The sequence below is a fragment of the Psychrobacillus sp. FSL K6-2836 genome (assembly GCF_038003085.1).
In the GTDB taxonomy this organism is placed as follows: domain Bacteria; phylum Bacillota; class Bacilli; order Bacillales_A; family Planococcaceae; genus Psychrobacillus.
The window spans coordinates 57,672-173,014 of the sequence record NZ_JBBOOM010000001.1 but is presented as its reverse complement, the minus strand read 5'-3'; the positions used below and the strand labels follow the sequence as shown (position 1 = coordinate 173,014).

At 35.0% G+C, this 115,343-nt stretch carries 123 protein-coding genes, 2 pseudogenes, 2 riboswitches and 1 other annotated feature (2 of these 128 cut by a window edge); of the genes and pseudogenes, 94 read left to right on the top strand and 31 right to left on the bottom strand.

The features are described from left to right. Positions 1 to 1,046, top strand: partial view of a Ppx/GppA family phosphatase gene (locus tag MKY37_RS00925; protein WP_340772807.1) — the 3' portion only. The gene continues 496 nt to the left of window position 1, outside the view; 1,046 of the gene's 1,542 nt are visible here — the last part of the coding sequence; its start codon lies beyond the left edge, outside the window; it ends in the stop codon at positions 1,044 to 1,046. Positions 1,047 to 1,054: 8 nt separating this feature from the next. After that, positions 1,055 to 3,154 carry an RNA degradosome polyphosphate kinase gene (locus MKY37_RS00920; protein WP_340779813.1) on the top strand — a complete coding sequence of 700 codons (2,100 nt, stop codon included), beginning with the start codon at positions 1,055 to 1,057 and terminating at the stop codon, positions 3,152 to 3,154. 56 nt (positions 3,155 to 3,210) lie between these two features. Here the strand turns inward: MKY37_RS00920 and MKY37_RS00915 are convergent, their stop codons facing one another. Beyond that, a complete protein-coding gene (locus tag MKY37_RS00915; RefSeq protein ID WP_340772805.1) occupies positions 3,211 to 3,486 on the bottom strand; it encodes a hypothetical protein in 276 nt (91 codons plus the stop codon). A 14-nt stretch (positions 3,487 to 3,500) separates the two neighbouring features. Continuing rightward, a complete protein-coding gene (locus MKY37_RS00910) occupies positions 3,501 to 4,370 on the bottom strand; it encodes a TetR/AcrR family transcriptional regulator (protein WP_340772803.1) in 870 nt (289 codons plus the stop codon). 182 nt (positions 4,371 to 4,552) lie between these two features. Between MKY37_RS00910 and MKY37_RS00905 the strand changes: the two genes are divergently transcribed. After that, the gene (locus MKY37_RS00905; protein WP_340772801.1) at positions 4,553 to 6,034 is read left to right on the top strand and encodes a DHA2 family efflux MFS transporter permease subunit; all 1,482 of its coding nucleotides are present in this window, start codon (positions 4,553 to 4,555) and stop codon (positions 6,032 to 6,034) included. A 959-nt stretch (positions 6,035 to 6,993) separates the two neighbouring features. On the opposite strand, the gene pepF is transcribed toward MKY37_RS00905, so the two are convergent. Then, on the bottom strand, positions 6,994 to 8,808 hold the full coding sequence (gene pepF / locus MKY37_RS00900; RefSeq protein ID WP_340772798.1) for an oligoendopeptidase F: 1,815 nt from the start codon (positions 8,806 to 8,808) through the stop codon (positions 6,994 to 6,996). 435 nt (positions 8,809 to 9,243) lie between these two features. On the opposite strand from pepF, the gene MKY37_RS00895 reads away from it, so the two are divergent. The 6 genes from MKY37_RS00895 (at position 9,244) to MKY37_RS00870 (ending at position 15,462) form a co-directional block, all read left to right on the top strand. Next, positions 9,244 to 10,425, top strand: coding sequence for an ABC transporter substrate-binding protein (locus MKY37_RS00895; protein ID WP_340772796.1), 1,182 nt, complete (start codon positions 9,244 to 9,246; stop codon positions 10,423 to 10,425). 86 nt (positions 10,426 to 10,511) lie between these two features. Next, entirely contained in the window at positions 10,512 to 11,387 is an 876-nt protein-coding gene (locus tag MKY37_RS00890) for a branched-chain amino acid ABC transporter permease (RefSeq protein ID WP_340772794.1), read from the top strand. Between the two features lie 11 nt (positions 11,388 to 11,398). Further along, positions 11,399 to 12,349: a branched-chain amino acid ABC transporter permease gene (locus MKY37_RS00885; RefSeq protein WP_340772792.1), complete on the top strand. Its 951-nt coding sequence runs from the start codon at positions 11,399 to 11,401 to the stop codon at positions 12,347 to 12,349. Then, positions 12,339 to 13,127, top strand: a complete 789-nt coding sequence (locus tag MKY37_RS00880) for an ABC transporter ATP-binding protein (protein WP_340772791.1) — start codon at positions 12,339 to 12,341, stop codon at positions 13,125 to 13,127. Before MKY37_RS00885 ends, MKY37_RS00880 begins: the two co-directional genes overlap by 11 nt. Next, positions 13,120 to 13,827, top strand: a complete 708-nt coding sequence (locus tag MKY37_RS00875; RefSeq protein WP_340779811.1) for an ABC transporter ATP-binding protein — start codon at positions 13,120 to 13,122, stop codon at positions 13,825 to 13,827. Before MKY37_RS00880 ends, MKY37_RS00875 begins: the two co-directional genes overlap by 8 nt. Positions 13,828 to 13,926: 99 nt before the next feature. Further along, positions 13,927 to 15,462 carry a sensor domain-containing diguanylate cyclase gene (locus MKY37_RS00870; protein ID WP_340772789.1) on the top strand — a complete coding sequence of 512 codons (1,536 nt, stop codon included), beginning with the start codon at positions 13,927 to 13,929 and terminating at the stop codon, positions 15,460 to 15,462. Between the two features lie 54 nt (positions 15,463 to 15,516). Here the strand turns inward: MKY37_RS00870 and MKY37_RS00865 are convergent, their stop codons facing one another. After that, positions 15,517 to 15,894, bottom strand: coding sequence for a hypothetical protein (locus MKY37_RS00865; protein ID WP_340772786.1), 378 nt, complete (start codon positions 15,892 to 15,894; stop codon positions 15,517 to 15,519). A gap of 88 nt (positions 15,895 to 15,982) precedes the next feature. Here MKY37_RS00865 and MKY37_RS00860 point away from each other — a divergent pair, with 88 nt between their 5' ends. Beyond that, positions 15,983 to 16,432 (top strand): OsmC family protein, encoded by a 450-nt coding sequence (locus MKY37_RS00860; RefSeq protein ID WP_340772782.1) that lies wholly within the window; start codon positions 15,983 to 15,985, stop codon positions 16,430 to 16,432. 512 nt (positions 16,433 to 16,944) lie between these two features. Here MKY37_RS00860 and trhA read toward each other — a convergent pair. Next, on the bottom strand, positions 16,945 to 17,592 hold the full coding sequence (gene trhA / locus MKY37_RS00855) for a PAQR family membrane homeostasis protein TrhA (RefSeq protein ID WP_340772779.1): 648 nt from the start codon (positions 17,590 to 17,592) through the stop codon (positions 16,945 to 16,947). Between the two features lie 134 nt (positions 17,593 to 17,726). Here trhA and MKY37_RS00850 point away from each other — a divergent pair, with 134 nt between their 5' ends. From MKY37_RS00850 to MKY37_RS00820, 7 genes are all read left to right on the top strand, one after another. After that, positions 17,727 to 18,296 carry a DUF1836 domain-containing protein gene (locus tag MKY37_RS00850; protein ID WP_340772776.1) on the top strand — a complete coding sequence of 190 codons (570 nt, stop codon included), beginning with the start codon at positions 17,727 to 17,729 and terminating at the stop codon, positions 18,294 to 18,296. Then, positions 18,293 to 19,810 (top strand): amidohydrolase, encoded by a 1,518-nt coding sequence (locus tag MKY37_RS00845; protein WP_340772774.1) that lies wholly within the window; start codon positions 18,293 to 18,295, stop codon positions 19,808 to 19,810. The genes MKY37_RS00850 and MKY37_RS00845 overlap by 4 nt, the downstream gene beginning before the upstream one ends. A 51-nt stretch (positions 19,811 to 19,861) precedes the next feature. After that, entirely contained in the window at positions 19,862 to 20,170 is a 309-nt protein-coding gene (locus tag MKY37_RS00840; protein WP_340772771.1) for a DUF4870 domain-containing protein, read from the top strand. 25 nt (positions 20,171 to 20,195) lie between these two features. Further along, positions 20,196 to 21,020 carry a type II pantothenate kinase gene (coaW, locus tag MKY37_RS00835; protein WP_340772768.1) on the top strand — a complete coding sequence of 275 codons (825 nt, stop codon included), beginning with the start codon at positions 20,196 to 20,198 and terminating at the stop codon, positions 21,018 to 21,020. Between the two features lie 160 nt (positions 21,021 to 21,180). Beyond that, on the top strand, positions 21,181 to 21,381 hold the full coding sequence (locus MKY37_RS00830) for a cold-shock protein (RefSeq protein ID WP_053589685.1): 201 nt from the start codon (positions 21,181 to 21,183) through the stop codon (positions 21,379 to 21,381). A gap of 132 nt (positions 21,382 to 21,513) precedes the next feature. Beyond that, on the top strand, positions 21,514 to 22,155 hold the full coding sequence (locus tag MKY37_RS00825) for an MOSC domain-containing protein (RefSeq protein ID WP_340779808.1): 642 nt from the start codon (positions 21,514 to 21,516) through the stop codon (positions 22,153 to 22,155). 16 nt (positions 22,156 to 22,171) lie between these two features. Continuing rightward, positions 22,172 to 22,648, top strand: coding sequence for a hypothetical protein (locus MKY37_RS00820; RefSeq protein ID WP_340772750.1), 477 nt, complete (start codon positions 22,172 to 22,174; stop codon positions 22,646 to 22,648). 27 nt (positions 22,649 to 22,675) lie between these two features. Here MKY37_RS00820 and MKY37_RS00815 read toward each other — a convergent pair whose 3' ends face one another. Continuing rightward, positions 22,676 to 23,074, bottom strand: coding sequence for a reverse transcriptase-like protein (locus MKY37_RS00815; protein ID WP_340772748.1), 399 nt, complete (start codon positions 23,072 to 23,074; stop codon positions 22,676 to 22,678). A 112-nt stretch (positions 23,075 to 23,186) separates the two neighbouring features. Here MKY37_RS00815 and MKY37_RS00810 point away from each other — a divergent pair, with 112 nt between their 5' ends. After that, on the top strand, positions 23,187 to 23,375 hold the full coding sequence (locus MKY37_RS00810) for a zinc-finger domain-containing protein (RefSeq protein ID WP_340772745.1): 189 nt from the start codon (positions 23,187 to 23,189) through the stop codon (positions 23,373 to 23,375). A 40-nt stretch (positions 23,376 to 23,415) separates the two neighbouring features. Here MKY37_RS00810 and MKY37_RS00805 read toward each other — a convergent pair whose 3' ends face one another. The 4 genes from MKY37_RS00805 to MKY37_RS00790 all read right to left on the bottom strand — a co-directional run bounded on the left by MKY37_RS00805 (position 23,416) and on the right by MKY37_RS00790 (position 25,390). Then, the gene (locus MKY37_RS00805) at positions 23,416 to 23,619 is read right to left on the bottom strand and encodes a cold-shock protein (protein WP_090561500.1); all 204 of its coding nucleotides are present in this window, start codon (positions 23,617 to 23,619) and stop codon (positions 23,416 to 23,418) included. Between the two features lie 385 nt (positions 23,620 to 24,004). Then, positions 24,005 to 24,223, bottom strand: a complete 219-nt coding sequence (locus MKY37_RS00800; protein ID WP_340772741.1) for a spore coat protein — start codon at positions 24,221 to 24,223, stop codon at positions 24,005 to 24,007. A gap of 200 nt (positions 24,224 to 24,423) precedes the next feature. Further along, positions 24,424 to 24,855, bottom strand: a complete 432-nt coding sequence (locus MKY37_RS00795) for a spore coat protein (RefSeq protein WP_340772738.1) — start codon at positions 24,853 to 24,855, stop codon at positions 24,424 to 24,426. Between the two features lie 28 nt (positions 24,856 to 24,883). Then, on the bottom strand, positions 24,884 to 25,390 hold the full coding sequence (locus tag MKY37_RS00790) for a spore coat protein (RefSeq protein WP_340772736.1): 507 nt from the start codon (positions 25,388 to 25,390) through the stop codon (positions 24,884 to 24,886). 275 nt (positions 25,391 to 25,665) lie between these two features. Between MKY37_RS00790 and MKY37_RS00785 the strand changes: the two genes are divergently transcribed. The 4 genes from MKY37_RS00785 (at position 25,666) to MKY37_RS00770 (ending at position 30,138) form a co-directional block, all read left to right on the top strand. Next, a complete protein-coding gene (locus MKY37_RS00785) occupies positions 25,666 to 26,298 on the top strand; it encodes an HD domain-containing protein (protein ID WP_340772734.1) in 633 nt (210 codons plus the stop codon). Then, complete coding sequence (locus MKY37_RS00780; RefSeq protein WP_340772732.1) at positions 26,295 to 28,175, top strand: ABC-F family ATP-binding cassette domain-containing protein; 1,881 nt, start codon at positions 26,295 to 26,297, stop codon at positions 28,173 to 28,175. Before MKY37_RS00785 ends, MKY37_RS00780 begins: the two co-directional genes overlap by 4 nt. 26 nt (positions 28,176 to 28,201) lie before the next feature. Further along, positions 28,202 to 29,317 carry a conserved virulence factor C family protein gene (locus MKY37_RS00775; protein WP_340772728.1) on the top strand — a complete coding sequence of 372 codons (1,116 nt, stop codon included), beginning with the start codon at positions 28,202 to 28,204 and terminating at the stop codon, positions 29,315 to 29,317. Between the two features lie 158 nt (positions 29,318 to 29,475). Then, entirely contained in the window at positions 29,476 to 30,138 is a 663-nt protein-coding gene (locus MKY37_RS00770) for a GNAT family N-acetyltransferase (RefSeq protein ID WP_340772724.1), read from the top strand. A gap of 9 nt (positions 30,139 to 30,147) precedes the next feature. Here MKY37_RS00770 and MKY37_RS00765 read toward each other — a convergent pair whose 3' ends face one another. Further along, positions 30,148 to 31,023: a LysR family transcriptional regulator gene (locus MKY37_RS00765; RefSeq protein WP_340772721.1), complete on the bottom strand. Its 876-nt coding sequence runs from the start codon at positions 31,021 to 31,023 to the stop codon at positions 30,148 to 30,150. A 137-nt stretch (positions 31,024 to 31,160) separates the two neighbouring features. Between MKY37_RS00765 and MKY37_RS00760 the strand changes: the two genes are divergently transcribed. The 3 genes from MKY37_RS00760 to MKY37_RS00750 all read left to right on the top strand — a co-directional run bounded on the left by MKY37_RS00760 (position 31,161) and on the right by MKY37_RS00750 (position 33,393). Continuing rightward, entirely contained in the window at positions 31,161 to 31,910 is a 750-nt protein-coding gene (locus tag MKY37_RS00760) for an alpha/beta hydrolase (RefSeq protein WP_340772719.1), read from the top strand. Positions 31,911 to 32,027: 117 nt separating this feature from the next. Then, positions 32,028 to 32,453 (top strand): hypothetical protein, encoded by a 426-nt coding sequence (locus tag MKY37_RS00755; RefSeq protein WP_340772716.1) that lies wholly within the window; start codon positions 32,028 to 32,030, stop codon positions 32,451 to 32,453. A gap of 103 nt (positions 32,454 to 32,556) precedes the next feature. Next, positions 32,557 to 33,393 (top strand): STAS domain-containing protein, encoded by an 837-nt coding sequence (locus tag MKY37_RS00750; protein ID WP_340772714.1) that lies wholly within the window; start codon positions 32,557 to 32,559, stop codon positions 33,391 to 33,393. A gap of 286 nt (positions 33,394 to 33,679) precedes the next feature. Here the strand turns inward: MKY37_RS00750 and MKY37_RS00745 are convergent, their stop codons facing one another. Together MKY37_RS00745 and MKY37_RS00740 are read right to left on the bottom strand one after the other, a co-directional pair. Continuing rightward, positions 33,680 to 34,219, bottom strand: coding sequence for a GNAT family N-acetyltransferase (locus tag MKY37_RS00745; RefSeq protein ID WP_340772711.1), 540 nt, complete (start codon positions 34,217 to 34,219; stop codon positions 33,680 to 33,682). A gap of 122 nt (positions 34,220 to 34,341) precedes the next feature. Continuing rightward, positions 34,342 to 34,530, bottom strand: coding sequence for a hypothetical protein (locus MKY37_RS00740; RefSeq protein WP_340772708.1), 189 nt, complete (start codon positions 34,528 to 34,530; stop codon positions 34,342 to 34,344). A gap of 397 nt (positions 34,531 to 34,927) precedes the next feature. On the opposite strand from MKY37_RS00740, the gene MKY37_RS00735 reads away from it, so the two are divergent. From MKY37_RS00735 to MKY37_RS00705, 7 genes are all read left to right on the top strand, one after another. After that, entirely contained in the window at positions 34,928 to 35,176 is a 249-nt protein-coding gene (locus MKY37_RS00735; protein ID WP_340772706.1) for a hypothetical protein, read from the top strand. A 147-nt stretch (positions 35,177 to 35,323) separates the two neighbouring features. Further along, the gene (locus MKY37_RS00730) at positions 35,324 to 35,566 is read left to right on the top strand and encodes a hypothetical protein (RefSeq protein ID WP_340772703.1); all 243 of its coding nucleotides are present in this window, start codon (positions 35,324 to 35,326) and stop codon (positions 35,564 to 35,566) included. Positions 35,567 to 35,838: 272 nt separating this feature from the next. Further along, positions 35,839 to 35,997, top strand: a complete 159-nt coding sequence (locus MKY37_RS00725) for a hypothetical protein (protein ID WP_340772701.1) — start codon at positions 35,839 to 35,841, stop codon at positions 35,995 to 35,997. Between the two features lie 248 nt (positions 35,998 to 36,245). Then, a complete protein-coding gene (locus MKY37_RS00720; RefSeq protein WP_340772699.1) occupies positions 36,246 to 36,347 on the top strand; it encodes a YjcZ family sporulation protein in 102 nt (33 codons plus the stop codon). Between the two features lie 266 nt (positions 36,348 to 36,613). Continuing rightward, complete coding sequence (locus tag MKY37_RS00715) at positions 36,614 to 36,745, top strand: hypothetical protein (protein ID WP_340772697.1); 132 nt, start codon at positions 36,614 to 36,616, stop codon at positions 36,743 to 36,745. A gap of 603 nt (positions 36,746 to 37,348) precedes the next feature. Beyond that, positions 37,349 to 37,786 carry a BrxA/BrxB family bacilliredoxin gene (locus MKY37_RS00710; RefSeq protein ID WP_340772695.1) on the top strand — a complete coding sequence of 146 codons (438 nt, stop codon included), beginning with the start codon at positions 37,349 to 37,351 and terminating at the stop codon, positions 37,784 to 37,786. Then, positions 37,783 to 38,589 (top strand): class I SAM-dependent methyltransferase, encoded by an 807-nt coding sequence (locus MKY37_RS00705; RefSeq protein WP_340772694.1) that lies wholly within the window; start codon positions 37,783 to 37,785, stop codon positions 38,587 to 38,589. Before MKY37_RS00710 ends, MKY37_RS00705 begins: the two co-directional genes overlap by 4 nt. A gap of 86 nt (positions 38,590 to 38,675) precedes the next feature. Here the strand turns inward: MKY37_RS00705 and MKY37_RS00700 are convergent, their stop codons facing one another. Then, complete coding sequence (locus tag MKY37_RS00700) at positions 38,676 to 38,888, bottom strand: hypothetical protein (protein ID WP_340772692.1); 213 nt, start codon at positions 38,886 to 38,888, stop codon at positions 38,676 to 38,678. Between the two features lie 17 nt (positions 38,889 to 38,905). Between MKY37_RS00700 and MKY37_RS00695 the strand changes: the two genes are divergently transcribed. From MKY37_RS00695 to msrB, 8 genes are all read left to right on the top strand, one after another. Beyond that, complete coding sequence (locus tag MKY37_RS00695) at positions 38,906 to 39,475, top strand: YpjP family protein (protein ID WP_340772690.1); 570 nt, start codon at positions 38,906 to 38,908, stop codon at positions 39,473 to 39,475. Between the two features lie 43 nt (positions 39,476 to 39,518). Next, entirely contained in the window at positions 39,519 to 40,463 is a 945-nt protein-coding gene (locus MKY37_RS00690) for a thymidylate synthase (RefSeq protein ID WP_340772688.1), read from the top strand. Between the two features lie 21 nt (positions 40,464 to 40,484). Beyond that, positions 40,485 to 40,964, top strand: a complete 480-nt coding sequence (locus MKY37_RS00685) for a dihydrofolate reductase (protein WP_340772686.1) — start codon at positions 40,485 to 40,487, stop codon at positions 40,962 to 40,964. Between the two features lie 241 nt (positions 40,965 to 41,205). After that, a complete protein-coding gene (locus tag MKY37_RS00680; protein WP_340772684.1) occupies positions 41,206 to 42,045 on the top strand; it encodes a DegV family protein in 840 nt (279 codons plus the stop codon). A 181-nt stretch (positions 42,046 to 42,226) separates the two neighbouring features. Beyond that, positions 42,227 to 43,033 carry a GDSL-type esterase/lipase family protein gene (locus MKY37_RS00675; RefSeq protein WP_340772683.1) on the top strand — a complete coding sequence of 269 codons (807 nt, stop codon included), beginning with the start codon at positions 42,227 to 42,229 and terminating at the stop codon, positions 43,031 to 43,033. Positions 43,034 to 43,045: 12 nt separating this feature from the next. Then, positions 43,046 to 43,618, top strand: a complete 573-nt coding sequence (locus MKY37_RS00670; protein WP_340772681.1) for a YpmS family protein — start codon at positions 43,046 to 43,048, stop codon at positions 43,616 to 43,618. 11 nt (positions 43,619 to 43,629) lie between these two features. Next, positions 43,630 to 44,151, top strand: coding sequence for a peptide-methionine (S)-S-oxide reductase MsrA (gene msrA, locus MKY37_RS00665; protein ID WP_340772678.1), 522 nt, complete (start codon positions 43,630 to 43,632; stop codon positions 44,149 to 44,151). Next, complete coding sequence (gene msrB, locus MKY37_RS00660) at positions 44,152 to 44,562, top strand: peptide-methionine (R)-S-oxide reductase MsrB (protein WP_340772675.1); 411 nt, start codon at positions 44,152 to 44,154, stop codon at positions 44,560 to 44,562. 748 nt (positions 44,563 to 45,310) lie between these two features. Here msrB and MKY37_RS00655 read toward each other — a convergent pair. Further along, positions 45,311 to 46,945 (bottom strand): methyl-accepting chemotaxis protein, encoded by a 1,635-nt coding sequence (locus tag MKY37_RS00655; protein WP_445323007.1) that lies wholly within the window; start codon positions 46,943 to 46,945, stop codon positions 45,311 to 45,313. 351 nt (positions 46,946 to 47,296) lie between these two features. Between MKY37_RS00655 and MKY37_RS00650 the strand changes: the two genes are divergently transcribed. From MKY37_RS00650 to MKY37_RS00625, 6 genes are all read left to right on the top strand, one after another. Next, a complete protein-coding gene (locus tag MKY37_RS00650) occupies positions 47,297 to 47,518 on the top strand; it encodes a YozE family protein (RefSeq protein ID WP_340772674.1) in 222 nt (73 codons plus the stop codon). 71 nt (positions 47,519 to 47,589) lie between these two features. Next, complete coding sequence (gene deoD / locus MKY37_RS00645) at positions 47,590 to 48,294, top strand: purine-nucleoside phosphorylase (RefSeq protein ID WP_340772671.1); 705 nt, start codon at positions 47,590 to 47,592, stop codon at positions 48,292 to 48,294. Between the two features lie 147 nt (positions 48,295 to 48,441). Beyond that, on the top strand, positions 48,442 to 49,923 hold the full coding sequence (locus tag MKY37_RS00640) for a lmo1851 family serine protease (protein ID WP_340772668.1): 1,482 nt from the start codon (positions 48,442 to 48,444) through the stop codon (positions 49,921 to 49,923). Positions 49,924 to 49,987: 64 nt separating this feature from the next. Next, on the top strand, positions 49,988 to 50,893 hold the full coding sequence (locus MKY37_RS00635) for a CobW family GTP-binding protein (protein WP_340772667.1): 906 nt from the start codon (positions 49,988 to 49,990) through the stop codon (positions 50,891 to 50,893). Further along, positions 50,871 to 51,146, top strand: coding sequence for a hypothetical protein (locus MKY37_RS00630; RefSeq protein ID WP_340772664.1), 276 nt, complete (start codon positions 50,871 to 50,873; stop codon positions 51,144 to 51,146). The genes MKY37_RS00635 and MKY37_RS00630 overlap by 23 nt, the downstream gene beginning before the upstream one ends. Positions 51,147 to 51,306: 160 nt before the next feature. After that, on the top strand, positions 51,307 to 52,167 hold the full coding sequence (locus MKY37_RS00625; protein ID WP_340772662.1) for a CAP domain-containing protein: 861 nt from the start codon (positions 51,307 to 51,309) through the stop codon (positions 52,165 to 52,167). Positions 52,168 to 52,232: 65 nt separating this feature from the next. On the opposite strand, the gene MKY37_RS00620 is transcribed toward MKY37_RS00625, so the two are convergent. Continuing rightward, on the bottom strand, positions 52,233 to 53,582 hold the full coding sequence (locus tag MKY37_RS00620; RefSeq protein WP_340772660.1) for an MATE family efflux transporter: 1,350 nt from the start codon (positions 53,580 to 53,582) through the stop codon (positions 52,233 to 52,235). 46 nt (positions 53,583 to 53,628) lie between these two features. On the opposite strand from MKY37_RS00620, the gene MKY37_RS00615 reads away from it, so the two are divergent. Then, positions 53,629 to 54,705 (top strand): undecaprenyldiphospho-muramoylpentapeptide beta-N-acetylglucosaminyltransferase, encoded by a 1,077-nt coding sequence (locus MKY37_RS00615; protein ID WP_340772658.1) that lies wholly within the window; start codon positions 53,629 to 53,631, stop codon positions 54,703 to 54,705. Positions 54,706 to 54,742: 37 nt separating this feature from the next. On the opposite strand, the gene MKY37_RS00610 is transcribed toward MKY37_RS00615, so the two are convergent. Then, complete coding sequence (locus MKY37_RS00610; RefSeq protein ID WP_340772656.1) at positions 54,743 to 55,288, bottom strand: GNAT family N-acetyltransferase; 546 nt, start codon at positions 55,286 to 55,288, stop codon at positions 54,743 to 54,745. A gap of 358 nt (positions 55,289 to 55,646) precedes the next feature. Here MKY37_RS00610 and MKY37_RS00605 point away from each other — a divergent pair, with 358 nt between their 5' ends. The 6 genes from MKY37_RS00605 to MKY37_RS00580 all read left to right on the top strand — a co-directional run bounded on the left by MKY37_RS00605 (position 55,647) and on the right by MKY37_RS00580 (position 65,076). Beyond that, entirely contained in the window at positions 55,647 to 57,299 is a 1,653-nt protein-coding gene (locus MKY37_RS00605) for a sensor domain-containing protein (protein WP_340772654.1), read from the top strand. A 74-nt stretch (positions 57,300 to 57,373) separates the two neighbouring features. Continuing rightward, positions 57,374 to 58,048 carry a response regulator transcription factor gene (locus tag MKY37_RS00600; RefSeq protein ID WP_340772653.1) on the top strand — a complete coding sequence of 225 codons (675 nt, stop codon included), beginning with the start codon at positions 57,374 to 57,376 and terminating at the stop codon, positions 58,046 to 58,048. Next, on the top strand, positions 58,045 to 59,421 hold the full coding sequence (locus MKY37_RS00595) for a HAMP domain-containing sensor histidine kinase (protein WP_340772651.1): 1,377 nt from the start codon (positions 58,045 to 58,047) through the stop codon (positions 59,419 to 59,421). Before MKY37_RS00600 ends, MKY37_RS00595 begins: the two co-directional genes overlap by 4 nt. A 261-nt stretch (positions 59,422 to 59,682) precedes the next feature. Further along, entirely contained in the window at positions 59,683 to 62,484 is a 2,802-nt protein-coding gene (locus MKY37_RS00590) for a 2-oxoglutarate dehydrogenase E1 component (RefSeq protein ID WP_340772649.1), read from the top strand. A gap of 30 nt (positions 62,485 to 62,514) precedes the next feature. After that, complete coding sequence (gene odhB, locus MKY37_RS00585) at positions 62,515 to 63,744, top strand: 2-oxoglutarate dehydrogenase complex dihydrolipoyllysine-residue succinyltransferase (RefSeq protein ID WP_340772648.1); 1,230 nt, start codon at positions 62,515 to 62,517, stop codon at positions 63,742 to 63,744. A gap of 483 nt (positions 63,745 to 64,227) precedes the next feature. Further along, positions 64,228 to 65,076, top strand: coding sequence for a YitT family protein (locus MKY37_RS00580; protein ID WP_340772645.1), 849 nt, complete (start codon positions 64,228 to 64,230; stop codon positions 65,074 to 65,076). A gap of 134 nt (positions 65,077 to 65,210) precedes the next feature. Here the strand turns inward: MKY37_RS00580 and ku are convergent, their stop codons facing one another. Further along, positions 65,211 to 66,038 (bottom strand): non-homologous end joining protein Ku, encoded by an 828-nt coding sequence (gene ku / locus MKY37_RS00575; RefSeq protein ID WP_340772643.1) that lies wholly within the window; start codon positions 66,036 to 66,038, stop codon positions 65,211 to 65,213. A 330-nt stretch (positions 66,039 to 66,368) separates the two neighbouring features. Next, positions 66,369 to 67,562, bottom strand: a complete 1,194-nt coding sequence (locus MKY37_RS00570; protein WP_340779804.1) for a NupC/NupG family nucleoside CNT transporter — start codon at positions 67,560 to 67,562, stop codon at positions 66,369 to 66,371. Between the two features lie 166 nt (positions 67,563 to 67,728). Then, positions 67,729 to 67,834: riboswitch (purine riboswitch) on the bottom strand. A gap of 203 nt (positions 67,835 to 68,037) precedes the next feature. On the opposite strand from MKY37_RS00570, the gene MKY37_RS00565 reads away from it, so the two are divergent. The 6 genes from MKY37_RS00565 to MKY37_RS00540 all read left to right on the top strand — a co-directional run bounded on the left by MKY37_RS00565 (position 68,038) and on the right by MKY37_RS00540 (position 74,172). Continuing rightward, complete coding sequence (locus MKY37_RS00565; RefSeq protein ID WP_340772641.1) at positions 68,038 to 69,876, top strand: DNA ligase D; 1,839 nt, start codon at positions 68,038 to 68,040, stop codon at positions 69,874 to 69,876. 57 nt (positions 69,877 to 69,933) lie between these two features. Then, positions 69,934 to 70,155: a transcriptional regulator gene (locus MKY37_RS00560; protein WP_340772639.1), complete on the top strand. Its 222-nt coding sequence runs from the start codon at positions 69,934 to 69,936 to the stop codon at positions 70,153 to 70,155. Between the two features lie 79 nt (positions 70,156 to 70,234). Further along, positions 70,235 to 70,432 carry a DUF6501 family protein gene (locus MKY37_RS00555; protein ID WP_340772637.1) on the top strand — a complete coding sequence of 66 codons (198 nt, stop codon included), beginning with the start codon at positions 70,235 to 70,237 and terminating at the stop codon, positions 70,430 to 70,432. 53 nt (positions 70,433 to 70,485) lie between these two features. After that, positions 70,486 to 71,349: an AAA family ATPase gene (locus MKY37_RS00550; protein WP_340772634.1), complete on the top strand. Its 864-nt coding sequence runs from the start codon at positions 70,486 to 70,488 to the stop codon at positions 71,347 to 71,349. A gap of 222 nt (positions 71,350 to 71,571) precedes the next feature. Then, positions 71,572 to 73,455 carry a vWA domain-containing protein gene (locus MKY37_RS00545; protein ID WP_340772631.1) on the top strand — a complete coding sequence of 628 codons (1,884 nt, stop codon included), beginning with the start codon at positions 71,572 to 71,574 and terminating at the stop codon, positions 73,453 to 73,455. A gap of 144 nt (positions 73,456 to 73,599) precedes the next feature. Beyond that, entirely contained in the window at positions 73,600 to 74,172 is a 573-nt protein-coding gene (locus MKY37_RS00540) for a GNAT family N-acetyltransferase (protein ID WP_340772629.1), read from the top strand. Positions 74,173 to 74,294: 122 nt separating this feature from the next. Here the strand turns inward: MKY37_RS00540 and MKY37_RS00535 are convergent, their stop codons facing one another. Together MKY37_RS00535 and MKY37_RS00530 are read right to left on the bottom strand one after the other, a co-directional pair. Further along, complete coding sequence (locus MKY37_RS00535; protein WP_340772627.1) at positions 74,295 to 75,482, bottom strand: toxic anion resistance protein; 1,188 nt, start codon at positions 75,480 to 75,482, stop codon at positions 74,295 to 74,297. Further along, entirely contained in the window at positions 75,454 to 76,131 is a 678-nt protein-coding gene (locus tag MKY37_RS00530; RefSeq protein WP_340772625.1) for a 5-bromo-4-chloroindolyl phosphate hydrolysis family protein, read from the bottom strand. The genes MKY37_RS00535 and MKY37_RS00530 overlap by 29 nt, the downstream gene beginning before the upstream one ends. Positions 76,132 to 76,188: 57 nt before the next feature. On the opposite strand from MKY37_RS00530, the gene MKY37_RS00525 reads away from it, so the two are divergent. Then, on the top strand, positions 76,189 to 76,476 hold the full coding sequence (locus MKY37_RS00525) for a hypothetical protein (protein WP_340772623.1): 288 nt from the start codon (positions 76,189 to 76,191) through the stop codon (positions 76,474 to 76,476). Here MKY37_RS00525 and MKY37_RS00520 read toward each other — a convergent pair. Beyond that, entirely contained in the window at positions 76,473 to 76,754 is a 282-nt protein-coding gene (locus MKY37_RS00520) for an acylphosphatase (RefSeq protein ID WP_340772621.1), read from the bottom strand. The two genes, MKY37_RS00525 and MKY37_RS00520, sit on opposite strands and share 4 nt — an antisense overlap. A gap of 154 nt (positions 76,755 to 76,908) precedes the next feature. Here MKY37_RS00520 and MKY37_RS00515 point away from each other — a divergent pair, with 154 nt between their 5' ends. Then, the gene (locus MKY37_RS00515; protein ID WP_340772617.1) at positions 76,909 to 77,196 is read left to right on the top strand and encodes a DUF1033 family protein; all 288 of its coding nucleotides are present in this window, start codon (positions 76,909 to 76,911) and stop codon (positions 77,194 to 77,196) included. Between the two features lie 179 nt (positions 77,197 to 77,375). Continuing rightward, a complete protein-coding gene (locus MKY37_RS00510) occupies positions 77,376 to 77,576 on the top strand; it encodes a cold-shock protein (protein ID WP_090561394.1) in 201 nt (66 codons plus the stop codon). A 38-nt stretch (positions 77,577 to 77,614) separates the two neighbouring features. On the opposite strand, the gene MKY37_RS00505 is transcribed toward MKY37_RS00510, so the two are convergent. Continuing rightward, entirely contained in the window at positions 77,615 to 78,265 is a 651-nt protein-coding gene (locus MKY37_RS00505; RefSeq protein WP_340772607.1) for a hypothetical protein, read from the bottom strand. A 105-nt stretch (positions 78,266 to 78,370) separates the two neighbouring features. Here MKY37_RS00505 and MKY37_RS00500 point away from each other — a divergent pair, with 105 nt between their 5' ends. Continuing rightward, positions 78,371 to 78,859, top strand: a complete 489-nt coding sequence (locus tag MKY37_RS00500) for a YkvA family protein (protein ID WP_340772605.1) — start codon at positions 78,371 to 78,373, stop codon at positions 78,857 to 78,859. 204 nt (positions 78,860 to 79,063) lie between these two features. On the opposite strand, the gene speD is transcribed toward MKY37_RS00500, so the two are convergent. After that, positions 79,064 to 79,489: an adenosylmethionine decarboxylase gene (speD, locus tag MKY37_RS00495; protein ID WP_340772602.1), complete on the bottom strand. Its 426-nt coding sequence runs from the start codon at positions 79,487 to 79,489 to the stop codon at positions 79,064 to 79,066. A 227-nt stretch (positions 79,490 to 79,716) separates the two neighbouring features. Here speD and MKY37_RS00490 point away from each other — a divergent pair, with 227 nt between their 5' ends. Beyond that, complete coding sequence (locus MKY37_RS00490; protein ID WP_340772600.1) at positions 79,717 to 80,985, top strand: S-adenosylmethionine decarboxylase related protein; 1,269 nt, start codon at positions 79,717 to 79,719, stop codon at positions 80,983 to 80,985. A gap of 141 nt (positions 80,986 to 81,126) precedes the next feature. Here the strand turns inward: MKY37_RS00490 and MKY37_RS00485 are convergent, their stop codons facing one another. Further along, positions 81,127 to 82,722, bottom strand: coding sequence for an ABC-F family ATP-binding cassette domain-containing protein (locus MKY37_RS00485; protein WP_340772599.1), 1,596 nt, complete (start codon positions 82,720 to 82,722; stop codon positions 81,127 to 81,129). Positions 82,723 to 83,114: 392 nt separating this feature from the next. Between MKY37_RS00485 and MKY37_RS00480 the strand changes: the two genes are divergently transcribed. Genes MKY37_RS00480 through MKY37_RS00460 form a run of 5 tightly spaced genes read left to right on the top strand, consistent with a single transcriptional unit; the run spans position 83,115 to position 89,938 of the window. Further along, the gene (locus MKY37_RS00480) at positions 83,115 to 83,657 is read left to right on the top strand and encodes a helix-turn-helix domain-containing protein (RefSeq protein WP_340772596.1); all 543 of its coding nucleotides are present in this window, start codon (positions 83,115 to 83,117) and stop codon (positions 83,655 to 83,657) included. Positions 83,658 to 83,686: 29 nt separating this feature from the next. Then, entirely contained in the window at positions 83,687 to 85,732 is a 2,046-nt protein-coding gene (locus MKY37_RS00475) for a hydantoinase/oxoprolinase family protein (protein WP_340772595.1), read from the top strand. Then, complete coding sequence (locus tag MKY37_RS00470) at positions 85,725 to 87,491, top strand: hydantoinase B/oxoprolinase family protein (RefSeq protein WP_340772593.1); 1,767 nt, start codon at positions 85,725 to 85,727, stop codon at positions 87,489 to 87,491. The genes MKY37_RS00475 and MKY37_RS00470 overlap by 8 nt, the downstream gene beginning before the upstream one ends. Further along, positions 87,491 to 88,801 carry a purine-cytosine permease family protein gene (locus tag MKY37_RS00465; protein ID WP_340772591.1) on the top strand — a complete coding sequence of 437 codons (1,311 nt, stop codon included), beginning with the start codon at positions 87,491 to 87,493 and terminating at the stop codon, positions 88,799 to 88,801. The genes MKY37_RS00470 and MKY37_RS00465 overlap by 1 nt, the downstream gene beginning before the upstream one ends. Positions 88,802 to 88,825: 24 nt before the next feature. Continuing rightward, entirely contained in the window at positions 88,826 to 89,938 is a 1,113-nt protein-coding gene (locus MKY37_RS00460) for a DUF917 domain-containing protein (RefSeq protein WP_340772589.1), read from the top strand. A gap of 244 nt (positions 89,939 to 90,182) precedes the next feature. Here the strand turns inward: MKY37_RS00460 and msrA (MKY37_RS00455) are convergent, their stop codons facing one another. Continuing rightward, a complete protein-coding gene (gene msrA, locus MKY37_RS00455) occupies positions 90,183 to 90,701 on the bottom strand; it encodes a peptide-methionine (S)-S-oxide reductase MsrA (protein WP_340772588.1) in 519 nt (172 codons plus the stop codon). Between the two features lie 143 nt (positions 90,702 to 90,844). Between msrA (MKY37_RS00455) and MKY37_RS00450 the strand changes: the two genes are divergently transcribed. From MKY37_RS00450 to MKY37_RS00395, 13 genes and pseudogenes are all read left to right on the top strand, one after another. Further along, positions 90,845 to 91,786, top strand: a complete 942-nt coding sequence (locus MKY37_RS00450) for an LCP family protein (RefSeq protein ID WP_340772586.1) — start codon at positions 90,845 to 90,847, stop codon at positions 91,784 to 91,786. A 71-nt stretch (positions 91,787 to 91,857) separates the two neighbouring features. Next, complete coding sequence (locus MKY37_RS00445) at positions 91,858 to 93,051, top strand: AI-2E family transporter (RefSeq protein WP_340772583.1); 1,194 nt, start codon at positions 91,858 to 91,860, stop codon at positions 93,049 to 93,051. A 5-nt stretch (positions 93,052 to 93,056) separates the two neighbouring features. Further along, positions 93,057 to 93,449 (top strand): sporulation protein, encoded by a 393-nt coding sequence (locus MKY37_RS00440; RefSeq protein ID WP_340772581.1) that lies wholly within the window; start codon positions 93,057 to 93,059, stop codon positions 93,447 to 93,449. Between the two features lie 199 nt (positions 93,450 to 93,648). Next, positions 93,649 to 93,882, top strand: a complete 234-nt coding sequence (locus tag MKY37_RS00435; protein WP_340772579.1) for a hypothetical protein — start codon at positions 93,649 to 93,651, stop codon at positions 93,880 to 93,882. Positions 93,883 to 93,887: 5 nt separating this feature from the next. Further along, entirely contained in the window at positions 93,888 to 94,076 is a 189-nt protein-coding gene (locus tag MKY37_RS22345; protein ID WP_445323006.1) for an RAxF-45 family protein, read from the top strand. Next, complete coding sequence (locus tag MKY37_RS00430) at positions 94,009 to 94,224, top strand: hypothetical protein (RefSeq protein WP_340772576.1); 216 nt, start codon at positions 94,009 to 94,011, stop codon at positions 94,222 to 94,224. Before MKY37_RS22345 ends, MKY37_RS00430 begins: the two co-directional genes overlap by 68 nt. Then, the gene (abc-f, locus tag MKY37_RS00425) at positions 94,196 to 96,064 is read left to right on the top strand and encodes a ribosomal protection-like ABC-F family protein (RefSeq protein ID WP_340772574.1); all 1,869 of its coding nucleotides are present in this window, start codon (positions 94,196 to 94,198) and stop codon (positions 96,062 to 96,064) included. Before MKY37_RS00430 ends, abc-f begins: the two co-directional genes overlap by 29 nt. A gap of 151 nt (positions 96,065 to 96,215) precedes the next feature. Continuing rightward, positions 96,216 to 96,665: a hypothetical protein gene (locus tag MKY37_RS00420; RefSeq protein WP_340772572.1), complete on the top strand. Its 450-nt coding sequence runs from the start codon at positions 96,216 to 96,218 to the stop codon at positions 96,663 to 96,665. Between the two features lie 21 nt (positions 96,666 to 96,686). Continuing rightward, a pseudogene (locus MKY37_RS00415) lies at positions 96,687 to 97,274 on the top strand (cache domain-containing protein); the annotation flags it as partial. Next, on the top strand, positions 97,269 to 98,216 hold the full coding sequence (locus MKY37_RS00410) for a methyl-accepting chemotaxis protein (RefSeq protein WP_340779802.1): 948 nt from the start codon (positions 97,269 to 97,271) through the stop codon (positions 98,214 to 98,216). The pseudogene MKY37_RS00415 and the gene MKY37_RS00410, both read left to right, overlap by 6 nt. Positions 98,217 to 98,281: 65 nt before the next feature. Continuing rightward, positions 98,282 to 98,387: riboswitch (SAM riboswitch) on the top strand. 74 nt (positions 98,388 to 98,461) lie between these two features. Beyond that, positions 98,462 to 99,370 (top strand): homoserine O-acetyltransferase MetA, encoded by a 909-nt coding sequence (gene metA, locus MKY37_RS00405; RefSeq protein ID WP_340772570.1) that lies wholly within the window; start codon positions 98,462 to 98,464, stop codon positions 99,368 to 99,370. Positions 99,371 to 99,747: 377 nt separating this feature from the next. Next, positions 99,748 to 100,185, top strand: coding sequence for a general stress protein (locus MKY37_RS00400; protein WP_340772568.1), 438 nt, complete (start codon positions 99,748 to 99,750; stop codon positions 100,183 to 100,185). A gap of 41 nt (positions 100,186 to 100,226) precedes the next feature. Then, on the top strand, positions 100,227 to 100,373 hold the full coding sequence (locus tag MKY37_RS00395; RefSeq protein WP_340772567.1) for a hypothetical protein: 147 nt from the start codon (positions 100,227 to 100,229) through the stop codon (positions 100,371 to 100,373). Between the two features lie 352 nt (positions 100,374 to 100,725). On the opposite strand, the gene MKY37_RS00390 is transcribed toward MKY37_RS00395, so the two are convergent. From MKY37_RS00390 to MKY37_RS00380, 3 genes are all read right to left on the bottom strand, one after another. Beyond that, complete coding sequence (locus tag MKY37_RS00390) at positions 100,726 to 102,240, bottom strand: LysM peptidoglycan-binding domain-containing protein (protein ID WP_340772565.1); 1,515 nt, start codon at positions 102,238 to 102,240, stop codon at positions 100,726 to 100,728. A gap of 395 nt (positions 102,241 to 102,635) precedes the next feature. Continuing rightward, positions 102,636 to 103,340: a metallophosphoesterase family protein gene (locus MKY37_RS00385; RefSeq protein ID WP_340772563.1), complete on the bottom strand. Its 705-nt coding sequence runs from the start codon at positions 103,338 to 103,340 to the stop codon at positions 102,636 to 102,638. Positions 103,341 to 103,662: 322 nt separating this feature from the next. Beyond that, complete coding sequence (locus tag MKY37_RS00380) at positions 103,663 to 104,904, bottom strand: hypothetical protein (RefSeq protein ID WP_340772561.1); 1,242 nt, start codon at positions 104,902 to 104,904, stop codon at positions 103,663 to 103,665. A gap of 203 nt (positions 104,905 to 105,107) precedes the next feature. On the opposite strand from MKY37_RS00380, the gene MKY37_RS00375 reads away from it, so the two are divergent. From MKY37_RS00375 to MKY37_RS00350, 6 genes and pseudogenes are all read left to right on the top strand, one after another. Continuing rightward, positions 105,108 to 105,620 (top strand): DUF1572 family protein, encoded by a 513-nt coding sequence (locus MKY37_RS00375; protein ID WP_340772558.1) that lies wholly within the window; start codon positions 105,108 to 105,110, stop codon positions 105,618 to 105,620. Between the two features lie 16 nt (positions 105,621 to 105,636). Next, on the top strand, positions 105,637 to 106,167 hold the full coding sequence (locus tag MKY37_RS00370; protein WP_340772557.1) for a GrpB family protein: 531 nt from the start codon (positions 105,637 to 105,639) through the stop codon (positions 106,165 to 106,167). A gap of 16 nt (positions 106,168 to 106,183) precedes the next feature. Continuing rightward, positions 106,184 to 106,732: pseudogene (locus tag MKY37_RS00365) on the top strand (histidine phosphatase family protein); the annotation flags it as partial. Between the two features lie 454 nt (positions 106,733 to 107,186). After that, a complete protein-coding gene (locus tag MKY37_RS00360; protein WP_340772555.1) occupies positions 107,187 to 107,339 on the top strand; it encodes a hypothetical protein in 153 nt (50 codons plus the stop codon). A gap of 236 nt (positions 107,340 to 107,575) precedes the next feature. Next, complete coding sequence (locus MKY37_RS00355) at positions 107,576 to 107,917, top strand: DNA translocase FtsK 4TM domain-containing protein (RefSeq protein ID WP_340772554.1); 342 nt, start codon at positions 107,576 to 107,578, stop codon at positions 107,915 to 107,917. Between the two features lie 145 nt (positions 107,918 to 108,062). Then, on the top strand, positions 108,063 to 108,572 hold the full coding sequence (locus tag MKY37_RS00350) for a hypothetical protein (protein WP_340772552.1): 510 nt from the start codon (positions 108,063 to 108,065) through the stop codon (positions 108,570 to 108,572). A 198-nt stretch (positions 108,573 to 108,770) separates the two neighbouring features. Here the strand turns inward: MKY37_RS00350 and MKY37_RS00345 are convergent, their stop codons facing one another. After that, the gene (locus MKY37_RS00345; RefSeq protein WP_340772549.1) at positions 108,771 to 109,214 is read right to left on the bottom strand and encodes a hypothetical protein; all 444 of its coding nucleotides are present in this window, start codon (positions 109,212 to 109,214) and stop codon (positions 108,771 to 108,773) included. 251 nt (positions 109,215 to 109,465) lie between these two features. Here MKY37_RS00345 and MKY37_RS00340 point away from each other — a divergent pair, with 251 nt between their 5' ends. From MKY37_RS00340 to MKY37_RS00330, 3 genes are all read left to right on the top strand, one after another. Next, entirely contained in the window at positions 109,466 to 109,876 is a 411-nt protein-coding gene (locus MKY37_RS00340; RefSeq protein WP_340779799.1) for a VOC family protein, read from the top strand. A gap of 390 nt (positions 109,877 to 110,266) precedes the next feature. After that, the gene (locus tag MKY37_RS00335; protein WP_340772547.1) at positions 110,267 to 110,860 is read left to right on the top strand and encodes a GNAT family N-acetyltransferase; all 594 of its coding nucleotides are present in this window, start codon (positions 110,267 to 110,269) and stop codon (positions 110,858 to 110,860) included. A 161-nt stretch (positions 110,861 to 111,021) separates the two neighbouring features. Next, the gene (locus MKY37_RS00330) at positions 111,022 to 111,582 is read left to right on the top strand and encodes a hypothetical protein (protein ID WP_340772546.1); all 561 of its coding nucleotides are present in this window, start codon (positions 111,022 to 111,024) and stop codon (positions 111,580 to 111,582) included. Between the two features lie 721 nt (positions 111,583 to 112,303). On the opposite strand, the gene MKY37_RS00325 is transcribed toward MKY37_RS00330, so the two are convergent. Continuing rightward, positions 112,304 to 112,534, bottom strand: a complete 231-nt coding sequence (locus MKY37_RS00325) for a PepSY domain-containing protein (RefSeq protein WP_340772545.1) — start codon at positions 112,532 to 112,534, stop codon at positions 112,304 to 112,306. 191 nt (positions 112,535 to 112,725) lie between these two features. Next, positions 112,726 to 112,942, top strand: a binding site (T-box leader). Positions 112,943 to 113,171: 229 nt separating this feature from the next. Here MKY37_RS00325 and trpD point away from each other — a divergent pair. The 3 genes in view from trpD to MKY37_RS00310 are tightly spaced (each overlapping or abutting the next) and all read left to right on the top strand, a layout consistent with a single transcriptional unit that may run on beyond the window. Beyond that, complete coding sequence (trpD, locus tag MKY37_RS00320; RefSeq protein ID WP_340772543.1) at positions 113,172 to 114,203, top strand: anthranilate phosphoribosyltransferase; 1,032 nt, start codon at positions 113,172 to 113,174, stop codon at positions 114,201 to 114,203. After that, entirely contained in the window at positions 114,200 to 114,991 is a 792-nt protein-coding gene (gene trpC / locus MKY37_RS00315) for an indole-3-glycerol phosphate synthase TrpC (RefSeq protein WP_340772541.1), read from the top strand. Before trpD ends, trpC begins: the two co-directional genes overlap by 4 nt. Continuing rightward, positions 114,988 to 115,343, top strand: the 5' portion of a protein-coding gene (locus MKY37_RS00310; RefSeq protein ID WP_340772539.1) for a phosphoribosylanthranilate isomerase. It continues 262 nt past the right edge of the window; only the first 356 of its 618 coding nucleotides appear in the window; it begins with the start codon at positions 114,988 to 114,990; its stop codon lies off the right edge, out of view. Before trpC ends, MKY37_RS00310 begins: the two co-directional genes overlap by 4 nt.

Below are 115,343 nucleotides of genomic sequence, written 5' to 3'. Positions count from 1 at the left end.
CGTTAAAAAAGAAATTTATACATGCTAGTTCCATCACATTGGAAGAAAAAGAAAATCTTATTGCATATGTGCGGGAACAATTTCACACATTAACATGGTTGTTAGACTTGCAAGTACCAATTGTTGCTATTGGCGGAAGTGCACGGAATTTAGCGCAGGTAGATCAGCAACGTAAAGATTTTTCACTACATGGAATACATCAATATGAGCTAAGTGCGTTGGATTTAAAGGAGATTAGCTGTGAATTCGCCACATCAACCCTAGAGGATTTAAAGAAAGTAGAAGGACTTTCCAGTGACCGAACAGATATTATTGTGCCAGCATTAGAAACCTTTCGAGTATTTTCGGAGGTAGTAAAAGGTCCTGCATTTATATATAGCCAAAAGGGATTAAGAGAAGGAGTTATTTTTGCTCAGCTTATAGAACAATTTCCGGATGATTTTAATGTGAACGATGTGACAACGAATGCAATTCGGCATGTATTAGGTAAGTTTAATGTGAATGAAAATAAATCACTACAACTATATGAAATATTTTCATCTATCTATCATACTTTCACAGAATGGAACTATATTACTCCCCTCCAAAACGATCAATTACTACGTTATGCGTTTCAACTCTTTCATATCGGTAAGGAAATTGATCAAAATACTTTCAGTCAACATACGTTTTATCTCATAACAAATTTAACAATTGACGGAGTATCAAATGAAGAGCGACTTAAAATTGCGTTACTAGCTTCTTATAAAAATAAGGATACATTTAGACAATATGTAGGACCGTACAAACATATTATTAGTAATGGGGAAAATAAGCAGCTTAGAGATATCGGTGCATTAATCCGTTTCATAAAAGGGATGGATGTTTTGGGGAGATCTCGTATAAAAAGTGTCTCCTTAACAAAATCTGATTTTAAAATTGAATTTATATTTGGTGTGGTTGGCAATTATATGCTTGAGCAATATCAAGCAGAAAAATTAAAAAAACTTATAGAGAAAATAGTGCAATTGGAAGTGAAGCTGAAGTTTGTAATTACGGAGGAATGAGAGTGAAGATGGACAGCACTGTAGAAAAACACCCTTTTAACAACTATGCTTACTACAATAACAGGGAAATAAGTTGGCTTGCTTTTAATGAGCGAGTACTTGAAGAAGCCGAGGACGAAACGAATCCCTTGTTGGAACGGTTGAAATTTTTAGCTATTTTCAGCTCCAATCTGGATGAGTTTTTTATGGTGCGTGTAGCAGGATTACAGGATCAGGTGAGAGCAGGTTTTAATAAACCGGAAAACAAAGCTGGACTTACACCAAAAGTACAGTTAAATAAAATCGCTTCTATTACAAGGAAATTAGTAAGTAGACAAATGAAAATTTACAAAGAGCTTATTGAGAAACAACTTCCTGAACATGCTATTTCTTTAGTTAAGTATGCCGAATTAACTGATAGCCAAAAGAAGGAAATGCAAAAGCTGTTTGAAGAAGCAATATTTCCTGTTTTAACACCAATTGCTGTGGATGCATATCGTCCATTTCCAATATTATTAAGTAAAACGATGAATATTTTAGTTATGATTGAGGATCATCAGGATGACCATGTTGAACAAAATAAAATCGCTATCGTACAGGTTCCTTCCGTATTAAAGCGTTTTATCCAACTTTCTACGGAGGATGGTTCGTTTGTTGCCGTACTGCTAGAGGATGTCATAATTGAACATATATCCAAGTTGTTTCGTGGTTTTCATGTGAAGCATGCCAACCCTTTCCGAATTACACGCAATGCGGATTTAACAATTCATGAAGAGGGTGCACGAGATTTACTAATAGAAATTGAGAAAGAGTTAAAAAAGCGTAAATGGGGAGCAGTTAGTAGATTAGAAGTAAAGATAAGTGAAATAAAACCAAAGCTACTAAATTATTTACTAGATGAGTTAGAAATAACGTCAGAGGATGTTTATAAAATAGATGGACCTTTAGATACGACGTTTTTATTCTCCTTTATTAAAAATTTTGAAGGAAAATATATGGATCTTTTCTATGAACCTTTCATTCCTCAGCCGCCATTAGATATAGCTAGTGATGAAGACATTTTTGATAAAGTGCAGAAGCAGGATCTATTTTTTCACCATCCCTATGAATCCTTTCAACCGATTATAGATTTTATCGAAAAAGCTGCTGACGATCCATCTGTTTTGGCTATAAAGCAAACACTATACCGGGTAAGTGGTAATTCTCCTGTCATACTTGCGTTGAAGCGCGCAGCCGAAAATGGAAAACAGGTTACAGTTTTAGTAGAATTAAAAGCTCGTTTTGATGAGGAAAATAACGTGCAGTGGGCTAAGGAGTTAGAGAAAGCTGGCTGTCTTGTCATATATGGGATGCATAATTTAAAAACACACTCGAAAATAACATTAGTAATCCGTAGAAGAAATAATAGAATAGAGCAATATGTTCACTTGGGGACTGGCAACTATAACGACCAAACAGCAAGGATATATACAGATATGGGAATCATAACAGCAAATAAAAAAATTGGATCAGATGCGACACAATTTTTTAATTTCCTAAGTGGGTATACAGATAAACCCAATTACGATAATTTAGTCGTTTCACCATATGATATACGAGATAAATTTGTTCGTTTGATAGATGAAGAAATTGAGTTTCATCAAGCATTTCATAACGGACATATTAAACTAAAAATGAATTCTCTTACGGATAAAGATTTAATATGTAAGCTTTATGAAGCCTCTTCAGTTGGAGTAAAAGTTGATCTAATAGTAAGGGGAACATGCTGTTTACTTCCTCAAATTCCTGGAGTTAGTGAAAATATAACTGTAACGAGCATTGTTGGGAGATTTTTGGAGCATTCCAGAATCTATTGGTTTCATCGTAATGGAGGTTCTAGATTATATCTTTCCTCAGCGGATATGATGACTAGAAATATGGTGAAACGAGTAGAAATATTATTTCCAGTTTTATCACCACCTATTAAAAGAAGAGTAATGGAAATTCTTGATTTGGAGTTACAAGACACTGCTAAAGCCCGAGTACAGGATGAATATGGGAAATATCATTATAGGAAAACAGATAATACTAAAGTAAACAGCCAACAAATTTTGTTGGAAAAATCCTTAAAGCATATTCCAGAGGAGTAAAATAAGAGTCGTACCCAAATGACATTTTGGGTACGGCTCTTAAGGTGATATATTACTTATTTAAAAGTTTTCGCAACTTCAGAAACTTCAAATGCTAAATCATCATTTCCGAATAACTGGAGTACATACAGAACTGATTGGGTATCTACATCTAAAGCGTTCTTTTCAGTATTTTCCGTTACCTCTATTAAAACCTCATTGGAAGCTTGAGTTGGATAAGCTTTCCCATAAAGGTCTATTGGGTTTATATCATGGTTAGCACACCACTGCACGTAGATTTGAATCATCATATTTTCATCTGCTTCATATTGTTCAATTACTTTATTTTTCATTTCATACCTCCGTATTAAAGAGAGTCAATTACCCGCCATATATTTGAGGAAATTTCTTTTATTTCATGATTATGGGCAGTATCTTTTAAAATATTAGAGAAACTATTTAAAACAGTTTCCAATAAATATTTCCTCGGTTTACTATTTTTTAGTTCTTCCACTATGAAGTCAATTAACTCGATTTCCTCTAACTTCAATTTCTTCTCATTGGTTTCTTTATATGTTTCAATCAATTGAATGACATGCTCTTTTGTGATGTCGACTTCATCATAGAAATGATCAAATACAAAAGTATCAATAAGAATCTCATCAGATTCTATTAAATCAGGGATAAAGGATTCCATCCGCTTCATAATATATTTGATTAATTCTTCAGAAGTTAGAGTCCTTGACTTTATCGTCCATGGATGCTGCAATTGTTGAATCATCCCTAGCATCAAAATAGCACTGTCAACAGAAAATTTATGAAGCTTTGTTCCAAAAACATCAACTAAACGTCTAGCTAACCACTTTACTTCCTCGTAATGGTTTTCCTTCACTACATTTCTAAGACCAGAATCCTGGGAGTAAAAGATTGCAACAAAAAGAGGGATAAGGTTTCTCTCTTTATATACTTTCATTCGAGCTATCAATTGCTGTATTAATATATTTTTATCGGCTACGTCTTGCTGTATTAACAACTCTCTACGTTTAAGTGCAGTTTCTTCTTTGGCAGCTTCAATTATTGCAATTATGCATTCATCTTTTGAAGAAAAATAATTATAAAAAGTGCCTTTTGAAATTTTACTTTCATTTATAATATCTTGAACCGAGGTAGCTATATATCCTTTTTCTATAAATAACTTTTGTGCAATTAGTAACACCTGATGTTTTCTGTTTTTCATATTAACTCACCTTTTATACTACTAGTCTAACCATTATAATACAGAATAAAGTTTGTTATATCAATGATTAAGAGGGTAAGAGTATTTAGTTATTGCTTTTCTTGAACTAAGGGTATAAAATGTTCAAAGTAGTGTACGACACGTGCAATTATATTCCCAAAATATTAGGAGGAAAGAGAAGAATGAAAGAAACGCAACAAAAGCCACCATATGCCATGATTGCTATCCTATTTGTAGGAGCATTCATAGCATTTTTAAATAATACGTTATTAAATGTAGCTTTGCCTACTATCATGACTGAATTTGCAGTTAAAGCTTCTGTTGTTCAATGGTTAACAACTGGTTATATGCTTATAAATGGTATTTTAATACCAGCTAGCGCGTATTTTGTAACTAAGTTCTCAAATAGAAAGCTATTTATTACCGCAATGTCATTATTTTCATTGGGTACATTATTAGCTGCTATAGCACCAGAATTTTGGGTTCTTATCTTAGCTCGTATGATTCAGGCAGCAGGCTCGGCTATGATGATGCCATTACTAATGAATGTTATGTTGACTGCATTCCCTATTGAACGAAGAGGGGCAGCAATGGGGTTATTCGGTTTAGTAATGATTATGGCTCCAGCCATCGGACCAACATTGTCTGGATTCATCATCGAACATTATAATTGGAGAGTATTGTTTGAGTTAATATTGCCATTAGCTGTAATCGTATTATTATTCGCGATATTCAAACTAAAAAATATTACACCAAATAATGATATGAAACTTGATTTTTTATCGCTAGGATTATCGACCATCGGTTTTGGAGGTCTATTATACGGATTTAGTACTGCAGGAGATAAGGGCTGGGATGCTCCGATTGTATATAGTACGATTGCAATAGGAGTCATCGCTCTAGTAATTTTTGTCATTAGACAATTAAAACTAGATGAACCATTGTTAAATCTACGTATTTATAAATATCCTATGTTTGCTTTAGCTTCTATTATTTCTATAGTAGTTTCGGCTGCGATGTTTTCAGGAATGATTTTAACACCTTTATACGTTCAAACTATTCATGGCATTTCACCACTAGATTCAGGTTTATTAATGCTCCCAGGTGCTCTGGCAATGGGGTTAATGTCTCCTGTTACAGGAAAGTTATTTGATAAATATGGTGCTCGTTCTCTAGCAGTTATAGGTTTAACAATAACTGCCATTGCGACATATATGATGAGTAATTTAGCTGCAGATTCAGATTATTATTACATCATGATTGTTTATACGATTCGAATGTTTGGTATGTCGATGGTAATGATGCCTATCATGACAAACGGTTTAAATGAATTACCTATGAAAATGAACCCACATGGGACTGCAGTAAATAACACCTTGCAACAAGTATCAGGTGCTATAGGAGCAGCAATATTCATCACCATTATGAATGCAAGAATGGAATCCAAAGGCGCTAGTTTATTCGAAGAAGCTGCGAAGGCAGGTAATGTGCCTACGGCTGCTGATGCATTAGAACAGTTTCAAAACCAAATTGGTTTGCAAGCAATGTTAGAAGGGATCAACTTCTCGTTCTTTATCGCAACGCTTGTAACAGTCGTAGCGTTAATACTATCCTTATTTGTAAAACGAGTAGATATATCTAAAAAACATACAAATGTAGAATAAACACAAAAAAGCACTTGCGAAAGCAAGTGCTTTTAATATTGAAGAAATTGTATATTGTTCGGTTTGATAAATCCAATTTTGAAAGTATTTAGAAGAATAAAATTCATCCAATGTTATTGCGGATTTCCGTTTCAGGTGGACACTTTCCACTGGCCACCTCATTCACTACGCTCCGGCGGTTCTTGACTTTCTCACTGTTCCTGCTAGAGTCGCCACCTTTCACTCCAATCAAGGCTATAGTATAGCCTACAGCTAAGATGATAAGATTAGTTAAGTTTTAGATAGTCAGTTGAATTAGAAATGCTATTATCCAATAATAGAAGGAGAAAGCAGATTTTCTTTTATTCTAGTGGAAATAAAGTGAGGTAGTAAGTGTTTTTCCAATAAAGAAGCGAAATAGCGAACGAAATTGCATCTATGGGGGCAGCACGATGTGGTTCGGACATTCGTTGCGAAATGTTTTTTTATTTTGCGACGAGCTTTGCGCAGGAGTACCACGATGTCGCGTACAAAGAATGTTATCCCCACTCTAAATTAGAAAGTATCTTATCTCTAGTTATCCAAAAAGGTCTTAAGCTCATTTTTACAGTTGAGGGAGGGCGACGGAAAGAAAAAGTGGAACTTCAATTAGTGGGGCTTCATCCACTACTAATTGACAAATTGAACTCAGGCAAATAACGCCGCGTTGTGCGGCAAAGCCTGAGTGACCAACATCCTGTTGGCCCGAACCATTTGGGCTTTAAAGGGCAGTTATCTACCGCCCGTTAATGCGGGACAAACGCCATAAAAATACAAAAAAAGGAGAGTCTGTTTGTGACGTCAGTCACAAACAGACTCTTAAAAATACTCGGTAATAATATAGCAGAACGTCTGTCCAAAGCCCTTCGAAAACGATAAAAACAGGTTTTGATCTTAATGGATTGGTGCTATTTATACTTTATTTTTCTTAGTATACATTTTTATAGGTTTTGATTTATTTCCTCTGTTAATGATTCTAACTCATCTATTAACGAACCGATATATGCAATCGTATCCTTTAATGGTTCATCCGTCGTAATATCGACACCAGCCATTTGAGCTAGATCTACAGGGGATTTAGTGCCCCCTGCTTTCAATACCTCTGTCCATTCATCTACAGCAGTTTGACCTTCATTCAATATTCGCTTAGATACTTGAGTGGAGATAGTTAACCCAGCGCTATATGTGTACGGATACAATCCCATATAATAATGCGGTTGGCGCATCCAAGTAAGCTCCGCACCATCTGTAATTTCTACTGTATCTCCCCAGAATTCTTCTAATACACTTCGTTTATATTCATTTAGGATTTGTGCATTTACATTTAACCCTTGATCAATTCGGTCATAAACTTTACGTTGATAGGCAGCTTCCAATAGATGTGTTACAAAATTATGATAATACGTACGAGCTACAATAGAAGAAATAACCCAACGTTTAAATTTAGGGTCATCCGAACTTTTCAGTAGATGATTGGCTACTAGCATTTCATTCATCGTTGATGGAGCTTCGATGAAATAAAGAGAAGGACGAGCATTAAAAATGTTCTGCTCTTTATTTGCATAATAGAAATGACCGGCATGACCTAATTCATGTGCAAGAACAAAGACCTCATTCATCCGACTAGACCATGAAATTAGGATATATGGGTGACTTCCGTACGGACTAGAACAAAAGGCACCCGTTGATTTTCCAACGTTTTGAGGAAAATCAATCCACCGTTCTTCATATGCCCGATTGACCATCTCGATATATTCTTCACCCATAACTGATAGAGCATCATCAATATATTTTTTGGATTCTTCCACGGAAATTGTGGGCTCATACGTTGGGTCTAAAGAAATTTTCAAGTCCGCAAACGTCATTTTGTCCAGCCCGTGTTCTTTTTGAAGTAATTTTGCGTACTTGCGCATATGGGGTGCAAGTTCCTTCGTGATCAAATCAATTTGTCTATTATATAAGGAACGGTCAACTTCCTGGTTGAATAATAAATAATCATAAATAGAATCATAGCCTCGCAAATCTGATGATGTTTTTTCCATTTGTAAATGCATATCGTACGTTTTAGCTGTCGTATGCTGATATTCTTTTAATTTTTTGGAGAAAGCCACAAATGCTGCTCTTCTTATTTCTGGATCAGTTTCGGCTTCCCAGTCATTCTCAAATGACACATAACTAAGGGGATACTCCCTGCCATTTACCTCAAAATTTTCAAACGAAATATCAAGCATTTTAGTTGTATCATACAATTTGTATGGTGCTCCAAAAGAAGCAGAGTAGGCAGCAAGTGTTTTTTCTACTTCAGGATGAAGTTGGTATTTTTTCTTTTTAAGTAACTTGTCTAAGTAAAGTTGGTGGGATGGAGATTTTTTGATAGCTTCTTCAATTATACTATCTGGGAGTTCTACTAACTCACTATTTAAAAAAGATAATTGACTGCTTACCTTTGCGGATAGTGAACCAAATCTACTTGCCCTCATCTGAGCGTCCGTATTAGTTTGATCAGTACTTAAGGAAAGACTAGCAAATGCTCCTGCTGGTACTATTTTCTCGTATAATTTCGTATATTCTATAAGGGCATTAACTACATCGATAGCATTTCGGATTGTGCCATGGAAGCGACTACTAAACTCCAATGCTCCGCTTTCTATCTCTTTTAACGCATCTTCAAAATCGTTTTCAGATTCAAATAAATCGTATAAATTCCACGTTTCTTCTACTTGTACTTGATCACGTCTTGGCATTTGGTTTACCATTTTATCTCTCCTTATTATTACGGATTTCGAACTAATAATAGTATATATAAAAATAACAGAAAAGTAAAAACAATAAATAGTTTCTAAGTTTTCTATCAATAGAACGAAATATCAGTATAAATAATAAAATATATTGCATAAACTTAAATTATAAAAATTATTTTTATGAAAATAATGGAAGTAGTTTACGAGAAATTTGACCTATGAATCCTTATTTTATAAGGACTTTTTGACCGTTCAAAAAATTTATTTAAATGTAATTTTGTAAATTTTCTAAAAATGAAGAAAAATTAATGTAGACTGAATTTAAAGTTTGTTTTACAATAGGGTTGTTCTTACAAAATGATAGTGTTTGAGTTTATACTTGCTAAATAGAGAAAGCAAGTAGTCTACCTTATAAATTCAGAATTATCAAACAAAATGGGGGTTATTTTTATGAAGAAATCGAAATTTGCTTCACTTTTCCTGTCATCATCATTATTGATCGGAATTCTTGCTGGTTGCGGAAGCGGGGAAGAGGCAGGAACTAGTTCAGAAGGCGGAGACACTATTAAAATAGGTGTCAATCTTGAATTATCAGGTGCGGTTGCATCCTATGGTTCTTCAGAATTAGATGGTATCAATCTTGCAGTGGAAGAAATTAATGCTGATGGCGGGATTAATGGTAAAGAAATCGTTTTAGAAAAAGTTGATAATAAATCAGATGCTGCAGAAGCAACGAACGCAGCTATCAAATTGACAAGTCAAGATAAAGTAGCAGCAATTATTGGTGCAGCTACAAGTGGTAACTCAGTAGCGCAAGTTCAAATTGCTGCGGATAGTAAAACTCCAATGATTTCACCATCTGGAACAAGTCCATCAGTTACAGTAGCAGATGATGGTTCAGTAAATGAATTTACTTTCCGTACCTCTTTCATAGATCCGTTCCAAGGGACGGTAGCAGCTAATTTCGCAGCTAATGAATTAAAAGTAAAAAATGCTGCAGTATTTGCAGACAATGCCAGTGATTATGCAAAAGGCTTAGCAGCATCATTCATTACTGATTTTGAAAAAGCAGGTGGATCAATTGTCTCAGAAGAATCTTACGTTGCAAAAGACACAGACTTCCGTTCAACTTTAACTCGTATTAAAGCAACTAACCCAGACTTCATCTTTATCCCAGGATATTATGAAGAAGTTGGACTAATTGTAAAACAAGCTCGCGAACTTGGTATTACTGTTCCGCTAATGGGTGCTGATGGTTGGGATTCTCCAACAATCGTTGATCTAGCAGGTGCTGATGCTTTGAATAATACATTCATCATCAATCACTATTCTGCTGAAGATCCTGATGGCAAAGCAAAAGAATTCGCAGATAAATACAATGAAAAATTTGGGAAAGCTCCAAACTCATTCAACGCTCTTGGTTATGACACAGTTTACTTATTAAAAGATGCTGTTGAACGTGCGGGTTCTACAGATGGTACAAAAATTAAAGAAGCTTTAGAAGCAACAGACGGATTAGAACTAGTTACAGGATTATACTCAGTGGATGATAAGCATCATCCAGTAAAATCTGCAACAATTCTAGAGTTCGTTGATGGTGCTCAAGTATTTAACACTAAAGTTAATCCTTAAGATTAACCAGTAAAATGGGGGGATTATTATCCCTCCTTTTCTTTGTATCAAGAGAAAAAATTTGAATGTAAAAGGAGTGAAACTTCATGGAATGGATACAACAGCTGATAAACGGTATTTCACTCGGAAGTATTTACGCATTAATCGCACTCGGTTATACGATGGTTTATGGAATTATTAAACTTATTAACTTTGCACATGGTGATGTTTTTATGGTAGGTTCCTTCATTGGATTCTATTCAATTACTGTATTTAATTTAGGATTCTTTCCAGCACTAATTATTTCAATGGCTGCATGTGCATTATTTGGAGTCATAATTGAACGTATTGCATATAAACGACTGCGTAATGCTACTAGAATTGCTGCACTTATTACGGCAATTGGTGTGTCACTATTAATCGAGTATGGTGTAATTTATATTCGTGGTGCTCAGCCTGAAGCTTATCCAGATGTTTTTGCTTATAGAACTTTCGATTTTCTTGGAGCACAGATTAGCATTCAGTCCATTTTAATCCTGTCTGTTTCTGTCATTCTAATGATACTTCTACAATTTATCGTACATAAAACAAAAACAGGTAAAGCAATGCGAGCAGTTTCTCATGATACAGAAGCTGCAAAACTTATGGGTATCAATGTAGATAACACAATTTCTGCTACTTTTGCAATCGGATCTGCTCTAGCAGGTGCTGCCGGTGTGATTTTCGGTGTGTATTATACAAAAATTGATCCATTGATGGGTATAATTCCTGGTTTAAAAGCGTTTATCGCAGCCGTTTTAGGGGGCATTGGAATAATTCCTGGAGCAATGGTAGGTGGTCTTGTCCTTGGGGTAGTAGAATCGATTGTTAGTGCTTTAGGATTTTCTTTATGGAGAGATGCTGCTGCATTCATCATTTTAATACTTATCCTTATCTTTAGACCATCTGGAATTTTCGGTAAAAATACACGAGAGAAAGTGTAGGTGGTAGAGATATGAAAAAATCCAAACAGTTTTGGTCATATATAGCAGTTGCTATCATCGTTTATGTAGTGGTTCAAGTTCTAATAATGAACGGTATGATGAATCAATTCTACTCAAATACGCTAATCTTCATAGCTATTAATATAATTTTAGCAGTCAGCTTACATTTAGTAATAGGTATTACTGGTCAGTTTTCCATAGGTCACGCTGGGTTTTTGGCAATAGGAGCATATGTCTCTGCAATTATTACAATGAAATTGGATTTACCTTTTATATTAGCTATATTAGTCGGTGGTCTAGTTGCGGCATTGGCGGGGCTGATTGTAGGTATTCCGAGCTTGCGTTTAAAAGGAGATTATTTAGCAATCGCAACTTTAGGATTCGCTGAAATAATCCGAATCGTATTTTTAAATATCGACTATGTTGGTGGGGCTGCCGGTATGCAGGTATCACATCTTACTACTTGGACATACTCGTTTGTTTGTTTACTAATTACGGTGATAGTTATTGTAAACTTTACAAATTCACGACACGGTATAGCTGCTATTTCGGTAAGAGAAAATGAGATTGCTGCAGATGCAATGGGTATTAATACAACTTATTATAAAGTTGCAGCATTTGCCATTGGCTCCTTCTTTGCGGGAGTTGCTGGTGCCTTATTCTCGCATAATTTCTATATTATTCAACCAGGACAATTTGGTTTCTTAAAGTCATTTGATATTTTAATATTTGTAGTACTCGGCGGACTAGGAAGTTTATCAGGTGCGATACTTTCTGCAATTCTATTGACCGTTGTTTCTACCTATCTACAGGGATATCCGGAAACACGTATGATTATCTATAGTCTTGTTTTAATCTTAGTAATGCTTTATCGTCCAAAAGGATTGATGGGGACGATGGAAATTACAGATTATTTCAAACTCTGGAGAACGCCAAAAGGAGGCGGTCAGCATGGAAAGTAAAACATTATTAGAAGTAAAAAATGCAGGAATACAATTTGGTGGTCTAAAGGCAGTTCAAAACCTAAACCTTAAGCTAAATCAGGGAGAACTTGTTGGCTTGATCGGTCCAAATGGTGCTGGTAAGACTACTAGCTTTAATTTACTAACAGGTGTTTATGTACCTACTGAAGGAGATATTTTGTTCAATGGTGAACGTATAAATGGTTTAGCTCCTTTTAAAGTTACGAGAAAAGGGATAAGCCGTACTTTCCAAAACATTCGTCTCTTTAATGAATTGTCTGTATTAGATAATGTAAAGGTTGCTTATCATTCTCTTGCAACACATACAATGTTAAGCTCTATACTTCGTTTGCCTTCTCATTTCAAAGGTGAAAAAGAGATGGAAGAAAAATCATTAGAATTTCTAAAGATTTTCAAGCTTGAAAAATATAAAGATGAACTAGCAAAAAATCTTCCATATGGTCAGCAAAGAAGATTGGAAATTGCTAGAGCACTTGCAGCGGGTCCTAAATTATTGTTACTTGATGAGCCAGCAGCTGGTATGAATCCTCAGGAAACAAAGGATTTAATGAACTTAATAGCATTTGTTCGTGAAAAATTCGATTTAACTATTTTGTTAATAGAGCATGACATGAATTTAGTAATGGGAGTTTGTGAAAGAATATATGTACTCGATCATGGTCAACTTCTTGCGGAAGGATCACCAGAAGAGATCCGTAACCATCCTAAGGTTATAGAGGCTTATTTAGGGGAGGAAGTTCACGATGACAATGCTTAAAGTGGAAAACATAGATGTGTTTTATGGGAATATTCAAGCACTGCGTGATGTTTCGATTACAGTTAATGAAGGGGAGATTGTTTCCTTGATTGGTGCTAATGGAGCAGGGAAAAGTACTTTGCTAAAAACTCTCTCAGGCTTGTTGAAACCCAAAAATGGGAAAATAGAATTTCTTGACAAATCAATTTCTGGTAAACAGGTACAATCAATTGTTAAAGCTGGGATATCTCATGTTCCAGAGGGAAGACGTGTTTTTGCAAACTTAACTGTAGAAGAAAACTTAGAATTAGGTGCATTTCTTAGGAAAGATAAACAAGGAATTCACCAAGATATGCAAAAAGTATATGAAATCTTCCCAAGATTACTAGAACGTAAAAAACAGCATTCTGGAACTCTTTCTGGAGGAGAACAGCAGATGCTAGCCATGGGAAGGGCTATTATGGCGAAGCCTAAACTCGTATTATTAGATGAACCTTCTATGGGACTTGCTCCGTTAATGGTCAAAACAATATTTCAAGTAATTGAGGATATTAATCGTGAAGGAACAACCGTTTTATTGGTTGAACAAAATGCTAATATGGCCCTATCTATAGCAAGTCGAGGATATGTTATTGAAACAGGAAGAGTTGTACTTTCTGGTTCAGCACAGGAATTACAAAATAGTGAAGAAGTTAAACTGGCCTACCTTGGTGGTCATTAATCGTAAACTACGACTATGTTTAGTCGTAGTTTTTTTCGTGTTAATGTTATATGATAGGTATTAAATATTTATCAGAATTACATAGAAAGGAGGGCTTTATTGAGAACTTTAAGGTTTTGGATTTTATCGCTTATTTGTTTTACTATGCTTGGGATAGTATTCAGCACTCTAACTTCAAGTTATTTTGTAACGAAGAAAATATTGATTGAAAATTCGTTAGAGCAAAATAGAGTGTATTCTATGAAATTGGCTCAAATGACGGAAGAAGTTTTTTCATCTCTGCAAAATAACTTGGAAGCTCGAAAGTCAGATGTGGTTAAGAATATAGAAAATCCTAATACAGTTACCAATATATTAGAACAACTAAATATAAGCGGCAAGAACTTCAACTCTTTATCCGTTATCGATCATCAAGGAATTGCGATTGCAACCGCACCCAATATAGGCCTTGTTGGCAATAAAATTAACTCCAATGCTGTTAAGGAAGGCTTAATAAAGAAGGAACCATTTATTTCTAAACCGTATTATGCGCAAACAGGAAGACTACTAATACTTATTTCTACCCCATTATTTAATGGAAGTAATGAATATGTAGGAATGTTGAATGGAACAATTTATTTGGAGGAAGAAAGCTTTATCCATCATATCCTTGCCGATCATTATTCTAAAGACGGTTCCTACGTTTATGTAGTTGATCGGGATGGAACTCTGATTTATCATCCTGATAAAACGAGAATAGGGGAATCTGTTGAAAGTAACCCTGTTGTTCAAAAGTTAATAGAAGAGAAAAGTGGGGCTCTGCAAATAGATAATTCACTTGGAAGTAACTTTCTGGCAGGTTATACATACATTGAGAAAAGTAGGTGGGGGGTAGTCTCACAGACCCCATTTAAAAGTGCTTTAAAACCTTTATCTGGAATAATGTTAACGATTTTTACATTTTCTTTGCCGTTTATACTTATTTTTATAGTTGCAGCTTTTTACGTATCAACTAAGTTATCTTCACCATTACGTAAACTTGCCATTTACACGTTACGGGGTAGGGATGAACAAGAAGAATCCCTCGATATCCCTACTTGGTATTTCGAGGCAAAACAACTTACGGAGACGATTGAAAATTATAGGAAACGTCAGGAAGAAACTGTAGATAATATGAAGACAATATCCGTAACAGACCCATTGACAGGATTGAAAAATAGAAGATATGCAGATATTTTATTCGATAAATTTCTCGATCAAAAAGTAAAGTTTTCTTTACTTATTCTAGATATCGATCATTTTAAGAAAGTTAATGATCAATTTGGACATATTGCCGGAGATGAAGTTCTCAAATTTATCTCTAAAATTTTGAAGGACTTTTGTGTCGAACAAGAAGAGTGTATTCGACTTGGAGGGGAAGAATTTCTCATTTTTCTTCCAGAGAAGGAGATTCAAGAAGCATATATACTGGGAGAACGTATAAGAATGACTGTAGAGGATTCTGTTTCACCTATTCATAAAAGACTTACTATTTCTTTAGGGGTTGGTGAATATAAATGTGGGGAAACGCTAACCCAATCTATGCAAAGAATTGATATTGCTCTTTATGAAGCAAAATCAAATGGGCGTAATAATATAGTAATTGCAAAATCATGAAAGAACAATTGAATATCGACTTAAAAGCAAAAACGAGCGGAAGGATCAAAGTATCTAATCCTTTTGCTCGTTCTTTCTTAGTAAATAATATATAGCGTCAACGATTAACCCAATCACAAATCCAAATGCAGTGAAGATAAATAAGGAAAGAATTCCCGCAAGGTCTCCAAATTCTTCTGGTCCAGTAATAAATGAACGATACATTTCAAAAAATCCAATTAGTAATCCAATAGCGAATATATAAAAGGCTTTACGTAACTTATAAAGCAACATAGCACCTGCTAAAACACCGATTACTATTGAAAATGCTGCGAATGCAAGCAAGTTCATAATAACCAAGTCTTGACCCAACACATATTTAATACCTAAAATAAGTAAAAACATAGAAATAAAAATAATCGAAATTGCAATTTTCCCATAATTTTTTAACAATTGATTCGCCTACCTTCATTTATTAATCATACTGGAACTTTATATTATTTCCAATAGAATATGCAAAAGAACGAGAGGAATGGTATTGATGACAGAACATTATTTTCATTTAAAAGCAGATTGGCCAGGTAACCGCAATGATATAGGAACTGTTCATGCGCGGAATCTTCAAACAAACATTTCAATCCCACCAGAAATGGATGGTCCAGGAGTAGGTACAAATCCGGACGAAATGCTCCTTGGAGCAGCCACGACATGTTATATTATTACACTTGCTGCCATGCTAGAGAGAAGTCAGATAGAAAAGGTATCACTCGTTGTTGAATCATCTGCTGTAGTAGATGTGACGAATGGCATTTTTACATACAAAAAAATAATTCATCGACCTAAACTAGTAATAGTTAATGAAAAAGACTCCAAAATGGCTAATCGATTACTAGTGAAAGCAGAAGATACTTGTATGATAAGTAAAGCTCTAAAAGGCAATGTAGAAATTGAGCTTGAACCCACACTGCTAGTGGGAGTTCAAACGCCATAAAATAAGCGCAAAGAAAGCTGCTTGCTGTGATGGATGTCACAACAAGCAGTTTTTTTAGAATAAAGTATATAAAAAGTAGCTTGAACACTGTGTTCACAAAACTTTCAAAAAGGAACAAATCCTGCTGATTTCCGGTACATGTGGACGCTTTCTAGCTGAGCGAGGGCAGTTCCTTCTCTTTCGCTACGCTACTGCGGGGTCTCCTTTTCTTTTTCAATTGAAAATAAATAAAATTGTTAGTATATATCGAATAAATAAGCGAATTAGCTTACGAAATTGCATCTTACTGAGCTTCCTTTATGAATAGGGAATTATCAGTTTTCTAGTTATTTAAAACGCACTAACCTTTTTCTAAAAGTTGTGGGAGAACGATGCGCAGGCGACCGTCACAACCATTACTCACTAAAAATTCACTCGGTAATTCTATAGTAAAACGTCTGTCCAAAGCACTTTGAAACGATAGAAACAGGTTTTGAAATTAGAGGATCAAACCACTTTTTGCACTGTTCTTCTTACAATACATATACATAAATACAGATAAAGTGAAACAACGTCCCAAACAATATAAACATATGAAAGATTTCATGAAATCCTAATTTCTTTATGAATGGAATATTTGGCTTTACCCCATATATGATTCCTCCAATAGTATAAGAGACTCCTCCTAAAATTAGATAAAATAATCCTGTAGAACCTAGAGAGTCAGCTAGTGTAGGTGCTAAGAAAATTATCATCCAGCCCATGCCGATATAAATAGCCGTAGAAACCCATCTCGGACAATCAAACCAAATCATTTTAAACAAAATACCACTTGCTGCTAGTAATAGAATAATAGTAAACAAGACATATCCAGAAGTGTTATTCAAGGTGATTAAGCAAAATGGTGCATAGGTGCCAGCGATTAAAATATATATCATGGAATGATCTAGTCGTCTTAAAAATTGTATATGGTGAGCTTTTCCTATCAACCAGTGATAAGTAGCAGATGCTGTATAAAGCAAAATCATGCTAACACCAAAAACAACTATTGCAGTTAAAGTTAGGGGAGGACTATCGAGTTCAAATCCCTTCATTAACATTAGGATTAGTCCAACTACCCCTAATAACGCTCCCAATAAGTGTGACAGACTATTAAACGGCTCTCTAATATATGTATTCATGTAAATATCTCCACCTCTTCATGTAGTTTCAGTAACTACGTATAAATGTATTACTATTATGACACTTAGTCAAGGTTTACCTTGAATGTATTTTAAGTTATGATAAACGTAATGTATAAACTGGAGGTATTTTAGTGAGCAAATCTGAGGAAATCACACAAAAATTGGGTTTGGAGTCCACTATACATGAAGCAGATATTCCAACTATCGACTTGTATATGGACCAAGTGATTCAGTTATTTGATGCAACATATAGTGAGTCTTTACGTAATGAAGAAGAAAAGGTATTGACCAAAACGATGATCAATAATTATGCAAAAGGAAAATTATTTATACCCATTAAAAACAAAAAATACTCCAAAGACCATATTATGATGATCAGCTTGATATATCAGTTAAAAGGCGCACTTTCTATTAAGGATATTAAATCTGTATTAGAGCCGATAAATGAAAAGATCGATACGGAAGACTTTCCATTAGAAAAATTTTATCATTCCTGGGTGAAACTCCAACAAAAAAATGCTCAGAACTTTCTTGAGGAAATGAAAAGCCATGAAATAGAAGTGGAAAATCAGGAAACAGAGGAAACTGATAAACTAATTTTACTCATTGCTTCGCTTTCGAATATGAGTAATGCTTATCGAAAAGCAGCTGAACTTCTAGTAGATGAATTAACGGAACTAAGAAAGGGGACAAGGCAGTGAAAACACTATGGACAAATGGAAATATTATCACAATGAAAGCAGAAGAGGATTTTGCGGAAGCGGTGTTAGTAGAAGATGGAATCATTCTCAAAACCGGTTTAAAAAAAGATCTTCTTCCACTAGCGGATCATGTGGAATCACTAGATGGGTGTGCTATGTATCCAGGTTTTGTTGATAGCCATATTCACTTAATTGGTCATGGGGAGAAGCTATCCTATATAGACTTGTCTACTTTTACTTCTATTAAACAAATAAGAGAAACCATAGCTTCTCATATTACGAACGAAAAATGGTATATAACGGAAGGGTGGAACGACAATAAACTGGAAGAAGGCAGACCGCTAACTTGTACGGATATTGACTTCATAGCTGAAACGGCGATAGTGTTAAAAAGGGTATGTCGACATGTTTTAGTAGCGAATACAGCCGCAATGAATTTAGCTGGTATTTCTAAAGAAACTCCTGACCCAATTGGAGGGGTAATTGGTAAAGATGAAAACGGGGAACTTAATGGTCTTTTCTATGATGAAGCACAGCAATTAATAACAGAACATATACCATTGAATACTACTGAACATTTGAAAAAGGTTATAGCTACTAGTATAGAAGACTTAAAGTCAAAAGGTATAACCGGGGTTCACACAGAGGATATGGCCTATTACGGACCATATGAAGGTCCTTTACAAGCATATCGAGAAACGGTACAAGAAGGCTTTAGAGTTCATCTGTTGCGACATCATGCGGTTTTTGAACAAATGCAGGGAGAACAAACGTCATCTTTTATCGAATTTGGAGCGATGAAAATATTTGTTGACGGTTCATTAGGTGGCAGGACAGCGTTATTATCTGAAGACTACGCAGACGACACAGGAACAAAAGGCGTTGAGGTCCATAGCCCAGAAAAGCTAGAGGATCTAGTAAAATTGGCTCGCAGCTATAATGAAAATATTGCAGTGCATGTAATTGGTGATCTAGCTGTTGAGAAAATATTAGATTTAATAGAAAAACATCCTGTACCAAAGGGGAAGAAAGATCGATTAATACATGTAAATGTATTGCGTGCTGACCTTGTTGAGCGAATGAAAAAGCTGCCAATAATACTGGATATACAACCAATATTTGTCACTTCCGATTTTCCATGGGTAAAAGAAAGAATTGGATCTTCCAGATTACAATGGGCTTATGCTTGGAAATCGCTACTTAAGAAAGGTTTCGATTGTGCAGGAGGATCTGATTCACCAATCGAACTAGCAGACCCGTTGCTTGGTATAGATGCAGCTGTTAATAATTCATATTTGCCAGAACAGGAGTTAACAGTATTTGAAGCAATATCCTTATATACATCCGGTAGTGCAAAAGCTATAGGGGAAGAAAATAAGCGAGGATTAATATTACCTGGTTTTGATGCAGATTTTACTATTTTAGATAATGTGCTTGAAAAAGAAAACATTCTATCCACTGTGGTAGAAAAGACAGTTGTAGCGGGTAAAGTAGTATATGAAAAGAAAAAGTGAAACTATTCATCTAGTGCAACCGTATAAAAGTAGGAGAGGAGTGAGATAAAAATGGAAAACACAGGTTTTAAAATCTTGCTTCATGCAAGTACATGGTTTGCCCCTTTTCTAGTACCATTTATTTTATTTTTAGTAGTAAATGACGAAGAAATTAAAAAGCTATCCATACAAGCTGTACTGTTTCAATTAGTAATGGCTGTATTGTTAACTATTTCCTTCTTTTTAATTATTCTTCTAATCGGTATTCCGATGCTTATCATTTTTGGTATAATGGCATTTGTAGTTCCGATTATTGGAATTGTTAAAGCGATTACAGGAGACACCTTTAACTATCCTATTGTAGGATCATGGATAAAGTAGTGTCATAACATAAAGGGGAATTAGAATGACTACTAGAATCGGTATTGATGCAGGTGGAACATTAACAAAAATAGCTTATTGGAATGAACATAATGAGATGAACTTTGAACGATTTCATTCATCAGATTTCCGACAAGTTAAGGATTGGATTGAAACTAATCATCCGAATGCTTCTATCTGCGTCACTGGTGGTCGTGCGGAGCAATTAAAAGTACATTTTAGCTCAAGTGAAGAAATACCATATATAGTTGAGTTTGATGCGACTATGAATGGTGTCATGTATCAAATGAAGCTAGGATCAATTGAGCCTAAAGCTGCTATTATAGCGAATATTGGTACGGGTACCTCTATACATATTATGGAAGAAAATATACATAAACGATTAGGCGGTACAGGTATTGGAGGTGGAACTCTTCTTGGTTTGGGTATGGCATTAACAGGTATATCCGATTTTGAAGAGATCATAAAACAATCTCTAGCAGGAAGTAGGACTAAAATTGATGTATTAGTAAGCGACATTTACAAAAATAATAAGCTCCCTTTAAAAGGTACCTTAACAGCCAGTAATTTTGGTGGTATTTCATTGAATACTGACAACAATAATAGCTCTTCCGATTTGTTAGCTGGTGTCCAAGGAATAATAGGAGAAGTAGTTGCTTCACTTTGTATCCAAGTCGCAGATGCACATCAAGTGGAGGATATTATATACATAGGTACTACCTTGGAGGACAATGAATTACTCCAGCAAATCATTGAATCCTATACGATTTTAAAGCTAAAAAAACCAATCTTTTTAGATAAACATGGCTATAGCGGAGCGATAGGTGCATTATTAGAAAACACTAAATAATATTGGGTATAATTGTTGCATATTCCTAGAATGCATGTTATATTTAAAGAGGATTATTTTTGTTCGGTTAGTTAGTAGGTGGCAACACTTTTACTTAACAGTGTTGAGCAAGGATAGTAACACAATGTGTGCAGCTGCTGCATACGAGGAGGAAATACACATGGAACAAGGTAAAGTAAAATGGTTTAACTCAGAAAAAGGATTCGGATTTATCGAACGTGAAGGCGGAGACGACGTATTCGTACATTTCTCAGCTATTCAAAGCGAAGGTTTCAAATCTCTTGACGAAGGTCAAGAAGTAACTTTTGAAATCGAGCAAGGTCAACGTGGCCTTCAAGCTACTAACGTAGTTAAAGCTTAATTTTAAACCTAAAACTTAACTTTAACAGGCTCTCAAAAGAGAGTCTGTTTTTTTGCATTAAAAGTAATCGATTATTTCGATAATATGCTATGATTATAGTAATATTTTGGAGGTGTTTGAAAATTGGAGGAAATGAAACTAATTGCAATTTCAATAGGTAAACCTAGAACTGTGAGGAACGAGTTAGGAGAAGAGCTTCGTTCAGGAATATTTAAAAATCAAGTAACTGAAGCATATTTGACAAAGGATGGCTTTAATAATGACGGGGTGGCAGATTTAAAGCATCACGGTGGTCTAGACAGGGCGGTTTGCATGTACAGCATGGAACATTACAGAAGCTGGTCAAAGGAATTTCAAATGAATTTTCCCATAAGTGCAATTGGTGAAAACTTGCTAGTAGAAAATATGCTAGAAGAAAATATACATATTGGAGATCGCTTTTCCATTGGGGAGGCAATTATTGAAGTAACTCAAGGAAGAATACCTTGTAATACGATCAATAAAAGAACTGGTGTAAAACCCCTGATGAAACGAATGATTGAAACTGGTCACACTGGTTATTTATGTCGTGTTATTAAAGAAGGTCGAATTACTAACGCAGATCGTATCGAACGAGTTTTCGAACATCCGGAAAAAATTACTGTTTCCTATGCTCATTCCATTTATTTTTATCAAAAAGACTCAAAAGAAGGAATAGAAAATGTTCTGAAAGTAAATGAGCTAGCAGATGAGTGGAGAGTCAAACTCCAAAAGATGTTATCGAAGCTAGAATAGAATAGGATGAAAACCAATGAAAAAATGGAAAAAAGAAATTTTACTCCATGTACCTATTGAATTTGCGTGGTCTTATTTTTACGGAGACATATCCAAAAAGAAAAAGATATTTCCAAAAGTAGTAGATGAGGAAATCATTGATCAAACGGAAGAAATTATAGGTACAATGATAAATCAAAGCTATCAAAATGGATCTTTGATAGAGCAGTATGAAATTACGATAAAAAAATATACAAATGAGCCTAACTACAAAGCTATTCAGGAAAGTTTTCTTCTAAATAACCGATTTAATATGACAACGGAATATGAATTAGTAAGTCAAGGTGACAAAATAACAAAATTCATCTATACTTCTATAAATAAACCGAAAAATCCACTGCTTTCTATTTTTCAATTGTTTGGCAGTGACGAGGTCATTGTAAATTTTTTAAACAAAGCAAAAACAGCGATTGAATTGGATTTTGAACAATTGCAAAATAATGAAGAGCTATAAATTCATAGAGCTAAAAACAACTGCCTTTTACTTTTTAGGCAGTTGTTTTAATACAGCCTCTCGTGCAAGAGCATGGGCTGCTTTGTTTTGATCGTCAGGGATCCATTTGATAAAAAACAGATCAAACCCTTCTATAGTGGCTAAAATTTTCTCCAATATAGCTGCAAATTCGGGATTCTTGGCATACCTTTTTTCTACTGCTGCACAAACGATTTGTGAATCAGTACGTGCTGAAACAATGGAAGGAGATAGTTTTTTTGCCTCTTCTAAACCTCTTTGTAATGCGATAAATTCCGTCGTGTGATTGGAGTATTCTCCGATAAATTCACTTATTTTTACATGGTGTCCTTCACCTTTTATGAACACACCAATGCCACTTGGTCCTGGATTGCCAGTGGTCGACCCGTCAATATAAACTTCTAACATATAATCACCTTTTTAAAAAAGAATAATGGATACATCTAGTTTGAATGATTAAAGGGATAGTTGCAAATAAAAGTAACATAATAGTACAATTATGAAATAGTGAGGAGTAGAAATGTTGAAAAATACACAGCTTATAAATGAAATTGATTATTTATCAGATACTTATTGTGATGGCTGCTTTGTTCGGAAGCAATTACGAAAAGAAAGCGGCAAATCAATTGCGTATAGATTTTGCATAGAACAATGCACGGTTGGTGAAAGTATTAAACGAATAGGTAGTAACCTAAAGGGTTCAAAATAAAAAAGCCCCACGACTAATTTTGTCGCGGGAAGAAGCGTTTCTATTCGTTTTTTATCACGTTTGCAGCTTGAGGTCCACGGTTTCCTTCAACTATTTCGAACGTTACTTGTTGACCTTCGTCTAATGCTCGAAATCCATCACCTTGAATTCCTGTAAAATGGACAAATACATCTTCTCCATCGTTGTATTCGATGAAACCATACCCTTTTTCATTATTAAACCATTTTACTTTCCCCTGTTGCATAAACGTTCCTCCCTTAATCCACTGAAGATTCTATAAATGGATACATAAACTATACTTGAATTGTCAGTCTTCGTCAATAATATGTCGAATTTTAGCTTTTCCGCTTCTCTGTGCACAATTATAGTTTGTAGATCTAAATAATGAAATTATTAATAAATTGCTTAGTATATAATACTATTGGAAAAGTAATTTCCAAGACAAAATATCCCTCTGAGCATGTTTTAAATTTATGACAGAAATTGATTTGGTGCCTAGCCCTGCCACTTTTTTTATTGTCAGGTAGTGTGTAAGGTGCATAATAACTAAACAACAAAATATAAAAGACTAGGAATAAAATCAATTAATCTTTTTTCCTAGCCTTAAATATTTGGCTGTCATATATAGTTTATTTTGAGCTCTTGTTATCCGTAGTTGGTTGATCAGTAAATGTGTTAACTTGATGAGTTAAATCTTCAACTAATTCCTTTAATTGCTTTTTTTGTTGAGCTGTTAACTTTTCTTTAATGTTTTCCGGATCTATACCATTTCTTCTAAGTGTATCATCCACTAGAAGATCAATTACTTTGTTTGAAATAGAATTTGGTTTTTCTGGTAAATTACTCACATTGTTCACTCCTTCACTTAAAATCTGCTCAATAGTAACATATGCAACTATAGGAAAATTGAACAGTATAAATGAGCGGTTTTTTCTATAAAAATATCCGGTAAGTTACTTTCTTAAGTGTTCAAAGTAAGGCTTTTCTCTAGTACACTGAAAAATCCAACTAAATTTATTCAAATCGTTTTTATATTTTCGCGTAAAAACTATAGGATATCTAATTTTGCAACGATAGCCACAAGTATTTGAAGCAAAGCCTGGATATTAACTGCCAAGTCGGTATCTGTAGTTACCACGGTAATATTTTTAGAGCCTTCAATTATTGTTGTTTGAACATTTCTTTGTTTTGTTTTGATAAATTGGTTGAGATCTTGAGTTACAGCTCTTCCTTGTTCAGAATCCCCGATAGTGACACTTATAACAGCTGCAATTGCTGCTTGTATTCCTAGTTGTAGCGAAATCGCTGCTTGTGTATCTGTCGATCGTACTTCAATGCATTCGGAATCCTTAACGATAATCCGTTCAAATGATTGTTGTTTTGTAGATACTACTTGTTCCCCGTCTTGTAGGACATCACTGTTATTATTATTACAGGAAGTATCGCAATGATCTAATGCTCTCCATTTTCTTTTCTCCATTATATTTATTCACCTCTTTTATTTTTGATTAAAAAATATCCAATTTCGCAACTAATGCTACCAAAATTTGTAACATAGCTTCGATATTAACTGATAAGTCCGTATCAGTAGTTACAATATTGACGTCTTTTGAATTATCTACATAAATTTTCTGTTTGTTCGTTTGCTCATCATTAAACTTTTGGAACAATTCTTGAGATACAGCTTGACCTTGAGTTGTATTACCGATTGCTATGCTAATTACAAGCGCTATAGCAAGTTGTAAGCCTACTTGTAGCGAAACAGCTGCTTGTGTATCTGTTGATCGAACAGTTACGTTACAAGAATCTTTTATCCAGATTAATTCGTCGGACTCTTGGTCGACAGATGAAAACTGACCACCACCTTGAAAAACTGTTGCATCCTCGTTTTTTTCAGAGTGATGCCAGTTTTTATCTTCTTCCTCCTGCTCCCAATGATGATTATTGCATCGTGTGCATTTTTTAGCAGGTTTTTCACAAACATACTTACAATGCGTGCATTTCCAATGACTCATTTTATAAACTCCTTCCTCAATTGTTTTTCCAGGTTGCAATAATTTTACAACCGGATTTATATAACATATGAGCTTTTAAAAAAAGGATATAGTTTATTTGACTAAACTAATAAAACTATTTTAAATGAGTGCTAGAAAGCTTTTTGCTATATATGAAAAACCTATGGGAGAATGAATTTGTATTCAAGTCCATTAAAATAAATGCAAATATTACAGTCAAAGAGCTTTATTGTATATAATAGAGGTGATGAATCAAACTTGAGGAGAATAAAAAGATGAATCTTATTGAGCTATGTGAGAATTTGGTTAAAGACGTGTACATGCATTTTGATGCTAGTCACGATTTTCAACATATAGAAAGAGTGCGTAAAAATGCATTTGAAATTGCGGATACAGAGCCTATTGCAGATAGGGAGATTATTGAACTTGCAGTATTACTTCATGATGTGAGTGATCCTAAATATTCTACAGCTGAAAAGCAAGAGGAAGAAAGAATCATTAAACAGCTAAATCTATCGGAAGAAAAAATAGCTAAGGTAAAAGAAGTGATTAAAGCAATATCATTTAATGGAGGTCATGAGGTAAAAGCGGATACTTTAGAAGCGAAAATTGTTCGAGATGCGGATAGATTAGACGCAATTGGAGCAGTTGGTATTGCACGAACGTTCGCATATGGCGGTGCAAAAGGAAGACTACTTTATGACGCTTCTGAAACTCCAAGGGAAAATATGTCCGTAGAAGAATATCGAACGAAAAAAACAGCATCGGTTACACATTTTTATGAAAAATTATTAAAGCTATCAGAAGGAATGCAAACGCAAAAAGGGAAAGAACTTGCAGTAGAGCGACATGCCTTCATGGAACTATTTCTAGAAAACTTACGTAAAGAAACAGGAGAATATATATGAGTCATTTAATCATTTCTAATTTAACAAAAACAGTCGGTGAAAAGACCTTATTTGAAAATATATCCTTTACTATTAACAACCAAAATCGGGCGGGTTTAATCGGTATAAATGGTACAGGTAAATCTACCTTTCTATCTATTATTGCAGGTGAATTAGAAGCAGATTCTATTGAACGAGATCACCCAAACAAATATCGTATTGCCTATTTGGAGCAGCAACCAACTTTTGAAAAGGATGAAACAGTAATCCAAACCGTATTTGGTGGGGATTCTCCAATATTAAAGATTAATCGAGAGTACGAGGAAGCCTTAATAGCGTTAATGGAAAACTCGGATTCGACTGAACTACAAAATAGATTGATGGATCTGCAGCAGAAAATGGATGATTTACAAGCATGGGATGTCAATTCATTGGCAAAGACTGCTTTAACTAAATTGGGTATAACTCAATTTGAGGAATCTATCCTTCATCTATCTGGAGGTCAGCAAAAAAGAGTAGCACTAGCGAAAGTATTAATCGAACCAGCAGATCTTTTATTGTTGGATGAGCCAACAAACCATTTAGATAAAGAGTCAACTGATTGGTTACAGGAAATGCTACAAAGAGTTGAAGGTTCTATCATTTTTGTAACACATGATCGATACTTTTTAGATACCGTTGCAACACATATTTATGAGCTTGCAGATAAAACCTTATATACGCACACTGGAAATTATGCAGACTATTTAGAGTCAAAAGCATTGCGTGAAGAAATGAATGCTGCATCCCAGCAAAAACTTCAAAATTTATACCGTAATGAATTAAAATGGATTCGCAGAGGGGCTAAAGCAAGATCTACAAAACAAAAAGCAAGAAAAGACCGATTTGAAGAGATAGACGCAAGTATTGATCGTGATAATTCCGCCCTAAATTTAGAATTGGAAATGGTGACAACAAGACTCGGAAAACAAGTGTTAGAAGGAAAAGGTATTACCAAAAGCTTTGATGAGAAGAAAATTGTTGAAGACTTTTCTTTTTTACTGCAAGCGGGAGATCGCATTGGTATTGTAGGTCCTAATGGTGTAGGGAAAAGTACGCTCCTTAAAATGCTTGCCGGGGAAGTTCCAATGGATTCAGGTGAAATAATTAAAGGTTCCACGGTTAAGTTAATGCACTTTACTCAACAGTTACCAGAGTTGAATCCACAAACAAGAATGATTGAATATGTTCGTGAATCATCCGATTTAATAGAAACTGGTTCTGGAGAAAAATTCTCTGCTGCTCAAATGTTAGAGCGATTCTTGTTCCCATTAAACACACATGGTACCCAAATCGGAAAACTATCTGGTGGGGAAAAGAAACGACTAGTACTATTAAAAATGTTAATGGAGCAGCCCAATGTTCTTTTCCTAGATGAGCCTACAAATGATTTAGATATTCAAACATTATCTGTTCTGGAAGATTTCATGGAATCTTTTCCAGGTGTAATTATTACGATTTCCCATGACCGTTTCTTCTTGGACCGCATTGCCAAAAAGCTTTGGCTATTAAATGGTGATGGTACAGTAACTGAATGGCTTGGGGTATATTCAGATATGCTTGATGCACCAAAAGAAACTCCAAAGGAAATAGTAGAACAAATAAAAGTGGAATCACCTGAAAAAGTAGTAAAAGAAAAGAAGAAATTTTCCTATAAAGAACAAAGAGAATGGGAAACTATAGGGCAAGAAATTGAACAAACAGAACAGTTAATAGAGCGATTAGAAGGTAAAATGCAAACAGCTGGTTCTGATTTTACTTTACTGCAAGATATAACGAATGAGTTAGCAGAAGCTAACGCCAAATATGAGCAGTTAATTGAAAGATGGTCCTATTTGGAAGAAATAGCATCTTCTTAACTTAACTTACTGGAGGTATGTACAGGATGAAAATAGTAACGATTGAGCCGACACCAAGTCCAAATACGATGAAAGTGGTTATAGATCAGGAGTTGCCTTTTGGCAAAAGCCATAACTATAAAAAAGACAATATAGCCGATGCTCCAAAGGAAATTCAAGCTATCTTTGATATTGAAGGCGTTAAAGGTGTTTACCATGTGGCAGACTTTCTTGCAATTGAGCGTATTGCGAAGTTTGCTTGGGAAACAATTTTAGCGAGTGTCGAAAATGTTTTCGGTGCTGAAAATGATGAAGCAAACGATACAGATAAACCATTAGAGCATTACGGAGAAGTTTATGTACATGTTCAGCAATATAAAGGTATTCCTCTGCAGGTGAAGGTTTTCGATAGTGAATCCGAATCGAGATATGGACTATCCGAACGCTTTATTAAGGCGTTGGATGAAGCGATGGAGGGCGATAAAGAAAACTATATTTTGCTACGTAAGTGGGTAGATTATGGCGTTCGTTATGGTGATCAGAAGGAAATAGGAGAACAGTTAGTAAAAGAGCTAGAAGCAACTTTTCCGGAAAGCAAGCTAGGTCAACTTATTGCAGATAAAGATATAAACGAAGAAGACAAAAAGCCTATAAGAGTACCATTTACATTGGACCAATTTGAAGTAAGTGAATGGGAGCGACGTTTTCAATTACTAAATAACCTGATCAACCCAGAAATAGAGGATCTGCCTATACTGGAACGAGCAATACAAGATGAGCAAGTATCTATTAGACGACTAGCTACAGTTTACCTTGGATTAATAGAGGATGAAGCAGTTGTACCTTATTTAGAAATTGCTCTAAAAGACAAAAGTTCAGCAGTTAGAAGAACAGCTGGCGATGCAATGAGTGACTTAGGATTCGAACAATTTGCAGATGCGATGAAGATTGCTCTTTTCGATAAAAACAAACTAGTTCGCTGGAGAGCAGCAATGTATTTTTACGAGGTTGGTGATACTGAAGCACTACCAGCTCTTAAAGACGCAATGGATGATAAAGAATACGAAGTAAAACTTCAAGTGCTAATGGCTATTGCCCGTATTGAAGGAGGCGAGGAAGCTAGAGGATCCGTTTGGAAACAAATGAGTGAAGCAAGAAAATAGATTGAAAAACGCAAAAGAGTTGTTCGCTATAAGGAACAACTTTTTTGCGTTTTGATTTAAAAAAACCAGCTATAATCAAATATTCTACACGGATGTTGGCTGTATAGGAAAAACCCTCATTTTATAAATCAACCATCACATATATATTCACATCATTAATGGATAAATTTACTGTTACGCAAGTAAATCAGTATCTTGAGCAAGTAAACAACCAGTTAGCGCAAGTAAATTATATAGGTAAACAAGTAACAATTGAGTGGACGCAAGTAAATGACATACGCAAGCAAGTAACCGGTCTTCTACTAAGAAATCTTGGTTATGGTTTCTACATCTATACATTTGCCCCAAAGAATATCGCTCGTGCAGCTTGCCAGTCGCAATCACAGAAATTGGAGGAAGAACTTATGCTACAAATCGAGTCGAAAAAGATACCCCCTCAGATAGAGGAGCTATTATGCTTTGCTACATCCAAAGAGAAGGTGGATATGGAGTATCATTCTTACTTATCAGTACCAAATAAAATGTTGTATGGAAAGATTATTGATAATGATATTGTTGGTTGTATAGGAATAGAATTTGTTTCTCCGAGTGTATGTGAGATTAAGCATATTGCTGTTAACCCAAATAATAGGAAGCAGCAAATTGGTAGTAATATGATCTATTTTATTATCGAGAAATTTCAAATAGATTCTATCATTGTAGAAACGGATAAGGATGCAGTGGAATTCTATGCTTCTATCGGATTTAATATAACAAGTCTTGGTGAAAAGTATCCAGGCATTGAACGATTTCAATGTGTATTTAGCAAATCATATGAGTAAGCAAAACCATTACCTAGCCAAAAAATAATCCAAAACGAACTGATGAAATAACTTCGCAGCTGGGGATAGATAGCGATCTTTTACTACGGCCACACCAATCACACGTTCATATGTAGCATCTTCCATCCTCAATTTAGTCATCCTATCCATTTCTCCTCCATACGGTAAAATGGAATACCCCAGTCCAGCAGCGATGAAGCCTGCAACAGTTGCGACTTCATCTCCTTCAAAGGAAATAATTGGCTTTAATCCTTCATTCTCGAATATTTCATCTGTTGTTTTTCGAAGTGCATAGCCTTTTTTCAACCCTATAAATGACTCATTCGCTATTTCTTTTAGCCGAATGCTCCTACGTGAAGAAAGTGGGTGGTTTGCCTGAACTATCACAAACAATTCATCTCGCCAAAGCTCCGTCCATTCAATCGGATTTTCGTTTTCCATGGACGCAACCAAACATAGATCTAAGTTCCCCTGTTTTAGTTCTTTCAATTGGGTATGAGTATGATTTTGTTGAAATTGGAAGGTGATATGTGGATGCTCCTTATGAAACGCACGTATAATATTAGGAACAGTGCTTGTACCTAAAGTATGTAAAAAACCAAGCGAAACTTCTCCGTGTTCAGGATTTATAATATGCTGGATTTCTTCTAAACCATCCTCCATTTCTTTCATAATTTTATTGACTCTTTTTAAAAACAGCTGTCCGTATTTATTCAAAATGATAGAGCGGCCTTGTCGATCAAATAATGGAACTCCAATTTCCTGCTCCAAACTTGCGATGGATCTACTTAAAGCTGGCTGAGAAATAGCTAGTATTTCTGCGGCTTTCGTCATATGTTGAATCTTTGCAAGTGTTTGGAAATATTCTAATCGTTGCCATTCCATTCAATCATTTCCTTCCTGTCTAATTGATGCACAAAAGGTATCGTTTTAATAAGAATAATAAATTATACATTATAAATAGTCAATGCTACTATTAGTTCAATAGTTTAATACTTTAATGAAATAAAGGGGATATTCAAATGAAAGTTGTAGCACCTAAATCTTTCACATTAGAAGGCGGGAAAAGAGCAGTATTATTGCTCCATGGATTTACAGGGAGCACAAAGGATGTAAAAAGATTAGGTCAGTATTTACAAAAAAAAGGCTATACTTGTCATGCACCTCTGTACAAAGGACACGGTGTTACACCGGAAGAATTGTTATTAACAAGTCCAGCTGAGTGGTGGCAAGATGTAGTGAATGGGTATAATCATTTAAAAAAACTAGGATATGAAGAAATTGCGGTAGCAGGAATTTCGCTAGGGGGAGTTTTCTCCCTGAAGGTAGCAGAAGAGTTTCCTGTAAAAGCTGTTGTATCGATGTGTGCTCCTATAAAGCGAAACAGCACGGATGGGTTATTTGAACGGTTATATAATTATGCTAAAATCTATAAATCATTTGAAGGCAAATCAAAAGAAGAAATAATAGAGGAACTAGAAAAATTAAAGAACATAAACAGAGAATCCTTAAACGGGGTGCAGGAAATAACAGAAATGACTAGTGGTGGACTAGCTTTCATCCATTCACCAACTTTAGTCCTGCAGGGTTCGTTAGATGATGAGGTCTATAAAGAAAGTGCTTCCTACATTCATGAGCAAGTAGAAACGGATGAAAAAGAAATTATTTGGTATAAAGAATCTGGTCATATAATTACCGTTGGAAAAGAGAAAGACAAAGTATGCGAGGATGTATACGAATTTCTCAATCAAGTTGAATGGATTGCTTCTTAATAACTTCTTTAAAAACCTTTTACTATTGAGCGTCTAAATCCGCTAGATATGTAAAAGGTTTTTTATTATGGTGATTGTAGTATGATATGTAGTAATCATGTTCTGGGAGGAATACAGTTGAAGTTTATCAAAGTACTTTTTGGCATAGTCATTTTTTTAGGTATTATCGTGGTAGCAGCTTATTATTTTGGGCCAAAGCTTGTTGCCGATCAAGTGATGGAAAAGGTATCTGTAGAGCTACAGGATAGCGGGCAGCTGGAAACGATAAAAGAGGAAATTGAAAATGATCCTGAGCTACAGGAATTTATAGCAGAGGGTAAGGATGTAGATAGTAGTAAGCTTCCTTACCAAACAAAAGAAGAAGCCACAAGAGCTCTAATTACTAAATTTGGCATTGGGGAAATCCGAGAAATACAATCCAAAGCACAAAATGGAATGACGGCAGAGGAAAAACAAAAAATTTTTAATAAGCTAGAAAGCAATCTGACTGAAGAAGAAATGCTTGCTTTAAAAGTTCTAGCTTATAAGGAATTGTCTAAATAATTATAGATTTACCAGTTTGGAAGGATTCCCAACCTCTTTTGTCGAACTTTCTTTTCTATAGTAGAGTTATTATAGAGAGAGAGTGAATACAGGGGGTAAACTAATGAAAAATGAAATAGTATTTTTAGGGGAAAGGATTATTGCAAATAGATTCCATATTGCAAAAGAAGTAAACGATACCAGACTTGCTGAATACACCGAGTTAGAAAGGGGGCAAGTTGCTCCTTTTGAACAGGAAATTATTAATATTCGGGCTAATTTTATTGGACTTTTTGGTGAAATTCTTAAAAATCAATTGGGAGAAGAAGAATCATTTGAAATTATTTCAAACTGGGGCAAGGAAACTGGCGAAATGATTTTTATGTCTGGTGCTCCTCTTGAAGAAGCGTTAAAGGATACGAGGTATTACCGTTCATATATTTGGAGAGGGATTAAAGCTGAGGTCATGGCAAATAATATGACATTGGATATTGTTTTTAAAATTGGATCGATAATTGATCCGTTAATGGATCACGCGGCGTATGCATTTAGTTTGACCTATATTAAAAATTTCGAATCAACACTCACTAAAGCAAAAGAAGCCCTAATAGAGTTATCAGTTCCTGTAGTTCCTCTAAAAAAAGGCTATGCAATTTTGCCGTTAATCGGAAATTTAGATACTGAACGAGCGAAAATCTTGTTGGAAGAGACAACGAGTACTGCTTTAAAATTAAATCTAGAAAAACTGATTATTGATATATCTGGGGTATATATTGTAGATACGATGGTAGCAGATCAGATTTTTAAACTAATTGCTGCGCTCAAGCTATTAGGTGTTGAGACAATTCTAACTGGAGTACGACCTGAAGTTGCGCAAACTATGATTGGTCTTGGAATTGATTTCAGTGGAATAAAGGTAGCTACAAATGTTGAACGTGCATTGAAAGAGTTTCTTATCTAATTTATTCGTGAATAATGAACCTAGTCTTTTTTGAAGATACATTTAAGCTCTTCACTATGCAAATCAATTTAATAAGTTACCTAGGAACGTCCATTGCGGGCGTTCTTTTTCAGCATAAGAAATTAGCTAATTATCCTTTTCATAAATCCAGTGTTTTGGGTGGACCTTTTATCGGATGGGGTATTAGCATCTGGTGCCTAGAAATAAAGAAACCCACTCATAGTTATCACATGGGAGTGGGGGAATTAAGTATATTAAAGCACTGCTAAGAATTAATAAAGTTAAGTTAGTGATTTGGATTTAATATTGCTAACATTTGATGATCTTCCCAACGTCCGTTAATTTCAACATTTTTCCTTGCTATTCCTTCTTTATGAAAGCCAACTTTTTCTAAAACTCGAATGGATCCTATGTTATCTGGCATCACTCCTGCTTCAATTCGATGCAAATTTAGCACTTCAAAGGCATAATTAACAACCAGATTAGTAGCTTCGGTAGCATAGCCCTTGCCATTTTGTTCTTGGTCTAGAGAATAGCCCAAAAGTGCACTTTGACGAGGTCCACGGAAAACTTGAAATAAGCCGATTGTACCTATAAGAACGTCTCCATTGATTGTAAAAATTCCAAATCGATATTCTATCTCCTTTTTTGTATTTTGTTCCCATTTTTCAATTAATTCTTTATGGGTTTCTAGAGTCCAGTAATTTTCTGGATGAGTTATAGAATAGTTTTTAAAAAAAGCTCGATTTCTTTTTTCTAAATTTAGTAGTTCAACAGCATCTGAGAGTACAAGTGGTCTTATGTATATATTTAAGGTTTTGGACATCTAATCTTCCTTTCTATTATAAATTTACCTAAATAATTATATCATAATGGAAAAAGAAGATAATTTGTTTAGAAAATACGAATTTCAAACAAATAACGTCCCTACAAAAAAATAGACCCTTTTCAAGGTCTAGTAGTATTTATTTCACCGTTTACATACTCCTTTAGGATTAGTAATTCCAAAACGTCTTGCGTCGAATATTTATAAGGAGCATGCTCAGGAACTAGTTCGTTGAATTGTCTAACTAAATCGTGGAGTGTTTCAACATAAAAATTATTCAACGTTACTTCTAATTTAGTAATAGCGTTCACCTACTTCTTTTTTTATAAGCATGAACCATTCTGCTTAAATTTATTCATTTGATTGGAATATTTGATGATTTACAAAAGATCCGGATCTACGTTATACTCCGTGTGTTGTAGCGATTGCCATAACTTTTGCAATAAACTACATGATGCTAGGGCGACCACAATATCATTAGAAGAAGCATTTGGAATACAATTCAATTCAGGCTCCAGCTTCAGTAAGCAAACGTATATGTTTAGGAAAAATAGAATCTTAGAAACCAATCAGAGCTTATACTCGTCTTATTATTAATGGTATTAAGTTAGTTGTCTATATTGTAGTATCGAAGAAGACTGATAGAAATAAAGGAGAGTTAGCGAGATGAAAAAAGATTTAAACTTCTGATCATTTTTCTTATCTTTATTGTCAGTAGCTTTATTTTTCGTTTCTACATCAAAGAATTTTTTCTATACTTTATCACTAGATATTGGGATTCATCCACTATATATAGTTTTAGTATTAACTATAATTACTTTACTCCTTGCGGTAGGTGGTCTTGGAACCGCTAGTAGTGGATTATTAATGTTGAGAAGTTATTTTTCAATAATTCTTTCGCTTGGGTTATCGGTAATAATTGTGGTTGTTATTGTTGTAGCCGGGTTATTCGCATGAGTTTATAGAAGAATTCCTTTTCCTTTATTCGGATATGTTATTAGCTGTACCGAAGAGTAAGGCGATTTGAAGGATTATGTGTCGAAAGCGAAAATCAAGTATTTTCTCCTCTTGTGTTGTATATTGAATATTGAGGAGGGATTATTCATGATTAATGAAGAAATTAATAAACTATCAGATATTTTGTTACAAAGTCTGTATGATTATCATTTTGCTAATAATGGCGGAAGTTATACACTACCTAAAGCAATGGTAAATGCTGACGTCAATAGCAAACAAGCTATTGAATACCTTATCGAAAAGGAATATGTCATAGATAGCGGGCAAGGGTCAGATAACCTAGTTTTAGCAATAACAGCGCAAGGTATGGACTATATTAAAAACAAATAAGTGATCAACAGAAGGACGTCCATCCGGGCGTTTTTTTAGTTGCCATACATATTAATAGAAGGTAAGAGTGATGGAATGACCGAGAGCTAGTGTCGAGATTGAAGTGAACAATTACTAAATCAGTGGGAGTGCTAGTTGCAAGTTTTGCGATGTATATGCTACAAATCGTAAACGAGGCTATAGTGATCCTCGTTTTTTATGTTGCTTCATATGTTGATGCTGACAGGGATAATGCGGTAATTTCACAAGAAAAGTTGGAGCAGTAGCGAAGCATGTCAGGAATTATTCAGAACGTTGCTATTTTTGTTTTGATCGGTATCGCTATGGCAGTTGAATATGTAGCCTTATCTGCAGGACAGGATAGTAAGGGGCCTGTAAGTATCGAAACTCACGCAGCAGCTTGGAAGTGGACTAAGGAAAAGAATACCTAATTGTTCAATATCCTAAGGATCCAATTACAAGAGAACGACTTGCAACTGTATTAAACGAGTATATGATGATTTAAATAAGTGATTAAAGTCCTGTTCATTTAAGTAGGTCTTTTTTTATTTTAAAGAAGCTTAGTAACGGTTCACCACAGAAAGAAAAAAATAAAATTCATAATACAAGATAAATTACCTTTACCATTTTATTATCTCTGCATAATGTATAAATAGTAATTGGAAAGGAGGAGTATATGATGTCTGAATACGGTGGAAATGGTCAAAGCGGCTCTGGCTTCGTGCTGATTGTAGTGTTGTTTATCTTGCTAATTATTGTAGGAGCAAGTTTTATTTATTAGAAAACTAATACTTTCGAGATTAAGAGAGAAAGTTTAGCCAAGAAAACATACTATTTTGTCATCGGGTAAATTTGTCCGCAACACCTACTACTTTAAAAAACGGTTAGTAAAATGATAGGTGCCTCCTATTTACTACCTTCCTTCTAAAAAAGCGATCTTCTCTTAATTGAGTTGGTCTCTTTTTTATTTATCCAAAAATTAACATTAAATATAAGTTGTGAAATCCAACTATTGTTCGAATGTTAAATAAAAAAAGGGGACGATTGATGAAACTAAATAATTTTTCCTTAGCACTGCTACTAATTGTGGGGGCTTTTTTATTTAATTCAACAAGCATAGATGAATTAGTTGAAGAAGTGGTAAAAAGTGAGGGGCTAATGATAAGATGGAGCAAATAATAATCGAAAATATATTTTTTAAAGAGTTTTGTATACTTAGTCAATTTCTTTTATTGAACAAATTGAAAATCTAAACACTATTAAAAAAGGATACTTTAGTCAATCAAAGTTAAAATGAAAACAACAGTTACTTTAAACGATAATCTGTATTATATCGGACAAATATGAAGTGAACTTTAAGTATATTTTTAAAACAATGTACAACTCAAAAGAGACCATTTCTAAGTGAATTGGGCATACTCATAACTTAATTCAATAAATTTAAGTCTTCATATACTCTATTTGTAATTTATAAACAGAGACAGCAGTTATGTTCACTAGAATATTTAGCGCTTAGAAGTATTTGTGAAATCATGAATAGAGCTGAAGAAGCTAAAAACCACCAACCATAATGAACAGAGGGAGGTCTATTTGATTTTTTTTAGATATGGTATTTTTAACAATTGAACGTTGGTTAATATGTTGCATAAAAAATATTTTAACAAAAAAGTCACAAAAATTCTGAAAGAGTATGCAAAAAAAGACGAAAACAGGGAATTGGCTTATGTTGTAAAAATGTTGTTATAATAGGTTATGTGAAACTAATAGAAAGAGGGCGAAATCATGAATGCTTACGATGAGTATATGAGAGGTATTGTAGGACCAATGAGAAGTGAACTAACAGGAGCTGGATTTAAAGAACTTATTACACCTGAGGATGTACAAGAACATATGTCAACTGCAAGTGGAGTTTCCTTAATCGTGATAAATTCGGTATGTGGCTGTGCTGCAGGACTTGCTAGACCTGCTGTTGTTAATGCATTAAATGAGTTGGAAGTAAAACCTGAGAACTTAGTCACTGTATTTGCTGGACAAGACCAAGAGGCTACTGCAACAATGCGAGGATATTTTGAGGATGTACCGCCAAGTTCACCATCAATTGCCATTTGGAAAGATGATCAGTTAGCATATTTCATCCCACGCGAACAAATTGAAAGCAACTCGATGGAGACTATTAAGGATCATCTATCTGGCGTACTTTCACAAGTCGTTTCTTCATGAACACTGTAGTTACCACGGCTGGTAGAACAAATGAAGAATATATGTTAAAAGCAAATGAGATTTCTAACTTACTAAATTTACCATATATAAAACGTCAAAAGAAATCCGTTTCTACTATACAACAGGAGCAGCGTGCAAATGTACTCGTTGTGAGCAAAGAGAGATTGGAACTGTATACTTACGGTTCCACTTCTCCTTTTTTCTTTCACCCTAATTCTGCTGCATTTCGTATTAAGAGGCTATTAAATGGAGAACAAGATTCCTTTTTAGAAGCTGCAGGATTAGAAGAGGGTGATCATTTTTTAGATACTACTGCTGGCCTTTGCTCAGATAGTATAATTGCCTCTTATGCAGTAGGGGGCTCAGGAATTGTACATGCATGTGAAAAGGAACCGACTATTGCATATATAGTGGATGTAGGTTTAAAAAATTATGAAACGAATAATGAGTCATTACTAAAAAGTATGCAAAATATCGATCTAATCCATCAAGATGCAGTTGCCTATATGAAAACAGTGGCTTCCAATTCCTATGATGTAGTCTATATAGATCCAATGTTCGAAGAAGTAATTGAGGAGTCTACCAATTTCTATGTTTTAAGAGAAGCTGGTGTTCATGAATCTTTGAGTGATGAGTGGATGGCAGAGGCAAAGAGACTTGCAAGAAAAAGAGTTGTTTTAAAAGCACATTTCCGATCTCCCTTATTTGATCAATTCGATTTTAAAAGAGGAATTAGATTAACTTCTAAATTTCATTATGGAATTATAGATTTAGAAGTAACTAAAGCAGCATACGATGAATAGACAAGCTAATCTACATTAAAATAAACAAGAACAGAGCCGTGAAAAAAACCACGACTCCTGCTGAAACTTTTGGTAATAAATTTAAATCAATCTGTAAAGTTAAGTGATGTTAAATATGCTAATAAAAACAAAAATCCGATACCTATAACTAATCCTGCGTCCATCGTGATTTTCCTCCTTTGTTCAAAAAGCTCTGTGGTATGTTTACACATTTTATTGTACAATGAATAGTAAGAAGATGAAACCTTTAGTTCGTCAAAACGTTTAATAGAATGAAGAGTTTTACTAAAATTGTCCAATATTGAAGGTGAATAGGATGAAAAAATGGTTCCAAAAGTCAATAATCATAACAGTTGCACTCTTAACATTTGGTCTAATATCTCCTAACCATTTCATATGGGAGCAATTATTAGATACCAAAAGTCCTTCTAGGGCTATTTCTTCTGATGCACATGATTATGAACAAGTAACAATAACAGATGAATCCTCCGTTTATGAAAACATGGCTGATGCTGCCAAGGAACAAGCATACATAAAGTTCGGTAATCGAATAGGGCCTGTGATTCAACATGAATTTGATGATATTATCTTTCCGAAGATGCAAGAAGCAATTGATATGACAATTGCTAAAGCAACTGATGAAAAAATAACTCGTTTAGCTATTTCCGAGCAGCCATCTGGAGATTACCACGAAAAGATTTTTAATATTTATAATGATACAACTAAAAAAGATTTGATCCGTTTTCATGTAAGAACGGATAAAAAACCGCAAGATGGGTATTATTTCAATTTTCACTATCACTTGGCGGAAGATAAGTATTCAAAACATTATGTTCTAGGTGACATATATTGGTCCAAAAACACACCACCAAAATGGCTCTCCTAGTTGAGAGCTTTTTTTGCATGAGAAAAGAAAAGAGGGATATGATATGGAGCAGTACCTTACTTTGTGTAGGCATATTATGAATAATGGAGTTGAAAAAGGAGATCGGACGGGAACTGGTACGAAAAGTGTCTTTGGATATCAAATGCGATTTGATCTGTCTGATGGTTTCCCGCTTCTCACAACGAAAAAGACAGCTTTTCGTTTAGTTGCAACCGAACTTCTTTGGTTTTTAAAGGGTGATACGAATGTTAAAACACTTATTCAAGCTAATAATCATATTTGGGATGAGTGGGCATTTGAAAAATGGGTGAACAGTGTGGAATATACAGGACCAGACATGACAAATTTTGGAGTTCGAGCTGCAAAGGACCCTGAATTTAACGAAATCGTGCAACAGCAAATGGATATCTTTTGTGAAAAAATCTTAACGGATGATGATTTTTCAGAAAAGTTTGGTGATTTAGGTCCAGTATATGGTCGTCAATGGAGATCCTGGCCTTCTAAGGATGGACAAACGATAGATCAATTACGAAATGTCATAGAGCAGATTAAGAAAAATCCTGACTCTAGAAGACATATTATTACTGCTTGGAACCCAGCGGAGGTAGATGAAATGGCTTTACCGCCATGTCACGCCTTCATGCAATTTTATGTGGCAAATGGGAAATTATCTTGTCAGCTTTATCAACGTAGTGCTGATGTGTTCCTAGGAGTTCCCTTTAATATTGCCTCTTATGCATTATTAACTCATTTAATAGCAAAAGAGTGCCAGTTAGAAGTCGGAGAATTTGTCCATACTTTAGGAGACGCTCATTTATATATAAATCATATGGAACAGGTTACAACGCAATTAGAAAGAGACCCAAAAACTTTACCACAACTACTATTAAATGATGAAAAAGAGTCTATTTTTGATTTTGAAATAGAAGACATTAAAATAGAGGGCTATGATCCACACCCGCGAATTAAAGCACCAATTGCCGTTTAAATATATTATAGGAGGAAGTACATGATATCACTTATTGTTGCACATGACCCTAACAGAGTAATCGGATTTGAAAACAAAATGCCATGGCATATTCCAGGGGACCTAGCTTATTTTAAAGAAACCACGATGGATAAAGCAATGGTAATGGGAAGAAAAACATTTGAATCCATTGGAAGAGTGTTACCAGGACGTAAAAATATTATTGTCACAAGAAATGACGATTATCATGTAGATGGTGCTGAGGTAGTGACGGATTTAACAAAAGCTATTGAAATGGCCACAGCTCATCATGAAGAAGTAATGGTTATTGGTGGTGAACAAATTTTCCGTGCTATTTTGCCAAAAGCAGACAGACTTTATATAACATTTATACAACAAACTTTTGAAGGGGATACTTTTTTCCCTCAATACGGTGATGAATGGGTGCTAGTAGAAACAACTGAAGATATGAAAACTCCAGATGGTATTTCGTATGTTTATTTGGTTTATGAAAAAAAGTAAGTGAATAATTTATCGATCAAAATAAAAAAATATTAATAAATCTGCTCTGCAAACGTTCAAATAAGCTTTTTCCATTCATACACTAGAGTAAGAATTGCGTGAAATGATACCAAGAAACTTATAGAGGATTTCCATCCATCTAAAGCAGGAAAATGGAATTGATAAGATCTACTAGCAAATAGTTTACAGAACGCAGGTATTCTTCTTATAATAGTATTAAGTAGGAAGGAAGGGATAGCACATGCCGAACGTTCACATTGTAACAGATTCCACAGCTGACTTAACAACAGAACTTATTGAGCAATACAATATACATGTCGTACCTTTGACAATTCAAATTGATGACGAATCATATATTGACGGAGTGGATATTAATCCAGAAGAATTTCTAGAAAAAATGGCGACCTCTAAGGAATTGCCAAAATCTTCACAGCCATCAGCGGGGGTCTTTAAGGAATTATACGACGAACTTGGTAAAGATGGTGATCATGTTATCTCTATACATATGACTGGTGGTATGAGTGGGACTGTAAAATCAGCTCAAGCTGCTGCTGCGATGTCAGAATCAGATGTTACAGTAATCGATTCGAAATTTATTTCCTTTGCATTATTGTTCCAAGTTGAGGAAGCGGCTAAAATGGCTTCAAATGGCGAAACAAAAGAAGCTATTATTCAAAAATTAGAAGATATTCGCAGGAAGTCTGATTTGTTTGTCGTCGTAGATACTTTGGATAACCTCGTTAAAGGTGGCCGAATTGGAAAAGGAAAGGCAATGCTCGGTTCTTTACTTTCTATTAAGCCAATCGCAAGTTTAGCAGGTGGAGAGTATACACCAATTGCAAAGGTAAGAAGCCACAAACAAGTTGTCAATTACTTATTTGACCGATATATTGCAGATACAAAAGGAAAAGTTGTCAAAGCGGTTGGTATTTCTCATGCAAATGGTTTTTCTATGGCTACTCCTTTGATGAATCTCATAAAGGAGTCGGGATTCCTAGATATCAAAGTTTCATTTACATCACCTGTCATTAGTACACATACAGGACCAGGTGCTATTGGATTTATGTACATGACAGAATAGACAAAAGGCAGGGAGGAATACTTATCCCTGCTTTTGTTTTATCCCGAATGCTACGGGCCATCAGGTTGTTGGTTTCTCATGCATTGCCGCAGGACGTGGTTTTTTTCCTGAGTTCCTTGTTTCATCAGTGTGGATGAAGACCTCCTCATTGAAGTTTTACTTTTAAAAAAAGGGGTTTCTAATGAAATATTTTATAATGATTATTTGTGTTATTTTTCTAATAGGGTGTAATTCCAATGACCTGGTAGAAGTCAGTTTTTCAGAAAAACAAGAGGTTCTTTTTGAAGATTATGTTATACCCTTTCAATTTTTTCCGAGAACGATAGAAGTAGTTGGCCTTGGTGATTCTTTGACACAAGGAGTAGGAGATGAGTTAGGGAGAGAAGGTTATTTAGGACGTCTGCAACAACATTTTTTACAATATAATGGAATAGAAGACGTTCCATTAACCAATACTGCAAAAAGAGGTCGTAGAAGCGATCAACTTTTAAAAATGTTAAAGAATGGAGAAATTGACCACCAAATCCGAAAAGCCAATATAATTACTTTAACCATTGGTGGAAATGACATTATGAAGGTCATTAAGAAAGATTTGTTTAATCTAAAAGTAGAGGCATTTGAAAAGGAATTAGAAAAGTTTGAAAGGAATTATGATCAAATTCTTCATGAAATTCGGGAGATTAATAGTACTGCTCCGATTATTATAATGGGTTTATATAATCCTATTACGATTGTTACAGATGAAAAAAGTGAGTTTGATCTAATTTTAAATGATTGGAATGAGGTCATTCAGGAAATGGCTGATAGTGATAGCAATGCTTGTTATGTACCAATAGATCATCTTTTTGTGACAAATGCTAATTTGGTGTATCATACGGACTTCTTCCATCCAAACAGTAAAGGATATCAACTTGTCATTGAAGAAATAGTTAGTACAATGCAGGAATGTGGTTTAATAGATGCCGATAGTAGGGAATTGTTGTTTTAAGGAGTTGAAGGAATGAATAAGTGGAAAATTGCATTTTTTTTATTAGTACTAATTATTATCGGCAGTATTGGAACCTTCGTTTATTGGATAACAACTCCTGTAGAATCTGTATGGATTGAGGAAGCGAGCACACCTCCAGAAGGGAATGTGTTAACTGTAAATGCAACTAAGGAGGATTTTCAAGCTATTGCAAATTCGTATATAAAAAAAGAGATAGGTGGAAAGCCTCTTCCACTTCAACTTACAGTTGATGATCAAATTGTTTTATCGTCAGAGTTTACTGTTTTTTCTATTAATTTACCCGTAAAAATGTTTTTTGAACCACATGTAGAAAAGAACGGTAATATTCGATTAGAGCAATCATCTGTTGAAATTGGACCACAAAAAATGGAGCCTGAAATGATTTTAAAGCTATTGAGGGATTCAGTGGAGCTTCCTAACTGGATGGTTGTGAATCCTGCGGAAGAGGAAGTTCTCATCCAGCTATCCGATATTCCGATGGCATCAGGTGTTCATGTACGAGCAAAAGAGTTGAATTTAGCAGAGGATATCATTACGCTTGAAATTGTAATACCAACAGAATAGGGGGCGAAACAATGGAAAAAGCAACTTTTGCAGGCGGCTGTTTTTGGTGTATGGTAAAGCCTTTTGATTCGTACGATGGAATTGAAAAAGTGGTTTCTGGATATACGGGTGGACATGTACCTAATCCAACATACGAGCAGGTTTGCTCCAATGCAACTGGACATTACGAAGCAGTACAAATCACTTTTGATCCAGCTGTATTTTCATATGATCGTTTATTAGAAATTTTTTGGCTGAATGTGGATCCAACTGATGATAATGGTCAATTTTTTGATAGAGGCTCCTCGTATCAAACTGCCATTTTTTATCATACCGAAGAGCAAAAAGAAAAAGCGATAGCGTCTAAGGATGCTTTAGATGCTTCTGGGAAATTTAATGTGAAAATTGCGGTGAAAATACTACCTGCAGCTGAGTTTTACCCAGCAGAGGATTATCATCAAGATTATTATAAGAAAAATCCTGGCCACTATAATCGATACTTTACTGGATCCGGCAGAGCTGCATTTGTTGAAAGAATGAAGGAGGGGCTATAAATGAAAGAGAATTTAACAGAAATGCAATATTATGTTACGCAACAAAATGGCACAGAACCACCATTTCAAGGTGAATATGATAAGCATTTTGATGAAGGAATATATGTAGATGTAGTATCTGGCAAACCTTTGTTTCATTCAAAGGATAAATATGATGCTGGCTGTGGTTGGCCAAGCTTTACGCGTCCAATTGAAGAACATGAGGTTTTAGAGAAATTTGATGATAGTCATGGCATGAGACGAGTAGAAGTTCGAAGTAAAACAGCAGACTCACATCTTGGTCATGTATTCCCAGATGGTCCTAAGGAAGAAACAGGTCTACGCTACTGTATCAATTCTGCGGCACTGCGTTTTGTACCGAAAGATAAATTAGAAGAAGAAGGCTATGAAGCGTATAGCAAATTGTTTTAATAGATGAATGATTAAAAAGGAAGTGGATAATCCACTTCCTTTTTTTAAAGGATAAGTTATTGTACTGCGGATCAAGTGTTCATAGTGCTTTAAATTCAACAGACGGTTTTATCGCTATATTAACTTTGACCACTATAATCATCTTAGCGATAGGCTATGCAAAATCTTATTGTTGAGTACTACACCCTTTATTGATTGGAGTGAAAGGTGGCGACTCCGGCGGGATGAGTGAGACAGATGGGATATCACAACGACGCGCAGCGACGGTGATAGCTCATCGCTCACCCCGCGGAACGCGTCCACCTGAAACGGAAATCAGTAGTATCATTTAATTCATCAAGGATACTATTCTGTAATGAAGGATGAAGAAAGTAGATTTTCTTTTATACAAGTGGAAATACAGTGAAATAGTAAGTGTTCACTATATAAAGAAGCGAAATAGCGAACGAAATTGCATCTTCGAGAGCTTCTTCTATGAATAGGAAAGGTTTTTTCTCTAGTTATCCAAAACCGCACTTACCTGTTTCTAAGAGTTGTAAGAGGGCAACGGATAGACATAAGATTACCGAAAAATAGGGATGTTGGTTGGTTGTGACGTCCGTCACAACCAACCAACATCCCTAAAAATTCACTCGGTAATCATATAGCAAAACGTCTGTCCAAAGCCCTTTGAAAACGATAGTAACAGGTTTTGACAATAAAGGACCGGTCATGTCTTTTTGCTCGTTTTTCTTATGATAATAGGATATTATAGTTTAAATTCATTTACAACTTTACTTAGTTCATCCGCTTGGTGGGATAATTCTACAGCAGATGCATTAATTTCTTCCATGGCTGCAGATCCTTGTTCAGCAGCAGCAGCGGAAGTTTCTGTATTAGATGCTGTATTTTCTGCAATTTGAGTTACTTCTATAAACGATGCAGCAACTTCTTGACTAAAGTTAAGTGTTTCTTCGATTTGTTTCACCATTTTATCAATAATAGAAATCGTTTCATTTGTTTGATTCATGATTTGGTCAAGAGAAGCATTCGTTTCATTTGCTACTTCAACCCCCCGAATCACACTTTCAACCCCCTCATGATTTTGTTTAACAATCGACGTAACTTCAGATTGTATAGAAGTAACAATTCCTGTAACCTCTTTTGCAGCTCTTTGGGATTGTTCTGCCAGCTTTCTTACCTCATCTGCAACTACAGCAAACCCTCTACCATGTTCACCAGCGCGAGCAGCCTCGATTGCAGCATTTAATGCTAGCAAATTCGTTTGCTCTGCGATAGCTGTAATTGTTTTGATAATAGAGGTGATTTCATTTGATTTTGTACCAAGTGATTCTACAGTTTGCGTCGTATTTGCCATTGTTTCTTCGATACTCATCATGACATTAGACGAATGTTGTACGGATTCTCCTCCTTTATGAGCAGCTTGAATCATTTGATCAGTTGCTTCTTTTACTGACTGTGCATCATTGTTCAAATATCTTGTTGCTTCTTCTAAGGAATTCATTTTTTGAATCGCTTCTGTCATGCTTCTTAATGTTTGATCACTGCCAGCAGCGATTTCATTGGTTGAATCAGCGATAGATTGAATTGTTAAAGCAGTCTCATCTGATGAGGCCATCAATTCTTGTCCACTTGCTGAAACATTTACTGTAAGTTCTCTAACTCTTCTTACTAAGTCGGCTATTGATGCTATCAATACATTTGTACTAGTTGCTATCTCTGAAAATTCATCTTTTGATCTAACTTTTACTCGTCTCGTTAAATCTCCGCCAGCTTGTGCAATATCCAAAATAGAGCGATTAATAGCATAGGTATTTCGTTTAATAGAATAGAACAAGAAAATACCAAAGGATAGGGTAAGTACTACAGAGAAAACGGTTAGCGCAATAAAAATAATTAGCGAAGTATTATTTTCTTTTTTTAATAGTGCAATCTGATTTGCATTATTCTTTTCAAGAAGTTCGTTTATAGCTGCGATATGTACATTCACATAATCCATTGCGGTTTTACCGTTTCCAGTATTGACTAACTTTTGAGCAGATTCTATACCGTTCTCATTGCGAATGTCAATAACACGTTCAGAGTATTGTAAATAAGTTGTAAAAAACTGGTCGATAGACTGAATTTTTTGTAATTCATCCGGGCGATTTTCGTACGTTTTATACAGTTCTTTAATATTTGTAATAGTTGAATCTTTATATTTTCTATAGCTTGCCATATAATTGTTTTTACCGGTTATTATATAACTTTGCTCTGCATTCGCAAGTTGTGCAATCTCCGTTGCGATTTGGTTTACCATCATCTGCTCTTTAATGTCGACATTTGTAAATTTCTCTAATGCTTGTTGAGCGGAAAACATTTTTGTAGATGTTAGGACAAGCATCGATATTAAAACTATTATAAGAACTGTGAAGATTATAAGAACACGACCGCGTATGGAATGAAGAAAATTGGCTTTGATTGTATGGTTTGGGTTTATCCTTTTATCCTCCTTCCTAGATTTTTTGAATAGGGAAATAGCTTTGCTTCTTTTCGGTTTCCCATCTTTCTTTCTATCTGCTTTTATTTTGGGGAATTTCATTGATTTTAGTTTCTTTGAAATGTTATTTATCAACTATATCAATCCTTTCGAAATGTCAAACTATTAACATTTTTAAGTTTACTTGTTTTGGTTTGAATTATCTACATTTATTTCATTTTCATGAGTCTTCACGACTAAAGGAGGATTATTTTTATGCGACAATCGTTTTATTTGTTTACTTTAAAATTTCGTGGGGGTCAAAAGGAAGACAAAAAGTCAAAATTTGCCAACAGCATGTTTAACCATCACGATTTTCCAAAAGCAGAAACTTCTTTTGATAAAATTTCGTTATATATTGAAGAGCTTGCAGACCCGAATATGCCAGCAGCTGTATTTGATGAAATATGGGAGTATTATATAGAAGATTCAAAGTAGCAAGTTCATTGCAATTGAAGGAAAAAAACGGTATCATTAAGCCGAAACGTATTAGAAATGAGGTTATTTAAATGAGTATTCATATTAGCGCAAAAAAAGGTGAAATTGCAGACACAATCTTACTTCCAGGAGATCCATTGCGTGCAAAGTATATTGCCGAAACATTCTTAGAGGATGCTGTTCAATATAATGAGGTTCGTAATATGTTCGGATATACTGGAACATATAAAGGAAAAAGGATTTCTGTACAAGGTACTGGAATGGGTGTTCCTTCTATATCTATTTATGTTCATGAATTAATGAATGACTATGATGTACAAAAGTTAATCCGAGTTGGAACATGTGGAGCAATCCAAAAAGATGTAAAAGTTCGTGACGTAATTCTTGCTCAAAGTGCATCAACAGACTCTACATTAAATAAAGTGTTATTAGATGATATCAGTTATGCTCCAACTGCTGACTTTGATCTATTATACAAAGCATATAACGCGGGTAAAGAAGCTGGTCTAAACTTAAGAGTAGGAAATGTATTCACAGCTGATTTATTCTACAATGAAAACGCTCAAAATGAGAAGTGGGCTGACTATGGCGTTCTTGCTGTAGAAATGGAATCCGCAGCTTTATATACGCTTGCTGCTAAATTCGGTCGTCAAGCATTGTCTATTTTAACAGTTAGTGATCATATTATCACAGGAGAAGCAACTTCTTCTGAGGAACGTCAAACTACGTTCAATGATATGATTGTTGTTGCTTTAGAAGCGGCAATTCAAGACTAAATTATATTTTTGGCTTTGAATTAGATAACAATCATAAATAGACTGTCATATATATGACAGTCTATTTTTAAAATGAAACGATGACTTAAAGTATTTAATACTACATATAGTATTAAGGGAAGTTTTTTCTGAAAAGGGTGAAGGAATTTGGATGAACAAAAACAAAATAATGAAGAAGAGATAACGGAAATAAAACCAGCATCAAAATATATAAAAATGAAACCATTTGTTTTCCTATTAAGTATTTTTGCCCTAGTTGTAGCGACTGCAGCTGTTACCATGATTGCTTTAACATGGGGTGACGAGAAGGTTGTAAATGTAAATCCAGTTAATCAGAGTGAGCGCTCTGAGTTCTCTAAATTGTATTTGGCATATGATAAATTAGAGGAAGAATACTATAAAGAAGTTGATGAAGAAGCAGTGATTAATGGCGCTATTAACGGAATGATCGATGCGTTAGAGGATCCTTATTCCGATTATATGAACCAAGATGAGGCTTCCCAATTCAATGAGAATATATCTTCTAGTTTTCAAGGTATAGGTGCAGAGATTCAAGAAAGAGATGGTGTTATTAACATCGTGTCTCCTATTAAAAACTCACCTGCTGAAAAAGCTGGATTAATGCCAAATGACAAAATCATAGCAGTAGATGGTAAGGATATTAAAGGATATAGCGCGTCTGAAGCCGTATTACTTATTCGTGGAAATAAAGGGACAGAAGTAACGCTATCTATACAACGCGGTACCAATGCTTCTATGGAAGTAACAATAGTACGTGACGATATACCGATTGAAACGGTTTATGCAGAAATGTTAGATGATCAAGTGGCACATATTATCATATCCAGTTTTTCTACAAATACGTATGAAGAATTGCTAACAGCTATTGACTCAATGGAAAAAGAAGGTATGAAAGCATTAGTACTAGATGTTCGTCAAAATCCTGGAGGTCTGTTAACCTCTGCAATAGATATTTCTAATCTTTTTGTAGATGAAGGGAAAAAACTACTGCAAATTGAAATTCAGAATAATAAAGAGGTTACAGTAGCTACGCCTGGCCCTCGCGTCGATGTACCTGTTACCCTAATAATTGATGAAGGTAGTGCGTCGGCTTCAGAAATTCTAGCAGGTGCTTTAAGTGAATCAGCAAAAATTCCATTGGTAGGCATAAATTCCTTTGGTAAAGGGACTGTTCAAACAGTGAATGATTTACCAGATGGGTCAAATATTAAAATCACAACTGCTAAGTGGTTAACGCCAGATGGAAACTGGATTCATGATACTGGGATTCTTCCAGATCATGTTGTTGAATATCCATCTTATGCTATGTTACCTCCTTTAGATACGACTGTAACATTGAAAACAAACCAATCATCAGATGCGGTTAAAACTGCAGAAGAAATGCTACAAGCAGTAGGATATGATGTAGGTGAAGTGGATGGTAATTTTGATGAACAGTTGAATACTGCCGTGAAGAAGTTCCAATCAGATAACAAACTTGTTGTGTCAGGAGATATTGATGGAGAAACCTCATATCAATTAATGGATAAACTAAGAGCTAAAATCTTAGAAGAGGATCCACAGTTGTTAAAGGCACAAGAAATAGTGACAGATTTGTTAGACAAATAAAGTGTTGAATGGGAGCTGGCCTTTATGGTCAGCTTTTTCAACGATATAAAGGGAGTAAAAAAATATGAAGGATGTCTATTTGCTAAGTGGGTTTTTAGGAAGTGGGAAAACTTCTTTATTATCTCATTTAATTGAACAATTGAAAGCGGAAGGGCTAAAGCCAGCTGTAATTATGAATGAATTAGGGAAATTACCTTTTGATAGTAGAGCAGTGCACGATGATATACCTATAAAGGAAATGTTGGAAGGATGTATTTGCTGCACAGGTGCAGAAAAAATGGAAGCACAACTACAAATGCTATTAGAAGGAGAAGATTTCGATATACTACTAATCGAAACAACAGGTGCTGCTCATCCAGTTGAAGCTATGGATGCAGTGTTATCCCCCTTTTTTGCTAGTAGGTTAAATATGAAGGGTATTATTACAGTCGCAGATTGTAAAAGATGGATAGATAGAGACAAAATGACCCCTCAGACACGCATGCTATTTTTAGAACAGATTAAACATGCCCATTTAATAGTAGCAAATAAGATAGATCTACTTTCTGATGATGAAATAGCTACGGTAACGATGCAAATTCAAGGTTTAAATAGTCATGCTCCTATTATTCAGACATCCAATGCCAAAATACCTTTAAAACTGATCACAAAACTAGAAGCTACTTATCATAGTCAAGAGGTCCACCAAGCGGCATTAGGAAAACAGCTTTCCTTAGCTTCACGTTTGCACACCTTTTCAGAGCCAGTTGATAAGGATGAATTTGAACAATGGGTTAGAGAACTTCCAGACACTATTTATCGTATGAAGGGCTATGTGCCATTAAAAGGTCATAAAAATCCTTATCTGTTTCAATATGCTTACGGGATGGTGCAGTGGCTTCCGGAGTACATTAAAATGCAACCTCAGATTGTTATTATTGGAGATCGAGTAGAATCTATCGTTGTGATTGGAAACACTCCAAATGATTAAAGCTTTTCAATTACTTTATCAAAACCGTCAATCAATCGGTACAATTCAAACGGAAGAAGAGATTAGAGGTATCATTCATTCTGAGTTATTAGATGAATATACTCACCCAAGAGCTAGGTTATCGGTTCAAAAAAAGTATAGTCTGGCAATTGATCGTATTAAAAACAGTAAGCTATCAGACACTCAGCAGAAAATGATGCTTGAACTATATAATGAAGAATATAAAAAACTGTCAACCGAAGAACATATCTAATATTTTAGCAAAGTGGTTAAGTTATCCAAAAACCCTTCGCTAGAATTGCAGATTTTAAAGAATAAAAGATTCAATTGGTTTCATTGGAATATTTTATGTGAAAATTTCATTCTATTTTGTGTTTACAATAGGGGAGCACAAAAGAAGGAGGAAATGAAACATGAATAAAAAACATACGATTATGGCTGGAATTTTAGCTAGTGGATTATTAATCTCTGCCAATACAGCTAGCGCATCTATGAATACTGGGTTTTCACCAACTACTTCCGAGGCAAAGACATCCGTTACTTACAACTGGGACGCTCCAAAAAGCCTTTCCTATAAAGTAAAATGGAATTACGATATGCAGTTATCATTTGCAAAGCTTCTTAATCTTAAGGATCTAACTAAGATTAATATTAATCAAGTAGATAAAAAACCAGTAGTTATAGAAAAAGAAAATGAAAAGCCAACAGAAGAAAAAGCTCCGGTTCCAGAAGTTGAAAAACCAGCGGAACCAGTAAAAAAACCAGAGGTGGTAACTCCAGCTAAACCAGCTGAGGAAAAACCAGTAGTAACAAAACCAGTAGCACCAGTTGAAGAAAATGTAGAAAAAGCACCAGAAGTAAAAGATCCAACACCTGAAGTAAAAGAAGAGGTTAAAGTAACTTCTGAAATCCAACAAGTTGTCGATTTAACTAACAAAGAACGAGCTAAGGCTGGTCTAAAAGCACTTCAGATTGATACAAAACTTACTCAGTCAGCGCAAGCAAAATCTCAAGATATGAAAAACAAAAACTATTTTTCTCACACTAGCCCAACTTATGGATCACCATTTGATCAAATGAAGTCATTTGGTATTACGTATAAATCTGCAGCAGAAAACATCGCAATGGGCCAACGTAGCCCAGCTGAAGTAGTAGATGCATGGATGAAATCTCCAGGGCATAGAGCTAACATTATGAATGGTTCATACACACACATCGGAGTAGGTTTATCTGATAGTGGTTATTATTGGACACAACAATTCATCGGTAAATAATTAAAACAAAAACGACGCAATTTGCGTCGTTTTTTTGTTATTAATAAGATGGAAGGTCAGTAATATCAATGCTTCTTCAGTTTCTTCTGTAAGTAAATAAGTCTAGAGGTAAGAGTGATTGCTCCTATAGACAATCCTACGATCAATCCAATCCAATAACCAAAGCGCTCAAATGAAGTATAGTTGGCTAGAAAATACCCTGTAGGTAAACCAATTATCCAATAGGAGATGATGGCCATGATAAAAGTCATCGTCACATCTTTGTAACCACGCAATGCTCCTTGAACTGGCGCCTGAACTGCATCAGACAATTGGAACAATGCAGCGAAGAAGAAAAATTGAACGGTCAATTCGATTACATAACGATCGTCCGTATATACAGAAGCAATTTGCTCTCTAAATAACAACAAAATAGAAATTGAAAGTAGACTAAAGCAAATTGCGGTTATCACACTCAACCAGCTATAGGTTCGCGCATCTGAGAATCGTTTTGCACCAATTTCATGTCCTACTAATATCGTAGCACCCATTGCAATGCTTAGTGGCACCATATAAAGCAGAGAAGTGAAATTCATGGCAATTTGATGAGCAGAAATTACTTCAGTTGAATATACACTCATTAGTATCGTGACAGCTGAAAATATAGTTGTTTCTGCAAAAAGAGATATTCCTATAGGAACCCCAATTTTCATGAGTGAACGTATTTTCACTAAAGAAGGCTTAGTCCAGCTTTGAAAAATCTTTAAATTTGCAAATGGATTACTCCGAAGAACGATAATAATTGCGATAAGTAATATAAGCCAGTACGTAATTGCAGAAGCTAATCCTGCACCGACCCCGCCTAACTCTGGAAATCCTAGTTTTCCGTATATAAGCAAATAGTTTAAGGCAATATTAATAGGTGCGGATAATAGAGTGATGAGCATCGAAACTCTTGTCTTCCCTAAAGCGTCGATAAAAGAGCGTAAAACACTGTACAAAAATAATGGAATCAGTCCAATACTCAGCATTAACAAATAATTCTTCGCTACGATGCGTACACTATCTTCAAGGGGTATTAAATTTAATACCGGGTCAATAAGCAGGAAAATGCCTAAAAAAACAATAATAGCAAGTACTATTCCAATATAAAATCCCTGTTGTACAAAGGTACGTACATCTTTCTTCTTTTTTGCACCTATTAATTGTGCTACAATTGGCGTAATGCCTATTAGTATACCGGTTAAGGCGGTATATACAGGTACCCATAAAGAAGAACCTATAGATACACCAGCTAAATGCTCAATACTATATTTACTTGTCATTAAAATATCAAAGAAGGTCATTAAATAGAGTGCAATTTGTGTGATTAATATAGGTAAGACGATTTTAATCATATACTTACTTTTTTCTGGTAGAGTTCTCATTTCGTGCATGTTGGCATACATCCTTTAAAGTTTAAAATTAGTTAGGAGATTATTAATGAATAATAACACAATAGTATTAACTGGTGGAGGTACGGCTGGTCATGTTTCTTTAAATGAAGCCATAATACCCGAGTTAATAGAGAAAAAATATAATATCCATTATATTGGATCGTATAATGGAATAGAAAAAACAATTATTGGGGAGAGATTTCCTGAAATACCTTATCATCCGATTTCAAATGGGAAGTTAAGAAGATATTTTTCACTGAAAAACTTTTCCGATCCATTTAAAGTATTGTATGGCACTTTACAGGCATTATCCGTACTGAAAAAAGTGAAACCTTCTATCGTATTTTCAAAAGGAGGTTTTGTATCTGTTCCTGTAGTACTTGCAGCAAAACTTTCGAATATACCAGTTGTGATTCATGAATCCGATTTAACCCCTGGTTTAGCTAACAAAATAGCCTCATCGTTTGCGGAGCATATTTTTACTGTTTTTGAGGAGACAGTAAGACACTTACCCGATAATAAGGCCTCATCTATAGGAGCAATATTGCGCCCAGATCTATTTCATGGTGATGAAAAAATTGCAGAACAATTAACCGGTTTCGATGCTATGAAAGAAACGATTATTATTATGGGTGGTAGTCAAGGTTCAGCCAAAATAAATGATGTCGTCAAACAAAATATCGAACAGCTTACACGCAGATTTCAACTTATTCATCTTTGTGGAAAAGGAAACAAAGATGATTCTTTAGTCGGAAAACCGAATTATATAGCTTTTGAATATGTGACAAATGAATTGCCTCATTTGATGAAAATGTCTGATTATGTAATTAGCCGAGCTGGTTCAAACTCTATTTTCGAGTTTCTAGATTTAAAAAAACCTATGTTGCTTATTCCATTATCCATCCATGCGAGTAGAGGAGATCAAGTATTGAATGCGAAATACTTTGAGAAAAAGGGATTTGCGTGTGTACTCGAAGAGGAAAACCTTACTGCTACTACGTTTATGGATTCTTTAAATCGTATTGTTGATGAACGGGAAGAAATGATCGATCGTATGTTCGAGGCTAACACTTCTAAAACACCAGAGCAATTTGTAGATCTATTATTAACTTACCAAAAATAACAAACTCCCGTCACTATTTGAAGTGACGGGAGTTTTTTTACATTGCCTGTTCCTCTTCGTTTTCTTGTTGCATTAGTACTAAGTGGAACAAATCTTTTGGTATATAATATAGATCAAATACTTCATCTGTAGTATTAATTTCTGCATAGATAGAAGGATGTGATTCATTTGCTTTTAATGCATATCTAAGTTTTTCAGTGGCACGAATACTTTTACCATTGTTTTTGCGGATTCGTAAAAATACCGTATGAATATCTAAATCAAAGAAAAGTTCTTGTAAAAATTGTTCTTTTGCCTTTTTATTGTATCCTAGACCTTGAAATGGACAGCCGATCCAAGTGCCTAAAAAACCTGCCCCGTCCTCAACATCAAACAGATTAATTGTTCCGATTGGTTGCCCAAAATCGCTAACAATTGTTCGAGAAATAACTGTTCCTCTTTCTTCTTCTTCCATTAACTGTTTCGTTATAAACCAATACTCATCTGCCGAACTTGCTTTTTGACGTACAAAAGGCAAAATAGTTGGTTCAGACATTAGTTCATAAAGAGATGTACATTCGAATAAATCTCGTTTTTTTATCAAAAAAAGCGCCCCCTAAAAAGAACCAATAAATGAGCAGAGTCATCCTAGTTCCCCTGAAATTTTTCACTTCATCGTGCATAAAAAATTTCGGGGTAGGAATCGAACCTACTAGGACCAGCTCAAAACTGGTGGCGCACCATTTGCCTTCCCTCGGCAAAGCGAACTTTGCCTTATAAAATTATTTGCATTAATAATATACTTTGTTTTTTCTATTTTGCATAGTAGAAAGTATTTTAAAAATAATTAAATTTTTGTAAAAAATAATTCTAAATATATATGTTAAATACTTGTATGTTTCTTCCTAAATACATATGATTAGATTAGCTTAGTATAGAACTTGACAGGAGTTTTTAAATAGATGTCTCAACTTTTCTTAAACCATAATCAATTCCATTTATTATATGATTTAGCTGATGAATATGTGTTCTTTATGCGTAAAGAAGATTCTTCTTATGTGTATGAGTTTATCAACAAAAAGGCAGAGGAGCTTTTTTCAGAAAATCCTATAGGGAAGACACTGGACGAATGTTTTAGTGAACTGCACAATAGAATCATTATTCAACATTATAATCGAGCATGCTTGCAAAAAAAATCTGTTTCCTACCATGATCATCATTGTGTACAAAGTGAAACAAATATAAATGAAACAACAGTTATACCCATTTATGAAAATGGAATTAGTTATATTTTAGCAACAACTAAAGAAGTTTCTCGGTCACAGAATATGAAAGATTCTACATATGTTATAGAGTCTTACAGTAAAGCCATTAATGAAGTTGCATTAGTTGCGTTGACAAATCAGGATGGAATAATTGAAACAGTAAACGAACTATTTGAAACTACAACGAAATTTAAAAGGGAAGATGTGATAGGTAAAACATTCCATATGATAAATTCTAACTATCATGACGAATCTTTTTTCTCTAATTTGTGGGAAACGATAAGTAATGGACATATTTGGCATGGCCAAATACGTAATCGAACAAAGGTTGGATCCTTTTTTTGGGTGAATGCGACCGTTGTACCCATTAAAAATGATTTAGGGCAAATTGAAAAGTTTTTAACTATACAATTTGATGATACGGAAAAGAAACGTATGATGAATGAACTTCGAAATATAGAACGCTCCTTTAAATTAATCACGGAACACTCAAATGATCTAATAGCTATAACAGATGCAGAAGGTTTCTTACTTTACTCATCGCCAAGTCATGAATCAATATTAAAATATGATAAAGAAGAATTACTTGGTAGTTATTATTTTAATCTGATAACAGATCAAACGGAGACAGTAAGTTTATCTAAGTTAAAGATGTTAGATAAGTTCCGAGTAGAACTTCTTCTACAAACAAAGGATGGAAATTCTATTTGGACGGATACATCAGTAACGACAGTAGAGAACACAGTAGATGATGAGAAGGAAAAATGGTACGTTATTGTATCTCGTGAAATTACAGAGAAAAGAGCTTTAGAAGATCAGCTAAAGTTTATGGCTTATCATGATAGTTTAACTAGTCTGCCAAATCGACGTTCCTTTTATGAAGACTTTCCAGTTTATATCTCAGCTGTAAGCTCAGAGTTTCCGAATGTAGGGTTATTATATATTGATGGCGATAATTTTAAAGCGATTAATGATCAATACGGACATGATGTTGGGGATCAGTTTTTAACTCATTTTGCTGAAAACCTTCAGCACAGTTTACAGTATAAGTATAATATATATCGTATTGGTGGCGATGAATTTGTCATAATCATTGATCAGATTGCAGATTATGTGAATGGTAGAAGCATTACAATTGAAGAAATTGTTCAGACAATCCAGCAAAACCTACGTAAAGGTTGGGCCATAGATGAGTCTTACTTTTCGCCAACTTCGTCGATCGGGATTGCCATGTTCCCAAATGACGGGTCTTCCATAGACGAGCTATTAGATCATGCAGATCAAGCGCTTTACATCGCAAAGAAAAATGGAAAGAACAATTATATATATTCCAATGCCGTTCAGACTTAATGGAACGGCTTTTTCTTTCATTTGACCTAGGATAGGTGAACAAAGGAACTTAAACTTAGAAGGGAATGTAAGAGATGACGCAACATATTTTATTAATAGAAGATGAAGTAAATATTGCGAAATTTGTGGAGCTAGAGTTAAAGCATGAAAATTTTCAAGTCACCGTTTCTCACGATGGACGCGAAGGAGCAGATTTAGCTTTAAATCATACTTATGATCTGATGCTCATCGATGTTATGTTACCAAATCTAAATGGCTTGGAAATATGTCGAAGAGTGCGCAAAAAGAAAAGTACCCCCATTATTCTAATAACTGCAAGGGATGCGATTATAGATCGCGTATCCGGTTTAGAGACAGGGGCAGACGACTATGTGGTGAAACCGTTTGCTATTGAGGAGTTATTAGCAAGAATACGAGCAGTTCTTAGAAGGGTAGAGCCCTCATTAGAAAACGAAAAAAATGAGTTGACTATTCAAGGGCTAACAGTTGAACGGAAAGCTCATCAGGTTTTCTTTGAAGGGAAAGAGATTGAACTAACAAAAACTGAATACGATATGCTCATCTATTTAATGGAAAATTATAATATGGTGCTATCTAGAGATGCTATTTTGGAAAAAGTATGGGGATATGATGTAGAGGTTGAAACAAATGTAGTAGATGTATACATAAGGCATCTCAGAAAAAAACTTCCTCCCGACATTGCAGCCATAATTGAAACCGTTAGAGGCGTAGGGTATGTTATGCGATGATCAAAAAGTGGACTTTACAGCGTAAATGGACATATGCTTCGGCGATTTCCATATTTTTAAGCTTCCTTATGATGTGTATTATATTATATTTTTCTCTTTTTAATTGGCTGCAAATTTCCGAGAAAAAAATTGCTCAAAATACATTAGATGAAGTTACACACTTTTTCAAATCTAACGGTCCCATCATTTCCATTCAAGATATTCAAAAAAATAGAACACTACTCAATCAATTGGTCAATCAAAAGCAATCAGTCCGTGTATTGAATGAAGATGGTATTGAGATTCTCAGAATCAATGATGCTAGCGATTTCCCAAAATCCTTTTCACTTCAAACGGATGAATTTGTTAGAGAACAAATAGATGGAAAAGTAGTTTTCCATAAGGCAGCTGAAATAGACTTTGGCTTGTTTAAAGGATATGTACAAATCTCACACAGTTTAGAAAGTTTTTCTCAGCTCATGAATTATATATTAATAGCCATGGGTATATTCGCACTCATAACACTTGTTCTATCCGCTTTAATAGCCTTTATATTATCCTCGGTTTTACTGAGACCTATTAAAGAACTAAGAGATGAGATGCAGCTTGCAAAACAGACTAAGTTTTCCAAAAAAGTTAGTTTCCAATATGACAATGAAGATGAAATCGGAGAGCTACTAAAAATTTATAAGGAATTGATGGGTGAAGTATCAAAAACAATTACGAGACAAGATGAATTTATTCAAAATGTATCCCATGAATTGCGTACCCCCGTACAAGTAGTCGAAGGGCATTTATCGTTATTGAATCGTTGGGGAAAAGAGGATCGCTCCATATTAGATGAATCACTGGAAATATCCCTCTCGGAAATACAAAAAATGAAGTTATTAATCGAAGAAATGTTAAAGCTTGCAAAAAATGAGCATAATAGTAATCGGGAAGTTACTTCAGTTATAGCTGTCCTTCAACAGTTACAGCAAAGTTATTTACATTTATCACCAGAAGCAACAATAGAAATCCAAGGGGATGAACAAGTAAATGTACTTGTTCCGCCTACTGCTTTAGAGCAAATTCTGCGTAATCTAATAGAAAATGCGATAAAATATAACGATAAACAACCGTATATTAAATTGACAGCGGTAAACAAAGCAGATCAGGTCCAAATTATTGTGGAAGATAATGGAGTTGGTATCCAAGAATCCATATTGCCCAAAATTTTCGAACGCTTTTTTATTGTCGATGAAGCTAGAACTAAAAATAGGGGTGGTTCAGGTTTAGGATTAAGTATAGTTAAAAGCTTGGTAATTGAATATGGAGGTACGATTTCAGTATTTAGTGAAAAAGAAAAATGGACAAAATTTTACATTTTATTCCCTAAATTGACAAGTGAATAATCATTCAGTGTAAAAGCATAAAAAATTAGACAATTTCCCGTTTTTTTTGAAAAAAACCATTGTTTTTTTTTCCTATAGTAGTAAGATTGAGAGGGAAAAATTGTCCTTATATAAGGATAGTTTGAGACTATATAAAAAAGTGGTAAACTATATACATGTAGCTATGTGTATTTTTTTCATGTATAACTGGAACTTTTTTATCCATTAATATGTATTTTTGATAAATGCCTAGAAGGCACAAAATGTTGGAGGTTTTTCTAAATGTCGAACAATCGAACACCTTGGTCAGCTTTTTCTGGTCCGAACCTTGGTTATGTAATGGAGCAGTATGATGTATTTTTACAATCTCCAGACGAAGTGGATCCTGAATTAGTAGAGTTATTTCAGCAATACGGTGCACCTAAGATTCCGGCCTCGGTATCATCTAACAGCTCTGATACACCAGTAGTAGAGCCGAATAATTTTGAAAAAGTGATTCATGCAATTCAGCTTGCAGATGCAATTCGTACTCATGGTCACTTAACTGCTAATATTTATCCATTAAATGATGGACCAAAAGAAGATTCGAAGATGAATCTTGATACTTATAGTTTAACTGAACAAGATTTGAAAGAAGTACCTGTTTCGTACCTAATTAGCAATGCACCTGCAAATATTACGAATGGCTTACAAGCAATTGAACATTTACGCAGTATGTATTCTGATAAAATTGCATTTGAAATTGCTCATATTGTCAACTCAGAAGAACGTACTTGGTTACAAGAAAAGATTGAAAAAGGCGCTGTGAAAGAAAAGCTTTCAACTGAAGACAAAAAACAATTGCTTAAACGTTTAACACAAGTTGAAGGATTTGAGAAATTCATTCATCGTACATTTGTGGGAGCAAAACGCTTTTCAATTGAAGGTCTAGATTCTTTAGTTGTATTAATGGATGAGCTGGTTCGTCAATCAGATAAAACAAAAACAAAACAAGTAAATATTGGTATGGCTCATCGTGGTCGTTTAAATGTATTAACTCATGTTCTAAACAAACCGTATGAAATGATGTTTGCAGAATTTGCACATGTTCCTACTGAATCATTTTTACCAAAAGATGGTTCACTTGAACTTTCAGAGGGTTGGTTTGGGGATGTTAAATATCATAAAGGGGCTAGTTACCGCTCACAATCTGGTTTAACATTAAAACTTGCTTATAATCCTTCACATTTGGAAGTTGTAAGTCCAATTGTTACGGGTCAAACACGTGCTGCGCAAGAAACTACAGATGCAGCTGGTTTCCCAGTTCAGGATAAAAATGCTGCATTTGCTATATTAGTGCATGGTGATGCTGCTTTCCCAGGGCAAGGAGTAGTAACTGAAGTATTAAATTATAGCCGAGTTCGTGGATATCAAACAGGTGGTTCCATCCATATTATTGCAAATAATATGATTGGTTTCACTACCGAACATTATGATTCACGTTCTACCAACTATTCTTCGGATCCAGCAAAAGGGTATGAAGTACCTGTCATTCATGTGAATGCTGATGATCCTGAAGCGGTGATTGGCGTTGCTAAATTCGCACATGAATATCGCCAAAAGTTTGGAAAAGATATCGTTATTGACTTATTAGGCTATCGTCGATATGGTCATAACGAAATGGATGAGCCGTTAGTAACAAATCCAACTATGTATCATTCAATTCATAAACATCCAACCGTTCGTGAATTATATGGCAAGCAGTTAGTTGAAGAAAGTTTAATGGATACATCTGCAGTTAAAACATTAGACGAGTCAGTTTTCGCTGAAATGCAACAGGCCTATGATCGAGTGAAAGAACTTCCTCCATCAACTGTACATGATATCGTAATACCACAAGTAGTATTAGATGGTATGCCGGAAATTCAAACAGGGGTTGAAGAGACTAAACTTGCTAAAATCAATGAAGAGTTATTAACTTGGCCAACTGAGTTTAACGCTTTTAAAAAGTTGGCAAAAATATTGAAGCGTCGTGAAGAACCATTCAAAGGTAAAGGTAAAGTAGATTGGGGCCATGCAGAAACACTAGCATTTGCAACAATTTTACAAGAAGGTAATTCTATCCGTTTATCTGGTCAAGATGCTCAACGTGGGACATTCTCTCATAGACATTTAGTACTTCATGATGAAAAAACCGGAGCCGAATTAACACCGATTCACGGTATTAGTGATGGAAAAGCATCATTCGTAGTGCATAATAGTCCACTTACAGAAGCGGCAATTCTAGGGTATGAATTTGGCTATAATTTAGAAGATAATAACTCTCTAACTATTTGGGAAGCACAATACGGCGACTTCGCTAACATGGCTCAAGTAATGTTTGATAACTTTATCAGTTCTGCACGAGCTAAATGGGGTCTTAAATCCGGCTTAGTGATGTTATTGCCACATGGCGCTGAAGGTCAAGGATCAGAACATTCTAGTGCACGTTTAGAACGTTATTTACAACTTGCTGCTGAAAATAACTGGACTGTTGCCAATCTTTCAAGCGCAGCTAACTATTTCCATATTTTACGCAGACAAGCAAAAATGCTTAAAGAAGATGCTATTCGTCCGTTAATAATTGTTTCACCAAAATCATTATTACGTCATCCTTTAGTTGGAGCAGACGTAGCTGATCTGACTTCAGGGCAATTTGAAACAGTTGTTGAGCAAACAGGTTTAGGTCAACAAGCAGACAAAGTAGAGAAAATTGTCTTTGTTAGTGGTAAACTTGCTATAGACTTGGCGGACAAAGTCAAAGATGGTGCAGGTTTCGATTATGTGCACATTGTGCGTGTTGAACAACTATATCCATTCCCACAAGATAAGATTGAAGAAATTGTGACACGTTTCCCAAATGTGAAACAACTTGTATGGGCACAAGAAGAACCGCAAAATATGGGTTCATGGAACTTTGCTCTACCGTATCTATTGGAAATAGCAAAAGATCAAGAAATTACTTATGTAGGTCGTGTGCATAGAGCAAGTCCTGCAGAGGGTGATGGAGATACTTATAAAGTAGAACAAGCACGTATTATTGAAGAAGCTTTAAAAAGCTTATAAGATAGGATTAGAATAGAGGAGGAAATACAAGTGGCAGACATTATTGTTCCAGAATTAGCAGAATCGATTACAGAGGGTACTATTGCACAGTGGTTAAAACAACCAGGTGATACAGTTGAAAAAGGTGAGTTCATCGTAGAACTTGAAACAGATAAAGTAAACGTTGAAGTTATCTCAGAAGAAGCAGGAGTAGTTAGTGAACTTTTAGCTGCTGAAGGAGATACTGTTCAAGTGGGGCAAGTAATCGCAGTAGTAGGAGCAGGTTCAGGTTCAACTGCATCAGCACCAGCTGCACAGTCTGAAGCAAAAGAAGAGGTAAAAGCTCCTGAAGCTCCTAAAGCAGCTCCAGTTGCTGAAGAAACTGGGGCAGAGCAAGACCGTACGATTGCTAGTCCAGCAGCGCGTAAATTAGCTCGTGAAAAAGGTATTAACTTAAGTGAAATTTCACCTGTAGATCCAATGGGACGTGTTCGTGTACAAGACGTTTCGGCTCATGGTTCTGCTAAAGCACCTGCAAAAGCAGCATCAGCACCTGCAGCTAGTGCGCCAAAAGAAGATGATGGCCGTACAACTCGTGAAAAGATGTCACGTCGTCGTCAAACAATTGCTACACGTTTATTAGAAGTAAGACAAAGTACTGCTATGCTTACAACTTTCAATGAAATTGATATGACAAATGTTATGGCATTACGTTCACGTAAAAAAGATCAATTCTTTGACCAAAATGATGTACGTCTTGGGTTTATGTCTTTCTTCACAAAAGCTGTAGTAGCAGCACTTAAAAAATATCCATACGTAAATTCTCAAATCGATGGAACAGATATCGTGAAAAACAACTTCTATGATATTGGTATCGCTGTATCAACTGAAGGTGGTCTTGTAGTTCCTATCGTTCGTGATGCGGACCGTAAAAACTTTGCAGAGATAGAAGGAAATATTGGAGAACTTGCTAAAAAAGCTCGTGATAACAAATTAGCTCTATCTGATATGTCTGGTGGTTCTTTCACAATCACAAACGGTGGAGTATTCGGATCATTACTGTCAACACCAATTCTAAACGGTACACAAGTTGGTATTTTAGGAATGCACACAATCCAAAAACGTCCAATCGCTGTTGGAAACGAAATTGAAATCCGCCCAATGATGTACGTGGCATTATCATATGACCACCGTGTAATCGATGGAAAAGATTCAGTAGGATTCCTAAAAACAGTGAAAGAATTACTTGAAAACCCAGAAGACTTACTACTAAATAGTTAATAAAAAAGACTTCCTTTATAAATTTATTCAATAGAGTTAGTCAAATATTTCAGGCGTCTTCTAAGGTCTGAGTTCGGTATTCTACCGGCTCAGATCTTTTTATTTTGCCTTCATTCTTTTACGTGTTGGAATGCTCTAGTTGGGGATATTGTATTGTGCTAATACCTTGTTATAAATTATTTTATAGTATAGTGCAAACAATTATATGACACTTATACTCTAGCGTATACAATTCTCTGCACAACATATATATATATTAGTATAAAAACGAAATTGAGATTTTCGAGTAATTGTAAGATAAGGATTTTTGAGAAGTAAAGTTTAGTTTATCCATATTTTTTAGAAGAGACTCTAAAAAGAATATGTTGTAAATGTAAAACAATTATTATCCAACTTAAAAGAGAATAATTTGTTGAGATAACAGTATTTGTATAATACCAATCTATGATATTCAGGTTAGCAATAAAAGGAGCTGAGTAAATTTTGAAAGTCAAAAGTGGACAGACTATCAGTTTGTTTGAAAGATTTAGTCGTGTTTTGTTTATAATAATGGGAGCTATTATTACAGCTATCGGTTTAGAAGCAGTACTAATACCAAACGATATAATTGATGGTGGTATAACTGGTATATCTATCTTGTTATCTCATCTAACAGGATTCTCATTAAGTTTATTCCTATTCATTTTAAATATTCCATTCGTATTTATTGGATATAAGGAACTTGGAAAGTCATTCGCATTTAGTTCAGTAATAGGTATTACAGTATTATCAATTGCGACAAGCTTATTGCACCAAATTCCAACTATTATTTCAGGCGATACGATGTTAGTTGCAGTATTAGGAGGTATTATGATTGGTTTAGGGGTTGGTATTGTTTTACGAAAAGGTGGTGCTTTAGATGGTACGGAAATTCTAGCTATACTTATTGCAAAGAAATTCCCTTTATCGGTGGGAGAAGTTATTATGAGTATTAATGTGTTAATATTCTCTTTTGCCATGCTAATTTACGGACTAAAGAGCGCTTTATGTTCAGCTATAGCTTACTTTATAGCTACGAAGGTAATAGATATGGTGCAAGCAGGCTTTGATGAATCTAAAAACATTATGATCATTAGTAACAATTCACGAAAAATTGGGGAAGCAATTCAAACACGTTTAGGTAGAGGAGTTACATATATAGGTGGTGAAGGAGGACAAACCAATGAATACGTAGAAATAATCTTCTGTGTTATTAACCGGTTGGAAGAACCTGAACTTAGGACACTTATTAAGACAATTGACATAAATGCTTTTGTAGCAATTAATGGTGTTGTAGAGGTGAGACAATACTAATTTTACTTTACAGAAGAGAGTTAGTTAATCCCTAAGCTATTCATCACCATTTAACAAAAATACCAGGCAGTCTCATTGAGATCTGCCTAAGTTAGTTTGATAGCTCAGTTTAATTTTTAAGATGCTCCGATTGGTCAAGAGGTTTTCGCTTTTGGCGTTCTTTTTCTGGTCGTAGGTTTTTTCTTTTTCGTTTTATCAAGGGAAGCTTGTAGGGCAGACATTAGGTCCGTCACATTGGAAGGTAATTCTGTTTGTTTTTCGCTTGTCGTTACTACATTATTTCCAGCTTTTTTCTCTTCTATTAACTCCATTAAGGCAGTTCGATATTCATCTGTGTATTTTTCTGGTTCAAACTCAGTAGTTAACTGGTCAACAAGCATTAGGGCAGTATCGAGTTCTTTTTTTACTACAGTTTGATCTGCAGGAATATTAGGTACATCTGCTGTACTACGAACTTCATCGGGAAAGTGAATGGTTTCCATGATTAATGTTTCGTTATATACTCGAACGATTGCTAATTGCTCTTTCGAACGAATCATAATTTTAGCAACCCCGATCTTACCTGACTCATGCAATGCTTCTCTTAAGAGAGAGTACGCTTTTCCACCACCACTATCAGGTGCCATAAAGTAACTGCGCTCAAAGTAAATTGGATCTATTTCTTCCAATTTTACAAAGTCTATAATTTCTACAGCTTTATCCTCATTTTCTTTTTTCAGTTTTTCTAATTCTTCTTCATCTAAAATGACAAACTTGTTTTTTGAGTATTCATATGCTTTGACGATATCTTCATTCTTTACCTCTTGTTTGCATCCTTCACAAACCTTCGCATAGCTAATTGGGGTATGGCATTCTTTATGGAGCTGACGTAGTTTTATATCCTTATTTTCAGTTGCTGCATGAAGCTTTATAGGAATATTAACTAAACCAAAGCTGATACTACCTTTCCAAACTGTATGCATTATGTTCACCACTTTTTCTTTTTCTTCTTACTATGCAATCTTTCCCTTCCTTTTATGTATCAAAAGTAGAATTAATTAAAAAACTAAAGAAAAATTTGAAGACAGAAGTCCCTAAAGGTTATTAAGGAGCACATTATCCTATATTAACTGCTTCTAAAATAAATCCACTAAAGTAGATAAAGAAGCTAACAACCTGCTACTTCTAGGTCGTTAGCTTCTTTAGTTATCTGAACATTTATAAAAATTTTCGGTGTTTTTTAAGACATCCTTTAAGTAGCGGAATGTATCCTTGTTTTTATTTCGGAATAGCAACTTCCATCACTTGAATGTTTACCAAACGAATAATCCAACAAGCATCGCGCTTAACAGAGATACAGCCATTCCGCTAACCAATAGCTTCCAAACATTTTTACCGATGATCTTTGAACGTTCTTCACCTAAAGTTGAGCTATAGGTGCCATAAATCATGCCGACTGTACTAAAATTGGCGAATGAAGTCAAGAACGTAACAGCAACTGCAATCGTATGTGGATTCAAATCTTGGAGATGGTTTTTTAAGTTCATCATGGCCACAAATTCGTTTGTGGAGAGTTTAATCCCCATTAACGAAGCGACATACATCGCATCATGGAGGCCTAATCCAAGCAAAATTGCAAATGGGAAGAAAATGACACCGAAAATCTTTTCGATTGTCAAACCATCTATAAAGAAACCAAGAATCCCATTAAGAGCACTGGTTAATGCTACATACCCAATCACCATTGCTAAGATTACAATAACCATCTTCATGCCGATAAGCATACTGTTGGAGATGGTAGAAAAGAAATCTTGACGTTCTTCTTTTGGAGGAACGTAAACAATATCGTCTTCTTTGCTAACCTCTATAGGATTTAAAATACTAGCCAGTAACAGGGCATTTAAGCAGTTTAACGGGATTGCTGCAAACACGTACTCTGCAGGAACCATCGATAAATATGCCCCAATAATTGAACCACTTACACTACTCATGCTCATGATCCCGAACGTCAATAGACGATGGTCTTTAAGAACGGTCAGCTGTTGACGGATAACAGCTAAAGCTTCCGTATTTCCAAGAAACATCATTTGGATAGAGAAGAAGCTCTCAAGCTTTGGCAATCCGGATATTTTCGAAATGACCCATCCTACTTTATCGATTATCCAGGTCATAATTCCGAAATAAGATAAAATATCGAAGAAAGTCACAATGAAGACAATAGGTAGTAACGCACTAAAGAAGAAATCTACTGTTTCATTCGCCATCACAGAAGGAAAGGCAAATGAGATTCCTGCATTGGCGGATGATACCAACCATGTAAAGAAGGAAGCAATTTTGTTAATTGTCCATGTTCCTATCGTGGTCGATAACATAAACCAGGTAATGAGCAATTCGGCTATGAGCAAGCTGAGGATAGAACGCCATTTAATTTTCCGTTTATCAGGCGAACAAAGGTAGACAAGACCGAGGACAACAAAAATGCCCAGTATATTTAATAAAAAGAACATGTAATCAACTCCAACTTTATTTTCCCCAAAATAAAAACTCTTATTCATTCATCCCTTCAGTCGCCAGACAGAAAGTATGAAAAAATAAGAGTTTTATATCAATTACGCAGAATGGTTTACTCTATGTATTAGTAAATGATCAATTCGAAACACTGTACTATATATCACTTTTTTCATGCTTCCTTGTAGTCCGGCATTTATAGGGGCTGCCAGGTAGAAACTATCAGACCATTTAAAACTGATATTATACAAGAATAATAATTTGTAAATTAATTTTTAGGAATAGGGATTATTATATACTAGTGTTTGGGACGAAACAATATAAAAGAATAATGTTGTAATGTTAAAAATTATTATAAAAGTAAGTAAAGTAAAAAGAAGAAAAGGTGGGGATTTCAATATTTTTCCTCTTTTAATGTATCAAAAGTAGACTAAATATGAAAACTAAAGAAAAATATTGGAAGTAGGTAAACAATTGAAGCCGATGCTTTTAACTGCCTCTACGGAAGTACCTTTAGGAAATCAGTGGGTTTATGAAACAAAATATGATGGATTCCGATGCATTTTAGAATGGGAGCAAGAGCCTATTCTGAAAAGTAGAAACGGAAAATTACTAAATGATATATTTCCAGAGATTATTAACTTCTGTCATGAAATTTATAACCAAATTAAATCATTTTTACCACTAACAATGGATGGGGAACTAGTATATTTAATAAATAATTTTCAAAGTGACTTTTCCAAAGTTCAATCAAGAGGTCGAATGCAAAATATCGAGACTATTAGAAATAATGCACATGCATTTACTTGCCATTATATTGTATTTGACTTGCTCAAATATAAAGGAAAGGATCTAACCCAACTTCCATTAAACAAGCGAAAGCAGCAACTGGATCGACTGTTTATGAAAGCTCAACTTCCTATATCAATAAATTATCAAGATACAAATAGATTGCAGGCCATTGATGTATTTAAAGACAATACACTATTGTGGGATAAAATTGTCACAAATAATGGGGAAGGGATAATCGCTAAACAAAGAACTAGTCCTTGGAATAGCGGAGAGCGAACAACCAAGTGGGTAAAAATAAAAAACTGGAGATTTATTAGTGTCATTTTAACGAAATATGATAAAAGTAATGGCTTTTTTCATGGTGCACTTTATAAAGACACCTCATTATTAGAAATAGTTACATTTCGTCACGGACTATCCGAGATGGAGCTAGATACATTAATAGCATTATTTCAAACGAATGGGACAAAAATATCCAATAATATTTGGGAATTAGAAGCGTCCATTTGCGTTGAAATTACTTGTATTGACTTTGATGGAAAAAAGTTAAGGGAACCTAGATTTCATTCGTTTGATTTGAATAAAGATATACGGGATTGTAATTGGCAACAAATGCAAAAACAATTATACCCTTTACCACCAAATACAAAGGTAACTCATCCAGATAAACCTATATGGCCAGAATCGGGGATACAAAAAGATGATTATCTTATGTATTTACAACGAATATCACCCTACATTTTACCTTTTCTAAAAGATAGGCTTCTTACAGTTATTCGTTTTCCACATGGTGTAACAGGAGAAAGTTTCTATCAAAAAAATAGTCCAGAATATGTTCCAGAATTTGTTGCGACAAAACAAATGGAAGATATTAACTATATGATGTGCAATGATGTAGAATCATTGCTCTGGTTAGGAAATCAGCTAGCACTAGAATTTCATGTTCCTTTTCAAACAGTAGATACAAAAAATCCGACTGAGATTGTATTTGACTTGGATCCACCCTCGGTGGAAGAATTCTCATTGTCAGTTGAAGCTGCTCTGCGTATGAAAGTAATATTTGATCAATTTCAGCTTAAATCTTATGTGAAAACCTCTGGTGGGAAGGGTATTCAACTTTATATCCCATTAGAGGAGGATAGTTTTACGTTTGAAGAGACTGGTATATTCACCAAATTTATCTCTGAATTTTTAGTAGAGCAAGATCCAAAGTGGTTCACTACTGAAAGGTTGAAAAAGAATAGAGGGAACAAATTGTATTTGGATTATGTTCAGCATAAGGAAGGTAAAACGATAATCGCTCCATATTCACCAAGGGGGAATGACTTGGGGCTTATCGCAACTCCTCTTAAATGGGAGGAGGTTAGAGAGTCCTTAAAACCAGATACATTCTCTATTCCATCCGTATTAGATCGTATAAAAAACGTAGGAAATCCATTTCAAGACTTTAGAATAAATTTGGAAAAAGAGAAATTTTCGCTAGTATTAAAACAATTAAAAGCACTAATAAAAAATAATTAATTATTGTAAATAAAAAACGTACGTTCGCATAGAATGGTGAATAAGGAGGGAACGAACGTGCGAAAGGATTTAGTGAAATATTTTAATCGTGGAAGAATTGTCGAGTTAATGTATCTATCAAAAGCTGGTGAAATCAGCAAGCGTAAGGTAAGGATACTTAAAGTACAGGGAGATATATTTTATGCATATTGTTTTAAGCAGAAAGCGAAAAGAACATTTCGAATCGATCAGGTACTAGCTCTTGCTCCCATATTCCCTCATGAAAGAGGAGTTATATAATTCTCTCCACATAATCATGCAATGATTAATTGAAAAAAGTTGCCTTGAATCGTATACTAGATATAAAGGAAGTGGTTATATGATACATACAAATTGGGCAACAATACCAACTATTAAAACCGTTACATGTTCGCAAACAGATGCTAAAAAGTTTCTTGTGAGTAATGTGCTAACTGTTGGAAAAACGTATGAAGTTAAAAATGAAACAGAAGAATTTATATTTGTGATTGACAACACTGGAAAAGTAGGCGGCTACTACAAAGAATATTTTCAATAAAAAAACCGATGTAATCTCATCGGTTTTTTTTCATAAGGAGACAAGAGCAGAATATGAAAGACATAGTTTTGAAAGAACAACAGGAGAGATTGAATAGAATACATACTGAACAAGATACTACTCTTATTGGTGTGGGAGGATATCTTTCGCCAGAAGAATATTTACTGGAGGATGTACTTATTGCTGTTTCATTAAAAAAACCAGTTTTGTTAAAAGGTCCAACGGGGGCAGGTAAAACAAAGCTTGCTGAAACAGTTTCAGCATTTTTTTCACAGCCGATTCAAAGTATAAACTGTTCCGTCGATTTAGATGCGGAGGCTTTACTTGGATTTAAAACTATCGTGACAAATAATGGCTTGAGTGCAATTGATTTTGTGGATGGCCCTGTGGTGGAAGCTATGAAAAAAGGGCATATTTTATATATTGATGAGATAAATATGGCCAAATCCGAGACACTTCCTATTTTGCATAGTGTACTGGATTATAGAAGAATGCTAACAAACCCTTTTACAGGGGAAGTAATAAAGGCACATCCCGATTTTTCGGTTATTTCTGCCATCAATGAAGGTTATATCGGGACAACACCTATGAATGAAGCGCTGAAAAATCGTTTCGTTTCGTTTTCTATTCCATATATTTCAGGTGAGCATCTTGCACAACTATGGCAAGAGATGTTCCCAACAGCACCGAAAGAATTACATATATTAATGCTAAATCTAGCTAATGATTTAATGGAACAAGTTAAACAAGGGTTACTGTCAGAGGAAGCGGCATCTATTAGAAGCCTGTTATATGCAACTGAATTGGCGCTATACATGGATCCGATTAGAGCGATTACATATGCTATCGCTGAAAAGCTAGAGGATGACCAAGAAAAACAGCTTGTATTAGCATTGGCCTCTTCTTGGATAAAGTGAAAACTTCAATCAGTGGGGTTTTCTTCATCCCCACTGATTGAAAAACTGAACTCAGGCAAATAACGCCGCGTCGTACGGCAAAGCCTGAGTGGCAATCATCCTGTTGGTCCGACCATTCGGGCGTTTACGGGCAGTTATCTCCCACTAACGCTGCTTGCTTGAGCCAAACCTTGAGGTGGGAGTCATACTGCCCGTTATTGCGGGATTAAGTGAGGGAGATAAATGGGTTCAGTTGACCGTTTTATACAATTCAATAATGAAACGATAGATGCGAGACAGCTTATGCATTATGAAAATGTAGCCAAAGCTTTAACAAAAAATACGTTATTAGCAATTAATGAACGTAAATTGATGGAATTTCAACCTGCAGAACAGACTATTTCTTTAAGTGTGTTTTGGAGACATCGTGAGGAATATGTAATGCATGCGGGTAGAATGTCTGATATTTTCCTGATGGCGGAAGGATTCTGGAAATTTTTTGATGTACTCAGCTGGAGTGATTTTCAGGAAGAGAAACCAACTGGCCAACCAAAATTCATGGATCAGTTGTTGTTTTGTATAGAAGAATTTCGAATGATTGAAATGATTCAAAAAAAGAGAGTTGGTACACAAATAATACTTCAAATTCGTATAAAAACATATTTGGATTTTCATAAACAGCAGCTCCGAGTAAATATACAAAAAGGTTTCTTAGCTGACGCATTTATAAGTTATTTATATATCTGCCTCTATGAAGGTACGATGTACGTACAAGGACCAGATTTCTTTAAACTTGCAAATACTATTATTCAAAACGTATATGAATCTAAAACGACTCAGCATTCTATTGATTTAGTTTATCGGATATATTTTCTCTTAAACGAGTATGTGAAAGAGGATAGCTTACTGCAATATTACGCAATTATTTCTTACACAAGTTTACCAACTAAGGACTTTCATTATCATAAAGGGGTAAAAAACTCTGAACTTGGTGAAGAAGGTAAGAAAGATACGATTGAAGAGATATTTAGATCTTGGCATCGGGAAAATGAGCAAGAAAACGGTGTGCATCTTCAATATGAACTCGAGCATGGTAGAGATGGAAAAGCAGAACAAGCAATCGAAGCCGAGGAAGGTCAAGAGGGGCATGAAGTGACAATGACTGGAAAAGGTCAGTCAATTGGGAACAGTAAGGATGTTCAGGTTGATCAATCGACTAATGATCAATCCAGTGATTTAAAAAAAGCTGGTAACTCCTTCGGCAAGGAACATACAAACGTTGTTTACAAGGAACAGCGTATTGCTATTACTAGTCCATCTGACAATAAGCATGTACTTTACAAATATCGTCAGGAGCATGCGCCATACCTAAAAGCATTTGTGCAAGAGATGAAAAAACGGTTAGATCAAAAACATGTAGATAAACGAACTAACTTAACAAAGGGAAGATTATCTACAAAATTGACTGCTCTTTGGACAGATGAAAGACCAAAACCTTTTTTTAAAAAGAATGCTCCAAGCATCCAGTTAAATGCCGTATTTGGTTTGTTAGTTGATGGGTCCGCTTCTATGCAGGACAAAATGGAGGAAACAAAAAAAGCTGTTTTACTGTTTCATGATGTATTAAGAGAGCTGAAAATTGCTCATGAAATTGTACTTCATTATGAAGATGCCTATGAAGCTACAGAAACTTCCCAACCGAATGCATTTGAATGGATCCATAAGTTAGAGGATGGTCAAAAGGATAACGGCTTAGATATACTTTCCATGGTTGCACATGAAGATAATAGGGACGGTTTTGCAATTAGATGGATGGGAAAAAGATTAGAGAATAGACTAGAGATCCATAAGTTCCTTCTTGTATTTTCGGATGGTGAACCATCTGCATTTGGATATGCACAAAATGGTATCATGGATACTGCAGAGGCAGTTTTAGAGCAAGAGCAACTTGGAATAACGGTTTTACATCTGTTTTTGAATGATCAAGAGGCTACAGAGGAGCAGTTGAATTTATTTCGCTTAATCTTTGATAAGAAATCAGCTACTGCTTCTTCATTAGAAAAGTTTTCGGAAGAAACACTTCGATTACTTCGTAAAATGCTTCATCTTGTTGTGCAAAGTTCTTGAGAAAGTAATCTTTATATGTTTGTGAAACAAAAAATAGGGAATAAATATAATCGAGGATTTTTCTCGGTATCTTTGTTCCTCTTATAGTGTCACTTAAAACAAAATCACCGAGCAAAATACTATTTTGAAGGAGAATTGTTCCAAATGAATTGGTATGAAAAGCTCAATCAATACTTTCCGGTCGATGAAATGAAATCACGAGATCATATGGAAACACTCTTGGCAGATAAGGGAAATGTATATATAAAAGATGAGAGTCCAAAGCACGTATTAATGTACGTTGAATTTGATAACTTTATCTTTGTGGATTACTTATTTGTTTCTAAAGAAGCACGTGGTGAAGGTCTTGGTCGCAAATTATTGAATCAATTAAAAGAAAAAAATAAAGTCATTTTATTGGAAGTAGAACCCATTAACTATGATGACACAGATTCAGAAAAGCGACTTAGATTTTATTCACGTGAAGAATTTAAACATGCTACGCGTATTGGATACTCACGCCGCTCCCTCGCAACCGGTGAAAATACCATTTTGGAAATTTTGTATTGGTCCCCATCCGATCAAGATGAATATGCCATTTACGAAGCCATGAAATGGACGTATGAAAACATACACACGTATAAAGATGAGCATTTTTATGGCGATTCTTATGACTTATCGCATGAGGTTTTAGTGTTTAATGAAGAAAGTAAGAAAAACATGTTGAAGTCATACTAAAAGATACAATAATCATTTATATAAATAGCAAAAAAGAATTCATTTTGATCCATGTTGATATCAAAATGAATTCTTTTTAATTGTTACTGAATAGGTATTAACTATTGGATTGCAGTATATTATTAGGAAGAGCGGTTTTTGGATTGATCAGCTATAAGTAGAAGACGTTGTTTCAATTCTTCCTCCATGCGACCGATTTCTATTTCTGCTGCTTTTCGTTTTACGCGACCATCTGCTTGAATGCGCATAGTTTCTTCGATTGTTTGTAAAAGATTTTCTTGTGTTTTCTTCAAAGTGTCGATTTCTACAATACCACGTTCATTTTCTTTTGCAGTTTCAATACTGTTAACCTTAAGCATTTCCGAGTTTTTCAATAAAAGGTCATTGGTTGTTTTAGTAACTTGTTTTTGTGCAGCAACTGCTTTTTGCTGACGATTTAGGGTTAATGCGATCGCAATTTGGTTTTTCCAAAGTGGGATAGAAGTCATAATGGATGACTGAATTTTTTCTGCAAGTGTTTGATTGGTTTGCTGGATCATGCGAATTTGGGGTGCGCTTTGAATCGTTATTTGGCGAGATAGCTGTAAATCATAAACTCTTTTTTCTAGACGATCCACAAATTGAGCCATATCATTTACCTCTTGAAATGCCATCTGATCATTGGAAAGTTCTGCTTTTCGTCTTAACTCTGGAATTGTAACATTCACTATGTCATCTCGTTTTAATTCGGCTGCTGCAATATATACGTTTAAAGCCTGGAAATAGGTTTTATTTTGATCGTAGAGTTTATTGAGCATTTGAACATCCTCAACAAGACCTCGTTTAGAATGCTCCAGTTGGATTCCAATGCGATCTATTTGTGTACTAAGTTTTTGATACTTAGTCATTAGTTCTTGTACGGATCGATTAACTCGACTAAATAATTTTTTAATACCCGATTTTTTCTCAGTTGATAGTTCCTCTGGATTAATCTGGGATAGTTTACTCATTAAATCACTTAAAATATCTCCAACAGGTCCAATATCCTTCTTTTGCACATGATCTAACATTTGATGAGAAAAACGGGTTAGCTCTGATTGAGCGTTAGCACCGTAAGTTAAAATTGCTTCGTAGTTACCGGCAGGAATCTGTTCTGCTAATTGGCGAGCTTTTTGTTGCTCTGCTTCAGATAAACGATCGATCAATTTAGTTGGTGTAGCCTCTGTTTCTGTGGAAACGGCTTGTGGTTTTGTAGTATCCAAATCAAACGGACTAGATAATAATTCGTCCATTAATATATCATCATTTGTATTCGATAACTTTTCGCTCATCTTCTGATTCTCCTTTTAAATATAAAGGTTTTTCTGTTTGTTTAAATGATAATTTAGCAAAATCTAGTTCCATTTTAAGGAGTTCCACATCAGAGGCTAATACATTGTTTAAATCTTCTTCCATTACTGTACTGATAGATTCTAATGTATCACGTGTGTCTTGTAATGCTAATTTCATATCGTTGTTCTTCACTGGTTGGGAAACTAATAATGTATATTTTGACGTTAGTTCTACTGCTGAATCTAAATGTGCATAAAAGAACTTTTCCGCCTGGTAAAATTTCTTTGGATTAGATTTAACAAGTGAAATAATACGTTTAGCTAATCGATTCATCTCGAATAATTGTTTAAACGAACTGATCGAACGTACTTTCAAATATTGACTATTTAAAGCTTTTATCTTTTTATTTGCTTCTTTCAATTGTTGCTGAATATGGAAATACTCAGAAAGAGTCATTTGATGTTTTTTCATAATTCTTCTTTGCTGTATTTTCTTTATCGTAAAATTAGAAACAATATATACTCCTATAGCTAAAGCGGAACTCCAGAAAAATCCACTTTCAATTGAAAAAAAGAAAACAAACCAAGAAGTGATCATGATCGGTATATTTAAGCAATGGCGTATGAAGGTTTGAGCTACTTCATTCATGATGTTACCTCCTTTTTCACGTATTAACAGATTGACCGATTAAAGTCGCCACGTCCTATGGCAGCATCGGCACAGTACGTCCTGTACGTCGTAATACTCCCACTTCAAAGTACGGGCAAAGTAACAAAGCATAAGTGGGATATAACTGCCCGTAAAAGCCCAAATGGTTCGGGCCAACAGGATGTTGGTCACTCAGGCTTTGTCGCACGACGCGGCGTTATTTGCCTGAGTTCAGTTTTTCAATCAGTGGGGATGAAGAAAACCCCACCGATTGAAGTTTCACTTTTTTCTATATTACTATATACGATTCAGATGGAAGAAGGTTTCATTTTCAATAAATATTAAACAATATCTGTCTCCATGGAGGTATAGCCCTGTAGCTCATCAATGAATTCAATTCTAAAAGCATTTGTATGAGATAAAGGGGAGACGCCTTTTTGAATATATTCTAAAAACTCCTCCAATCGATTTGTATCGCCTTCTATATCAATAACAATCAGCTTGTTGTCCGTTTGTTTGCAATTTCCTTTTAAACCAAGTGATTGAGCTTTTTGTTTCACTAAAAACCGGAAACCTACTCCATCTACATCACCATGCATTTGAATATAAGCCCGTTTTTTCATAACATAGTCTCCTAATCTGTAGTTAATAGTATTAATATTAATTTAACTTAAAAAGTAGGAATTTTCAATTTATAAATTCTTAAGACGTATAAGTAGACTTTTTATATAAGAGCAGTAAAATATGAGTTAATAAAAAATGTTAGAGGCGATGCAAATGTTTGAAGTAATTTATATGAAAGCGGACTATGAGCCATGGTGGCTATTTGAAGGTTGGGAACAGCATATTGTAGAAAAACATGCTTTTGAACATGAATCAGAGGCGCGGTCTTTTTTAGATAAGAAACTAATAGAATTACGGGGGATCTTTCCGAAAGAAAAAACCAAGCATAATATATATTGGGCTTTTTGGTCGGAAAAAGAACAATGCTTTTGTGAATCATGTGACGATGATTTACAAATATATCATGGATTGATATGGAAAGACTGTCGAGAAACTATTTAGAATTGTAAAAATACTCATTGACTAAATTGTAGCAACTGATATAATTTAATTAACAATTCAAAGTGAAAAATACCGTAATAATTATTCACATATCCTATGAAGTGATCGATGTGAGATCGGTACTTCATGGAATATGTGAATTTTTTTCACGTATTGATTAATTTTTTGGAGGTAATAGAATGAAACAAGGTACAGTAAAATGGTTTAACGCAGAAAAAGGATTTGGGTTTATCGAAGTAGAAGGAGAAAATGATGTATTCGTACACTTCTCAGCAATTCAAGGAGAAGGCTTCAAATCACTTGAAGAAGGCCAAAAAGTTGAATTTGAAGTAGTTGAAGGTAACCGCGGACCTCAAGCTGCTAACGTTACAAAACTATAAGAGTACAAAGAAGCACACCTTAATGATGTGCTTCTTTTTCATTTTATGCTTTCAATTGTAGAAGAAACAATAAACTGCTCGTTGCCTTCTTGCATAATAAATTCACGTTTAATTTCTCCAAATTTTTTTGCGAAATATTTCCTGTTCGTGAAACCTTGTTCATCTATTTTTTCCATAACTATAACATCTTCAAATGTTTGGAGGCCTGTTTCCAGTGTCGCCGTTACTGAAGTGATTTTCCATCCGTTAAATTCTGTGCCTACTTCAAAGGGAGTGCCCAAATAAATTTCGATTTCTTTCATGGACTCAAGTTCCGCTAAAGTAGGTGATTTTGCATCATATGCTTCTGCATTTTCAGCAATCAAACTAATTTTATCATCTTGAATATTGTACATCTTTTGTACAACTGTCCCACCATTATCTTCATATGTGACTACATAATCACCTATACGCTGTGTTGTTAAAGTGTATGAGGCATATTCATTTCCTTCCCCTTTAAACTGAGCAATAGACTTGTCTGGCATAAAATAATCGGATAAATTTTCTGCTTTTTCAGATGGTGTATTTTCAGGAGGCGCGACAGTTTCATCTGTCGGAGGGGTGGTAATTATTTCTTCCTCCACATCTTGTTCCTTTCCGCAAGCAGAGAGAAAGAGTAAAGAAATAAAAATAAGTAAATACTTTTTCATTATTTTTCCCTCCTTATTATCATAAAGATTAGACGGCTACCAAGGTTATTTTGTTTCAATTTATCGATTTTTTGGTATAGTGAAAACAAGAGAGGAGAGATTGCATTGAATATCGAATTAAAGAAAGAGCTACCTCCTTATGAGGAACAGCAAGATTTTTATACAAAATTGCGCTCAAAAATCACAAATTATGGAGAATCTAAAAAAGGGAAAACGACTAAATTTGCACCTTATTTATTGTTTGCTCCAGATTTATTTCATTTATTAATTAAAGCTATGTTAGATAATCGAATCGATACAAAATATAAAACGATTATCGGGAGTGGAATCTTATATTTTATTACTCCGATTGATGTTTTACCAGAAGGGTTAATTGGTCCTGGTGGATTTATCGATGATATAATTGTGGCTACATTTGTAGTAAATATGCTTCTGAATAGGTTTTCAACTGAAGTAATTGAGGAGCATTGGGCTGGAGATGAAAAACTATTAAATGTTTTAAAGAAAGTTTCAAAAACCAGTGATTCGCTTATAGGCAAGCTACCGTCGAAATCTTTACTAGGTAGATATATAAAAAAGTCAGAGAAAGCTTAAGGGAAAAATCTAAGATCATTGAAATCTAAGAGTTTTTAATAACTTCATAAAAAGACGACTTTAAATTCGAGTTTAGAATTTAAAGTCGTCTTTCTAGTAAAATTTTGTTGTTCTTATTGCTATATTTTAGTGCGTTAATATCAATTATTTGTTCGATATTTTGTTAATTCTCATATTTCATTCATCTCGAAATAACGCTACGTTTTAGAAAACGTTGGATTCTATAATTTCCTCATTAGTTCCATTAACAGTAAGCGTAAATTTTCTTAATGTTACATTATTGTTGATATTTTCTCCTCGGCAAATTTCGTATACATCAGATCGTCCAGCTTGTAATATAAGAAGAATTTCTCTTAAAACTGGCCATATATTCTGATCCCCACATGTATATATATCTAAAGCTGCATATCCATGTTCCGGCCATGTATGAATGGAAAAATGGGAAGTTGAAATACCTATAATCCCTGTTACCCCTTGTGGAAAAAAAGAATGGAAATGAGAAGATAGAATCTCCATTTCTAACTGATTAATTGCTCTTGTTAATAAGTCTTCTAACTCTTTTGCATTATTTAGCATATCATTCTGACACTCAAATGCATCAATAACGAAATGCTGTCCGTTTGTATCCAACGAATCACTCTTTTCTTATTGTATTTTGAATTTCGTTAAGCAGTGAGGTTTCCGAATTTCACAACTATACTTTTATTATTTTATGTACTAGAAGGTAGTAGAGGTGTGCATATTGCTTAATGAATAAAAACTATTAAGAACAGAAATCTAATTTCTCTAACAGGTCAACAGTCTAAACACTTTCAATCTCATCACATATATTATAAAAAAATAGATGAGGTGTCGAAATGCAAGTTAATCAAACAGTTATAACGATTCTTGGTAGTGCCGGAGGTGTGGCAAAATCTATACTCTCCATATTAAATAAATCAGTTCATGATAAAAAGGATCCCATTTATCACATTATTAATAATAGTAAAATTCATTTGATTGATTATAAACAAAAAAAGGAAACTTACTATAGTAGTTTATTTCCCAATTTGAAAGATCAATTTGAATTACATCAATTTGATTTAAAAGATACTACTAATTTTATAGAGCATCTTAAAAATTCAAATACATCTGTTGTTATTGACATTTCTTGGGCAGATACGATTGAAATGCTACAATGTTGCGATCAATTGGGTATCAAGTACTTAAACACAGCATTAGAAAATACTATGGTTGATGAAAATGAAGATTTATATGAAGGATTTGGGTTAATTGAGAGAATGAGAATGTTAGAAAAGAAGAAACATACATTTACAAATTCATCTTCTATAATTGGCTCAGGTATGAATCCCGGTGTAGTTCAATGGATGGCCATTGAACTACTTAAAAGTGATTCATTAGAAGAAGCTCCTCTAGCTTGCTATATTGTAGAACATGACAACTCCTTTTATAAAAATAAAAATAAAGCTAAAAAAAATGTTATATATACAACTTGGTCACCTGAATGTTTTCTCGATGAGGCGATTTTGAGTTACCCTATGTTTATGAAACATCATACACCACTTTTTTTGTATGAAAATGTTTATGATGTCGAATTTAAAGTGAAATTAGGGGACAAACAGTTTTTTGGATGCTTGATGCCACATGAAGAGGTATATACTTTAGGTCAGTTGTATGACATGGAATTTGGTTTTTTGTATAAAGTAAATGATCATACTTCAGAGTTAATTCGGTCAAACATAGAGGATCTGGATAAAGTGTGGGACTTTGAAATGAAAGTTCTTGATCCTCTTGAAGAGACATTGGAAGGGGAAGATTTAGCTGGAGTACTTCTAGTTTATAAGGACAAAGAACGATATATGTACAATGTGTCAAGAAATGATTCTATCTTTTCAAAATACAAAACTAATGCTACATATTTTCAAGTAGCCTGCGGTATTTATGCGGCTCTCTCCGTCCTACTATTAGATAAAATACCAAAAGGAGCATATTATGTAGATGAGCTTTTGTTAAAAACGAACAATGGCTATGGTCAATATCTGACTTATTACATGACTGATTTTGTACAGGGTGTAAATAAGCATTCAGATGGCCTCTTACACGAAAGAATAAAAAAGAGTAATTAATCGTCAACACTCTTCAGAAATTAGTAACCTCATTGTTCAACAAAACAGGTTATCCTTCCTCGATATAATCGAAGTAGGATAACCTGTTTAAAATTGCATGAAATGATTTGCAGTGTTTTCACAAATCACTCGAACTTTTACTTATATTTGTTCTTTCCATTCTAGGAACTCATCGTACGTTAATTGTTTATCTAAAATTGAACCGTCTTCGCGGATTTCAATTACGCGATTAGCAATTGTTTGGATGAACTGATGGTCATGAGATGTGAAAATCATAGCACCTTTGAATAATGTAAGACCATTATTCAATGCTTGAATAGACTCAAGGTCCAAGTGATTCGTTGGTTCATCTAGTAATAATACATTCGATTCCGAAAGCATCATTTTAGAAAGCATACAACGTACTTTTTCTCCACCTGAAAGAACAGAAGGTTTTTTCTTCACTTCTTCCCCAGAGAAAAGCATACGACCTAGGAATCCTCGTAGGAAAGTTTCGCTTTCATCGTCAGGAGAATACTGGCGTAACCAATCTACTAATGATGGTTCGCTGCCTTCGAAGTATTTTGCATTATCAAGCGGGAAGTAAGCGCGTGTTGTAGTAACACCCCAACGTACTGATCCTTCATTTGGTTCTTCTTCCTCAGCTAGAATACGTAATAATGCTGACTTCGCCAATTCATCCCCTAGGAGAATAATTTTGTCTTCTTTATTCATCGTAAAGCTCATATTGGAGAAGAGTTTTTTGTCTTCTGTGGAATGACCTAAATCTTGAACTTGTAAAACATCATTCCCGATATCGCGTTTCATCGCGAAGTTTACATATGGATACTTACGAGATGACGGTCTAATATCATCTAGTTCTATTTTATCCAGCATTTTCTTACGAGAGGTTGCTTGTTTGGATTTAGAAGCATTGGCACTAAATCGAGCAATAAACGCCTGTAACTCTTTAATTTTTTCTTCTTTTTTACTATTTTGATCGGAAGCTAATTTGGAAGCAAGTTGACTGGATTCGTACCAGAAATCATAGTTCCCTACGTAAACTTGAATTTTACTGAAATCTAAATCCGCAATATGCGTACATACTTTGTTCAAGAAATGACGGTCATGGGATACTACAATAACAGTATTATCAAAGTTAATAAGGAAATCTTCCAGCCACTGAATAGCTTTAATGTCTAAATGGTTAGTAGGCTCATCTAGTAATAGTACATCTGGTTTACCAAAAAGAGCTTGAGATAAAAGAACTTTTACCTTTTCAGAACCAGTTAAATCAGCCATTTTCTTTTGGTGCATTTCATCAGGAATACCAAGACCTTGTAAAAGTATTGCTGCTTCGGATTCAGCTTCCCAACCGTTTAAGTCAGCAAATTCACCTTCTAATTCGGCTGCACGCATACCATCTTCGTCTGAAAAATCTTCCTTCATGTAGATAGCATTTTTCTCATTCATTACTTCATATAAACGTTTATGTCCCATCATAACTGTCTCTAAAACAGTGTGTTCTTCGTATTCGAAGTGATTTTGTTTTAAAATTGCTAAACGTTCATCTGGGTTCATAATAACGTTGCCTTCTTGTGCCTCAATTTCCCCAGATAAAATTTTGATAAATGTTGACTTTCCTGCTCCATTTGCACCAATCAATCCATAACAGTTGCCTGGTGTAAACTTTATATTTACGTCTTCGAACAATTTACGATCACCAAAACGAAGACTTACGTTACTTACTGCAATCATGCTAGTACCTCCTAAAATTCACAATGAACTTATTATAGCATGAAATATGAACAAATTCTATAAATCCTTGATTTTATAGGGTTTAAAGGTACTTTAATTATTGAATTGCTCCAAAATTAGCCACTATTATTCTTATTTGTTTCAATTTGTGAAAGGTATGGATTAGAGTAATCCGTTTTTCTTGTAAGTCCTCTTAAATATACCCCTTTAGAACTTCTTGCTTATCCATTAACCTCAGTTGCTTATTTTAAATGTACCAGACTCTTCCATATTTCATATTGTCTTTTGTATTAGAAAAAAGATTTTATTTTAATATTGAATATTTAAAAAATTATGATATTATTAAAAAAGTTAAGTATTACTATAATTTTTAAGAGGAGACTATAATTTAGATGGATAGAATTGCAAAAAAAATTAGAGAATTTCGAAAAATGAAAGATATGACATTAAAAGAAATGAGTGAACAAACGGACTTATCAGTCGGATTTCTATCGCAAGTAGAAAGAGGTTCATCTTCATTAGCGATAACGTCATTAAAGAAAATTGCAGATGCATTAAATGTTGAGATGGCAGACTTTTTTCAAAAAGAGATAGAAGTGAAATATACACACAAATTAGAAGAACAAAAACCTTTTCAAATTACAGGCTCTGATTCTACATACACAAAGTTAAGTGGTCATTTTATTGAACGAGAATTAGAGGCGTTGACTGTGGTAATTCCACCATTACAAGTGGATCAATTTACATTTAGTCACCCTGGAGAAGAATTTTATTATGTATTAAAAGGGGCAGTTATTTTTGTAATAGATAATGAAGAGCATTATTTAAAAGAGGGAGAGTCAATTCATTTCCCTTCAACTACAGAGCATATGTGGAAAAATCCACTAGAACAAGAAACGGTGCTTTTAAGTGTTTTAACACCAATTATTTTTTAATTAATTTAATCAGGGAAGTAGGGGAAGAAATGAGAGTAGCTACAGACATAGGTGGTACATTTACCGATCTTGTATATATGGACGAGAATGGAAATATCAAAGTAGACAAAACATCAACAACTCCGCCAAATTTTGAAAAAGGGGTAATGGATGTAATTAAGAAAAATGATATTAATAAACATCAAATGAAGCAATTTATTCATGGATCTACAGTCGTAATTAACGCAATCACTGAAAGAAAAGGAGTAAAAACTGCTTTAATAACTACGAAAGGTTTTAAGGACGTATTAGAAATTGCCAGAGGAAACAGACCAGACCTATTTAATATACGTTATGAAAAGCCTACTCCTTTTGTAGAAAGATATTTGAGAAAAGAAGTAGAAGAACGACTTAATTACAAAGGGAAGATTATTCAACCTTTAAAAGAGGAAGAGATTATCCAAATAATTAATGAGCTTAAGGTAGAAGGGGTAGAAGCAATAGGAGTAGTCTACTTACATTCGTATATTAATCCAATCCATGAGTTAGAAACAAAAAAAATAATTCAAAACCATTGGCCAGAAGTTTTTGTAACCGTTTCCCATGAGGTAACAATGGAATGGAGAGAATACGAAAGAGCAAGTACAACAGTTCTTAATGCATATGTTCAACCGATTGCATCTACCTATATTGATAAATTACAAAATGAGATAAAGAAAATATCAGACGGAAAAAATTACATTATGCAATCTAATGGTGGTACTACGACCTTTGAACAGGCAAAAAAATTACCTATTAATATGTTAGAATCTGGCCCTGTTGCAGGGGTGTATGCTTCAGCTATACTAGGAGCCCAAATTGGAGAATCAAACATTATAGCGTTCGATATTGGGGGAACTACTGCAAAATGCTCCCTAATTGAAGATGGGGTTATGAAGGTATCAACAGATTACTATATAGAGAAAAATAGCCGTACTGCTGGATATCCCGTTAAAGTACCAGTAGTTGACATTGTAGAGATTGGAAACGGCGGTGGCTCCATTGCATGGATCGACGAAGGTGGTTCGCTGAAAGTAGGACCACAATCTGCGGGAGCTCTGCCAGGTCCTGTTGCATATAACAAAGGAGGAATGGACCCAACGACTACTGACGCTAATCTAATTATAGGGAGGTTGTCGCCTAAAAATTTTGACTATAAAGTAGATATGAGAAAAGTAGCTATGGTATTGGAAGAGAGAATAGCGAAGGCTTTTAATTTGAGTGTCGAAGAAGCAGCACTGGGCATTATCCGAATTGCTAACGCCAACATGTTAACAGCATTAAAGCTTATATCTATCCGAAAAGGACACGATCCAAGAAACTTCACATTAGTTGCTTTTGGGGGTGGAGGGTCCATGCATGCAGCCTCTTTAGCAAAGGAATTAGGAGTTAAAAAAGTAGTTATTCCATTTGCTTCACCAGTGTTTTCAGCTTGGGGAATGTTAATGACTGATTTACGACATGACTTTATTCAAACGTATGTTAAGCGGTTGTCAGAACTAGACCTAGTTGAGGTCAACGAAAAATGGCAGGATATTGAAAGCAAAGCAATTGCACAATTTAAAAAAGAAGAATTTGAAGAAACTGTTGTGTTTACACGTTATGTAGACATTCGTTATTTGGGACAGGAACATACAGTAAAAGTTCCAGCTTCAAATGGAAATTGGACGGAAGAGACAATAATAGAATTAATAAATAATTTTCATGAACTCCACGAGAAGAATTTTACGTTTCGTCTAGATGGGTCACCGACTGAAATTGTTAGCTTCCACTTAGTGGCACTTGGAAATATAAATAAACCATCGTTGAAGGAGACTGAAAATTCAGGTTTATCCGAAAGCGCAATAATAGAACGTCGCCCTGTTTACTTTGAAAAAGATGGTTGGGTCGAGACTACTATTTACAAGAGAGATATGCTTCCCACGGAAGTAAAAATAGTTGGTCCTGCAATTATTGAAGAAAAAGCAGCGGTAACAATAATTGAAAAAGGCCAAAAAGTATATGCAGATATTTATGGAAATCTAATAATTGTTACTGGGGTAGATACAAATGAGTGAAATAAAACAACTTTTTAAGGAACAGGATCCATTCACATTAGAAATTGTAAAAGAAACATTGTTGTCAATTGGAGATGAGATGTTTTATACCTTGGCCAGGACTTCTATGAGCCCAATTATTTATGAGGTATTAGACTTTGCCTGTGGTTTAACAGATAGGAAGGGTCAATTGCTTACCCAAGGTAATGGAGTAGCGGGGTTTATCGGGACGTTAAGTTACATGGTTAAAGATGTAATCACGAAATATAGCGATAAAAATGATATTTATCCAGGAGATGTTTTTATCATCAATGACCCTTATGGGGGAGGAGGCACACATCTGTCGGATGTCGGTCTTGTACTTCCTATATTTTATAATGGAGAACTAATGGGTTTTTCAGCCAACAAAGCGCATTGGACGGAAGTGGGGGGGAAAGATCCAGGGTCGTTTACAAATGATTCCACCGATATTTACCAAGAGGGTTTGCAATTTCCTTGTATTAAATTAAGCAATAAAGGCGAGATGAATACGGCTTTAATAGAAATGATTAAGAGTAATGTTAGGTTTCCAGATTTATCAGAGGGTGATATGTGGGCGCAAATTGCTGCTTTGAAAATTGGAGAAAAACGAATGAAAGAGCTTTGTGATAAGTATAAAAAAGAAACAGTGGAAGCTTCCATCGAACTACTTTTGCAACAAGGTGAACAAATGGCTCTTAAGGAGCTAGAGAAACTTCCAAATGGAGTATATGAAGCTAGTAACTATATTGATGGGGATGGACTAGGCAATGGACCTTTTAGAATTCAAGTGAAGGTAACTATCACAGATGACGAATTTACTTGTGATTTTAGAGGGAGCCATCCACAAGTCCCAGGACCAGTTAATGGTTCCTACACTACACTTGTAACTGATGTTAGAACAGTATTTTTAGCGATTACTAATCCATCCCAAGATGCAAATGATGGTGTGTTTAGACCATTGAAAGTAATTACAGATAAAGGTTCCATATTTTCAGCAGAACGTCCTGCACCTGTATCAAACTATTGGGAAAGTGGTTCATCTGGAGGAGACTTAGTGTGGCAAGCCCTTGCTCCTGTTTTACCTAAAAGATTAACAGCTGGCCACTTCCTTTCGGTTTGTTCAGTAACTTTATCTGGAGAACATTCAGATACTTCGGAACCATATTTAATAGTGGAACCATCTGTTGGAGGTTGGGGAGCTGGATTAGGACAAGATGGAGCTCGTGGACAGTTCTGTATTGGGGATGGAGAAACGTATAATATCCCAGTTGAAATTGCCGAAGCTCGCTACGGAGTAATGATTGATGAATATAAATTAAATTGTGATGGAAAGGGAGCAGGGGAATATATCGGTGGAGCAGGAGTTGTTCGCTCATACCGTGTACTTTCCAGTGATGCTAAGGCGACGGTAACTTATGGGCGTCATAAATTTGCACCATGGGGTGTTAACGATGGAGAAGAAGGATCAACTAATAAATTCTTTGTGAAAAAACATAATGGAGAAATAGATGGTCCGTATGGTATGTATGCAAGATATCCTTTGCAAGAAGGGGATGTACTCGAATTAGTAACAGGAACTGGAGGAGGTTATGGTAATCCATATTTACGTTCCCTACGACAAATTCAAAGTGATGTGAAGAATGGCTACTTTTCCATTGAAGATGCTAGGGTAAAGTTTGGAGTGGTGCTTGATACGGAAACATACGAGATTAAACAGGAAATAGAAGAAAGAAGAAGCTACTTGAAAGGGAGAGCCTGATGACTAATAAAGAGAAAAAAGCTAAAGCGGTCTCAACAGATGAAGCGTTATTTCCTGTTCCGTTAAATCAGAGACAACACTGGATTGTTCCAGCGGTAATCTTTGGTGGATTAGAATTTTCTATCCCTGTTTTATTAACTGGAGCATTGTTAGCCACTTACTTTGGTATTACTGAAATTTTTTGGATATTATTCGTTTCTCTTTTCGTTGTTCAATGGATTGGAAACGCAATTACTGGATATATGGGAGCAATAACGGGTATTTCTTCTTCAGTAATAGCAAGAAGTAGTTTCGGACATATACAAGCGAGATGGATTATTGGTTTCATTACGTTTTTTGTAGGATTAGGATGGTGGGCTTTGCAAACAGCTGTAACAGGAGAAGCTATTGCAGCAATGTTTGGTATAGACTATGAAAATGAATGGGGAATGCTCGCACTTATCACAACAGTTTGTGGACTAATTTTTGCGGTCCCTTCTATATTTGGTATGTCCTCAATGAAGTGGACAGATATTATTGCAGTTCCGGCAGGGCTACTTTTAGTAGTAACAGGAATTTATTTAGTTATGAAAGATTCAGGATGGGAAAAAGTTGCTTCTTGGCAGCCAGAGTCTAGTATAACGATACTAGCGGCTATTAGTTTAGTTTTAGGTATGAATGTATCGCAATGGGTAGGTGTTCAGGATTATACACGGTATGCAAAGCCTAAAGTAAAAGATAATTTACTTATTCCAATAGGTATTATCGGCGTAGGATTTCCACTATTTTTTGTAGGAGCAATAATGGCGATTGGTGTTGGAGAAGCCGACATTGTACAAATCATGCTAGGGCTTGGTTTTCCAATGTGGGGTTTCCTAATCTTGTGGCTCTCTACATGGACTAGTCAAATAGTAAATAGTTATAGTATGGGCCTTTCTATGGCTAATATGATGAACATTAATTCTGGAAAGGGACGTGCAATACTTACTTTCATAGGGACAATTTTAGGGGTTGGTATGGCGCTAGGGGGAGTATTAAATTACTTTGAGGATTTTTTATATGTTTCAGGGATTATTTACGGACCCATTGCTGGTATTATGATTGCGGACTTCTTTTTTATTCGTAGTCAAACGTATAAAGATAATCCAGGTTGGAACTGGATGGCTACAATAGCAATGGCAATTGGTATTGCAGTCGCTTACTACACCCAATATATCATTGAAATGGGGATACCAGCCGTTCAATCATTATTTATTTCGGCGATAGTCTACCTATTATTAATGAAGGTTAAACATAAAATACGTCCAGATCAATTTACAAAAGTGGAGTAAGGAAGGATATGAAGGGTGATTTTTTTGAGAACTTTACAATTGCAAGAAGCAGAAGATATTTTGTATGGAGCATGTATTTACGGAACTGGTGGAGGAGGTAGTTTATCAGAAGGCCTGGAAATTATAAAAAACATATATCGTAATGGGAAAGAAATTAAGTTAATAGCTTTAGAAGATGTAAAAGACCACTGGCTCGTTGCTTCTCCTTATTATGTAGGGTCTGTTGCACCACCTTCAGATGAAATAGTTCAAAAGTTAAAAGGGCTAAAGCCAGTAAAAGAAAATGTTTCAACGATCGCGACAAGAATTTTACAGAAGAACTTAAGAGAAGAGATTAAGTGTATTTGTGCAACAGAACTTGGGGGGAACACGGCATGGGCAATGGAAGTGGCTGCTAGTTTAGATATTCCATTAGTCGATGCAGACCCTGCGGGAAGAGCGGTACCTGATTTGGCACAAACAACATTTAATATTTTCGATGTTTCAATTGCTCCTTTTGCTTTAGCTAATCGCTATGGAGATACATTAGTTGTTGAAACAGCAGCAAGTCATGATCGAGCAGAAGCTATCGCAAGAACATTTGCAACTATATCTGGAAACTATTCAGGAATATGCGATCACCCTGTTAAAGGAGAAAAATTTAGGACGTCAGTTATTGAAGGTACGATTTCCAAAGCACAAGCAGTTGGCCGAGCGATGCGCCTAGCAAATGAGGATGGAGTTAATCCCATCGAAACGATTACTCTCGCAGGAGATGGGAAAATTCTTTTCAAGGGAACAGTTAGTGAAGCATCATGGGAAGAAGTAAGGGGATTCATAGAGGGAACTATTAATATTAAATCTGATAATTTGAAAGACGAGATGTCTGTATGGTTTAGAAATGAAAATATGACAGCTAGAATTGCAGACAAAATCGTTTCTATTATTCCAGAGCTAATTATTATACTTGATTATCAAACTGGTAAACCTTTACTGAATCCTTCTTGCAAAGCAGGAATGGAAGTAGCTGTATTATCTTTTCCGGCTCCAACTATTTGGGAAACAGATAAAGGTCTCTCTATTTTTGGACCAGAGTATATTGGGATGGAGAAAAAGGATTATCTAAATTTAAAAATCATTAATGGAATGGGAAAATGAAACTAGTGTGATATAAAGAAATAGTTATAAAATTATAAAATAATAAGGCTATCCAATTACAATGACATTTGGGGTAGCCTTTATTAATGCTCATTAGTCCTATTTACAAACATAAAATCCCACAGAAAAGCTGAGCTATCAGATTTTCCGTGGGATTCTCTTTTTCACTTTGATAATGGGACAGTATCCTTTTCTCTAAAGGTTATTGAGACCCATTGTTTTAGTATGCTATTAATGTTGAATTCTATTTCCAGTTTTTCTCTATAAATTCATCTCGGCCTGATTGTGCACGATCCTCTTTGTAGTGTGAAGGGCTTTTTTTATAGAAATCTTGATGATACTCTTCGGCTTCATAAAATGTTTTAGCTTCACGAATTTCGGTAACAATAGGCTTAGAGAACTTTCCACTTGCTGCAAGTTGTTTTTTCGATTGCTCCGCCAGCTCTCGTTGCTCATCCGAATGAATAAATATGGCAGTGCGATAGCTTTCTCCCCGATCTTGGAATTGACCGCCATCATCGGTAGGATCAATTTGCTGCCAAAAAATTTCTAATAATTGGTTGTATGAGAAAAGAGCAGAATCATATTGTATTTCTACAACCTCTAAATGACCAGAATCACCTTTTTTTACGTCTTCATATGTAGGGTTATCAAGATGACCACCCATATATCCTGAAGTTACTTTATGTATGCCGTCCCAAGTATCGAATGGCTTTACCATGCACCAAAAACACCCACCTGCGAAAGTTGCTTTTTCTATCATGTTCATTCCTCCTATTAATCGCACTGATTGAATTTTACTATATGTAAAATAGATTTTACCACTTGTTTAGAAGTAGTACAAAAATCTGAAACTTTTCAAAGCAGAAATACGTTATTATTAGGGTATAAAGGAGAGATTTCAAGATGGAAGAAGAATTACAACAAACTAGAAGACGTAGAAGAAAAAGACGTCCAAGAATAGGACGCATATTATTTGTTATTTTACTGTTTTTAGCTATAGGAATTGGTATTTATACATTTACTCAATATTCAAGTGGCTATAAATTAGCGGATACAACACAAAAGGAGCCAATGGATTTCAAAGGGGACGTACTTAAACAAGGAGAACGTGAGAATATCTTAGTTCTCGGTGTGGATTCTCGAGGGGAAGATAAGTCGCGTACAGATACGATGATGATTTTCTCTTGGGATAAGCAAAATAATGATGTAAAAGTTATTTCTTTCATGCGTGATATATATGCCGATATCCCAGGTTACCAATCCTATAAACTAAATACAGCATTTTACTTAGACGGAGTACAATTATTGAAAGATACAATTCAAGAGATGTTCGACTTACCAATTCATCACTATGCATTAATTGATTTTAGTAGCTTTGAATCTCTAGTGGATATTATTGCACCAAATGGTGTTCCAGTTAATGTAGAGAAGGATATGTCTGAAAAGATTGGTGTAACTTTAAACAAAGGACAACAGAATCTAAATGGGCAAGAATTACTTGGTTATGCGCGTTTCCGCTCAGATGCTGAAGGGGACTTTGGACGAGTAGGTAGGCAACAGCTTGTGATGGAAATCTTAAAAGATGAGTTGTTATCAATAGAAAATATTCCAAATTTACCCAAATTCATTGGTGCGACTGAGGGATATATCCAAACGGATTATTCTCGTTCAGACAAAACAAAACGAGTGTTAGACGCAATTGTAAGCGGTAAATTAGAAATGGAAAAAATGACAATCCCAGTGGAAGGAACTTATTCATTTAAGAACTATAGTCATGCTGGATCGGTCATTGAACTCGATAAAGATATGAATAAAGAAGCAATTACAGAGTTTTTAGAAAAATAAGGTGCTTCAAGATTGCCATTCTTATTTTTCCTCCGTAAAATAAATATATATAGAAAGGAAGTTTGATAGAAGTGGAGCCAGAAAAACCTTCTTTTTTTTCTACAAGATACATAAAATTTTTAGGTGGACGTAATACAGTCTTTTCATTAATTCTTTTACTCATGATTGGTCTCGTTATCATGATTTATGATGAAATTTCCTTTATTTTCGTACCATTAACGGTCTTTCTGGGTAATGTAATTTTACCGATTATTTTAGCTGTTATTATGTATTACTTATTACGACCGATATTGCGTTTATTGGAAAAAGTAAAAATTAAACGTGTCTGGGGAATTCTTATTATTTTCTTAGTATTAATCGGGCTAATAACTTTACTAGTTTTTCTAGTATTTCCTTTTTTAAAGGGACAGGTCTTTAAGCTAGTAGAAGAGTTACCTACTTATTTTATCCAGTTATTTAATGACTTAGATAATTTTTTGCGAACATCAATTTTCCAGGAATATTATTTACAAATTGAAAATGACGTTACTTCGGTTTTAAATGGGCTGCCAGCTGAAATTGGAGACTTTGTTCAAAATACTGTCACTGGAATTGCGACTGGAATCTCCTCCATTGTAGGAGTTTTAACAAGCTTCGTGTTAGCAATTGTAACGGTTCCGTTTATAGTATTTTATCTATTAAAAGATGGAGAAAAACTACCTAACTATGTCATGAAGCTATTTCCACCAAGAATGCGGGATGATCTTCGAGAGGTATTTACTGGTATAGATAGACAAATCAGTTCTTATATTCAAGGTCAAATACTCGTATCTATGTGTATCGGTCTAATGATTTATATTGGATTTGCCATTATTCAAATGCCGTATGCGCTTTTACTCGGAGTTATAGCAATGGTTACAAGTGTTGTACCTTATTTGGGTCCAGTTATTGCTATTACACCAGCAGCTATCATTGCGTTAGTAACTTCTCCATTATTGCTTGTAGGATTAGCAATCGTTTGGACAATTGTACAATTAATAGAAGGCAAGTTTATATCTCCACAAATTATGGGTAAATCATTACATGTTCACCCGATTACAATAATTTTTGTCCTTATTACAGCTGGTTCCTTATTTGGAGTTCCAGGAGTTATTTTAGGGATTCCAGGATATGCGATTTTAAAAGTTATCGTTTCCCACTTCTATACATTGTTTAAAAAACGGTATAATAAGTTTGAACCAGTTATTGAAAATCATTATGAGTATACAAATCACAAGGTGGATTGAGAGTAATGGCGAAGAAATTTGAATCTTCCATAAAAGTAAAATCTATAAAGATAGACACGATTGTTGACCATCCTTATATTGAACATGGTATTAATCTATCGGGTACTATATATATAGAAGGAGTGCACGATGAATCGGTTGAAAATATTAAATTAGAGGTATTTAAACTAACTAATAGTGAAAATCCCAAAATCGTATCGAAACATTCTATAGAGTTGGTAGGAGCAGCTGCATCCAAAGACATGCAAATGATACCTTTTGAGATTATGCCAGATGAAAGATGGATTCCAGAAAAAAACGAGGAAGTAACAAAACTCATTTTAAGAACGACCGTGTTATTCGAAAATGGATCTGAGTATAACGATGAAGACGAGATATATTTTGATATTGAGGAATGAAATTTGAAACTCCAGCATCGTGCTGGAGTTTTTTTCTATTAAAAAATGAAATTGCGATATCTAGTAGTTCACTTACTTTTATAAAACGTTTACTTGTGAAACGGAAAATTTGCCTATTTCCCATGCTTACAATAAAAAATATGTAGTATAAACACTTAAAGGTTGTGCATTCTAATAATAAATTGGGAGGCAACTAACGATGAATAAAAAATTGTTTTCAATACTAATTATTTCATTTTTCATACTTACAGCATGTGGATCCCAGAGGGAATCCAATGAACCAGCAAACCCAGAGACACAATTAAATGGACAAGATAAAGAAGTTCCTAACACTGGGAATGAAGAAGTAAACGAAGAAAATGATGTAGGAGTTCCAAAAATAGATGGTTTCAATGACCCGACTATTGAAAAACCAGCTGAAAATAACGATTGAATTGTATGAATAGTTATGCTATTATTTATTTAACTAATTTGAACGGAGGTGAAGAAAGAATGAAAAACGCTATGAATGCACAATTATTTATGTTGGAATTTTTATCCACTTCTTGTGCAATTACTCATGAAAATGGTAGCAACGGGACAGGTCTGTCTATTTTTAGCCATTTCCATAGTAATATCCATAGCTGAGAAGTCATTCTTTCGGATCCAACAAGGTAGCGAAAAGACTGTGCTTTTTAGACAGTCTTTTTTTGTTGCGAAAAAAGACTCGCTTCCAGCTTATAAAGAAACGAAGGGAAGCGTTCATAATGATATGTACAATACAAAATATAACTAAAATGCTCGGAGGAAATACAATTTTTGAAGAATTGTCGCTAGAGATTAAAACGGGAGATAGATTAGCCATTGTTGGTCGAAATGGAACTGGTAAAACTACTTTATTCAAATTGTTGGCCGGTATTGAAAGCCCTGACGAAGGATCTATTCACTTTAAGAAAGGTACATCAATCGGTTATCTGGCTCAAATACCAACTTATTCAGAAGAGGTAACTGGTCTTGATGTTCTCCATTTTGCTTTTCAAAGTATTGCTGAGCTGCTAAAAAAAATGATCCAAATGGAACAACAAATGGCAACTCTAGAGTCTGGGGAGATGGAACGTCTTCTCCAACAATACGGAGAAATTCAAGAACAATTCACGCTTTTAGGCGGTTATACAATGGATTCTGAAATTGAAAAAGTGGTGCAAGGTCTTCAGCTTTCGGGATTTGTTAATCAGTCTTTTACTAATTTAAGTGGTGGGGAACAGACGAAAATAATGCTAGGGAAGATACTGCTGTCGAATCCAGATATTTTACTGTTGGATGAACCAACCAATCATCTAGATTTATTTGCTGTAGAATGGCTGGAACAATATTTGATTGGCTATTCTGGAACTGTTGTTATCATTGCGCATGACCGTTATTTCTTAGATAAGGTTGTGACCAAGATTGCTGATCTAGAGGAAGGAGAGCTTTCTCTTTATCATGGAAATTATTCTTCGTATACTTTAGAAAAAGAAGCTAGATTAATGCGTGAGTTCCAGGAGTATGAGGAACAGCAGAAAAAGATCAAAAAAATGAAAGAAGCAATAAGACGTCTAAGACAGTGGGCAAATGAAGCGGTGCCACCAAATCCAAAGCTATTTCGCCAGGCACGTAACATGGAAAGAGCTTTAGAACGAATGGTGAAAGTGAGAAAACCATTAATCGATCCGAAAAAAATGGAGCTTTCATTTGAATTCGCATCTAGAAGTGGTAAAGAAGTAGTCATGATGAAAAATGTTCATAAATCATTTGGTGATAAGGTCTTATTAGAAAATGCACAGCTTAATCTTTACTGGAAGGATCGAGTTGCTATTGTCGGTCGAAACGGTTCAGGAAAATCCACCATATTAAATATATTGAGGGGTGAGATACCTATTGATAACGGAGAAGCTAGGCTCGGTAGTAATGTCCGTGTAGGTTATTTATCCCAGCATTTCGAAATTCAGGATCCGAAGGCTAGACTAATTGATGTATTTCGAGGTGAACTGAATATGTTTGAGGGTGATGCACGACATATTCTCGCAAGGTTTATGTTTTATGGACCTGATGTATTCAAAAGAATAGGTGATTTAAGTGGAGGAGAGCGAATGAGGCTTCGTTTGGCACAACTCATGCATCAGGATATAAATCTACTGATACTCGATGAACCGACGAACCACTTGGATATCGATTCGAGAGAAGTACTAGAGGATGCTTTAGCGGATTTTGATGGAACTATATTGGCTGTGTCACATGACCGATATTTTTTAAATAAACTATTTCCGAAAACTGCTTGGTTGGAGCAGGGACAGCTAACTACTTTTGAGGGACCATATGAGTGGGCAAGAATAAAGTGGGGAGAAATTCAATCTAAGCAAGAAATTGGTGAGATAATAGCGGAAAAAGTAAAGATCGTACAACCTACGAAAAAACAGGATAAAGAACAAAAGATCGAAGATAAGATTTCAGCAATAGAAGAAGAAATTTCCATTTTAAAAGAAAAAATGGAGATAGAAAGTGACTGGGAAATATATGAAAAGCTATTGGAATCTATCCGGTCAAACGAACAAAAATTAGAAATTTTAATGATGGAATGGTTGGAGTATGAAGGATGATAACTATTCCGAAACTCAAACTTAATATCTAAAATCCTATAATGTTATATTAACATTCTCATATATTGAACCGATATTATAGTATAAATATACTTATATATGAAATATTCATATCGGGGCATATTCAATACTTGCAGAAAGAAGTTGTAACATGAGGAAATCTATTAAGTGGAAAATAATTGTTGCTGTAATGGCTTTAATTATTATAAGTATGGCACCATTAATAACAATTAGTACGAGCACTATAAGCGAAAAGACGAAGAAAGATTTAATTGATCAAAGCCATGTTATAGTTGATGAGATGTCGACTACCATTCAGAATTATTTAGCTGTATATGAAAAAGGTCTTCTACAATTATCCACTTCCAATGAAATTGTAGATTTTCAAAATAGCGCTAAAGCGACTGATCACATGTTAGCCAATCAATTAGAGAAACAATTAGATATTAGATTTAATGAATTTGTTTCTTTATATGACGCTGTGGCTTCTGTGTATATAGCTCTACCAGATAAATCGATCGAAATAATTCCGGAATCAGACCTTGGAGCAGGTTTTGATCCTACTTCAAGGGAATGGTATATAAACGCTGTTTCAAACTAAGATAGTTTTAGCTGGTCAAGACCTTTTGTAGATGCTGCTACCGGGGAATATGCTATTTCTGGTGCAAAAGCAGTTATTAAAGATGGTAAAGTGGTCGGTGTGCTTGCTATTGACATTCTACTATCGAAGTTAACAGAAACAATAGCAAACAATGATTTAGGCTATGGTGGCTATCCGATTATTGTGGATGCGGATGGGAACGCTATCGTTCATCCAACTTTATTTGGTGAAAATCTATCCGAGTATTCATCCGTTGAAACGATGATTTCTAACTCCACTGATAATGGAGAGATAACTGACGTAAATGACGGTACTATTACTATATTTAGCTCATTACCAGGATTAGATTGGAAACTAGGGGCTGTTTACGAGGAAAGTAAGATAAATCAAACTGCAGACAGCATTCGTACATTGCTTATCACTATTGTATTATCTATTGAGGCATTGATATTTATTGTCTTATATTTCATCATCAGTCGTATTTTAAAACCAATCGAACAGCTAAAAAAGTTGATGGATTTTATTGCTGATGGAGATTTAACGGTTCAAGCAAATATAAAAACCAAGGATGAAATTGGTCAGTTAGCAATAAACTTTAACAAAATGGCTACAAATATGAATGAAATTATTCAAGTAGTAAAACAGTCGGCTAATAACGTGCAGTCGAATTCTGAAAGTTTAAGTGCAGTAGCGGAAGAAACAAATGCTTCTGCGGAACAAGTATCTTTAGCTGTTAGTGAAATCGCAGAAGGTGCCTCCAAATCCGCAGAAGATGCTGGAGAAGTAACGGAGAGTTCAGTTCACTTAAGTGAACAAATCAATCTTATCAATGAAAAATCAGTAATGATGACGGAGATAGCTACAAAAGCAAACACCATGAATACAAATGGACAAAAGCAAATGAGTGAATTGAAAACATCCTTTCATAGCTGGGAATCTAATCTTACTTCTATGTCTACGTTGTTTACTACTTTAGAAGTTAAAGTAAAAGCGATTAGTAGTGTTATGGAAACTATTATGGAAATCTCTGCACAAACGAATCTGCTCGCATTGAATGCAAGTATTGAAGCAGCTCGTGCAGGGGAGCATGGAAAAGGATTTGCAGTTGTGGCAGATGAAGTACGAAAACTTGCAGAGCAATCTGCAAAAGCAACAGAGGTAGTAAAACATACTATTACAGAACTACAAAGTGAATCCCATATTGTGGGGGAACAAATGGCAAACACCATTAAAACGTTCCAAAAACAAGGGTCTATTGTAACCGATACGGAAGTGACATTCAGTGAAATATCTTTGCTGATGAATAGTTTGCGAACTTCCATTGATACAGTGTCAGCAGAAATCGAACAGATTTCCAACTATAAGGATCAAGTCGTAGATACAATTCAAGTGATGGCCGCAACTTCGGAGCAAACTGCTGCGGCATGTGAAGAAGTGAGTGCATCATCCGATGAACAGCTTCGAGCAATCCAATCAGTAGCGGAAGCGTCTGAGACCTTAACGGAGCTTAGCGATAAACTAGCTGATGCAGTGAATCGTTTTAAAGTTTAAAAGAGGTTGAATTATTTGAAAACAAATGTTAATATTCTCTAATGAAGAACAATATAATTTAATAACTCTTATCAAGAGAAGCTGAGGGACATGGCCCGTTGAAGCTTCAGCAACCTCTGATCTGTCAGAAAGGTGCTAACTCCTACAAGATAATTTCTTGAAAGATAAGAATCGAGAGCAAAAAGTTCACCCTCTTTTCTTATTAATAGGAAAGAGGGTTTTTGAATTTAGAGGAGGAGAACTACTTGCCAATAAATATACCTAAACAATTGCCAGCAGCTGAACATCTTAAAAAAGAGAAGATATTTATCATGGATACTGATCGAGCAATAACCCAAGATATACGCCCATTAAATATAATTATCTTGAATCTTATGCCAGAAAAAGAGAAAACCGAGCTTCAATTGCTGCGTTTATTGGGAAATACATCTTTACAAGTAAATGTGACATTTTTACATATGGCAACCCATGATTCAAAAAATGTTAGTAAAACTCATTTGGATACTTTCTATACGACGTTTAAGGAGATCGAACATCGAAGATATGATGGTATGATCATCACTGGTGCCCCAATTGAACATCTACCATTTGAACACGTTAATTATTGGAGCGAGATGACTGAAATAATGGATTGGACCAAAACGCATGTGACTTCTGTTCTGCATATTTGTTGGGGGGCGCAGGCAGCACTTTATCATCATTACGGTATCGGTAAATATGACCTGCCGAAAAAATGTTTTGGAGTGTTTAGTCATCGGTTATCCGATCCAACCGTACAGTTAGTTCGAGGATTTAATGATGAATTTTACGCGCCAGTGTCACGTTACACAACCGTGTCCTACGACGAGATTAAACAAGATTCACGATTGACATTGCTTTCCAATTCAGAAGATGCAGGTGTTTTCCTAGTAATATCGATGGATAAAAAGCATATTATGATTACCGGTCACTTAGAATATGATGCAACTACACTTTCTGACGAATATCAAAGAGATATCGAAAAAGGTGTGGAAATCGATGTGCCAGAAAACTATTTTCTGAATGATGATCCAACACAAAAACCATTGAATTTATGGCGCTCACATACACATCTGCTTTTTTCCAATTGGTTGAATTATTATGTGTACCAAGAAACTCCATATGAATGGGAATGACTTTGAAAGGTCAGCTTAGTTATTCATGACGAAAAAGTATCTTTTTTAACATAAAGGGAAACAGTAAGGCAAATAGAACCTTAGTGTGAGTATTGATTAATTGAAAACAAGTCCATAAAAGTCGATTTCTTATTTCATGAAATCGACTTTTTTAAGTTGTAATCCATAGGTTTAAAAATCTTGATAAAACTGATGAAGATAGTATATTTTGGGTAGATAAAGAGAAATTATCAAGACTTAACCTTGCAGAGGGAATGTGAGAAGCATTTATAATATTCGTAATTTTACAAAGAGTGAAGCTTGAACGTGAATGTGTCTAAAAGAACTAAAGAACGGGTAAAGAATACTTAGCTGAAGCAAACAGGAGGTAATCTTTATTGAAAAATCATGTTATTGGCGCATACGAAAATGAACAAGAAGCTGCTGAAGTGGTTGAAGATTTAAAAGAGAAAGGCTATACAAATGAAGAAATTTCAGTTATTGGTAAAAATATAAAAGAACTATCTGGAATCACACAGGAAGTAAAATCCTCTATTAAGGATGGAGTCATTGCTGGAGCTGTAACAGGAGGAGCAATTGGCATAGCTGGCGTGATCGCAGGGTTATCCACTGTATTGATTCCTGGATTTGGCGCTGTGTTGGCTGCAGGTCCTATTATAACAACAATTGGTGGAGCAGTTATAGGGGCCAACTCTGGTGCTGGCGGGTTAAAGCATACTCTTATGGAGATTGGAGTTCCTGATGATGAAGCCGAAAGCTATTCTAATGACGCTCAGGCTGGTAAAATTCTGGTATTTCTTCATCCCAAAGAATGAGGACGGATTGAACTTTCAGATGTTTGCATTAATAACACACAGTGATTTTACAAGAAGACTCAAATGGAAAAGTATTTTATTCTTTGAAAGTACAAAGTAAAGATTTAGTTGTTGACGGGGGTAGTGGCACAGTTGGATTCTATGATGTGTATCAATATGGAGATGTTGTGGAATCAACACCAAGGTAGGTACTACCTTATAAATTGAATCACTTAAATTATGTCTTTGACTTATTAGGAAGTCACTATAAAATGCGTTTAAAAAGAAAGAGAAGTTAATTGTCTACCTCATATAGGCAATTAACTTCTTTTGCTATCTATATACTAGTGAAAAACATAAAAGTAGGATAGCAACTATTATAAGTATGCGAACATTTTTATTTGTTCTTATTGGACTAGCGCTGGGTACCGGGTTCTCATACAAGGAGAACCCGGTACCTTTTACTGAAAGGGAATAATAAAAACAACCTGAGTCCATCTAAATAATGGACCCAGGTTGAAGAAAGAGTTTCAAATTCTATAGACGGTTTCCTACTCCAAATTACTTATTGAAATGGTATACATTCCAAATATCAGGAGTTTCAGAGCCAATGTACCAAGCAGCTGCGCCGCCTAGGTTAAATTGGGTTGCGATGTTGATACGAAGTTTGATAGATTGTTTATCCTCCACCCATATTTGGTGCTTTTCTCCGTTTGCAGTATATTCTACATAATTTTGTTGGGTATTTTGATCCCAAACTTTTATAAGACGTTTTGAAGAGATAATTTGCTCTACCTCACTCATTGTGCGATCGATACTTTTCACTTTTTTTGTCGTTAAATTGGTAACCCATTCTCTTGTGTAGAAGGGTATTGCCAAGACGATTTTATGAGATGGTACATCTTTCATTAGAAGTTCAACGCCTTCTTTAACCCATGGCATAGACGCTACAGATCCCGCTACTGGGCTACCTCCCCAATGCTCGTCATAACCCATCATAATGATATAGTCAGCAGCCTGACCTAATGCTTTGCGGTCGAGACTACCAGACCAAAAAGGATCTCCGTTTTCACGAGTAACGTCAACAGATACTTTAATTCCATGTGGCTGAAGCGCTTTTTTAAGTTCGGTTACGAAGCGGACAAAATCTTGTTTGTTTTTCGGATCGATGTTTTCAAAGTCCACATTTATTCCATCGCTTTTTGTTTGGACTAAAGAATCTTTGAGAGTTGACACTAATTTTTGACGTTTTGTAGGATTACTTAATATTGAATCAGTTAAAACAGGGTCGAATTTATTCCCAAATAGTGGCCATACTTCTTTGCCCTTGCTATGTGCATCCTTCAGATATTTTGTATCGGCTGTAATGGAAACAAAAGTTCCTGTATTGCTTAAAGTATACCAACGGGGTGACACCACATTTAAATTCGAATGGTTCAATTGTTGGGCATAATTTTGGGGACTTCCATTATACTTCCAACCCATTACGATTCGTTGTTGATTCTTTTGTTTTAAAAGTGATTTATTAACCCAGCCTTTTTTACCACCTAACAACTGAACTTGTACGTAATAATCGGGAATGTTTAATTTTTGTCCGATAACTAGGTCTGCAGATTGTAGATTGTTCAATTTGGTTAGATCAGTGATAGCTACTTCGAACTTTTTGGAAATTTTCCATAAAGTATCACCATTCATAACAGTATATTGTTTATGTGTTTGTGGAATTATTATTTTCTGTCCAATTCGGATTTCTGTGGAAGTAAGCTTGTTTGTCTTTTGAAGTTCACTTATTGGAATCCCGTATTGGTTTGAAATTTTCCATAATGTATTTCCTGAAATTACAGTATGCATGATAACGGTAGAAGAGTCTCCTAAAGCAGTGGAAAGGATAGGGAATTCTTCCCCTTTTTTTAAAGTGGTGATAATAGTCGAACCTTGTTTAGGTAAACTTAATACGTTAACATTATCTATTTGAACAGTTCCAACTGAAAGGGAATTACCAGCAGCTGTACTTTTTATAGGACCAAAACTTAGAAATAAGAAAAATATAATAAAAATAGGAAGTACTTTTCTCACTTAAACCCATTCTCCTCTAGTTTGAAAGTAGTAGTATAACTTTCATAGATTACTATGAATTTAAATTAATAGATACAGGTACTTTGTGGAAGTTTAACCAATGCAAAATAGGGTGCGGTAGTAAATGCTGCCTTGATGTTGGATACCTGATTCTCCAATAATTAAGAGAATCAATATTAAAAATGGTAAAATCATTTTATCTAGTAATCCATTGTTTATGGGTAGTGAAAATGGAAAGGGGTACTAGAGCAACCGGTCCTGCATCAATTAACAAATTTTATATAGTCAATTCTGGAAGTAATAATGTTTCAGTAAATGATGGGTCTAACAATACTGTAATTGCTACTACAAAAATATTAACCCCGTTCCTTTTGGGAGGGGTTAATATAACGATTTTATTTTACCTTATACACTTTCAGACTAGGTAACTCTAAACAATTCAATTGTCCACCGTATACAGCTCCACCATCAATCCCTATGATTCTATTACTTCCAAAGTAGACATTGTAATTTTCTGCTTCTCCATGAAGTGAGCTTGTTTCTGTATGCCCAAATATGATAATCTTTTCCCCGTCATAATTTTTATAAAATTCGTCTCGAATCCACATTAAGACATGTGGATTTGTCTCAGAAATAGGTGTCGTTGGGTGTACACCGGCATGGACAAAAATATAGTCGGAGGTTTCTATGTAATTTTCTAATCCCTGAACAAATTCTAAGTGTTGCTGTAGTACAGTTGATTGTAATATTGGTTTTTGAAATTTTTCTTCACTTACAGCAAGATCAATTTCAGAGAAACCATAGCTAAATAACGTTTTATCTCCACCACACAACTTTACCCAATGGTTCCATGACCTTTCTGCTTCTGTCGTTAACGCTTTTATCATCATATCTTCATGATTACCCTTCAGTAATTGTGCTCCACTTTCTTGTAAGCTCATTACTTTTTCGATGACACCTTTTGCATTTGGTCCCCGGTCCACGTAATCACCTAATAAGATTAATTGATCATTTTCTGAATCGTATTCTACTTCGCTAAGCAATTGTTCAAACTTCTCTAATTCACCGTGAATATCACTTATTACAAGGGTTCTTTTCATTTTTTTCGCTTCTTTCTAATTGGATATGTTCTATTATTAACTATTCACAGAGTAACTGAAAACTAGTATTTCCGTCTACTGAATATGTTTCTTAACTGAGAACCTGGTACTATTCAAATGAAATGCAAAAAAAAGAGACTGGGACAGAAGTAGAAATTTTATTAATAGCGTGACTCCTGAGACTACAGGCTCAGGCCACGCCCGTGGAAAGCGTCCCTGGAATGGAAATCAATTTTGTACACAGCAAAAAAAACAGCATTTTTCTCACAGAGAAAAATGCTGTTTTGGGATTCTGTACCAGCCTCGTCACTGTTACCGATTGTTAAACACGTTGATCAGATATGGTTGCATTATTATTTGCTGCGCTAAGGGCTGGAAGATTATCATATGGTGGTCCGGTAGTTGTGCCGGCAAATAATACGATATCAAACTCATTCATTGGAATACCCCATGAGTTGCCTACAAAAGTGGTGAAGGCTCTATCAACTAAGAAGCCGCCTTTTGTGTTATATACTACATTATTGTTTATTTCGCCGGTTACATTTGGGTTGATATATATCCCAGTTCGTAATGAATAGAATGTATTACCCTCAACAGTAAAGTTTATGCCTCCTTGTGGCACTACTGCCCGGTTCACTACCCAGTTTGCCATTGGCAATGCTTGCGGTGGACCAAATATTGTAATATTTAATAAAGTTGTATTTGTACCACCAACTTGGATGAATTCCTTTGCATATGGAATATCGCTAGTTATTGTTAAGCCGTTAATCGTCGTATCAGTTGCAGTTACTAATATAGCGATAATATCTGCTTGAAGCATTAGGGTTGTACCTGGTTCACCTAATAAGGTTATCCCCATTTTGTTGACTAAAATTTGGGAAGTGATTGGATATGTGCCACTTAAAATATGCACGGTTCCTCCAGGATTAACGGCTGCAATTCCTTCGGTGATAGTACCAAAAGGATTTGCTATACTACCGTCTCCTCCTACTGCTCCTGCGCTTACGTATATATTATTCGGATCAACAAGCTCATTTATTGCTGTATCAAGGGATGCTTGGACACTTGCAATGGTAGGGTAACCCCCAACAGGTCTAGTATTTAACAGTACTTCTGCTACTTCATCTTTCTGAGCTTCAGAAAGAGCGTTGTAAGCTGTTAAATTTAGCCCTAAACCAGGGTCTTCAATTGCAGCTCGCATTTCAGCTACTGTTTGAGCATCATTTACTGCAACTAAGAACATATTAGTACCAGATAATACATAATCTGTTTCTACTTGTGAAATAGTTATCGTGTCATTTGTATTGAGAAGGTTATCTAATTCACTCATTTGAGCTGTTACAAATTTTACTGAACTAAAAAGATCACCTTCATAAATTGTAAAGATTGTTAGTCCGTTTAAAAAAATATTTGTGTCGCTACCATAGGTAACACTCTCTGTTTCACCAGGCTCAAGCGTAAATGTTACAGTTCCATCCTGGTTATAAGGAAATTCTCCTTCACGTACAAAGAGAGTAATTTGAAAAGTCGCTAATGTGTTATTGATAAATATTTTTTCTGCCATTATTTCTCCTCCTTTCTTACACTAGTACGAATACTAGAAGTTGTAGAAAGACAATATCTCTTTCTCTATTACATAATATGGAGAAAAATAGATTATGAATAAGTCATCCTAACTATTTACAGTGAAATAAAAAGAGAATATGTTTTTTCTGAATAGTTGCATTATAATAAAGAGAGAAAATACAGAAAAAGGAGAGGATTATTATGAACGAGATAACTGATTTACACACTGATTTTATACGAATTGTTCGGAAAAAATTTTCAGATCTAATGCAGGATACAGAAAAGGCTATAACACAGATGGAGAAAGATAAGCTATTTTGGACTCCGAATAATCATTCGAATAGTGTAGACGTAATCATTAAGCATATGAGTGGAAATCTGATTTCACGTTGGACGGATTTTTTGACTACAGATGGCGAAAAACCAAATAGAAATCGAGATGGAGAATTTGAAAGTACAATACAAACTCGTGAGGAATTGTTGGAAATTTGGTCAGAAGGCTGCCAAGTATTTTTAGATGCATTAGATGTTATCAAACCAGAACATTTACTACAAACTATATTTATTAGAAATGAACCTCACACTGTCATGGAAGCTGTGATAAGAAGCCTTTCCCATACATCCTCCCATGTTGGCCAGGTGATTTACATTGCCAAACAAGTTTCAGCTAAAGAAAAATGGATCACTCTATCTATTCCCAAAAAACAAAGCTAGTAATGGAGGTGTTATTTTGGAGCTAGGATTAGGAAAAAACGAAGTAAAGTTATTACCCTACACAAACCAGTGGAAAGAAGAGTTCAACAGAGTAAAAATAGAAATAATGGATGTCACAGGGTTTGAAGGAGATAGAATAGAACATATAGGAAGTACCGCGATAAATAATATGACTGCAAAGCCAATCATCGATATATTAATAGGCGTAGATGATATTGCAAAAGTAGATAAAGCATTATACAAAAAATTACAAAGTATTGGATTTCTAAGACTTCGAGTCGAAAGGCCGGATGAGATAGTTCTTGCTAAATTTACAGATAATACATACGAAGTAAAAACTCACTACATTCATATGGTTGATTATGATAAAGAATTATGGAAAAACCAACTATTCTTTCGTAATTTTTTAAATTCAAACGTTGAAGTACGAGCTGAATACCTTAATATCAAAATAACCAGTGCCAAACAAAAAAATATTAATATAAACAAGTATACAGATTTGAAGGAACCATTTGTAAAAAGTATATTTGCTAAGCGTATTAACTAGGAGATAGATAGAATTGATAACCAACTTATATTTTGTTAGACATGCACATTCCAATTATTCAGTTGATGAGCTAGGTAGGTCATTGTCAGAGCAGGGATTGGTTGATGCTAAGCATATAACGGATTTATTAATGCGAGAAAATATAGATGCTGTTGTATCGAGTCCTTATAAGCGAGCGATTCAAACGGTTGAAGGAGTAGCAAAACATTTAGAAAAAGAAATAGTAATTGTCGATGAGCTGAAAGAACGGATTTTATCCGAACAACCAGTTGCTGATTTCAATAAAGCAATGCTACAAGTATGGTCTGATTTCGACTTTTCACTACCGAGCGGAGAGTCTAATCATAATGCTCAAGCTAGAGGTGTCAGTGCAACAAAAGAGATTTTAAAGAAATATGCAGGACAAAATGTAGCAATAGGATCACATGGAAATATAATGGTGTTAATCATGAATTATTTTGATCCGACCTATGATTTTAGTTTTTGGGAGCAGCTTGAAATGCCTGACATCTATCAGCTCACTTTTTATGAACAGCAAATGATAGCTGTGAAGAGAGTGGATGAAGAATCAATTGCAAATAGTTCTGGCTATACTATTTTTAAACAATCGGAAATACAAACTAACTTTCAAAAAGTGGATCTTGAACGTAAAAGAATGATTGGTACTATAACTTTTCATGATCAGGTGTTATTAACTATTGAAGTAGATTTATTAAATGATCATTTTAAGGTAGACGGTGACACAAAGCAATTGGCGCAGATAATGAGTGAGAGAGGTTTAGACATGAATTATATGGAAATGTTTAAGGAAATGACTAGATTTTTTGTGGAAAATCAAATTACGGAACCTCAAAAATATTATGAAAGATTACAAAAATAACGTACCTTTTTATATGATAAACACCTAAAATAGAATGTATGTGTGGTGTACTTTACTATATAGATTGATAATCTCATGGGTGGACGGCAAGTTTTGTTACTTTCTGTATAAAGGCTGAACCGAAGAAGGTGCTAAATCAATGGAATGGTTAATCATTATAGTTATTACATATCTGCCAATCGTTTATAGAATCCACAAACGCCTAGAATTTTTAGAGAATGAGGTTTTTCAACTAACTGGTACTTTAGTTGAACTAGTGGCTACCTGTAGGGTAGCTTTTTTATTGAATTAACACTGCAGTTTTAGTTCAATACTAGTTGAAGAATAATGAGAGAAAGAATTAATTTAATTGTGGAGATGATTTAGTGTTTAAATATAATGTATGTTTTTTAAAAAGTAATGACCGAATCTTAATGCTTAATCGTGAAAAGCCACGATTATGGGTAAGTTCAAATTGATGAAAACACCCTAGAATGACATTGTGGATTTGTGAGAAAAAAAGTTCGATGATTTGAAAAGTGGTGACTTATGAAGATATTTAAAAAAATTATCGACATCCTCAACAGCTGGAAGGACATAGACATATGGGGAGACAGGAACGAGGGTTTATCCGATGATGATATAAAATATATGGATAGCATTCCATCTCAAAATCCGTATGGAGTGGTTGGAATGATTATTAGTGGATTTGCTTTCTTATTTCCCCAATACCCTTTTTTTGTTATTACTCTTACCTTTTGTATAGTTACCTTTTTTACTTTTGATAAGGAAAAAGAAGATAATCCTTGGACATTTATTATGGGTATAATACTATCTTTGGTGGGATTATTAATGTTCATTAAAGGTGAAGTTCATCATTTAATAATTTAATTTCTTATTGTGCTAACGGATGCTTTACTTCAAGAGGAGTAAAGAGTAAAGCCTTTTTTCTTATAGAACTAACGCGGCATTTTAGTTGAAGAAGAATATTGTCCTACAACAAGGATATACTACCTAAAATTAGGTAGGTGGTTAGATGAAAAAAATACTATTAATATATGTACTTTTACTTTTAACTCTAACAACGTTGTTATATGTAACTTGGGAAAAGCCAACAAAAGTAAAGGCAATAAACAAAGAAAACCAACAATTATTAGAAGACATTTCAGAGCCGTGTAGTCTAATGTTGGAGCCTGTTGACAAAAGTATGACGAATGCAAAAGGTGTTGCATTAATCTATAAAGTGCAATTAAATCCACCGAGTTTTGCAAGAACTAATATAAGTATTCTTGCTGTTCATCTTCCCAAACCATCTACTTATGGTGACTTCGATAGCTATGAAGGATTTGCGTCTATTCCCAAAGAAATAAGTTGGCGTTTTAAACTTTATCCAACCCCAGAGGATAATGACCCAAGTTGGGCTGGGCGATTTGATTTAATAACAGCAGAAATGAAGAATGTCGAAGTTCAGGTACGCCTTTCAAATTCCAAAACAGGTAAGTTAGGACCAAGTGTTCTTACAAATAGTTTTAGCTACTGTAAATAGTTAATGCAAAGTAACGGGTTCTATACTTCAAGATGGGGTAAAGCCTTTTTTCTTATTTGAACTGAAGCGGCTGTTTAGTAAAAAAGTTATCCTTCTTTTTATATACTGACTTGGTTGTGTTTTCAGTGACAGTAGGTTTGTATAGTGTATTTGTAACAACAGAGAATGATGTAATTGACGACATCTGTCTACTAATTTTTATTGTTTGTATAAATTAAATGATTCCGTTTTCTCATCCCATTCCACCGTCACTTTAACAATTTTTACTTTAGAATATGTACTAATACGCTCATTACTACTTCCTGCTACTGAATAACTTGTAAGGGTACCTTTTTCTCCTTTTGGTGAATTTAGTGGATGCACCCCTGCTAATAGACTTTTACTTATTGATGTGCCAATACCTGTTTCAAATGTACATGAAACCCATCCTACGGAAACAACATCTTCCCCTTGATACTTTATCTTCCCTAGTCTTGTTATCGCCCCTTTAGAAATTTCAAGTGTAAAATCACCCACCCAATTTTCACTTTCCCCATGGTAAGTGAGCACTTTAGGCGACTTTATTTCTTGGGCAGGAACAGATAAAGCCAAAACTAATAAGGAGCATAAAAGTAAGACTAATGTTGCATAAAATTTTTTCATTATCACACCACCTTATGTTTATTTTGTTTAGAAAAAATCAACTTATCCCAAGCAAATATTTCTTTTAAAAATAGAAAAAAAGTAACGTTTTAATAACAACAATACTATCGCCGCATTTTAGTTGAATAAAGAAAGCCAGCCTCTTATGTCGCATAACGGATTCTGTAAAATAATTTTATTCTTTGAAGGAATTCATTAATGAAATAGAGAATTATATTGTGGATGACAATACTATAGTAGAGGTGAGTAAAATGGAGTTTCAGGCTGATAAGATATTCGTAAATTTAGCAGTTAAAGATTTAAATAAGACTAAGGAATTTTTCTCTAAATTGGGGTTTGAATTCAATGCCCAGTTTACCAATGAGATTGCAGCAAGTATGATTATTAGTGATAATATATTTGCTATGTTGTTAGTTGAAGAACATTTTAAAACTTTTACGAAAAAAGAAATCGCTGATTCTACAAGAAGTAATGAAGCGATCTTGGCACTATCTGTTGATAGTAAAGAAAAAGTCGTGGAGATTGTAAACAAGGCTTTAGAAGCAGGTGGGAAACCTTCAATGGAACCACAAGACCATGGTTTTATGTATGGATGGAGTTTTGAGGATATTGACGGTCATCTTTGGGAGCTTTTTTACATGGACGAAAGTGCATTAAAATAATTTATTCTAAACATTAAGTAACTCACAATAAACCGAAAGAGGAAGCTGGCACATGGTGTTGGCTTTTTTGTTGTACATTATGAAGATTATGTGAAACAGAGTTACAGTTGCTTATTAAATTAATGGGAGCTTTAGTAGAAAATCGTTGGTACCATTGGTATTGAGCTAACGACGCAATATAGTTGAAGAAGGAATTCACATTAGTAAGTAGAAATTTGAAAGCAATTCAATGTTCTATATTGGTTTCCTTCTCGTCTGTTAAAAGAGCCAGTGCTTCACGAAAAAGATTTATATGTTAACAAGAACTTCTCTCTATTGACGTAAAGTTTTTGTATTGTTGTATTATGAAGGAAAGTCTATTTAATTCTTTAAAGGAGATTAATAATCACTATGAAAATTGATACAAATATAATATTGGAAGGAAATACAATCATTCTTGTTCCTCTTGAGATGAAATATAAGGAACGAGTATATGAAGCTATAAAAAGCCCTGATGTATGGAAATATACTTGGAGGCAAGTTAAAACATTTGATGATATAGAACAAATATTATCCATAGCTGTACAAAGCAAAAATGACGGAAAGCAATTACCTTTTATAATAAAGGATAAATTATCTGGTGAAGTAATAGGGACAACTCGTATTGGTGAAATAGATACAGCAAATCGAAATGTTGAAATAGGCTGGACTTGGCTTTCTCCATCAGTTTGGAGAACGAAGGTAAACACAGAATGTAAATTTTTATTACTTCAATATTGTTTTGAAGAACTGAAGGTACTACGTGTTCAATTTTCTATTAGTGGTCAAAATGTACGCTCTCAAAAAGCAGTTGAACGAATAGGTGCAGTAAAAGAAGGAACATTTCGTAAACATAGGATTAAGGCAGATGGGACTATTCACGACAATATATTTTACAGTATTGTTGATACCGAATGGATTGATGTAAAGGGAAAATTGATTAACTTACTGGAGAAGAATTACTGATTTAATTTAAAAACCAATGTATTTAATTCTGTTTTTATAAATGATATCATCTTCAACTAACTGGCGCTTTACTTCAATAAGAATAATGTCTTTTCACAGGGAAATACTACTTAAAATTAGGTAGGTGATTAGATGAAAAAAATATCAGTAATTTTTTACTATTGCTATTAAGTCTAACAACAGTGTTTTATGCAAATCGGGAAAGTTTAACAAAAGCTGAGTTTGCAGGGATAAATGAAAACACATTCTTAGCGACATTAACCGCTAAAGTAACAACAATTTTTGAGGAAAATGTTACACCAATTAGCAACTCTCGAATTATTGTAATAAATTCATTAGGTGAGATAATTGGAACAGAATTAACAAATTCTGATGGCGAAGCAAAAATACCTATTTCAGTGAACAAGGATCCCAGGTTCCTAATGAAAAACATGGGGGAGGTTACTGTAATAGCAGTTGCAAAAGGGTATAACGAGCATATTAACTTCAGTGTTCTAATAAATGAATTTAGTGATAATACAGGAAGTGTTTCAATTCCTCTTTGGGAAATAGACCCTAACAGACGAAATGAACCCCAATTTATCCACGGAAGTTTTCACCGTTTTACTGTTTTTGAAATGCTTGATTATTATGCAAAAAAAATAGGGTTAATGAGACAAAATATCAAAGAAGATTCTATATTACCAGCTCCTTGGGGACCTGAATTGGTCCACAGTGAATAATGCTTCGAGAAGTTCCTTATTAAACCCGGGGGCGATGGAGTCAGACTAACGGATGGGCTCAATGGCACCATAGTTCATCGACCTTCTTCGCCAGCCTTACTAATCTATTCCTATGCTTTCATCCTCTATGGTACAGTTTTTTTAGCTGCATGGATGCTATAGCTAACGGGTTGTTTAGTTGAACAAGGATCATAATAAAAGAACAAACTTTTTTTATAAATAACAAAATAACTGATTATGACGCCATTTGGAATTATTTTTTTCAAAATGGTTTCTTTTTGTTTTTCTTAAAATATGGGTTTTCGAAGTATTTTTGGTCACACTATTTTTACAAAACTACAGTAACAAAAATTGGTATCTTTAAATACATATAATTAATGATTGAAAGTAAATAGTTTAAGTATTTTATATAATTTAGTCTTGATAAAATGCTTATGATTAGTTTTTCTCACTAATGATTGCATTGATTACGCTGACTCTTTTAGGTGACATGAAAAAAGTAATCCACCTATGAGTTAGCGCTTGGATGGATTACTTAATATCTTTGTCGACACCTTGAAGGGAATCAGTCTATTTTAACGATTGGATGCTATTAACATCCGGGCGGTATTTTATTGCATACCTGTATTTTCATTTATTACACCAACTATAATGAAGGGAATCAATGGAGTAGTTGTTCGCAACCATCTCTTTTCTGCTTTTTTGTGACATGCTTGTTTGTTCAATCAAAATCAAAGTCATTTTCTTGTTCTATTTTTATAATATTCCCTGTTCTCGCATGAACTTCCACTTCAAAAATCTGGTTACTTTGTGTCATGATGAACACCTCGTATACTAGAATACCGTCCTCCATATCCAGGTCCACGTGTACAATTTCTCCAGGCACTCTTTGTAAGGCAATACTCATTGCCTGTTCTACAGTAATCCTCTGGCCATACATTGGATTTACCACTGTTTAAACCCCTCCCAGTCATGTTAATACCTATTTTATGCAAACGGTATATAAAAGGATAAAAATTATTTGACAATTGAAAGTATTCCTAATATCATAATAGTTAACTTTTATGTTCGGATAAAGGGCAGAAGATGCTAAAAGTAGTGTCGCCTAGGAACAGATGAGCTGAGATTAGTTTAGAATAGCGGAGAAAATTGTTTGAATAAGAATAGTAGCTTTGGCGGACAATTAAGAGAGTCAGTGGTTGGTGTAAACTGATTTGTTGCTAATGCGAATGGGCTTATGAGAGCTTCCTCGAGGACATAAACTGTTTTAGAGGTAGACGTGTTTCCTACGTTACAGGAGCTTAAGCGGGAGTGTTACACTCCAACTAGAGGTGGCAACGCGGTCAACACCGTCCTCTTCCAAGGGATTTTTTTGAAATCCCTTGGAAGAGGACTTTTTTTATCCCGCTTTAACGGGGCAGTAAGACTTTCACTTTAAGGCTAGGCCGATGTAACAAAGTGTAAGTGAAAGATCCACTGCCTGTAAAAGCCCGAATGATTCAACTAACAATCCGTGAGGGATGAAGAAAACTCCCACAGATTGAAGTTTCACTTTTTTTAGCTAGAGACGAGCAGAGGAGAGATTAAAGATGAGAGAATTTATAGAGAAAGTAGAGAAGAACGAGCATTTATTGTATGAGGAAATGATTATAGCCTCTAAGTTAATGTTTGGCGAGGATACGGAAGTACAACATATTGTCGATTTTTTAAGAACACTTTCAAAAAAAGGGGAGACTTCTATTGAGGTTGCTGCACTTGCAACAGTTATGAAGTCCTTTGCAATTCATTTAAATGAGCCAGATGGCGATTATATGGACAATTGCGGTACTGGTGGTGATGGTTTGAATAGCTTTAATATAAGTACAACCTCCGCATTTGTTTTAGCTGGTGCAGGTGCAACAATAGCAAAACATGGTAACCGCAAAATTTCAAGTAGCGCAGGAAGCTCTGATGTACTGGAAGCATTAGGAATCCATACATCCATTAGTCCAGAGGCATCAATTGAATTACTTAAGCAAGAAGGGTTAACTTTCCTTTACGCACCAAATGTGCACCCAAAACTTAAGAAAATTGGAATTGCTCGAAAAATTATTGGAAAGCCAACAATTTTTAACTTGGTTGGCCCATTAACAAATCCTATTAAATTACAAACTCAATATACGGGGATCAATCGATCAGATTTCACGATGGAATATGCAGAAGTATTAAGAATTTTAGGAAGAAAGAGGGCTATTGTTGTTTGTGGTGCTGGAGGAATGGATGAGGCGTCACTTGCAGGTGTAAATCAATTAGTGTTAGTAGATAACGGGGATTTAATACCCTTTAAGCTGACGCCAAATGATGTTGGTTTAGCTTCTGCTCCTATTTCTGCAGTACGTGGAGGAGATGGACACATAAATGCTGAAATACTGCGAAACGTTCTTCAGGGTGAAGCAAGTGCCTATTTAGATACAGTCCTTTTTAACAGCGGAATTGGATTATTTGCTTCTGGTATCGTTAGCTCTATTCAAGAAGGAGTAAAGATGGCAGCGGATTGTATTCATTCGGGAAAAGCAATGGAAAAACTGGAAGCAGTTATTACTTTCAGTCAACACTCTGTACGACATGAGGTGGCATTATGACAACCATTCTAGATAAGATATTGGATGCTAAAAAAGGTCAAATTCAAGAATTGTTAATGCATACCATTCCAGAACAAGCCAATTCTTCTATTAGACCTTCCTTATTTGATTCACTATATCAATCTGAAAGCTTGCAAATAATATCTGAGATTAAACGAGCGTCGCCTTCAAAAGGTTTGATTGCTGAAGGAGTTAATCCTGCAGAGCAAGCGTCTCAATATGCAGAAGCTGGTGCTGCCTGTATTTCTGTATTAACCGATACACCTTTTTTTCAAGGAACATTTGATGATTTAGCTATCGTTGCTCGCACTGTTTCTATCCCAATTCTTTGTAAAGACTTTATCATTCATCCAATACAGATCGATTATGCAAAACAAGCAGGTGCATCTGTCGTGCTACTTATCGTTGCAGCATTGGAACAAGAAAAACTTTCAACTTTATATATATATGCGCTAGGTAAAGGCTTGGAAGTGTTAGTGGAAGTTCATGACTCTTTGGAACTGGATCGTGCTTTGCAGCTGGATGCGAAACTAATTGGAGTTAATAACCGAGATCTTCGAACATTTCAAGTAGATTTGTCTAGAACTGCAGAAATTGCAGCTATCTTTCCATTTGGAGAAGAACGTGTGCTCATAAGTGAAAGTGGTATTTGGGATTCCGCTGATGCGATAAAAGTAGCAAGCTATGGTGCCAGTGCAGTTCTTGTCGGGGAATCGCTAATGCGTAGTGGAGATGTTGAAAATGCTCTTCGAAGCTTACAGGTTAAAAGGGAGGCGATTATCTCGTGACAAAGGTGAAAATTTGTGGGCTTATGGAGAAAGAACATGTAGAAATCGCCGTTAGGGCAGGTGCAGACGCGATTGGTTTTGTCTTTGCTCCTAGTAAGAGAAAGGTAACAATTGAAAAAGCACATGGTCTAGCTAAGCATGTGCCTCCTGGGGTTTTGAAGATAGGAGTTTTTGTAAATCCAACAAAAGAGGAACTTATAACTGCAATACAAGAGGTTCCGCTCGATTATATACAATATCATGGTCAGGAAACTCCAGAATTTGTACTGACAAGCAATCTACCTTCTATTAAAGCATTATCAGTTCACAATGAAGAGGATGTTCTTCAGGCAAAAAAATACGAGACAGATTT

Coding starts and splice junctions, on each gene's coding strand:
- MKY37_RS00675 (WP_340772683.1), top strand. CDS start 42,227: ATGAAATATTTTATAATGATTATTTGTGTTATTTTTCTAATAGGGTGT.
- deoD (WP_340772671.1), top strand. CDS start 47,590: ATGAGTATTCATATTAGCGCAAAAAAAGGTGAAATTGCAGACACAATC.
- coaW (WP_340772768.1), top strand. CDS start 20,196: ATGACTACTAGAATCGGTATTGATGCAGGTGGAACATTAACAAAAATA.
- MKY37_RS00840 (WP_340772771.1), top strand. CDS start 19,862: ATGGAAAACACAGGTTTTAAAATCTTGCTTCATGCAAGTACATGGTTT.
- MKY37_RS00720 (WP_340772699.1), top strand. CDS start 36,246: ATGTCTGAATACGGTGGAAATGGTCAAAGCGGCTCTGGCTTCGTGCTG.
- MKY37_RS00430 (WP_340772576.1), top strand. CDS start 94,009: ATGAAAATGGTAGCAACGGGACAGGTCTGTCTATTTTTAGCCATTTCC.
- MKY37_RS00695 (WP_340772690.1), top strand. CDS start 38,906: ATGAAAAAATGGTTCCAAAAGTCAATAATCATAACAGTTGCACTCTTA.
- MKY37_RS00590 (WP_340772649.1), top strand. CDS start 59,683: ATGTCGAACAATCGAACACCTTGGTCAGCTTTTTCTGGTCCGAACCTT.
- MKY37_RS00890 (WP_340772794.1), top strand. CDS start 10,512: ATGGAATGGATACAACAGCTGATAAACGGTATTTCACTCGGAAGTATT.
- trpC (WP_340772541.1), top strand. CDS start 114,200: ATGACAACCATTCTAGATAAGATATTGGATGCTAAAAAAGGTCAAATT.
- MKY37_RS00905 (WP_340772801.1), top strand. CDS start 4,553: ATGAAAGAAACGCAACAAAAGCCACCATATGCCATGATTGCTATCCTA.
- MKY37_RS00860 (WP_340772782.1), top strand. CDS start 15,983: ATGACAGAACATTATTTTCATTTAAAAGCAGATTGGCCAGGTAACCGC.
- msrB (WP_340772675.1), top strand. CDS start 44,152: ATGAAAGAGAATTTAACAGAAATGCAATATTATGTTACGCAACAAAAT.
- MKY37_RS00685 (WP_340772686.1), top strand. CDS start 40,485: ATGATATCACTTATTGTTGCACATGACCCTAACAGAGTAATCGGATTT.
- MKY37_RS00545 (WP_340772631.1), top strand. CDS start 71,572: ATGGGTTCAGTTGACCGTTTTATACAATTCAATAATGAAACGATAGAT.
- MKY37_RS00605 (WP_340772654.1), top strand. CDS start 55,647: ATGTCTCAACTTTTCTTAAACCATAATCAATTCCATTTATTATATGAT.
- MKY37_RS00385 (WP_340772563.1), bottom strand. CDS start 103,340: ATGAAAAGAACCCTTGTAATAAGTGATATTCACGGTGAATTAGAGAAG.
- MKY37_RS00510 (WP_090561394.1), top strand. CDS start 77,376: ATGAAACAAGGTACAGTAAAATGGTTTAACGCAGAAAAAGGATTTGGG.
- MKY37_RS00465 (WP_340772591.1), top strand. CDS start 87,491: ATGACTAATAAAGAGAAAAAAGCTAAAGCGGTCTCAACAGATGAAGCG.
- MKY37_RS00895 (WP_340772796.1), top strand. CDS start 9,244: ATGAAGAAATCGAAATTTGCTTCACTTTTCCTGTCATCATCATTATTG.
- MKY37_RS00885 (WP_340772792.1), top strand. CDS start 11,399: ATGAAAAAATCCAAACAGTTTTGGTCATATATAGCAGTTGCTATCATC.
- MKY37_RS00760 (WP_340772719.1), top strand. CDS start 31,161: ATGAAAGTTGTAGCACCTAAATCTTTCACATTAGAAGGCGGGAAAAGA.
- MKY37_RS00635 (WP_340772667.1), top strand. CDS start 49,988: ATGAAGGATGTCTATTTGCTAAGTGGGTTTTTAGGAAGTGGGAAAACT.
- MKY37_RS00920 (WP_340779813.1), top strand. CDS start 1,055: ATGGACAGCACTGTAGAAAAACACCCTTTTAACAACTATGCTTACTAC.
- MKY37_RS00795 (WP_340772738.1), bottom strand. CDS start 24,855: ATGGAGAAAAGAAAATGGAGAGCATTAGATCATTGCGATACTTCCTGT.
- msrA (WP_340772588.1), bottom strand. CDS start 90,701: ATGATAGAAAAAGCAACTTTCGCAGGTGGGTGTTTTTGGTGCATGGTA.
- MKY37_RS00750 (WP_340772714.1), top strand. CDS start 32,557: ATGAAAAATGAAATAGTATTTTTAGGGGAAAGGATTATTGCAAATAGA.
- MKY37_RS00620 (WP_340772660.1), bottom strand. CDS start 53,582: ATGCACGAAATGAGAACTCTACCAGAAAAAAGTAAGTATATGATTAAA.
- MKY37_RS00480 (WP_340772596.1), top strand. CDS start 83,115: ATGGATAGAATTGCAAAAAAAATTAGAGAATTTCGAAAAATGAAAGAT.
- MKY37_RS00520 (WP_340772621.1), bottom strand. CDS start 76,754: ATGAAAAAACGGGCTTATATTCAAATGCATGGTGATGTAGATGGAGTA.
- MKY37_RS00770 (WP_340772724.1), top strand. CDS start 29,476: ATGGATAAATTTACTGTTACGCAAGTAAATCAGTATCTTGAGCAAGTA.
- abc-f (WP_340772574.1), top strand. CDS start 94,196: ATGATATGTACAATACAAAATATAACTAAAATGCTCGGAGGAAATACA.
- MKY37_RS00440 (WP_340772581.1), top strand. CDS start 93,057: ATGGCGAAGAAATTTGAATCTTCCATAAAAGTAAAATCTATAAAGATA.
- MKY37_RS00360 (WP_340772555.1), top strand. CDS start 107,187: ATGGAATGGTTAATCATTATAGTTATTACATATCTGCCAATCGTTTAT.
- MKY37_RS00530 (WP_340772625.1), bottom strand. CDS start 76,131: ATGAATGAAGTAGCTCAAACCTTCATACGCCATTGCTTAAATATACCG.
- MKY37_RS00525 (WP_340772623.1), top strand. CDS start 76,189: ATGGCAGCATCGGCACAGTACGTCCTGTACGTCGTAATACTCCCACTT.
- MKY37_RS00345 (WP_340772549.1), bottom strand. CDS start 109,214: ATGAAAAAATTTTATGCAACATTAGTCTTACTTTTATGCTCCTTATTA.
- MKY37_RS00785 (WP_340772734.1), top strand. CDS start 25,666: ATGAATCTTATTGAGCTATGTGAGAATTTGGTTAAAGACGTGTACATG.
- MKY37_RS00745 (WP_340772711.1), bottom strand. CDS start 34,219: ATGTCCAAAACCTTAAATATATACATAAGACCACTTGTACTCTCAGAT.
- MKY37_RS00825 (WP_340779808.1), top strand. CDS start 21,514: ATGAAACTAATTGCAATTTCAATAGGTAAACCTAGAACTGTGAGGAAC.
- MKY37_RS00805 (WP_090561500.1), bottom strand. CDS start 23,619: ATGCAACAGGGGAAAGTAAAATGGTTTAATAATGAAAAAGGGTATGGT.
- MKY37_RS00410 (WP_340779802.1), top strand. CDS start 97,269: ATGGCTACAAATATGAATGAAATTATTCAAGTAGTAAAACAGTCGGCT.
- MKY37_RS00450 (WP_340772586.1), top strand. CDS start 90,845: ATGGAAGAAGAATTACAACAAACTAGAAGACGTAGAAGAAAAAGACGT.
- MKY37_RS00830 (WP_053589685.1), top strand. CDS start 21,181: ATGGAACAAGGTAAAGTAAAATGGTTTAACTCAGAAAAAGGATTCGGA.
- msrA (WP_340772678.1), top strand. CDS start 43,630: ATGGAAAAAGCAACTTTTGCAGGCGGCTGTTTTTGGTGTATGGTAAAG.
- MKY37_RS00535 (WP_340772627.1), bottom strand. CDS start 75,482: ATGAGCGAAAAGTTATCGAATACAAATGATGATATATTAATGGACGAA.
- MKY37_RS00475 (WP_340772595.1), top strand. CDS start 83,687: ATGAGAGTAGCTACAGACATAGGTGGTACATTTACCGATCTTGTATAT.
- MKY37_RS00540 (WP_340772629.1), top strand. CDS start 73,600: ATGAATTGGTATGAAAAGCTCAATCAATACTTTCCGGTCGATGAAATG.
- MKY37_RS00600 (WP_340772653.1), top strand. CDS start 57,374: ATGACGCAACATATTTTATTAATAGAAGATGAAGTAAATATTGCGAAA.
- MKY37_RS22345 (WP_445323006.1), top strand. CDS start 93,888: ATGAATAGTTATGCTATTATTTATTTAACTAATTTGAACGGAGGTGAA.
- MKY37_RS00505 (WP_340772607.1), bottom strand. CDS start 78,265: ATGAAAAAGTATTTACTTATTTTTATTTCTTTACTCTTTCTCTCTGCT.
- MKY37_RS00355 (WP_340772554.1), top strand. CDS start 107,576: ATGAAGATATTTAAAAAAATTATCGACATCCTCAACAGCTGGAAGGAC.
- MKY37_RS00820 (WP_340772750.1), top strand. CDS start 22,172: ATGAAAAAATGGAAAAAAGAAATTTTACTCCATGTACCTATTGAATTT.
- MKY37_RS00340 (WP_340779799.1), top strand. CDS start 109,466: ATGGAGTTTCAGGCTGATAAGATATTCGTAAATTTAGCAGTTAAAGAT.
- MKY37_RS00915 (WP_340772805.1), bottom strand. CDS start 3,486: ATGAAAAATAAAGTAATTGAACAATATGAAGCAGATGAAAATATGATG.
- MKY37_RS00810 (WP_340772745.1), top strand. CDS start 23,187: ATGTTGAAAAATACACAGCTTATAAATGAAATTGATTATTTATCAGAT.
- MKY37_RS00815 (WP_340772748.1), bottom strand. CDS start 23,074: ATGTTAGAAGTTTATATTGACGGGTCGACCACTGGCAATCCAGGACCA.
- MKY37_RS00515 (WP_340772617.1), top strand. CDS start 76,909: ATGTTTGAAGTAATTTATATGAAAGCGGACTATGAGCCATGGTGGCTA.
- MKY37_RS00780 (WP_340772732.1), top strand. CDS start 26,295: ATGAGTCATTTAATCATTTCTAATTTAACAAAAACAGTCGGTGAAAAG.
- MKY37_RS00435 (WP_340772579.1), top strand. CDS start 93,649: ATGAATAAAAAATTGTTTTCAATACTAATTATTTCATTTTTCATACTT.
- MKY37_RS00670 (WP_340772681.1), top strand. CDS start 43,046: ATGAATAAGTGGAAAATTGCATTTTTTTTATTAGTACTAATTATTATC.
- MKY37_RS00490 (WP_340772600.1), top strand. CDS start 79,717: ATGCAAGTTAATCAAACAGTTATAACGATTCTTGGTAGTGCCGGAGGT.
- MKY37_RS00690 (WP_340772688.1), top strand. CDS start 39,519: ATGGAGCAGTACCTTACTTTGTGTAGGCATATTATGAATAATGGAGTT.
- MKY37_RS00790 (WP_340772736.1), bottom strand. CDS start 25,390: ATGAGTCATTGGAAATGCACGCATTGTAAGTATGTTTGTGAAAAACCT.
- MKY37_RS00375 (WP_340772558.1), top strand. CDS start 105,108: ATGAACGAGATAACTGATTTACACACTGATTTTATACGAATTGTTCGG.
- MKY37_RS00470 (WP_340772593.1), top strand. CDS start 85,725: ATGAGTGAAATAAAACAACTTTTTAAGGAACAGGATCCATTCACATTA.
- MKY37_RS00725 (WP_340772701.1), top strand. CDS start 35,839: ATGTCAGGAATTATTCAGAACGTTGCTATTTTTGTTTTGATCGGTATC.
- MKY37_RS00550 (WP_340772634.1), top strand. CDS start 70,486: ATGAAAGACATAGTTTTGAAAGAACAACAGGAGAGATTGAATAGAATA.
- MKY37_RS00570 (WP_340779804.1), bottom strand. CDS start 67,562: ATGTTCTTTTTATTAAATATACTGGGCATTTTTGTTGTCCTCGGTCTT.
- MKY37_RS00380 (WP_340772561.1), bottom strand. CDS start 104,904: ATGGCAGAAAAAATATTTATCAATAACACATTAGCGACTTTTCAAATT.
- MKY37_RS00730 (WP_340772703.1), top strand. CDS start 35,324: ATGATTAATGAAGAAATTAATAAACTATCAGATATTTTGTTACAAAGT.
- MKY37_RS00420 (WP_340772572.1), top strand. CDS start 96,216: ATGAGGAAATCTATTAAGTGGAAAATAATTGTTGCTGTAATGGCTTTA.
- ku (WP_340772643.1), bottom strand. CDS start 66,038: ATGCATACAGTTTGGAAAGGTAGTATCAGCTTTGGTTTAGTTAATATT.
- MKY37_RS00680 (WP_340772684.1), top strand. CDS start 41,206: ATGCCGAACGTTCACATTGTAACAGATTCCACAGCTGACTTAACAACA.
- MKY37_RS00880 (WP_340772791.1), top strand. CDS start 12,339: ATGGAAAGTAAAACATTATTAGAAGTAAAAAATGCAGGAATACAATTT.
- MKY37_RS00765 (WP_340772721.1), bottom strand. CDS start 31,023: ATGGAATGGCAACGATTAGAATATTTCCAAACACTTGCAAAGATTCAA.
- MKY37_RS00595 (WP_340772651.1), top strand. CDS start 58,045: ATGATCAAAAAGTGGACTTTACAGCGTAAATGGACATATGCTTCGGCG.
- MKY37_RS00615 (WP_340772658.1), top strand. CDS start 53,629: ATGAATAATAACACAATAGTATTAACTGGTGGAGGTACGGCTGGTCAT.
- MKY37_RS00715 (WP_340772697.1), top strand. CDS start 36,614: ATGAAACTAAATAATTTTTCCTTAGCACTGCTACTAATTGTGGGGGCT.
- MKY37_RS00655 (WP_445323007.1), bottom strand. CDS start 46,945: ATGCTTGTCCTAACATCTACAAAAATGTTTTCCGCTCAACAAGCATTA.
- MKY37_RS00625 (WP_340772662.1), top strand. CDS start 51,307: ATGAATAAAAAACATACGATTATGGCTGGAATTTTAGCTAGTGGATTA.
- MKY37_RS00350 (WP_340772552.1), top strand. CDS start 108,063: ATGAAAAAAATACTATTAATATATGTACTTTTACTTTTAACTCTAACA.
- MKY37_RS00910 (WP_340772803.1), bottom strand. CDS start 4,370: ATGAAAAACAGAAAACATCAGGTGTTACTAATTGCACAAAAGTTATTT.
- trhA (WP_340772779.1), bottom strand. CDS start 17,592: ATGAATACATATATTAGAGAGCCGTTTAATAGTCTGTCACACTTATTG.
- trpD (WP_340772543.1), top strand. CDS start 113,172: ATGAGAGAATTTATAGAGAAAGTAGAGAAGAACGAGCATTTATTGTAT.
- MKY37_RS00485 (WP_340772599.1), bottom strand. CDS start 82,722: ATGATTGCAGTAAGTAACGTAAGTCTTCGTTTTGGTGATCGTAAATTG.
- MKY37_RS00710 (WP_340772695.1), top strand. CDS start 37,349: ATGAATGCTTACGATGAGTATATGAGAGGTATTGTAGGACCAATGAGA.
- MKY37_RS00875 (WP_340779811.1), top strand. CDS start 13,120: ATGCTTAAAGTGGAAAACATAGATGTGTTTTATGGGAATATTCAAGCA.
- pepF (WP_340772798.1), bottom strand. CDS start 8,808: ATGGTAAACCAAATGCCAAGACGTGATCAAGTACAAGTAGAAGAAACG.
- MKY37_RS00335 (WP_340772547.1), top strand. CDS start 110,267: ATGAAAATTGATACAAATATAATATTGGAAGGAAATACAATCATTCTT.
- MKY37_RS00650 (WP_340772674.1), top strand. CDS start 47,297: ATGCGACAATCGTTTTATTTGTTTACTTTAAAATTTCGTGGGGGTCAA.
- MKY37_RS00705 (WP_340772694.1), top strand. CDS start 37,783: ATGAACACTGTAGTTACCACGGCTGGTAGAACAAATGAAGAATATATG.
- MKY37_RS00775 (WP_340772728.1), top strand. CDS start 28,202: ATGAAAATAGTAACGATTGAGCCGACACCAAGTCCAAATACGATGAAA.
- MKY37_RS00555 (WP_340772637.1), top strand. CDS start 70,235: ATGATACATACAAATTGGGCAACAATACCAACTATTAAAACCGTTACA.